This is a genomic window from Paraburkholderia sp. CNPSo 3272 (genome assembly GCF_024206495.1).
GTDB lineage: Bacteria > Pseudomonadota > Gammaproteobacteria > Burkholderiales > Burkholderiaceae > Paraburkholderia.
The window spans coordinates 56,123-169,319 of the sequence record NZ_JAMBPQ010000010.1 but is presented as its reverse complement, the minus strand read 5'-3'; the positions used below and the strand labels follow the sequence as shown (position 1 = coordinate 169,319).

Below are 113,197 nucleotides of genomic sequence, written 5' to 3'. Positions count from 1 at the left end.
CTGAGGTTGCCCGCGTCGAGAATCTCGACGAGCAGGGTTAGCGCATTGACGTCCATGCCAACATCCACTGTCAAAAATACCTTGACAGTCTGTCAATGAGCGATGGGATTGTCAATTGCCCCTGGCGCGCCGAGAATCGACGCGAACATGAAACATTGCCGTCTGGCGCGCCAGTCCGGCCCTCATTATGGAGACAGCATCGCCATGGCATCCGATCCCGTGAACGCCTCCCCCGTCACTCATGAACTGCGCGGCAAGGTGCTGCTTGTTACCGTCGACAATCCCCCCGTCAACGCGCTGGGCGTGGACGTGCGCCGCGGCCTCGCCGCCGCCATCGAGCATGCCGAGGCGAACGACGCCGTGCAGGCCGTGCTGATCATCGGCGCCGGGCGCAATTTCATTGCCGGCGCGGATATCCGCGAATTCGGCAAGCCGCCGCAGCCGCCCGCGCTGCCCGACGTCTGCAACCGCATCGAGGCCTGTCACAAGCCGGTGATCGCCGCCATTCACGGCGCGGCGCTCGGCGGCGGCCTCGAAGTGGCGCTCGCGGCCCACTACCGGCTCGCCGTGGCGGGCGCGAAGCTCGGCCTGCCCGAAGTGCAGCTGGGCCTGTTGCCCGGCGCCGGCGGCACGCAACGCACGCCCCGCCTGATCGGCGCCGAAGCGGCGCTCTCGCTGATGCTGAGCGGCCGTCACGCGAGCGCGCAGGAAGCCCACAAGCTGGGCCTCGTCGATCGGGTGGGCGCGAGCGACGACATCCTCGCCGAAGGCCTCGCCTACGCGCAGGAACTGCTCGCGGGTCATGCCCCGGTGCGACGCACGCGCGACGCCCGGGCGCTCGCCGATCGCGCCCAGGCGCAAGCCGCGATCGACGCCGCCCGCGCCGAAACCGCAAAGAAGTCGCGCGGCCTCTTCTCGCCGCTGAAGATCGTCGATTGCGTGCAGGCCGCGCTCGATCTTTCGTTCGACGAAGGCCTGCGCTTCGAGCGCAAGCAGTTCCTCGAGTGCCTCGAAAGCCCGCAGCGCGCGGGTCTCGTGCACGCATTCTTCGCCGAGCGCGAGGTGCAGAAGGCCCCTGAAACGAAGAGCGCGAAGCCGCGCGCGATCGACACCGTCGGCGTGATCGGCGGCGGCACGATGGGCGCGGGCATTGCCGTGGCCGTGCTCGACGCGGGGCTGCCCGTGACGATGATCGAGCGCGACGACGCCTCGCTAGCGCGCGGCCGCGCCCATGTGGAAAAGGTCTACGACGGCCTCATCGCCAAGGGCCGCATGAAGCCCGAGGCGAAAGCGCAGATCCTCGCGCGCTTTAGCGGCAGCACCTCGTACGACGCGCTTGCGAACACCGATCTCGTCATCGAAGCCGTGTTCGAGGACATGGCCGTGAAGCAGGCCGTGTTCGCCGAACTCGACCGCGTGTGCAAACCCGGCTCCGTGCTCGCGACCAACACGTCGTATCTCGACATCGACGCCATTGCGGCCAGCATCGAACGCCCGCAGGACGTAGTGGGCCTGCACTTCTTCTCGCCCGCCAACATCATGAAGCTGCTCGAAATCGTGGTGCCGAAGCAGGTGAGCGCCGATGTGGTCGCCACGGCGTTCGAGCTGGCGAAGAAGCTGCGCAAGGTGCCGGTGCGCGCAGGCGTGTGCGACGGCTTCATCGGCAACCGCATTCTCGCGGTGTTCCGCACGGCTGCGGATCATCTGATGGAAGACGGCGCTTCGCCCTATCAGATCGACAAGGCAGTGCGCGACTTCGGTTTTCCGATGGGCCCGTACCAGGTGGTCGATCTCGCGGGCGGCGACATCGGTTGGGCCACGCGCAAGCGCCGCGCCGCCACGCGCGACCCGAAGGCGCGCTACGTGCAGATCGCCGACCGCATCTGCGAGCGCGGCTGGTTCGGCCAGAAGACGGGCCGCGGCTTCTATCTCTACCCGGAAGGTGCACGCACGGGCACGCCCGATCCCGAAGTCGAGTCCATCATCCGCGCCGAGCGCGAGCGTGTCGGCATCGAGCCGCGCAGCTTCAGCGACGAAGCCATCATGCGCCGCTACATGGCCGCGATGATCAACGAAGGCGCGAACGTCGTGCATGAAAAGATCGCCCTGCGCCCGCTCGATGTCGATGTCACGCTGCTCTACGGTTACGGTTTCCCGCGCTATCGCGGCGGTCCGATGAAGTACGCCGATACCGTGGGCCTCGCCAACGTGCTCGCCGATATCCGCGAGTATGCGAAAGAAGATCCGCTGTTCTGGCGTCCTTCGCCGCTGCTCGTCGGACTGGTCGAGCGCGGCGAGAATTTCGCGAGCCTCAATCAATCGGCCTGAATGTGCCCTGAAGGAGCTTTTCACACATGGACCTCAAATTCACCGCCGAAGAAGAGGCGTTTCGCAGCGAAGTGCTCGCGTTCCTGAACGACCGGCTGCCGCAGCGCCTTGCCAGCAAGGTGAGCAACGGCCGGCACCTTACGCGCGACGACATGGCGCAATGGCACGCCATCCTCCACGAAAGGGGCTGGCTCGCGAATCACTGGCCGCAGGAATACGGCGGCCCCGGCTGGAGCGCCGTGCAGAAGTTCATCTTCGAGAACGAATGCGCGATTGCAGGCGCGCCGCGCATCGTGCCGTTCGGCGTGAACATGCTCGGGCCCGTGCTCATCAAGTACGGCAGCGAGGCGCAAAAGCGCTATTGGCTGCCGCGCATTCTCGACGGTTCGGACTGGTGGTGCCAGGGCTACTCGGAACCGGGCGCGGGCTCGGACCTCGCCTCGCTGCGCACCACAGCCGTTCGTGACGGCGACCATTACGTGGTGAACGGCCAGAAAACGTGGACCACGCTCGGCCACTACGCGAACATGATTTTCTGCCTCGTGCGCACCGCCACCGACGTGCGCAAGCAGGAAGGCATCAGCTTCCTGCTGATCGACATGAACACGCCGGGCATCGAGCTTCGCCCCATCGTCACGCTCGACGGAGAACATGAGGTAAACGAAGTATTTTTCACCGACGTGCGCGTGCCGGTGGCGAACCTGGTTGGTGAAGAAAACCGCGGCTGGACCTACGCGAAATATCTGCTCACGTATGAGCGCACGAATATCGCAGGCGTGGGCTTTTCGGTGGCGGCGCTCGCACGCCTGAAGCGCGCCGCGCAGAAAATCACCCGCAACGGCAGGGCGCTCGCGGAAGACCCGCAATTTGCGGCGCGCATCGCCAAGGTCGAAATCGATCTGGAGAACATGAAGACGACCAACCTGCGCGTGATCGCTGCGGTGGCGGGCGGCGGCGCGCCCGGTGCGGAAAGCTCGATGCTCAAGATTCGAGGCACCGAGATCCGCCAGGAGATTTCCTCGCTGCTGCGCCGCGCGAGGGGACCGTATGCCACGCCGTTCGTCGAGGAAGCGCTCGAAGCAGGGTATGCCGACGAGGCAATCGGGCCCGATGAAGCCGCCAGCGCCGCCGCGCAATACTTCAACAACCGCAAGCTGTCGATTTTCGGCGGCTCCAACGAAATTCAGAAGAACATCATCTCCAAGATGATTCTCGGTCTTTGAGATCTTTGAGAGGCACGCCATGGACTTCCAGCACACAGAAGACCGCCGCATGCTTGCGGACACGCTCAATCGTTTCATCACGGAGCAATACGGTTTCAATATGCGCGATACAATCGCGCGCTCCGAAGAAGGCTTTAGCGCAGGGATGTGGCAGCGCTTCGCCGAACTCGGCGTGATCGGCGCGCTGTTCGACGAGGCCGATGGCGGCTTTGGCGGCGCGGGCTTCGATGTCGCCGTGGTGTTCGAAGCGCTCGGGCGCGGACTCGTCGTCGAGCCTTTCCTCGACACGCTGATCGTCGGCCGCGCGCTCGCCCACGCGGGCAGCGAGGCGCAGCGCGCGCGCATTGCCTCGTTCATCGACGGCTCGCAAATCGCCGCCCTCGCGCACGACGAGCCGGGTTCGCACTACGAGGACGCACGGGTGGGGACGCGCGCGGAGAAAAGCGGCGATGGCTGGGTGCTGCAAGGCGCGAAGGGCGTCGTGCAGCTCGCCGAACACGCCGATGTGCTGCTCGTTTCGGCGCGTACCTCCGGGGATGAATTCGACGAAGCAGGCGTCTCCCTCTTCCTCGTGCCGCGCGACGCAGCGGGCGTGAGCTTGCGTGGCTACCGCAAGTTCGACGGCGGCCGCGCAGCGGAAGTGACGCTCGACAACGTGAAGGTGAATGCCGATGCGCTCGTCGGCGCGCGAGGCACCGGCTTCGCGACGCTCGAACATGCACGCGGATACGGCATCGTCGCGCTCGCATCGGAGGCCGTGGGCGCGATGGAAATCGCGCGCGACTTCACGCTCGAATACCTGCGCACGCGCAAGCAGTTCGGTTTGCCCATCGGCAGCTTCCAGGCGTTGCAGCATCGCATGGCGGACGTGCTGCTCGAAATCGAGCAGGCGCGCTCGGCGGTCATCAACGCGGCAGCGGCGATCGACGCGCCGCGCGCGCAGCGCGAACGTGCGCTTTCGGCCGCCAAGTACACGATCGGGCGCATCGGCGCGCGCGTGGCCGAAGAAGCGATCCAGCTGCACGGCGGCATCGGCATGACGTGGGAACTGCCGCTCGCGCACTATGCAAAGCGGCTCGTGATGATCGATCATCAGCTCGGCGACGAGGATCATCATCTCGCGCGCTATATCGCATTGGGGCGTGAGGCGGCGTGAGCCATGAAGGGGCGGCTGCGTTGCCCCGACAACGAACCAGGAGTACCTGTTGATGCAGACGGATAAAAACAGCTTGCCCCTGGCGGGCGTGCGCGTGCTCGATCTTTCGCGCGTACTGGCCGGACCGTGGAGCGCGATGGTGCTCGGCGATCTCGGCGCGGAGGTCATCAAGATCGAGCATCCAGACCGCGGCGACGACACGCGCGACTGGGGCGTGCGCGTCGGCAAGACCGAGACCGCGTACTTCAACAGCGTGAATCGCAACAAGCGTTCGATCACGCTCGATCTGCAAACGCCCGAAGGCCAGCAGATCGTGCGCGAGCTGGCGAAAACCAGCGACATCGTCGTGCAGAACTTCAAGTTCGGCGGCGCGCAGAAGCTCGGGCTCGGCTACGAGCAGCTGAGCGCAGAGAATCCGCGTCTCATCTATTGCTCGATTTCGGGCTACGACCGCACGGGACCCGAAGCGACACGCCCCGGCTACGACCTCGTCGTGCAGGGCGAAACGGGCCTCATGGCGATGAACGGCGAAGCCGACCAGCCGCCGCTCAAATTCGGTGTAGCGGCCGTGGATCTTTTCACGGGCATGTATTCCGCACAGGCAATGCTCGCCGCCCTCTACGAGCGCGAGCGCACGGGTCGCGGGCGCCACATCGAGATGGCGCTGTTCGATTGCGGCCTCATGATTACCGCTTACTACGGCCTCGAAGCGCTGCTGATCGGCGAGGACCCGCCGCGTTACGGCAATGCGCACCCGTCTATCGTGCCGTATGGCGTGTTCGATGCGGCCGATGGTCCGCTCGTCATCACCGTGGGCAACAACGCGCAGTTCGAGCGCTTTTGCCGCGAGGTGATCGAGCGCGCCGACCTCGCCGACGACGCACGCTACAAGACCAACATCCTGCGCGGGCAGAACCGCGACACGCTAGTGCCCGAACTCACGCGCGAACTGGGCAGCCGTCCGCGCAAACTCCTGCTCGAACGTCTCGCGGCCGCGGGCATCCCGTGCGGCGAAGTGGCGGGCTTGCGCGAGGCGCTGCTGTCGCCGCGCGCAACGCTTGGCGGGCTCGTCACGCAGCAGCCGCATCCGCATACCGAAAGCGGCACGACGCCGGTACTCGCGCCGCCGTGGCGCTTCGACGGCGAACGCCTGCCCGTGCGGCATGCGCCTCCGCAACTGGGCGAAGGCACGCAGGAGGTCCTGCAGTCGATGCTCGGCTATTCGGCGCAACAGCTCGCCGGCTTGAAAGAGAAAGGTGTTATCTGAGTCAGTCCCGGCCGTACCCGGACTCGCAGCGCAGCACCGCGATACGCCGCCCCCCTTGCGCGTCGCCGCCGCGCGACGCGACCGCCGCCTTCGCCCCCTCGCTTCGCCCCGCCCGGCCTCGCGTCGCACGTAGTTGCGCGCGCCCGGTTATATTGCGCCTGATGGTCCCGCACGCCGCTTGCGGCTAGTTGCGCAACGCCGGTGCGGACCGGCACCCGCCCGATCTCGCGCCCGTCCCGCGAGCCCCAGCAAACGAACCCGCCCCGCTCATGGAGCACGCCTACGATCATTTGCTGCACCTGCTCGCCGCGCACGCGACGTGGACGCTCGCCTTTGTCGTGGTCGCCGCTTTCCTCGAATCGCTCGCGTTCGTCGGCACGTTCATTCCCGGCAGCACGGCGATGTTCGTTGCCGGCGCGTTCGCCGCCACCGGCACCATCAACCTCGGCTGGCTGTTCGTCTGCGCCATTGCGGGCGCGGTGGCCGGCGACGGCGTGAGCTTCTGGATCGGCCATCGCTACCGCGGCTCGCTGGCCCAGATGTGGCCGTTCAGCCGCCACCCCGCCATTCTCGAGCGCGCGCACGCCTACTTCGTGAGCCACGGCACGCGCAGCGTGATCCTCGCGCGCTTCATCGCGCCGCTGCGCGCCGTGGTGCCGATCGTCGCGGGCATGGCCGGCATGAAGCCCATGCGCTTCTTCATGATGAACGTGATTTCCGCGCTAGTCTGGGCGCCCGCGCATATCGTGCCGGGCGTGGTGTTCGGCGCCTCGCTCCAGCTCGCGGGCGCAGTGTCGTTCCGGCTGGTGGTCGTCATCGGCATCGTCGCGCTCGCGGTCTGGCTCATCTGGCGCTTCGTGCGCATGCTGCTCCTGCACATCGACAGCTGGGCCGGCGCGTCACGGCGCAGCGCGGCGCAGTGGGCGGCGCAGCATCCCGGGCGCGCCTCGAAGCGCATCGCCCGCCTGCTCGACCCGGCGCAGCCCGCGCTCGGCCCCGTCATCGTGATCACGGGCCTCGTGCCGATCTGCGCGGCCGTGTTTTCCTATGTGCTCGGCAACGTGCTGCGCGGCGCGCCGCTCGTGCAAATCGACCAGTCCGTGCGCCAGTTCCTGCAGTCGATCCGCACCACCTGGGCCGACGCGGCCCTCGCGCGCGTCGAAACGCTCGGCAGCACCTGGACGCTCGCGGCGCTCATCGCGACGGCGGGCATCTGGATGGTGCTGGAGCGGCGTTGGCGCACCATCGCTTACTGGATGATCGCGGCGGCCGTTTCGCAGTTGCTCATCTTCATCCTGCGCTTCGTGATCCACCATACGTCGCCAGGCGGCGGCCAGGCCGTCGAGGCCTATGTGTTCCCGAGCGACCGCGTGTCGTCGATGGTGATCGTCTACGGTTTCGTGATGTTCCTGCTCGTGCGCCGCGCGAGCATGCTGGAGGCCGCGCTCGTCGCCGCGCTCGGCAACGCGATCATCGTGGCGGTGGCGTTCGCGGGGCTCTATTTCGACCGCTTCCTGTTCTCGGACGCGATCGGCGGCGCGGCCTTCGCAGCCATCTGGGTGGCGATCGTGGTGCTCACCTCGCTCTGGCGCTACCCCAAGCGGCCGCCGCAACGCGCATACGTGCCGCCCATCGTGCTCCTCGTGCTGGTCGGCGCCGTTCTGCTGCAGACCGTGCCGGCCGGGCGCACGCCCACGCCGCCCACGACCGCGGCGGCGCCGCCTGTCGTCCTCTCGCAAATGCAGTGGAGCGATTCGCTCTGGAGGACGTTTGCGTGCTATCGCTTCGACATGAAAGGCGCGCGCCGCGAGCCGATGACGATCCAGTGGGCCGCGAGCGCCGACGACCTGCGCGCGGCGCTGCGCGACGCGGGCTGGGCCGAAGGTCCGCAGATATCCGTGCGAAGCGTGCTATCGCTCGTCGCACCGAACGTGGACGTGATGTCGCTGCCGCTGCTGCCGAAGCTGAACAACGGCCTGCCCTCACCGCTCGTATTCGCCCGCGCGCGCCTCGCCGCGAAGCCAGGCGACGCGGGCGAGCCGGGCAGCCGCCGCGACGTGCTGCGCTTCTGGCCTTCGGGCTACGCGCTCGCGCCGCGGCGCAATGGAAACGGCACTGGCGATGGCCACGCGAGCAGCGGGGAGCCCACGCCGATCTGGGTCGGCTCGCTCGTCCACGAGCGGCTGCGGCGCGGGTCGTGGCCGTTCAACGTGGTCACGACCTATCCCGACGACGCCTCCGATCTAAGCGCCCCAGGCCAACCGGCGGACTGGCGTACGCTCGCGCTGCCGGGCGAGGTGAGCTGCGAAGGACGGCCTGTGAAGCTGATTGTGCAGGGCGGCCGCTAAAAAGGAAATTGAAGGCTCAGGCCGGGCTCTCGCCCCAGCTTCCCGTGGCATGGAAGCGGTCGATACGCTTGCGCGCGACCGCGTAGGCGGCGTCGAGCGCGGCGTCGGGGCCGGTGTAGTTGCGCATCATGTCGTGAAAGCGCACGCTTCGCCCTTCGACATGGGCGTCCGCGCCGTGGCGGCAGATATAGCCGCTGTAGTGGAACAGCGGCTCGGGCGCGCGCGGCCCGAACGCCGGAATCGGCAGCACCCAGATCTCGAAGCCTTCATGCTCGGTGTGGTCCCACATCGTGTGTCTCCTGTCGACCGGAGTTAGCGCTTTAGCGCTTACTCCGGTCCCATGCAAAGCTGTCGATCCGGAGTTAGCGCTTTAGCGCTTGCTCCGGTCCCATGCAAAGCTGTCGATCCGGAGTTAGCGCTTTAGCGCTTGCTCCGGCCTACCCGTCAGGGCACGTCGATATCACGATGACTATCGTCGCACGGCACCCACTCGCCTGCAAACGGCCGTTTTCCCCGAGTTTGGCTAAACTATGCGGGCGCAGCAAAACCCAAACCGACTCTGGACTCACGAGCGATACCCCACATCATGACGCCGGCCTCTCTCACGCAGGAACCGCAGTCCGTCTCCAGCGCCGTCACGCGCAATGCCTTCTTCATCGTCGCAACCGTCAACGACGACGCCGCGAGCCGCGCCACCGTGCGCGCCTGGTGCGCCGACGTCGCCAACCTCGTGCGCGCGGTCGGCAAGCGCGTGCCCGCCGGCAATCTGTCGTGCGTGGTCGGCTTTTCATCCGACGCATGGGACAAGCTGTTCGGCGAGCCGCGCCCGGCCGGCCTGCACCCGTTCCGCGAATTCGGCACCGGCGAGCGCAAGGCCATCGCCACGCCGGGCGACATCCTGCTGCACATTCGCGCTGATGAAACCGACCTCTGTTTCGAGCTGGCCACCCAGCTCATGTTGCGCCTCGAAGGTGCGGTCACGACCGTGGACGAAGTGCACGGCTTTCGCAACTTCGACATGCGCGCGATGATCGGCTTCGTCGACGGCACCGAGAATCCGACGGGCAACGACGCCGTCCATTTCACGGTGATCGGCGAAAGCGAAGATCCCGAATTCTGCGGCGGCAGCTACGTGCTCGTGCAGAAGTACATGCACGACATGAAAGGCTGGAACGCGCTTTCAGTGGAGGCCCAGGAGCACATCATCGGGCGCACCAAGCTCCAGGACATCGAACTCGACGAAGCCGTGAAGCCGAGCTGGTCGCACAGCTCGCTCACGACGCTCGAAGACGACGCGGGCAACGAGATCAAGATCCTGCGCGACAACATGCCGTTCGGCCGGCCCGGTTCGGCCGAATTCGGCACCTACTTCATCGGCTACGCGCGCTCGCCCGAGCCGATCGAACAGATGCTCGAAAACATGTTCGTGGGCCTGCCGCCCGGCAACTACGACCGGCTGCTCGACTTCAGCCGCGCCGTCACGGGGGGACTCTTCTTCGTGCCGTCGCAGACGCTGCTCGAAGCGCTCGCCGAAGTCGACCCGGGCGCCGCGCCCACCGTCGAGGTGAGCGCCGCCCATGCATCGGAAACAGAAACCGAGCCAGCCGCCGCGCCGAGCGCGGACGGCTCGCTCGCCATCGGATCCCTCAAAGGAGCACCCCGGTATGAATAACCTCCATCGCGAGCTGGCGCCCATTTCCACGGCCGCGTGGTCGCAAATCGAAGAAGAAGTTGCGCGCACCTTCAAGCGCTCGCTCGCGGGCCGCCGCGTCGTGGACGTCGAGGGCCCCGGCGGCCCGGCGCTCGCCGCAGTGGGCACCGGCCACCAGAACGGCATCGAAGCGCCGCTCGAAGGCATCCGCGCGCGCCAGCGCGAAGTGAAGGCGATCGTGGAATTGCGCGTGCCGTTCGAACTTTCGCGCGACGCCATCGACGACGTGGAGCGCGGCGCCGAAGACTCCGACTGGCAGCCGGCCAAGGACGCGGCCACGCGCCTCGCGTTCGCGGAAGACCGCGCGATTTTCGATGGCTACAGGGCCGCGCAGATCACGGGCATCCGCGAGGGCTCGTCGAATCCTGTCCTGCCGATGCCGGCCGATATCGCCGATTACCCGACGGTCATCGCCAAGGCGCTCGAACAGTTGCGCCTGCAAGGCGTGGACGGCCCGTATGCGGTGCTGCTCGGCTCCGATGCGTACACGGCGGTGAGCGAAGCGAGCGACCAGGGCTATCCGATTCTCGAGCACATTCGCCGCCTGGTGAATGGCGAGATCATCTGGGCGCCGGCCATCGAAGGCGGCGCGATCCTGAGCACGCGTGGCGGCGATTTCGCGTTCCACCTCGGGCAGGATGTGTCGATCGGCTATTCGTCGCATGACGACAAGAGCGTAAAGCTGTATCTGCAGGAGAGCTTCACGTTCATGATGCTGACCTCCGAGGCTTCTGTGGCGGTGAAGCCGGAGTAAGCCCGAGCTGATTCCCGCAGGCGATGAAAAAGGGGCGCTCTTTTCGAGCGCCCATTTTTTATGACTCGCCGTTACCGCCGCGAGCGGCATTCGCGGTCACTGATAGAAGTTCACCGTCACCACCGCCGAGCGGCCCGGCGCCCAGGTTGCGTAGATCGGGTACGCACTCTGGTAGTACTCCTTGTCGAAGATGTTGTTCACATTGAGCTGCAGATCGATCTTCTTCGACACACGCCACGTCGCCGCAGCATCGAAGCGCGCATAGCCCGGTATCCACTTGCGCGAGGTCGCCGAAACCGACGCATACGTCAGGCTCGACACCGTTGCGCCCGCACCCACGTTGAGCTTCGGCAGCACGTCGTAGCTCGTCCACAGCGTGAAGTTGTGCTTGGGCACCATCATCATCGGCAGGCCGGAAAGCGCGGGGCTCGCCGGGCCGGCATCGGTCGTGATCGCATCGAGGTACGAATAGCCGCCGAACACCGACCACTTGTTCGTCACGTTTCCCGCGAAACCAAATTCGAAGCCGCGTACGCGCTGCGAGCCCGCGTTGATCGTGCCGCCCAGGCCGTCGCTCACGCGCGCGTTGGTCTTGTCGGTCTGGAACAACGCCGTGGTGAGCGAGAGGCGCTGATCGAGCACGTCCCACTTCGCGCCCACTTCGATATTGCGCGAACGCTCGGGCGCGAGGTCCTTGTTCGTGGCCGTGATCTGGTCCGTGCCGCCGCCAAGGCCTGAATTCGAGCCCGGCGGATTCGCCGAGGTGCCATACGACGCATAGAGGCTCACGGTCTGCACCGGCTTGAACACGAGGCCGAACTGGTAGCTGAAGAGATTCGACGTGTTCGACAGATCGGCCACGCCCGCCTGCTGCGCGCTCACGTCATAGCGGTCGAAGCGCAAGCCCGCGTTGAAGATCCAGCGCTCGGAAAGCTGCACGCTGTCGAACATATACGCCGAAGCGATGTTCGTCTGCGTATGCGTGGCAGGTCCCGGGAAGCTCTTGTCGCCGTTGAGGACGATGCTGCCCGTCCACGGGTTATTCGGGTTCCAGTTGTTGATCGACGCGCAGTTATACGCAATCGCGCACGGTCCCCCCGAGCGAATGTTGTTTCCGGCCGAATCGGTCACGAGATAGCCCTCGTACAGGTCCTGCTCGTGGCTGAATTCCACGCCCGCCGTGAACGTGTGGCGCATGCCGTACAGGTCGAACCTGGCCGAAGCCTCGGTCTGGTTCGCGACGCTGTTGGTCGCGTACTTGCCGCTCTTGGCCTGCAGGCTGAGGATGTTCGAGGTCGCGTTCGTCAACTGCGGATTGGTCGCCACGTAGTCGAGCGTCGAGCGGCCGAACATCGTCGTGTTCTTGATTTTCCACGCGTCGTTGATGCGGTGCTCCACCTTCACTTCGCCCGTATCGGTCTGGCCGTAGCGGTAGTCGCGCGAATTCAGGCCGTAGAACTGGCCGCGGTTGGACGATACCGGCGTGCCGCCCGTCGAGCGGAACGGCACGCTGAAGTCGGGCATGTCGTAGGTGTTCAGGTGGTAGTAGCTCACCGTGACCGTGGTCGGCGTGTTCAGGCCGAACGCGATTGAGGGCGCCACGCCCCAGCGTTTGCTGTACACGTCGGTGCGGCCGGCCTGGTCGGCGTCGTGGCCCATGGCGTTCAGGCGGAACGCGGTGGTGTCGTTGAGCGTCTGGTTCCAGTCAATGGTGGCGCGCCGGTAGCTATCGGTGCCAAGGCCCACGCTGCCGTTGATGAAGTTGTCGGCCTGCGGCGTTTTCGTCGTGATGTCGATGCTGCCGCCGACCGAGCCGCGCCCGGCATATACCGAGTCCGGGCCCTTGATGACGCTGATGTTCTGCACGTCGAAGGTTTCGCGGTTCTGCACGCCAGAGTCGCGCATGCCGTCCACGAAGATCGAGTTGCGCGACTCGAAGCCGCGAATCACGGGCCGGTCCGCGGACGGATTCGCCGCCGCGTCGCCGCCCAGGAACGTGATGCCGGGCACCGTGCGCAGCGCGTCCTGGAACGTCGTGACGTTCTTCTCCTTGAGCACCTGCTCCGGAATCACCGTGATCGAGCGCGGCGTGTCGATGAGCGGCGCGGTGAACTTGTACGAGTCGAGCGCTTTGGTCTGCATCTCGGAAGGCGCCGAAACGACTTTCACGGCGGGCAGCGTGCTTTCCGCGGCCCCGGCGGACGATGCAGCCATTGCTGCGGCTGCGCTCGCGGCGGCGGGACTATCGGCGGCGGGCGCGGTTTGCGCGTGAACGAGAGGCGCTGCGAAGAAACCTGAGCAATGGAGCGCAGCGACGGAGGCGATGGCACGCATCCGCGTCGGGAAATGGACGGACATGAGTTAGCGAGTTGGTCGGCGAATTATCGTAGTTGCAAATGCGTATGATTCGCATTTGTGATAACGATTGTAATAACTCGTCACTTTTTTGTAAACGTTCAATTCGCAACTCATACGGCGGCAGGGCGGTGCCAGGCGCCCGCCGCGCCCGAGTGCCGGTATGATGGCGGCCTCGCCCCGGACGACACGTCGGCCCGGCGCCCGTTTCCATTCACGAAGACAGAGGAAGACCGCCATGACGGCAGCAGCACAATTCGACCAGGTTTCCGTAATCAAACGCGCCAACGTCTACTTCGACGGCAAGTGCGTTTCGCACACCGTGCTGTTCGCCGATGGTTCGCGCAAGACGCTTGGCGTGATCCTGCCGGGCACGCTGAACTTCGGCACCGACGCCGCCGAACTGATGGAAGTGCAGGCCGGCCAGTGCCGCATCCGCCTCGAAGGCACCGACGAGTGGAAGACCTACAGCGCCGGCGAGTCGTTCTCGGTGCCGGGCAAGAGCCGTTTCGACATCGAAGTGGTCGAGACGCTCGACTACGTCTGCAGCTACCTGTAAGCGCTGCATCGATTCGAACGGCCGCCGCGTGACTCGCGGCGGCCGTTTTCGCTTTTACCGGGCGCGCTGAACGTGCTCGACGCGCCGCCCGCATGCCCTCGCTACAATGGGCGCCAGCCCGTCGCCTGGCGACTCCCACGCCTGTCTTCCCGCCGTGTCATCCTTCTCGCCCCAGCCCGCGCCCCAACCCGCTCCGCGCCTGCGCGCCAACGCCGATCGTCCGCCTCCACGCAGCCCGCTCGTCACGCTGGCGAGCGTGACCGTGCTCACCGGCATCGGCGCGGGTCTCGGCGGCATGCTGCTCGCGCTGCTGCTGCACGCGATCCAGCATGTCGCCTATGGCTACGGGGCGGGACACATCATCGGCGAGGAGAGCTTTCTGCAGGGCGTGACGGATACCGCGCCCTGGCGGCGCGTGGCGGTACTCGTGGCGTGCGGGCTGATTGGCGGCGGCGGATGGTGGGCGCTCTACCGCTACGCGCGCCCGCTCGTGAGCATCAGCGCGGCGATCAAGCCGGGCGGCAAGCGCATGCCCATTTTTGCGACCACCGTGCACGCGCTGCTGCAGATCGTGACCGTCGCGATGGGTTCGCCGCTTGGTCGCGAAGTCGCGCCGCGCGAGATCGGCGCCGCGTTCGCGAGCTGGCTCGCGAAGCAAACGGGCCTCACCGCGGCGGAGCGCCGCGTGATGATCGCGTGCGGCGCGGGTGCGGGGCTCGCAGCCGTGTACAACGTGCCGTTGGGCGGTGCGATGTTCGTGCTCGAAGTGCTGCTCGGCACGTTCGGCTGGTCGGTGGCGGTGCCGGCGATCAGCACCTCGGCCATTGCGGCCGTGATCGCATGGATCGGTCTCGGCGATGCGCAGCAATACCACGTGCCCGCCTATGGCATCAATGCGCAGCTCGTGGTGTGGTCGGTGCTCTGCGGGCCGCTGTTCGGCGCGGCCGCGCACGCATTCTCACGCGTGACGAGCCGCGCGCGCGACGCCTCGCCCAAAGACTGGCGGCTGCCGCTCTACACGCTGGTGAATTTCGCGGGCATTGGCCTGTTGGCCATCTGGTTTCCGCAGTTGCTCGGCAACGGCAAGGGCGCGACGGGCCTGAGCTTCGACGACAATCTCGGCATCGGCCTTGCGGCCACGCTGCTCGTGCTGCGCGTGTTCATCACGACGACCACGTTGCGCGCGGGCGCCAAGGGCGGCCTGCTCACGCCGGGGCTCGCGAACGGCGCACTGCTCGCCATCGTGATCGCCGGGCTCGTGAACCATGTGTGGCCCGGTCTGTCGCCGGGGGCATTTGCGATCGTCGGCGCGGGTGCGTTTCTCGCGTCCTCGATGCAGATGCCCATCACCGCGACCGTGTTGATTCTCGAATTCACTCACGCGAATCACGATCTTGCGATTCCGCTGCTGCTCGCGGTGGCAGGTTCGGTCGCCACGCTGCGTCTGCTGTCGCGTGCGCAGGCCCCTTCCCATGGCGCGCCCGCAGCTGGCGCCGAACGTGAACTGCGGCTCGCCGCCCTGCGCGAGCCGTCGGCGCGCGAATCCTCCGACTGATGTGCTATTGGCCGAGGTCAGCCAGCGGATGCGCCTCGCCGCGCCACGGCGACGCCAGAAAATGCTGCACGCGTTCGGTCCGGACTTCGACGAGCGTCGCGGGCGCCCAGCGCGGCTTGCGGTCCTTGCCGACGAGATGCGCACGCACGCCCTCACAGAAGTCGCCTTCCTCGATCGCACGGCCAACGATGCCAAGCTCCATGCGGAAGCACTCCGCGAGCGTCATCTGGCGGCCGCGCAGCAGTGCTTCGCGCGTGACTTCGAGCATCGTGGGCGAATAGTGCGTGAGCGCTTCGAGTGTGGCTTCGAGCCACGCTCGTTCGGCTTGCGCGTGTTCGCTTTCGAGGTCGGCTCGTAGCGATGCGACGATCTGTTCGACACGCAGACGGCGGTCGAAGTGCCGCACGATGAGCGGCGTGAAGGAAGCGAGCGCACCATCGTTAGCCTCGTGACACGGCGCGATGAATACTTCGCGCAACGAAGCATGCACATCGCCCGACCATTGCGCCGCCAGCAGACGCGCCTCATAGCCATCGAGCCATTCGCCCGGCACGCAGGCATCCGCAAGACCGCAATGCAGCGCGTCCGCGCCGCTGAGCATTGCGCCGGTCAGGCCCACGTAAAGCGCCATTTCCACCGGCATCTTCGCGAGGAAGTGCGTTGCGCCCACATCGGGCAAGAGGCCAATACGCGTTTCTGGCATCGCGATCTTTGTGCGCGAAGTCGCCACGCGCAGCGCCGCCGCCTGGCCGAGACCCATGCCGCCGCCCATCGTCACGCCGTCGAGCAGCGCGACGAGCGGCTTGGAAAACGTGTGCAGCGCGTAGTCGAGGCGATATTCGTCGACGAAGAACTGCTGCCAGCCGTTCGCGCCTTCGCGTGCTTTCTCGCACGCGAGCCGATAGATCGCGCGCACGTCGCCGCCCGCGCAAAAGCCTTTCGGGCCTGCTCCTTCCAGCACGAGCGCGACGATGCGTTCGTCTGTGCGCACGCGTTCCAGCAGCACGGCCAGCTCGCGCACCATGGCGTGCGAGAGTGCATTGAGCGCAGCGGGCCGGTTGAGCGTGACGATCGCCACGCGATTGACCACGCGAAACAGCACGTCCTGTTCGGCTTCCGTTGCAGCCTGGGCGGAAGCGGGTGTTGCATTCATTGCCTAGTTCTCCGTTTCAATATGCCAGCGTGGCTTGCGCTTCTCCAGAAACGCGTTGACGCCCTCGCGCTGGTTGGGCGAATCGAACAAATCGACGAAGCGCTCGCGCTCGACGGCGAGCGCGGCGCCGCGCGGCACGCCGTTGCGCGCCTGATGGATCAGCGATTTGCTGAAGGTGACCGCCTGCGGGCTCAAGCCCGCCACGCGCGCGGCCATGGCGAGCGCGGCCTCGCGCGCGCCGCCCGTTGCGACGACTTCCTCCACGAGACCGATGCGCAACGCCGTTTGCGCGTCCACGCGTTCGCCCGTGAGGATGATGCGCTTGGCCCAGCCTTCGCCCACGAGCCAGGGCAAGGTCTGCGTGCCGCAGCCGGAGGGCAGCAATCCCACGGCAGGCTCGGGAAGCGCGAGCTGCGCATGCGCCTCGGCAATGCGGATATCGCATGCGAGCGCGCACTCCAGGCCGCCGCCCATCGCATAGCCGTTGATTGCCGCGAGGACCACGGGCCGCGCCTTCTGCAACGCCTTGAATGCCGCGCCGAATGCGCTCGCCGCCGTGCGTGCGACCTCGCGATCGCCACTGGCGAAGGCATTGAGGTCGGCGCCCGCGCTGAAGAACTTCGGCCCGCTGCCGGTAATGACCACCGCGCGCACCTGCGGCTCGCGGTCGAACGCCTCGACGACCTGCTGGAGCTGACGCAAACCGTCGACCGTAAAGGCATTCGCAGGCGGCCGCGAAAGCGTGAGCAGGGCCACCGCGCCCTCATGCGCGTACTCGAATTCGATCATTTCGGACTCCGTGTGGATATCAGCGCAGCTCGGGGAAATCCTCTTCCCAATACTCGTCGGGCTGGCGCGCGGGTTCGGCGCTGCGCTCCATTTCGCGCCGGCGCAGCTCGACGCGGCGGATCTTGCCCGAGATGGTCTTGGGCAGGTCGCTGAATTGCAGGCGGCGAATGCGCTTGTACGGCGCGAGCTTTTCTCGCGAGAAGCGGAACACCTCGCGTGCGAGTTCGGGGCCCGCCTCAAAGCCCTGGCGCACGATGACGAAGGCCTTCGGCACGGACAGGCGCAATTCGTCCGGACTTGGCACGACCGCCGCCTCGGCGATCGCCTCGTGCTCGATCAGCACGCTTTCCAGTTCGAACGGACTCAGGCGGTAGTCGGACGACTTGAACACGTCGTCGGCGCGGCCCACGTAGACGTAGTAGCCGTCGTCGCGGCGCAAGGCGACATCGGACGTGTGGTAGTAGCCGTTGCGCATGGCGTATTCGCTCGCCTTCGGGTTATTCGCGTAGCCCGTCATCAGGCCGAGCGGACGCTGCGCCGAATCTCGCCCAACCGGCAGCGCGATTTCGCCCTCGCTTGCGGGCCGATCGTCGGCATCGACGAGTTCCACGCGGTAGCCCGGCAGCGGCCGTCCCATCGAACCCGCCGCCACGGGCTGGCCCGGCGAATTGCCGATCTGGCAGGTCGTTTCGGTCTGGCCGTAGCCGTCGCGGATCGTAATGCCCCACGCATGCCGCACGCGCTCGATGATCTCGGGATTGAGCGGCTCGCCCGCGCCCACGATCTCGCGCAGCTTCACCGCATAGGTTGCGAGCGGCTCCTGCACGAGCATGCGCCAGACGGTGGGCGGCGCGCAAAGCGTGGTCACGCCGCATTGCACGATTGCGGCAAGCGTGTCTTTCGGCACGAAGCGTGCGTAGTTGTAGACGAACACGCAGGCCTGCGCGTTCCACGGTGCGAAGAAGCAGCTCCACGCGTGCTTGGCCCAGCCCGGCGAACTGATGTTCCAGTGGACGTCGCCGGGCACGAGGCCGATCCAGTACATCGTCGAAAGGTGGCCTACGGGGTAGCTCTCGTGGGTGTGTTCGACGAGCTTGGGCTTCGAGGTCGTGCCCGACGTGAAATAGAGCAGGAGCGGGTCGGTGGCGCGCGTCGGGCCGTCGGGTTCGAACGCGGGGCTTGCATCGTACGCGTGCGAAAGGTCGATCCAGCCTTCGCACGCACCGGGCGCCGCGCCTACCGCAATGCGCTTCACGCCTCGGTCGAGCGCATCGAATTTGCCGAGTTCGGCGGCGTCCACGACGACGTAGCGCGCGCCGCCCGTTTCCACGCGTTCGCGCACGTCGTCGGGCGAGAGCTGTGTCGTGGCGGGCAGCACGATGGCGCCCAGCTTCATCGCCGCCAGCATCACGTCCCAGAGTTCGACGCGATTGGGCAGCATCAACAGCAAGCGGTCGCCACGCGTCACACCCTGCTCGCGCAGAAAATTCGCCATGCGAGACGAGCGCTCCGACATCTGCGCGAACGAATAACGCGTGCCGCCGTCCGCGAGGTCGTCGACGATCCAGAGCGCCGGGTTGTCGTTGCCGCGCGCCATCACGTCGAAGTAGTCGAGCGCCCAGTTGAACATGTCTAGCTTCGGCCACGCGAATTCCTCGTACGCGCGAGCGTAGTCGGTACGGTGACGCAGCAGCAACTCGCGTGCGTCGATGAAGGCCTGCGCGGAAGGGGTGAACCCGGTCATCGTCGTCTCCTGTCGAGCCGGAGTTAGGGCAAAGCACTTACTCCGTCCCATGCATAGTTATGGCGCATACGCGCTCGCTTATTGTTGCTTCGTCTTCCTCACTTCATTTCAAAGCTGCCGTGCAATCACCATCCTCTGCACTTCGCTCGTGCCTTCGTAAATCTGCGTGATGCGTGCATCGCGGTAGTGACGCTCCACCGGATAGTCATTCAGGAAGCCGTAGCCACCATGAATCTGAATCGCGTGGGAGCACACTTCCTCGGCCATTTCGGAAGCATAGAGCTTGGCTTGCGAAGCCTCGGAAAGACACGGTTTGCCAAGCGTGCGCAGCCGCGCCGCGTGATGCACGAGATGGCGCGCCGCGTTGATGCGCGTGTGCATGTCCGCGAGCAGGTTGGCCACGCTCTGATGCTTGATAATAGGCTCGCCAAACTGCACGCGTTCGTGCGCATAGGCACGCGCCGCGTCGAAGGCCGCGCGCGCGATGCCCAACGCCTGCGCGGCGATGCCAATGCGTCCGCCTTCCAGATTCGCCAAAGCGATCTTCAGGCCCTCGCCGCGCGCGCCAAGCAGATTGCTTTCTGGAATCTCGCAGTCCACCAGCGAGATCGGGCAGGTGTCCGAAGCGCGGATGCCCATCTTTTTCTCGAGCGGCCCGACATTGAAGCCCGGCGTGTCCGTCGGCACGATGAACGCGGAAATGCCGCGCTTGCCGGCGTCGGGATCGGTCACGGCAAACACGATGGCAATGTTCGCGCGAGAGCCGTTGGTCACGAACTGCTTGTTGCCGTTGAGCACCCACTTGCCGTCGCGCAGCTCGGCGCGCGTGCGCAGGTTGCTCGCCTCGGAGCCTGCCTGCGGCTCGGTCAGGCAAAACGCGCCGATCAGCTCGCCGCTCGCGAGCTTGCCCAGCCAGCGGTCCTTTTGCGCGTCGGTGCCGAACTGCAGGATCGGCCCGCAGCCCACCGAGTTGTGCACACTCACGAGCGTCGCGCACGAGGCGCAGCCGGCCGCGATCTCTTCCATGGCGAGCGCGTAGGCCACGTAGTCGGTGTACGAGCCGCCCTGCTCCTGCGGCACTATCATGCCGAGAAAGCCCAGTTCGCCCAATTGCTTGACGACCTCGTCGGGCAGCTTGCCGTCGCGGTCCCATTGCGCCGCATTCGGCGCCAGTTGCCCGCTCGCAAAGTCGCGCGCGGCGTCGCGAATCATGCGCTGGTCGTCGGTGTAGAACTCGTCCATGTGTGTCCCCTTCTTGTGTCTCTTGCGCTGCCTTCCACTGTGGCGCGATGCGGCCCCGGCTGCAAGGCTTGCGAAAAGTGTAGGCACGCGAGCGAGCGTATTCGATGCCCGCCACGCTCAAAATCGCTGATCGGATTTACCATGTCGGCTGTGACAACCCCTTTGGAAGGCGGCTTTGTGCAACCGGCGAGAATTCAGAAACTGAGCAAAAAAGGCACGATCTCGATGAGCCTCGTGAACGAGACGCTCGCGCTGGCGCGCGCGGGCGGCCTCGAAACCGCGCCGCTCACGGATGCCGCCGGCATCGCGCCGGCCGTGCTGCTCGCGCCCGGGGCGCGCGTGAGCGCGGCGCAATACGGCCAGTTGTGGTCGGGCATCGCGCGCGCGCTCGACGACGAATTCTTCGGCCAGGATTCGCACGCGATGAAAAGCGGCAGCTTCATCGCCATGACGCACTCGGCGCTCGGCGCCAGCACGGGCCGCCAAGCGCTGCAGCGCGCCGTGCACTTCATGCGGCTCGTGCTCGACGATCTGTCCGGAGAGATCGATATCGACGCCACGCGCGTGCGCGTCACGCTCTCGCATCGCGCGGGCAAACCCACGCCCACCATGTTCGCCTACGCCACCTGGTTCATCCTCGTCTACGGGCTCGTGTGCTGGCTCGTGGGGCGGCGCATTCCGCTTCTCGCGGCACGCTTTCGCTGCCCGCAACCGGGCGTCGCGCACGAATACCAGCTCATGCTCTGCGACGACATGGACTTCGATCAGCCGTCCACGTGGTTCGAATTCGCGCCCGGCTTCCTCGAACTGCCCGTGATCCAGACCGCCAGCTCGGCACGGGCGTTTCTGCGCAACGCGCCCGGCAACTTCGTCGTCAAGTACCGCAATCCGGGCTCGTTCGCGGCGCGCGTGCGACGCGCGCTGCGCGCCCTGCCAGTCGCCGCGTGGCCCGATGCCGACGCCATCGCGCAACGGCTGAACGTGGCGCCCGCCACGCTGCGCCGGCGGCTGAGCCAGGAAGGCCACAGCTGCCAGTCAATCAAGGACGAACTGCGCCGCGACCTGGCGATCGCGGCACTACAGGAGCCGGGCCGCTCGGTCGCCGATGTCGCCGCCGCGGTCGGGTTCGCGGAGCCGAGCGCGTTTCACCGGGCGTTCCGCAAATGGACCGGACAGCGCCCGACCGACTACCGCACGGCAAACGCCCGCAACGACGTTTCGAAGCGTGGCGGGTAACCCAGGCAGCACCGATCCCCTTTGACTTAGTGAGATAGCGCCTATACTTTTAGGGATATCCCTAATATGAAAGGCCTTGCCATGAACTCCCTTCCGCGTGTGGCGCTCGGCGTCCTTGCCGCAGCGTGCGGCTTCGCGTCGGCTGTGGCGGTGGCCCAACCGTACGATCCCTCACAACCGCTGACTCGAGCCCAGGTCCGTGCGGATCTGATCGAATGGCGGCAGGCAGGTTACGATCCGCTCGACTGGATCGACTACCCGGAAAACGCGCAACGCGCTGGCGCGATCGTCGCGCAACGGCGTGCGGCGCGCGGCGGCGCGGGATATGGCGCTCCCGCCGGTCAAATGCAGTAGTAATCGCTTGATTGCAGGACGGCCGCAGTAACCCGGCACCGGCGAAGCAACGCCCGGCGCCCGGGGCGCGGCTACGCCCAATTCCTCCCCGCGGGCGCACTCGCCGCGCCCTCTCACGCTTGCTACCGCAACGCGCGCTGTTGTAACCGTTTCACGCTCACGACGATGGCTTCTCTGCGCCCGACGGACAATTGTTTACAATCGCGCCCGTAGCCGCGCGCTGCGGCATGCGCGCGCGGGCACGTCAAGGATCAGCCTGCGCCGGCTACACGCAAGACACCACACCAACAAGCAGCGAACAACCCGCTCGACTCTCAAGGGCCCGATCTTCATGGACGCCATCAAACGCTATTTCGGTTTCGAAGAAGCAGGCACCAACCTGCGCACCGAACTGCTCGCCGGTATCACGACTTTCCTCACGATGGCTTACATCATCTTCGTGAATCCGGCCATTCTCGGCGACGCCGGCATGCCCAAAGAAAGCGTATTCGTCGCCACCTGCCTCGTCGCGGCGCTCGCCTCGCTCGTCATGGGCCTCTACGCGAACTACCCCATCGCACTCGCGCCCGGCATGGGCCTGAACGCGTATTTCGCCTATACGGTCGTGAAGGGCATGGGCTTCACATGGCAGGCCGCGCTCGGCGCGGTGTTCATCTCCGGGTGCCTGTTCTTTATCGTCACGCTGCTGCGCGTGCGCGAAGCCATCGTCAATGGCATTCCGCATTCGATCCGCGTGTCGATCACGGCGGGTATCGGTCTCTTCCTCGCCATCATTTCGCTGAAGACCTCGGGCGTCGTGGTCGGCAGCCCGGCCACGCTCGTCGAGCTCGGCAACCTGCACGATCCGCACACGATCCTCGCGATCATCGGCTTCTTCGCGATCGTCACGCTCGACGTGCTGAAGGTGCGTGGCGCGATCCTGATCGGCATCGTGGGCGTCACGATTCTCTCGTTCTTCTTCGGCGGCAATCAGTTCCACGGCGTCTTCGCGCCGCCGCCGTCGATCATGCCGACCTTCGCGCAACTCGACATCAAGGCGGCGCTCTCCACGGGCGTGCTCAACGTAGTGCTCGTGTTCTTCCTCGTCGAGCTGTTCGATGCGACCGGCACGCTGATGGGCGTGGCCAACCGCGCCGGCCTGCTCGTGCACGGCAAGATGCACCGCCTGAACCGCGCGCTGCTCGCGGATAGCACGGCGATTCTCGCGGGCTCGATTCTCGGCACCTCGTCGACCACGGCGTATATCGAAAGCGCCTCGGGCGTGCAGGCGGGCGGCCGCACCGGCATGACTGCGCTCACCGTGGCCGTGCTGTTCCTCGCGTGCCTGTTCGTCGCGCCGCTCGCGGGCGTCGTGCCGGGCTACGCCACGGCGCCGGCGCTGCTCTACGTCTCGTGCCTGATGCTGCGCGAACTCGCTGATCTGCCCTGGGACGACGCCACCGAAGTCGTGCCCGCCACCCTCACAGCGCTTGCCATGCCGTTCACCTACTCGATCGCCAACGGCGTGGCGTTCGGCTTCATCTCGTATGCGGGCCTGAAGCTCCTCACCGGCCGTGTGCGCGACGTGAAACTGATCGTATGGATCATCGCCGCCGTGTTCCTGTTCCGGTTCTTCTATCTCGGCAACGCGTAAATGCAAAAGGGTGGCTTCGCGCCACCCTTTTTGTTTTGATTCGCCGCCGCCCCCCTCAGAATCAAACTTCCCAGCCGCATGGCTGCCCCGCACGGCGCGTCCTCCTTATCATTGGGAACTATCGTCAGATTCCCCGCGCATCAGGAGCCGCCACGTGGCAACTTACTCCGCCGCAACCGAACGCTACACGAAGCCCGCCATCTTCTTTCACTGGGTCATCTTCCTGCTCATCGCGCTCGCCTGGCTGGCCATCGAGGTGCGCGGCCCCAAGGGCACCGACAGCCGCGCGTTCTGGAGCAACGTGCATTTCTGGGCGGGCTCGCTCGTGCTCGCGCTCGCCGTGCTGCGCCTCGCGTGGCGTCTGTGGCGCGGCGCGCCTGCGGGCATCGACTCCATCGCGCTGCTGTCGTTTCTCTCGCGTCTCGTACATCTCGCGCTCTACCTGTTCATCTTCGTGCAGCCGCTCCTCGGCATTCTGATGATCAACGCCGGCGGCCATCCGGTCACGCTCGCGGGGTTCAATCTGCAGATCGCGCTCATCGGTCCGGACCCGGCCGCGCGCACGTTCTTCAAGGACGCACACGTGCTGATCGGCAATCTGTTTTATTGGGTGATCGGGCTGCACGCGCTCGCAGCGATCGCGCATCACGTGGTATTTCGCGACAACACGCTGCGCCGCATGTTCTAGCAGCAGGGCGGCACGCGCGTAAACGAACGCCGCGCCACAACGGGCGCGGCAAGATAATTCGTTTGGCCGGAAAGCGGCCGCGTCCTGTGGGCGCTCTTTGTCGACTACGCGTTGGCGTGCGCCTGCACGAAACGCACGTAGCCGCTGCGCAGCACGAGACATTGCGCACGTGTTTCGGAGAGCAAACGGCGCGCGCAGGCCTCGATGCGGTCGCGATGATGGTCGAACGCGCTGAGCATGTCTTCGGCGCGCGGCGAAGCCGCCCCGAAGTGATCTTCCAGCGCCGCCGCCGTGATCAGACACTCCACCCGCTCGCCATCGATCATCGCCGGAAACGCCAAGGTCAGGTCTGGGCCCGAGTACTCGGGCACCTCATTCGGAAACATGATCTGCATGGGGGCGCCTTTGGTGGAGGGTGAAAAGGCCGCATCCAACCGTCCTCGGGCTGCCCCAACCTGGTGCCTGGGAACACCCCGATCCGGCTCGCGCGGATCGATACCAACCCTCGCGAACCACACGTTCGCGCAGGTGGATTTGATTCACTTTAGACGACTTCCTGCCGCCCGCAAGGTCGACATTGTCATACGCCTGAAATAGCGAGCGGCGTCCTCGTCCGATCCCTTTTTCGTGAGTGCAGCATGCGCGCGCGCCGTTGCGCGCACAAACACTGTCCTCCCGGCCCTGCGCCAACGCGCTGCGCCGGTTGCCGCATCGCACCATGTGCGCCACCGGGGCGCGTCACGATTCGCGATGCCGGTGCTGCTCGAGATCTTCGAGGTCTTTCGGGTGCAGGGTTAGCATCACCACGAACGCGACGACCCCAACGGCCACGGTCACCATTCCGGAGAGCACGACGTTGTTCTCGTCGAAAATCAATCCGTCGATCGCATACCCGAGGCCAAAGAGCGCAACGAACGTGGCGAGCACCGCCAGCACGATCCTCAATTCGCCGTGCACCATGACGAACTCCGCTACTCAGCGGGGGCGCGACGCGAATGCGCCCTCCCCTTCATCATGGCACTCGCGCCAGTAAACTCAAGGCGCAGTTGAGGGGGCGCCGGCGCGGCTTCAACCCCGGCTTCAACCCGGCTTCAACCCGAATTGGCAGCCGCCGCGCATCCTGTACCATGAACTGCCCAGAGACGCCGCTCGCGCACTTGCCATGCTGCGCCGCAGCGTAGCGCCCAAAACGACTGGAGACACGAGTGACCCGACGCCCCGTCACGCCGCACGACGCGGCCCGCGCGGACGCCATCGCGCAGGCTCACGCGCGCTCGCGCGCACTCGGGCTGCGCGCCACCGAGGCGCCCGAATTCGACGCGCTGGCCGCCGTCGACCTGCGCGAACTGATCGACACGAACCGCACGCTCTATCACCAGGCGCGTCCCGTCATGGACGCCTTGCACGCGCAAATCGTCGATACGCAGAGCATGGTGCTGCTCACCGATCGCAACGGCGTGATCCTCCATAGCAGCGCCGACAGCGACTTCGTCGAGAAAGCGCAGCGCGTCGCTTTGCGCCCGGGAGTTTCGTGGGCCGAGCAGCATCGGGGCACGAACGCCATCGGCACGGCGCTCGTCGAAGGCCAGCCAACCACGGTGCATGCGGGCGAGCACTTTTTGCGCGCCAATCACATCCTCACCTGCTCGTGCGCGCCGATCGCGGATCCGTACGGGCGCACGCTCGGCGCGCTCGACGTGAGCGGCGAGTCGCGCGGTTTTCACAAGCACACGCTCGCGCTCGTGCGCATGTCGGCGCAGATGATCGAGAACCATCTGTTCAACACGGAATTCGCCGATGCCATCCGGCTCCAGTTTCATGCGCGCGCGGAATTCATCGGTACGCTCTACGAAGGATTGGCCGCATTCTCGGCCGACGGCACGCTGCTCTGCGCAAACCGCAGCGCCCTGTTCCAGTTCGGCGCGCCGCTCGCCGAGCTGCAGCAGCGTGAGTTCGCTGCGCTCTTCGGCCAGCCGTTCGCGGCGTTCATGCAGCAACTCATGCGCGCGAGCGGCGAGCCGCTCACGCTCGCACTGCCCAGCGGCGTGCGCGTGGTCGCGCGCGCCACGCCCGGCGCGGCGTCGGGCGTCGCTACGTCGGGCATCCCTACGTTCGCGCGCAGCGCCGTAACGGAGACGTCAAGGTCACCATATACGCGCGCGGCCGCCCAGGCGCAAGCGCCCAACACCGCCGACACCACGCCGCAGCCCACGCTCGCCGAACTCGACACCGGCGACGCGCGGCTCGCCGCCGCCCTGCAGCGCGTGGCGCGCGTGCGCGGCCGCGACATTCCCGTGCTCGTGCTCGGTCGCACGGGCACCGGCAAGGAATGGCTCGCGCGGGCGCTGCATCGCGATTCCCCGCGCCGCGACGGGCCATTCGTCGCGCTCAACTGCGCCGCCCTGCCCGACACGCTGATCGAAGCGGAGCTGTTCGGCTACGAGGACGGCGCGTTCACGGGCGCGAAGCGACGCGGCAGCGCCGGCAAGATCGCGCAGGCGCATGGCGGCACGCTCTTTCTCGACGAGATCGGCGACATGCCGCTCGCGCAACAGGTGCGGCTCATGCGCGTGTTGCAGGAGCGCGCCGTCGTGCCGCTCGGCGGTACGCGCGCGGTGCCGGTGGATTTGCGCATCGTCTGCGCGACGCACCGCGACCTGCGCGCGATGATCGCCGAAGGCACGTTCCGCGAGGATCTCTACTACCGCATCAACGGCCTCGTCGTCACGCTGCCCACGCTGGCCGAGCGCACCGACCTCGACGCGCTCGTCGCCGGCATGCTCGAGATCGTGCGGCGCGAGGTGCCGGCCGCGCCCGCGCGTCTGACACCGGCCGTCCGGGCCTGCTTCGCGCGTTGCCGCTGGCCCGGCAATCTGCGTCAGCTCGCGAGCGCGCTGCGCACCGCGGCGATCATGGCCGAAGGCGAAGATGCCATCGACATGGCGCATTTGCCCGAAGACCTCATGCACGATTGCGACCCCGCGAGCGACTGCGCGCAGCCGTCGGCCGATGCCACGGCCGAGAAGCAGACGAGCGACACGGAACACGAGCCCGCGCACCTCTGCGTCTGGCAATCGCGGCTCATCGAAGAGACCCTCGCGCGCCACAGCGGTAATGTTTCGGCGGCGGCTCGCGAACTCGGGCTCGCGCGCAATACGGTCTACCGGCACTTGCGTCAGCGCCGCTGAGCGCACCGGCAACGCGGGAGCGAGACGAGCGTCGAAGCGCGTCTTCTGGCCGCAGCCGCGCCAGGGTAAGCTTGGCGGATCGCTTCCCGCACCGCGCCCCATGGCCTCCGCCCAGGAAATCAACCGCTTCCGGCGCAATCTCGCCGACGAGCTCGACAGCGCCGCCGTCTACGACACGCTATCCGCAGTCGAGAAAGACGACGAGCGCCGCCGCATCTTCGCCGAACTCGCGGCCTCCGAGCGCGAGCACGCGAGCGTCTGGCGCGAGAAGCTCGCGGCCAACGGCGTCACGCCCCGGCCGCATCGGCGCAGCGCAAAAACCCGCCTGCTGCAAACGCTCACGCGCACGTTCGGCCCTTCGCTCGTGCTGCCCACCGTCGCCGCCGGCGAATACGCCGACCGCGACCGCTACGCGCGGGAACCCGGCGCCGAGAAGCTTTCCGCCCAGGAACAGCAGCACGCCGCCATCGTGCAGGCGATCGTCGCGAAGAAGCGCGAGCCCGAACACGGCCAGGGCGAAGCGATCGGCGCGGCGGAGTCGTGGCACAAGAGCGCGACGTCGGGCAACGATCTGCGCGCGGCGGTGCTGGGGGCGAACGACGGACTCGTCTCGAACTTCTGCCTGATCATGGGCGTGGCGGGCGCGGGCAGCGTCAATCGCACGATCTTGCTCACGGGGCTTGCAGGCCTCGTGGCCGGCGCCTGCTCGATGGCGCTCGGCGAATGGCTCTCGGTGACCAACGCGCGCGAGCTCGCGCGCACGCAGCTCGCGAAGGAAGCCGACGAACTCGAGCACACGCCCGACGCCGAGCGCCACGAGCTCGCGCTCATCTATCAGGCGAAGGGCATCGATCCCGAAGAAGCGCGCCGCGTGGCCGCCCAGATCATGCGCAACAAGGACGAGGCGCTCAATACGCTCGCGCGTGAGGAGCTCGGGATCGACCCGAAGGAGCTGGGCGGCAATCCGTGGTCGGCCGCCGCCGTCTCGTTTTGCCTCTTCTCGCTCGGCGCGGCGTTTCCGACCGCCCCGTTCCTGTGGGCGCACGGCGTCACGGCCATCGCGCAGTCGGTGGCGCTGAGCGCGTGCGGGCTCGCCCTCGTCGGCGTGTTCACGTCGCTCTTCAACGGGCGTAGCGCAACGTTCTCGGCGTTCCGGCAGATCGTGATCGGGCTCGCCGCGGCGGCGTTCACGGCCGGCGCGGGGCGGCTGCTCGGGGTGTCGCTTTCATGAGCGACGTGAGCCACGAAAGCTTGCAGGACGGGCCGCCGCACGTGCCCGTCGTGCGCGTGGAGCCGCTCGGGCGCAGCTTCGAAGCGCCGCCCGAGTTGACCTTGCTCGAAGCGGCGGCGTTCGAGGGCATCCGTTTGCCGCGCATGTGCCGCAACGGCACCTGCCGCGCCTGCATATGCCGCGTGGTGAGCGGAGAAGTGAGCTTCAAGATCGAGTGGCCCGGACTGAGCCGCGAGGAAAAAGCCGAGGGCTATGTGCTGACCTGCGTGGCCGTCGCGCGCACAGATCTCGTGCTAGACGTGCCCGAGGCGGAAGCCATGTAGCGGCTACAAAACGCTGCCCCCAAAGGCGAAACGGCCCGCGAATCGAATTCGCGGGCCGTTTTCATCTGCTCACTGCCGGCAGCTTACTGACCGCCGAAGTAGACCGATTGCGGACCGGTGCGAGCCGCTTCCGAAACATAGCGAGCGCCCGCAACCGACGTCGAGTTGCTCACGCCGCCGAACGAGCCATCGGTCTGGGCGACCGGCGCGGCCGTCTGGGGAGCGACCGCTGCCTGATTGCGGCTCGTTTGCTGGAATTCGACGAGTTGCTGGCGCACCTGCTCGCGGGTAAGACCTTGATCGGCCTGGGCGAAAGCGGCCAGCGGAGCAGCCAGGGCAACGGTAAGGGCAACAGCCTTGAGAAGCGAATTCATGATGACAACCTCCGGAATTATTTAGCGTCGATGCGCAACGACGGTGCATACCTGTCGTGCCCGGCCGGCTCGCTGCGACTCGCCGCATCGGCTGGCTGTGTGTGGATTCTAGGCAAGCGCCCCGGCCGGATACAGACCGTTTCAGGCGAATTGGAATTACAGATTTCGCAATAATCAGTTACTTTTAGGGCCAGACGATCGACGGTCTTCGCGCCTTTGCAGGCGCCTGACGCAATACTTCTGAAGAATTTGGGACCCATTGTTGTCGTCAGAAGAACACTGAATTCGTTTTCTAAGTATTTACCCTGACTGTCCGACCACATACATTGTCGACATGGACCACGCCGATGCGATGGCTCCCCACAAAAAATATCGGAGGTTAGTCATGAATTCGTTTCTGAAGGCAGCAGTGCTCGCCGCTATCGTTGCCGTGCCCGCCGCTGCGTTCGCGCAGGCGCAGCCCCAGCAGCAACCCGTGACCCGCGCCGAAGTTCGCGCCGATCTCGCGCAACTGCGCGCCGCCGGCTACGATCCGAGCGACTGGATGCATTACCCCGAAAACATTCAGGCTGCCGAAGCCAAGATCGCGGCGCAGCGCGCGACGGCTTACGGCCCCTCGACGAACGGAACGTCGCAGTCGAGCCAGTAAGTTTCGCGACAACCCCGGCTATAACGCCGGGTTCTCGTGCAAAGCGTCAGGCCCGCCCTCGTGAGAGTGGCGGGCCTGATTCGTTTTAAAACGGATTCCGGCTCGGCGTGGATCAACGGCCGCCCGTGACCGCCACCGCCACCATGGTCACTGCCTGGGCCACTTTCCTGACAGACGGGCGCTCGGGGATTTAGCCGCGGCGGCCGAGCGCGTCCTCTATTTTCCGGTCGGTCTTGAACTGGCTGAGCGAATACACGGCCCAGATCGCGGCCGGGATCCAGCCGATCAGCGTGACTTGCAGAATCAGGCAGACGATGCCCGCAATCGGACGCCCGATGGTGAAGAACAGGAGCCAGGGCAGAATCAGCGCAATCAGTAAACGCATTCGGCGAAACCTCTAAAGCGTGGAAAAACGACTGTGAAAAGAATCAGTTGACGGGCGCGAAGCGCGGCACGAGTCCGCCTTCATACTCGACGAGTTCGAAGAACACAGTGGAGGGTCGCGTCCAGATCGTACCGTTCGCCGCGCGATACACGATCATCGTCACCGAAGGATCCGATTCGAGCGTCGCCTCGCAAACCAGTTCGTAAATGCCACCCTTGTAGTGCCTGTAGCGCACCATCGTGTTCCCCTCTTCGAGTGCGCAAGCCGTCCCTGCGCGACTGCGCCAGTGTAACAAGGGAAAGGGCCTGCGGACGCGTGTAACGGACGCCGGCCGGCAAGGTTCAGCGTGACATCACTTCGCGCGGCGCCGCGTGACACGCGCGTCGGCCGCAGCCGGCGCTTCGCCGCAGATCAGCGCGACGCCCGCCACCGCCATGGCGCGCAGTGAGGCCCGCGAGTCGCCGGCCCGCGCGCGCAGCGCCATGCTATGCAAGAGCGCGGAGGCGAGGCGCGCGAGCATCGGCGCGCTGGCGTCGGGCGGCAGCTCGCCTTGCGCGAGCGCCGCGCGCAGGCGCCGCTCGAACGCCTTGTCGAACGTGCGCAATCCTGCGGCGAGACGCTCGCGTACCGCGTCGTCGTTGACGGCTTCCACCGCGGCCGTGCCGATCAGCAGGCAGCCGCGCGCCGCGTCGTGCGCCGGCAAATACCAGCCGAGCGCGCCGTCGAATACGCGCATCAGCGCCTCGCGCAACGGCACCGCGCTGTCCAGCGCGGACTCCATCGCCGCGCGCCCTGCTTCCACGTAACGCTCCATGGTTTGCAGATAGAGCGCGTGCTTGTCGCCGAATGCGCCATAGAGGCTCGGCCGGTTCATGCCGGTCGCCTCGCTCAGGTCGTCGAGCGATGTGCCTGCATAGCCGTTGCGCCAGAACGTATCGCGCGCGCGGGCCAGCGCCTCGTGCGGATCGTAGGCGCGCGGACGCCCTCGCGGGCGGCTATCCTTTTTTGTACTGGATTGCATATAAATATTGGATCGGCTATTTTTGTTCACTATAGTACAAAATCAGGAAGGCCCGAAAGACCGCAAAGGAGCATGAGGATGGATCTGTATTTCGCCCCGCTGGCGTGCTCGCTCGCCACGCGCATCGCGCTCTACGAGGCAGGCGCGCAGGCCCGCTACATCCAGGTCGATACGCTCACGAAGCAGCTCGCCGAAGGCGGCGACTTCTTCGCTGTCAACGCACTGGGCCAGGTGCCGGTGCTGCGCGAGGACGACGGCTGGACGCTCACCGAAAACTCGGCGGTGCTGCCGTGGGTGGCCGACCGCTTTCCCGAAGCGCGGCTCGCGCCGCCACCGGGCACGCGCGAGCGCGCGCGCCTGCAGCAATGGCTAGGCTTCGTCGGCACCGAGCTGCACAAGGCCGTGTTCGTGCCGCTGCTCGGCAAGGACGTGGACGAAGCCGTCAAGCAATACGCACGCGGCAAGATCCCGCGCCGCTTTGGCTTGCTCGCGCAGCATCTCGAATCGCGCACTTTCCTGCTCGACGAGTTCAGCGTGGCGGACGCCTATCTCGTGACCGTGCTGAACTGGGCGCCGTACGTGGGCATCGACGTGTCGCAATGGGAGGCCGTCGCGACCTACACGCAGCGCGTGCGCGAGCGGCCCGCCGTTGCGAGAGCCTTCGCCGAGGAGTACGAGATCTTCAAGCGCACGCGGCACTGAGGCGCGCTTCGCCGGCTATTTTTTCTCGCTCGGCAAGCGCTTTTTTGTCGTGCGATAACGTTGCGGTTGCCACATTCGCCGGAGCCGCACAATGGCCACGCTCGAAGCCTTGCGCATCGTCCTGGACGATCCGCATACGCCCGAAATCATCCGCAATCACGTCATCGACTCCTTGCAGTACGCGCTGCGCAATCATGGCCAGGTATTCGCCGCGAAAGAGGTCGAATGGCTCGCCACGTGGGACGATGCGCGCATTCCGCTCGCGGCTTCGAAGGAGTTGCGCCGGCGCGTAGATCAGCGCTGATGCGCACCGCGCGGGTTCAGCCGTTCGCGAAATCCGCAAACACCGCCTTGAGATCGCGGCCCGTGCGCGCACGCGCCTGCTGCACCACCCGCTCCTCCAACTCGACCAGATGCGCACGCATCGTGGCGAGCGCCGCCGCGAGGTCCCCTGCCTCGAGCGCCTCGATGATCTGCGCGTGCTCGTCGGGCGCGCACATCGACGCCTTCGACGGATCGAACAAGGCCTTGTAGAGCTCGGTTTTCGCGACCAGTTGCGCTAGCGCCTCCACGAGCGCGGCGCCGCCCGCCTGCTCGGTAAGCAGCAGATGGAACTGCCCCGCGAGGCGCACCGCTTCGTCCACGCGCGCCTCGCGCAACGCCTTCTTCTCGCTGCGTACATGGGCCGCGAGCTTGCGCCGCATCGCGGCGTCGAGCTTGCCGCACAGAGTCACCATCACGCCCGCTTCGGCCACCTGGCGCGCACGGTACACAGCGCGTATGTCATCCTCCGAGGGCGACGGCACGAACGCACCGCGATTGGGTTCGAGCACGAGCTTGCCCTCGTAACCGAGGCGCGCCAGCACCTTGCGCAACGCGCCGCGCGTGCAGCCGAACGCCGCCGCGAGTTCGCGCTCCACCAGTTGCTGGCCCGGCGCGAGCTTGCCTTCGAGCAGCGCGGAAGAAATCGACGCATAGACATGCGCTTCGACGTCGGACGGTTCGTCGGTATCGCTGGGTGAAGCGAGGCGGGAGGATTGGGCCATGGGCAGGCGCGTTAGTTCGGCTCACTGGGTCAGGTCGCATTGTAGCGAGCGGCATGGCGAGGCGATATAGACCCGCGCCCATACTCGATCGCCCATGCCGGACATAGCGGGACACGCCAGATCGTTGACAATTGTTCCGTATAATGGTCAACCAAAAATACCTGAAAAGGTTGACCGAATTGAACCCTCCAAATCGCTCCAATCGTTATCAAACGCCGTCCGGCAAGTCGGCCAGCGCGCTCGCGTGGTATGCCGCGATCGTCGCGATCGGCCTGAATCTGCGGCCGCTGCTCACCTCGATCAGCCCGCTCATGACGACCATTCGCAACGACATGGGCCTGAGCTTCTACGGCGCTTCGCTGCTCACGAGCCTGCCCGTCGTCGCGATGGGGCTCGGCGCGTTCGGCTCCGGCCTGCTCGCACGCCGGCTCGGCGAGACGCGCGGCGTTGCGCTCGGGCTCGTGGCGATTGCCGCGGCATGCGCGGCCCGCGCGTTCGCCGCCAGCGGCGGTGCGCTCATGCTCACGGCGGCCGCGGCCGGCGCCGGCGTCGCGGCCATCCAGGCGCTGCTGCCCGCCGTCATGAAGCAGCGTTTCGCCGCGCGGGTGCCGCTCGCAATGGGACTGTTCTCGGCGTCGATCATGGGCGGCGGCGGGCTCGGCGCGAGCCTGAGCCCGTTCGTCGCACGTCTCAGCGGTTCGTGGCACGCGGGACTTGCCGTCTGGGCGTTGCCGGCGCTGGCCGGGCTCGCGATCTGGGCAGGTGTGAACAGCGGGTTCAGCGCAGGCAAGCGCGCGCAGCAGGCCCCCACTGCGCCCTCCCAGGCGCAGGGCGACGCGGCAACGGTGCCGGTCTGGCGCAAGCGCCGGGCGTGGACGCTCGGTCTGCATTTCGGGCTCGTCAACGGCGGCTATATGAGTCTCGTCGCGTGGCTGCCCGCCTACTATCAGCAGCACGGCGCGAGCGTCGAAGCGAGCGGCTCGCTGCTCGCCGCGATGACGGTGTTCCAGGCCGCCAGCGCCCTGCTTCTGCCGCTTGCCGCGGCGGCATTCAAGGACCGGCGTCCGTGGCTCGCTCTGGGCCTGTGCGGCCAGCTCGTCGGCGTGATCGGCCTCGCCGCATGGCCCGAAGCCGCGCCGCTGCTGTGGGTCGCGGCGGCGGGCGCAGGGCTCGGAGGCACGTTCTCGGTCACGCTCGTCACCGCGCTCGACCATAGCGCGGACCACCGCGTGGCCGCGCGCCTCGTCGCCTTCGTCCAGGGTCTGGGCTTTGTGATCGCCGCGCTCGCCCCGATCGTGGCCGGCCGCGTGCGCGACCTCACGGGCGGCTTTACGGGCGCGTGGATCATGCTCGCTGTATCGATCAGCGCGATGATCGTGCTCACGCTCGCGTTCTCGCCGCGCAGCTACGGGCGCTGGCTCGGCGCCCACGGCCCGAACGCGGACGGCGCAATCGCGCAAAACCGGGCGATGCTCGACGCTTGAGCCTCCCGCAAACTGAGATCGCGCGCCGGCGCAAGCCCCGCAGGGCCGGCGGCGCGCCCATGCAACATATCGCCCGCAGCACGTCGTGAAACGTTTGCATAAGCGCCTGTATGAATGTACAGTGCGTGCAGCCGGCCGTCCGTGCCGCCCGGTCGCCGTACCGGGTTAGGCCGCTCATCGCGCTCAAGGCGCATGACGCGGCCCCGGCCTGTACATCGAAACGGAGAACACGACGTGCGATTCTTCATCACGGGGACCTTGCTGGGCGTCCTCGCGTCCACCGCGATCGCCGGGGAACACTACATCGAGATCTGGAATCCGCCGGAAGCGCGCACGCCGTCGGCCCATGCGGGCAATGCCGGCAAGAAGGCGCATCACGGCACCAGGCACAAGCTGGCCTCGGCCGACAAGCTGACCACACGCAAGGTCGCCGAACCGGCCGTGCGCGCTCCCGCGCCCACGCCGGGGGCTCCCGGGCGCACCGCGCCGGGCAAGGGGGCCCTGCCGGAAATTCCGCCGCAAATCGGCCCCGACGGCAACGTCCTCACGGTTTGAGCTAGTACGTAGCCGCAATCGGCGACGCAAACCACGACACATCGCGGCACGCAGCTGCCGCGATCAACGCCTCGAAAGAACTCGAACGCCGCCCATTCCGGTCTCCAGAAAAAAAACAGCCCCGTCACCGGAGAAGTGCGGGGCCGAATCCCATGTCAAGGAGATGTCATGGAGGAGACGGCTTCATCATAGCCACGGCCCGCCGCGTGTCTAACCAATGGTTTCGCATATGCATTTCGGGCCGCATGGCGCAGGGCAACGTAGCGCCGCCGGCATATGGATAGAACAAAAAGTCGTTTCGCGCCGCGCGGCGGCCTCTCTAAGATGACCCTTTCAGCCTGCCAGGCTTCGTGGCCGGTGCCCGATCACGCACGAGCCAGGTCTCATCGCATTTCAGGGAGCCCACTTGAGCCTTTCCGATTCGCATCGTCGCCCGCTCGTCGTGGGCATCGGCGGCACGACTCGCGCTGCCTCCTCGACCGAGCGCGCGCTCGCATTCGCGCTGCGCGGCGCCGAAGACGCCGGTGCGCGCACGCAATGGTTCGGCGGCACGTTTCTGCACACGCTGCCGCACTACGCGCCCGAAGACCCCGCTCGTACCGATGCCCAACTCGAGCTGATCGAAGCCGTGCGCGCTGCAGACGCCGTCATCATCGCGACGCCCGGCTATCACGGCGGCGTATCCGGGCTCGTGAAGAATGCGCTCGACACGCTCGAAGAACTGCGTGCCGACAACCGCCCATACCTGGACGGGCGCGCAGTGGGCTGCATCGTCACCGCCTATGGCTGGCAGGCCGCGGGCTCAGTGCTGACCTCGCTGCGCTCGATCGTGCACGCGCTGCGCGGCTGGCCAACGCCGTTCGGCGCGGGCATCAACACTCTCGAGACGCGCTTCGAGAGCGCGCAACAGTGCTCGGATGCCAAGGTCGCCGAACAACTTACAACGGTCGGCCGCCAGGCGGCGCAGTTCGCGCTCGCGTTCGGCGGCCAGGGCCATGAACACTACGCGACGCCGCTTGCGAGCGCCTTGAACAGTGTCGGCGGCGCGCAGGCCGGCGCCGCGCCGCGCACCGAAAAGCGCTTGAGCCTCGCGGTCTGACACGCTGCCCCACCTCTACCGCTCGCCCACCCGCACGCCGTTGAGCGCGCGGGCGGGAAACGTTCCCTAACCCACATTGGTGGCGTCGCGCGGGGCGCATCGCGTGCGCCATCCCACAGACGCCGCATATCGTCCGGTCCACATTGAAGCCGGATTCACCCCCTCGCCTCATCCGGATCATTCTGCTGACCGTTCCAGGCCACACGTGATTTGCTTGCGACGAATGATTGGTTCCATCGACATAAGGCGGCTCGTAGGCTGGTCCGTGTCGGTACAGTGAGTGGGCAGCAAACACACGCGCCACCCAGAACGAGAACCCGAGCAAATAGCAGAAGATCAGCAGGAAGCGCGGCCATGAACACTCCATTATGCTACAAAGGCTACGTCGTCGCCCCCAGCGCGCGGCAACTCCCGAACGGGCTTTTCGCCGCCAATCTCACCATTGGCGCGCAGCCCGGCGCGCTGCATTCGTTCGACGAACTCGATTACTTCTTCGAAGAAAGGCACGCGCTCGCCTACGCCTGCCGCTGGGCGCGCATGTGGATCGACCAGCAGCGCCGCTGCGCGTGAGGGCGCATGCTTGCTTATGGTTGTGACAGAATAGGAGCCATACCCCCTTCAGCTTGATGCTCATGCCCGAAACCCTGACGCATCCGGACGAAGGCGCAGCCGTCATCTCCGACCAGGACGCCGCGCTGCGGCGCTGGACTCACGACACGCCACGGCCCCTCAAGACCGGATCGGACGAACATCGCAAGATGTTCTGCCGCATGCCGCTCGACACCCACGACCCATACCGCCCCGCCGTGCTCGACTGCTCAAAGCTCGAGCCCGGCGCGCTCAGCCGCCTCACCTCGCTGCCGATCTGGGACACTGCGGTGCAGACCGAAGGCCGCGCCTCGCTCGTGCCCACGCTCGCACGCTTCGCGCTGCGCCTCTCGAAGAAGTAGCGCCACAACGTAAAACGCGCGCGTTGTTAGCATGGCTGCATAGCCGCACGAGGAGAACGCTGCATGACCTGGACTGTCGACCAGCAACTGGAACTGAGCGCAACGCAAGCCGTCGAGGCCATCCAGGCCGGACAACTGACCGCCGCCGACTACGTCGCCGCGCTGCTGGCGCGCGCGCAGGCGCTCTCCAACCTCAACGCGCTAACCGTGCTCGACGTGGAAGGCGCGCTCGCCGCCGCGCAGCGCATCGACGCGCTCGGCGCCAGCGAGCGCGCGCGTCTGCCGCTCGCCGGGCTGCCCGTGGTCGTGAAGGACAACATCAACACGCGCGGCCTGCAGACCTCGGCAGGCACGCCCGCGCTCGAAGGCTTCGTGCCCGCGCGCCACGCGCCTTCAGTGCAGCGCCTCGTCGATGCCGGCGCGATCCTGTTCGGCAAGGCCAACATGCACGAACTGGCGTTCGGCATCACCAGCACGAATCTCGCGCCGCATGCTGGAACCGTGCGCAACCCTTGGGATCCCGAACGAATTCCGGGCGGCTCCTCCGGCGGCACGGCGGCGGCCGTTGCGGCGCGCATCGTGCCCGCCGGACTTGGCACCGACACCGGCGGCTCGACGCGCATTCCCGCCGCGCTGTGCGGCATTGTCGGCCTGCGCCCGAGCGTCGGCGACGGCGGCACGCAACGCCGCTACCACGACCCGCAGGCCGTCGTGCCGATCAGCCATACACGCGACACAGTCGGGCCGATGGGGCGCACGGTAGCCGATGTCGCGCTGCTCGACGCCGTGATCACCGGGCACGGCCCCCTCTCGCCGGCCGCCGTGACGAATCTGCGCATCGGTCTGCCCGCACCGTTGTGGGAAGGTCTCGAAGCCGCGCTCGCAGACGTCGCGCGCGCCGCGCTCGCGAAACTCGAAGCCGCGGGCGTCACCCTCGTGCCGGTCGAAATGAGCGAGCTGCTCGCGCTGAACGACCGCGTGAGCTACGCGATCGCGCTTCACGAGCCTATCGACGATCTCACGGCATGGCTTGTTGCGAACCACGCACCGGCACAAACCGTAGCCGAAGTCGCCGCGCGCATTGCGAGCCCCGATGTGCGCGCGGCCTACGACGCCGTGCTCGCCGACGCGCGCGGCGGCGACTATCACGCTGCGATGACGGTGTGGCGGCCGCGCATGCAGCAGCTTTACGCGCAGACGTTCGCGGCCAGCGGCCTTGACGCGCTGCTCTTTCCCACGACGCGGCTCGCCGCCGTGCCGATCGACGAACTGAACGGTTCGTCTCGCGTGTCGATCGACAGCGCGGCGCCGATCGACGAGATGGAGGCGTATCTGCGCAACACCGATCCAGCGAGCAACGCCGGCATTCCAGGCCTCGCGTTGCCCGCGGGTCTTGTCGACGCGCGCCTGCCCGTCGGGCTCGAACTCGACGGACCGGTCGGCAGCGACCGCCGGCTGCTCGCCATCGGTCTCGCGTTCGAAGCGATTCTCGGCACGCTGCCTGCGCCGGAGATTTGAGCGTGCGGGCCACCTTGCCAACGAGCAAGCCGCGCCGCTCGTTTGATTAACCATCCATAATAATGATCTCGGCACCAGACACCGCGCAGCCTGCGGCAAATGAGCGCACGCGCCCCCGCCGCCCCGCCTCGGCCGCGGGTTCTCCGCCCGGACCGATGGGCCCGGGCGCATTTACCGCCACAACGACGGCGCTGCCGCTATAATGAGAACGGTTCTCATTCGTTGTAAGCAAGGCCCCCATCATGCGTCTAACCGATCTGTCCAAAGGAGCGACCGCCCTCGTGGAGCGTGTCGAGGATATCCATGCCACCGACCCGATCGCGCAGCGTCTGCGCGACCTCGGCTTCGTTGCGGGCGAGCCCGTGCGCGTGGTTGCGCGCGCACCGTGGGGCGCGGACCCGCTGCTCGTGCAGATCGGCTCGACCCGCTTTGCATTGCGCCGCGCGGAAGCGCAGCGCGTGAGCGTGACGACGAACGGGGAGCCCGCGCAATGAGCCTGGCCCCTGTTGCGCCGCTGCGCGTGGCGCTCGTCGGCAATCCCAATTGCGGCAAGACCGCGCTCTTCAATCTGCTGACGGGCGCGCGCCAGAAGGTCGCCAATTACGCGGGCGTGACGGTCGAGCGCAAGGAAGGGCGCTTTGCCACGCCCTCGGGCCGCAAGGTGCAACTGCTCGACCTGCCGGGCGCTTACAGCCTCGACTCAACGAGCCCGGACGAGCGCGTGACGCACGATGTGCTGCTCGGCCGCTATCCGGGCGAGGCCGCGCCGGATCTGATCGTCTGCGTGGCCGACGCGACGAATCTGCGCCTGCATCTGCGTTTCGTGCTCGAAGTGCAGCGCATGGGGCGTCCGATGGTGCTCGCGCTGAACATGATGGACGCCGCGAAGCGCCGCGGCGTCGAAGTGAACGTGGGCGAGCTTGCACGCCAGCTCGGCATGCCCGTCGTCGAAACCGTGGCCGTGCGGCGCGGCGGCGCGCAAGCGCTCATCGAGCTGATCGACCGCACGACGGCTGAAGAGCCACAGACGCCAGCAGGAGCTGCAGCCGCGAACGACGACCTGCACGGCACGGTGCGCGCGATCCTCGCGAGCGCCGTGACGATGCCGCGCGCCACCGACGCGCGCGACGACGCCATCGACCGGCTCGCGCTGCACCCCGTGCTCGGCCCGCTGATCCTCGCGTTCGTGATGTTCCTCGTGTTCCAGGCCGTGTATTCGCTCGGCAAGCCGCTCACCGACGCCATCGGCGACGGCTTCACCTGGCTCGGCGCGGCCGCCGGCGCGGCGCTGCCCGACGGCCCGCTGCGCAGCCTCGTGACGGACGCGCTGTTCGGCGGCGTCGGCACCGTGCTCGGCTTTCTGCCCGAGATTCTGGTGCTGTTCTTCTTTATCCTCGTGCTGGAGGAGTCCGGCTATCTGCCGCGCGCGGCCTTCCTGCTCGACCGCATGATGGTGGCCGTGGGGCTCACCGGGCGCTCGTTCATTCCGCTGCTGTCTAGCTTCGCGTGCGCGATTCCCGGCGTGATGGGCACGCGCAGCATCTCCGACCCTCGCGACAGGCTCGCCACGATGCTCGTCGCGCCGCTCATGACCTGCTCGGCGCGCTTGCCTGTTTATGCGCTGCTGATCGGCGCGTTCATTCCGCACCGCATGATCTTCGGCGTGTTCAACCTGCAGGGCCTCGTGCTGTTCGCGCTCTACGCCGCCGGCATCGTCGGCGCGATGGCGGTGGGCTGGGTCATGAAGAAGCTGCGCCGCGACCACCGCGAACACGCGCTGCTCATGGAACTGCCCTCGTACCGGCTGCCGCGCGTACGCGACGTCGCCATCGGCCTGTTGGAGCGCGGCGCGATCTTCCTCAAGCGCCTCACGGGCATCATCCTCGCGCTCACGGTGCTGATGTGGTTCATCTCCACGTTCCCCTCGCCGCCCGCCGGTGCGACGCTGCCCGCCATCGATTACTCCATCGCCGGCTATCTCGGCCGCGCGCTGCAATGGCCGTTCGAGCCGCTCGGTTTCAACTGGCAAATGAGCCTTTCGCTGATCCCCGCATTCGCCGCGCGCGAAACGGCGGTGGCGGCGCTCGCCACGGTGTACTCGGTAGCGGGCGGCGACGCGGATACCGCCGCGCTCGGCCACACGCTCGCGCAGAACTTCTCGCTCGCCAGCGCCCTCTCGTTGATGGTGTGGTTCGCCTTCGCACCGCAGTGCATGTCCACGCTCGCCGTGATTCGCCGCGAAACGCGCTCGTGGCGCGCCGTCGTGGTTTCTTTCGGCTACATGTTCGTCGTGGCCTATGCGGCCTCGTTCGTCACGTATCAGATCGCGAGGCACTTCCTATGAACGCCGGACTCGTCGCGCAATATGCAGTAATCGCGCTGCTCGTGGCCGCGAGCTTCGTCTATACGCTGCGCAAGCTCGCGCCGAAAGCGGCCACGCGCGTCCAGGCCGCCATGGCCGCCGCACTGTTGCGCCCGCAACGTAATGCATTTGCGCAGCGCCTCGGGCGCTTCGTGCAGCCCAAAGGCGCAACCGGCGATTGCGGCGACGGCTGCGGCACCTGCGGCACGTGTGGAGCGGCGCCTGCGGCAACGGACGCCTCGAACGCGCAACCGGTCACGTTTCATCCGCGCCGCAAATAAGCCGCGCCACCGCACACAAGCGAGTGTCACGGGCATTGCGCTACACTGCGCGCTGCGTCGCGCCGCGACGCGAGCAGGCTTCGCAAGGCGGCGCGTTTGATCGAATGAACCCAGACACTTCGTGCCGATGCGATCCTTGCGCCTTGCCCCTTTCATGCGGATGTCCCGGCTCGCCGTCGCCACGGCGACAGTCGTTGCACTCGCCGCCACCGGCGCCTGCGTGCGCCTCTCCGCGGTCGATTCCAACGGTCTCTGGAAAGTCGTCGGCGGGCAGTGCGTGCCGAACATGCGCGACAAGGGCCAGCCCGGCCCCTGCACCACCGTCGATTTCCAGAAGCGCTATGCCGTGCTCAAGGACATCGCAGGACGCGCGCAGTATCTCGTGATCCCCACCGACCGCGTGGGCGGCATCGAGAGCCCCGAAATTCTCTACGGCGGCGCGCCCGAGTACTGGGTCGGCGCATGGGGCGCGGGACGCTTCGTGGAGGCGAAGCTCGGCATGCCGCTCGCAGGCAATCAGCTGGGCCTCGAGATCAATTCCTCGGAGCGCCGCACGCAGAATCAACTGCATATCCACGTCGATTGCATGCGCCCCGACATCACCAAAGCGCTCGCGCCGTATGCCGACATCGCGCCGGGCACGTGGCGCTGGACCACGCTCGACGGCTCGCGCTACCGCGTCACGCGAGTGACGAGCCTCTCGGACAACAGCAATCCGTTTCGCGTGGTCGAGCGCGATCTCGGCCCGAAACAGACCATGGCCGTGCAGACGATACTCGTGACGGGCGCCGGTCCCGATGCGAAGCGCAGCGGCTGGCTCATCGTGAACAGCGGGCTCGATGTCGATGGCGGCACCGGCACGGCCGAAGGCCTGCTCGACCATTCGTGCAGCCTCGCGCAAGCGAAGAGCGCTGCGCAGTAACGCACAGTCGAGCGGCCTGAACGCGACGTCCACAAGCGCCCGCGTTTTTAAGCGTTGGCACGTTTGCGCGCCGACCCGCGAGGGCTCGGCGTTTCTTTTTTTGATGCCGTATCAGCCGTGAGTGACGGGAAAGCTTAGCCGCACGAGCAGGCCGCCATCGGGGTGATTTTCGACGTCGCATTGGCCGCCGCTGTCGCGCGTGAGCCGCGCGACGATGGCGAGCCCGAGACCGCAGTGGCCTTCGCCGCCACGCGCCGCATTCAGGCGAACGAACGGCCTCATGGCAGCGGGAATACGCTCCGGCTCGATGCCGGCGCCGTGATCGCGTATGCGTATCAGGAACGCCCCGTCTTCGATCGCCGTCGAGATTCCGACCGGCGGCGCGCCATACTCGAGCGCGTTATCGACGAGATTCGTGACGAGCCGGTCCAGCGAGACCTGGGGCAGCTTGAATCGGGGACCGGCGCGCAAATCGAGCACGAACAGCGGCCCGTTACCGCCTTCGATTTCGTCAGCATTGCCCAACTGGCTTTGCAGAAAGCCATCGACGCTCAATAGCCTGCCCGCGTCGGGCGACTGTTGTGCGAACTCCAGAAACTGCTGGACGATGTGGGTGAGCGAATCGACGTCGCGCAGCATGCCGTTGCGCTCCGCCTCCTCGACCATCAGGGTCGCGCGCAGCTTGAGCCGCGTGAGCGGCGTCTTCAGATCATGCGCGATGCCGCTCAGCATCACCACGCGGTCGTCTTCGGCCTCGTTCACGCAACGCATCATGTCGTTGAACGACGCGCTCACGTCGCGCAGTTCGCGCGGCCCCTTGCCTTCGAGCGGCGCAATGCGCTCGCCGGTGCCGAAGCGCCGCGCCGCCTGGGCGAGGCTCGCGAGCGGCTTCTGGATCTGCCAGGCAGCGAGGAACGACAGCGTGAGCGCCGCCAGCAGCATCGAAATCCCTTCGATAAGAAAGCGCGGCGGCGGCGGAATATCGACCGGTACGACGACCCAGCTCGTGCTGCCCGGAAAGCGCACCCACAGTTGGGGCGGGCGCCCGTCATCCACCGCGAATTGCGTGCCGGGCGGCAATTGTTCGCGCAGATGACGCGTCAAGTCGACCAGCGGCCTGCGCGTCGGTTCGTGCAGGTGAGTGTCCTTGGGCACGTTCCAAACCGGCACGCGGTGCACGCGCAATACGTCGCTCAGGTCGCGGTCCTTCGCTGGCTCGAGCGAGCCGCCGAGATGCACCGGGGGCGGCAGCGTGCCGCCGCCGACGTTCTCTTCGCTCGCCACGCGCAGGGCGAGCAGGACGCCACGCGCGAAGCCATCGACTTCATGGCGTGGCGGCTGGCGGGCAAGCAGCAAAAACCAGCCGAGCTGCATGGAAAGCAAAACCGCTGCCGAGAGCAATGCCATGCGCCCGAACAGCGTATTCAACGGACTTCTCACTGAATTGCTGCGCCGTGCGCCTCCGAATAACTTGCCGGATCCGGCACGAATACATATCCCTTGCCGCGCACGGTCTGGATATGGCGCGGGTTCGACGGATCGGCCTCGATCACGCGGCGCAGGCGCCAGATCGGCACGTCGAGGCTGCGTTCGTGGAACTCGCGCTCGTCGCGATGCACGATATCGTGGATCAGCGTGCGCGTAAGGATCTTGTAGGGATGCGTGGCGAATACCTTCAGTAATGCGAATTCGCTTTCCCGCAGCGGGATTTGCGTGTCGCCGCTGGAGAGCGTTCGCATCGTGAAGTCGAGTTCGAAGTCGCCGAACCGATAGCGCCGGCGTGCCTCGGGTGCGCTGGCGGTGGACGGGCCGCGCCGCCGCAAGATGTTCTGGATGCGCACGAGCAGTTCGTGCGGATCGAAGGGCTTGGGCAAATAGTCGTCCGCCCCCAGCGAGAGCCCGCGAATGCGGTCGCTCACGGCTCCGCGCGCGGTGACGAAAATGACGGGGATGTCGTCGCCGGCCGCGCGCAAGGCGGCAATGGCCTCGAGGCCGTCGGTCTCCGGCATCATGATGTCCAGCACCACAATGGACGGACGTTCGCGCTCGAGGCGGCGCTGGAGGTGGACGCCGTCGTGCAGCACGGCCGTATCGAAGTTATGCGAGCGCAGGAAGCGGCTCAGCAGATCGCGTACGACGGGATCGTCGTCGACAATGAGGACGCTGGGGTTCATGCCGCGATTTTAAAGCAGTGCGGCGCGCGGAACCTTGCACCGTTTCTTACCAATCCTTTCTTCGAATCGCCTTGAAAAAGGGCGGCATCGTCAGATCCCCGCCCGGTCGTCGGGGCGGCGCGTACGCGGGTATTGCTCAATTCTCCTACGCAAACGGCATGGCTTCAATGTGCGAGCCCGGGCGCGACCGGCGCCGGTTGGCTCAGCATCGAGCCCGCTGACCACGCGGCCAGTTGCGCCACGCCAATGCGCTCGCGCAGCCACGCGTCGAAGGTTTCCTGCAATTCCGCATGCCGCAGGGCGAAGTCGACCGTCGCCTGAACGTAGCCGAGCTTGGTGCCGCAGTCGTAGCGCTTGCCAACGAACTCATAGGCCAGCACCTGCTCCTCTTCACGCATCGAGTGAATGGCGGGTGTGAGCTCGATCTCGCCGTTTGCATCGGGTTTCAGCGAGCGCAAATGATGGAAGATGCTCGGCATGAGCACGTAACGCCCGGCCACACCGAAGCTCGACGGCGCCAGTTCGGGCGTCGGCTTTTCAATGATGCGGCTCACGCTGATCACGCGCTCGTCCCAATGCCGGCCGTCGATCACGCCATAGCTCGTCGACTCGCACGATTCGAATTCTTCCACGGCGAGAACCGAGGAATCGTAATGGCTGAAGATATGGACCATTTGCGCGAGAACGGGGGGCTTGCCGTCGAGCAGATCGTCGGCGAGCACGACCGCAAATGGCTCGTCGCCAATCAGCTTTTCCGCGCAAAGCACGGCGTGCCCGAGACCGAGCGGTTCGGCTTGCCGGACATAGACGCACTCCACATTGGCCGGCTTGATGCTCTGCACGAGCTCGACGAGATTCTGCCTGCCGCGCGCCCTCAGCACATGCTCGACCTCGTAAGACCTGTCGAAATGATCTTCAATGACGCGCTTTCCGCGGCCCGTTACGAAGATCAGTTCGGTAATGCCTGCGCCGATGGCTTCTTCGACGGCATATTGAATGAGCGGTTTGTCGATGACCGGCAGCATTTCCTTTGGGCTCGCCTTCGTTGCCGGCAGAAAGCTCGTATCGATTCCCGCCACCGGGAACACAGCTTTACGAACACCAAGCATGATGACCTCACCTGTCTGGTAGAGGGGCGGTACGGCCATGGCGAAGAATGCGGGATTCGCAATCCGACCCCTGATCCTGCTGTGGCGAATCAGCTCGGCGACATTTCCAGGTTCGGCCGGGAAGGTCTGCCGAAAAGCCAAGCTCAATCATCGCACTGTTTTTGCGCGAAGTGCGCGCGAGTAAAGGCAACGCCCGCGGCAGGCGCAAGACGGCACCGCCTGCGTCCCGGAGCGATTACATGCCATGTAATTGGCGAGCCGCGCATCTGTGCCTATCCTCAACACATGATCGAGTCCGCAGCCAATCTCGGAGAACCGATGAATCCCACGCGCCCCGACACAAACGCACCACAAAGCGAACTTGGCACCCTGCTGCGTTATTGGCGGGATGCGCGTGGCGTGAGTCAGCTCGATTTGTCGCTGGACGCCGGGATTTCCCAGCGGCAAATCAGCTTTATTGAAAGCGGGCGCAGCGTGCCGGGCCGTGACACGCTGCTGACCCTTGCGCAGACGCTGGACGTGCCCCTGCGCGAGCGCAATGCCCTGCTACTCGCCGCCGGCTACGCGCCCGTGTATTCGGAAGCGCCCTGGAACGCGCAGGAAATGGAGCACGTCGTGCGCGCGCTCGAGCGGGTCATTCGCCAGCACGATCCGTTTCCGGCCATCGTCATGGACCGGCACTGGAACGTGCTGATGACCAACGACGCCGCGCCGCGCTTCTTCGGCCACTTCATCGACATGGCCGCGCACCCAAGCCCGCGCAACTTGCTGCGTTTGATGTTCGATCCTCAGGGCATGCGCCCATTCCTCGCGGACTGGGAGAACGTTTCGCGCAGCTTGCTGCAACGCGTGTATCGCGAAGCGGTCGGCCGCGTGATCGACGAAGAAACGCGCACGCTGCTCGACGAGTTGCTTGCGTACCCCGGCGTGCCAGGCGACTGGAAAGCGCGTCATGGATCGGCCGGTACGCCCACCATGCCGGTCATTCCGCTGAGTTTCATCCACGACGGCAGCGTGCTTCGCTATTTCTCGATGGTGACGAGCGTGGGAACGCCGCAAAACATCGCCGCCCAGGAATTGCGCCTCGAATGCATGTTCCCCGCCGACGACGCCACCGAAGCGCGACATCGGGAACTGCTCGCGGCGCATGCCAAGGAACACTGAGCGGTTCCCAACCGCAAGCGCGAAAAAAAAGGCGCTCCGCTATTGCAGAGCGCCCCATGGGCAAAACGCTCACGTCGTTCTCCGGCTACAGGGAAGCCGGAAGGAACCGATTGGCCCTGTACTTCAAACCGCTTTGAGCGGCCTCAAGCGGCCTCAAGCGGCCTCAAGCCGCTTCGAGCACGAGCAGTTGCGCGCCGTCGGCCACCTGGTCGCCTACGCCATACAAGACTTCGGTGACCTTACCAGCCGCAGGCGCACCGATGGTGTGCTCCATCTTCATCGCCTCCATGACGATGAGCGGTGCGCCCTTCTCGACCACGGCACCCGGCTCGACCAGCACGGCGATCACCTTGCCCGGCATGGGCGCAGTCAGACGGCCCTCGCCGTGCTCCGCGTCGGCCGCATGCGCGAGCAGGTTCTGCCACTCGAACGCCATCGCCGTGCCGAGGCAAAACACATGAAACACGTCGCCGTCGATGAATACGCGGCCCCTCACGCGCTTGTCGCCGATGGTCGCGCCGTATTCGTCCTTGCCCTCGCCGCACCACCATGTGTAGCGGGCCTCGTGCCCCGCATAGGCCAGGGTTTCGTCACCACCGTCATGCGTGTGCGCCACCGTGAACGCGGTATCGCTTTCGACATCGCGCCAGGAGAGCGTCTGTGCAAAGCCGCTATTCAGTCGCCAATGCGAAAGCGCATGCCACGGCGACGCACCGTGCTCCGCGCCGCCCTCCCGGCCCAGCAGCGCCGCACACGCGAGCGCGAGCGCTTCGCGAACCGGCTTCTGCTGCGGCGAGAACAATGCGTCGTGGTTACGCTCGATCAGGCCCGTGTCGAGATCGGCGCTTGCGAATGGCTCACAGATCACGAGCCGCTGCAGAAATTCGACGTTCGTATGCGGCCCCACCACCTCGCACGCTTCGAGCGCGCGTTTCATACGTGCAAGCGCGTCCTCGCGGGTGGCGCCGTGCACGATCAGCTTCGCGATCATCGGATCGTAGAACGGCGTGATGGTGTCGCCTTCGCGCACGCCGCTGTCGATGCGCACGCTCGCGCGCTGGCCCGCGTGGCCGAGCCGGAACTCGACGCCCTGGGGCATGCGCAGATGCTTGAGCGTGCCCGTGGAGGGCAGGAAGCCGCGCGCCGGATTTTCCGCGTAAATGCGCGCCTCGAGCGCATGGCCGGTGATCGACAGCTGCGACTGCCCGAGCGGCAGCGGCTCGCCCGCCGCCACGCGCAACTGCCATTCGACGAGATCGAGGCCCGTGATCATCTCCGTCACGGGGTGCTCGACCTGCAGGCGCGTGTTCATCTCCATGAAGTAGAAGTCGGTCCCCGTCATGATGAATTCGACGGTGCCCGCGCCCTCGTAATTCACGGCGCGCGCAGCGGCTACGGCCGCCTCGCCCATGGCGCGGCGAACGCCGTCTTCGAGACCCGGCGCGGGCGCCTCTTCGAGCACTTTCTGGTGGCGGCGCTGCACTGAGCAGTCGCGGTCGAAAAGGTAGACCGCGCCGCCATGCTTGTCGGCGAACACCTGAACTTCGACGTGACGCGGCCGCGAGAGGTACTTCTCGATCAGCACGCGGTCATTGCCGAAGCTGCTGGCCGCCTCGCGCTTGCACGAAGCGAGCGCCGCCGCGAAGTCTTCGCTGCGCTCGACCACGCGCATGCCCTTGCCGCCGCCGCCCGCGCTCGCCTTGAGCAGCACGGGGTAGCCCATTGCATCGGCTTCGCGCTGCAGGAGCGTTGGGTCCTGGTCGTCGCCGTGGTAGCCAGGTACGAGCGGCACTGCCGCCGCATGCATCAGTGCCTTCGCGGCCGCTTTCGAGCCCATGGCGGCGATCGCATCGACCGGCGGCCCGATGAAGACGATGCCGGCCGCCTCGCACGCGCGAGCGAAGTCTTCGTTCTCCGAAAGAAAACCGTAGCCGGGGTGAATGGCTTGCGCACCCGTGGCGCGCGCGGCGTCGATGATGCGCTCGTAGCGCAAATAGCTTTGCGCCGCGGCCGCTTCGCCGATATGCACGGCTTCGTCGCAGCCCGCGACGTGCTTGGCGTTTGCGTCGGCGTCCGAGTACACGGCCACGCTCTTTACGCCAAGCCGCCTGCACGTCGCCGCAACCCGGCACGCAATTTCGCCGCGGTTGGCGATCAGGATTTTGTTGAACATGTGCTGTCCTCGCTTCGTTTCCTGCTTCTTGCGTTATTGATCGCGCCAGCGCGGCGTGCGCTTTTCAAGGAACGCCGACACGCCGTCGCGCCCCTCCTCGCTCGCGCGAATACGCGCGATGCGAACGGCGGTGTCTTCGATCAGGGTGTCGTCGATCGTCTGGCCGGCGATATCCTGCACGAGCTCCTTGCACTCGCGCACGGCATTCGGGCTGTTCGCACAGAGCGTTTCGGTGATGCGCTGCACGGTGGCGTCGAGCGCTTCGGCGCTCACGGCTTCGCTCACGAGGCCGAGCCGCTGCGCGGTGGCGCAGTCGAAGGCTTCGGCCGTCACGAAGTAGCGGCGCGAAGCCTGCTCGCCCAGCGCGCGGATCACGTAAGGCGCAATCGTGGCGGGCATGAGGCCGAGGCGCGCTTCGGAAAGGCAGAAGTGCGCAGTTTCCACGGCCACCACGATGTCCGCCGCACACACGAGACCCATGCCGCCTGCGTAGGCGTCGCCGTGCACGCGTGCGACGACCGGCTTCGGGCAGCGGTAGAGCGCCGAGAGCATTTGCGCGAGACGCATGGCGTCCGCGCGGTTCTCCGCGTCGGAGTAGCCGGCCATCTTGCGCATCCAGTTCAGGTCCGCGCCTGCGCAAAAGGCCTTGCCGTTGCCGGCGAGCACGATCGCGCGCACGTCGTCGCGCGCACCGAGCGCGGTGAACGCCGCCGTGACGTCCGCAATCATCGTTTCGTTGAACGCGTTGCGCACTTCAGGACGATTGAGCGTAACAGTGGCCACGTGTCCGGCAACTTCTACGATGAGCGTTTCGTATTGCATTGTCTGGTCCTCAATGCATCACATGCGGAACACGCCGAAGCGCGTCTCTTCGATCGGCGCGTTCATCGTGGCGGAAAGACCGAGACCGAGCACGTCGCGCGTTTGCGCCGGGTCGATCACGCCGTCGTCCCACAGGCGTGCGCTCGCGTAATACGGATGGCCCTGCAGTTCGTACTGGTCGCGAATCGGCTGCTTGAACGCATCTTCTTCTTCGGCGCTCCACGTGCCGCCCTTCGCTTCGATACCGTCGCGGCGCACCGTGGCGAGCACGGATGCAGCCTGCTCGCCGCCCATCACCGAGATGCGCGCGTTCGGCCACATCCACAGGAAGCGCGGCGAATACCCGCGGCCGCACATGCCGTAGTTGCCCGCGCCGAACGAACCGCCAATGATGACCGTGAACTTCGGCACCTTTGCCGTGGCCACAGCCGTCACCATCTTCGCGCCGTTACGCGCAATGCCCTCGTTCTCGTACTTGCGACCCACCATGAAGCCCGTGATGTTCTGCAGGAACACCAGTGGGATCTTGCGCTGACAACACAGCTCGATGAAGTGCGTGCCCTTCAACGCCGATTCGGAAAAAAGAATGCCGTTGTTCGCGACGATGCCGACCGGGTGGCCCCAGATGTGCGCAAAGCCGGTCACGAGCGTGGTGCCGTAGCGCGCCTTGAATTCGTCGAAAGCCGAGTCGTCGACGATGCGGGCGATCACCTCGCGCACGTCGAACGGCTTGCGCGTATCCACGGGAATCACGCCGTAGAGGCTTTTCGCGTCGAAGCGCGGCGGCAGCGGCTCGCGCAGCACCACGGGCGGCGTTTTCGTGCGGTTCAGATTGCCGACGATCGAACGCGCAATGGCCAGCGCATGCGCGTCGTTCTGCGCGAGATGGTCGACCACGCCGGAAAGACGCGTGTGAACGTCGCCGCCGCCCAGGTCCTCGGCGCTCACTTCCTCGCCCGTCGCCGCTTTCACGAGCGGCGGGCCGCCGAGGAAAATCGTGCCCTGGTTCTTGACGATAATCGACTCGTCGCTCATGGCCGGCACATACGCGCCGCCCGCCGTGCACGAGCCCATCACCACTGCGATCTGCGGAATACCCTGTGCAGAGAGATTCGCCTGATTGTAAAAGATGCGGCCGAAGTGATCGCGGTCCGGAAACACCTCGTCCTGATTCGGCAGGTTCGCGCCGCCCGAATCGACGAGATACACGCAAGGCAGGTTGTTTTCCTGGGCGATTTCCTGCGCGCGCACGTGCTTCTTCACCGTGACCGGATAATACGTGCCGCCCTTCACCGTGGCGTCATTGCAAACGATCACGCATTCCTGCCCCGCAATGCGGCCAATGCCCGTGATGATGCCCGCGCCCGGCGCGTCGTCGTTGTACATGCCGTAGGCCGCGAGCTGCGAGAGCTCCAGAAACGGCGTGCCCGGATCGAGCAGCTGCGCAATGCGATCGCGCGGCAGCAGCTTGCCGCGCGAGAGGTGCTTGTCGCGCGCGGCTTCGCCGCCGCCAAGCGTTAGCTTCTGAATCTTTTCGCGCAGGTCCGCGACGAGCGCTTCCAGTGCCGCGGTATTGGCCTTGTAGTCGTCCGAACGCGGATTGAGCTTCGATTCGATGACCGGCATCCCGTCCTCCCTTCGTTACCGTGAGTTGCTTAGGATTACATGGTTTCCGCGAACAGCTCGCGGCCGATCAACATGCGGCGAATCTCGCTCGTGCCCGCGCCGATTTCGTAGAGCTTCGCGTCGCGCCAGAGACGTCCGACCGGATACTCGTTGATATAGCCATTGCCGCCGAGGATCTGGATCGCTTCGCCCGCCATCCACGTGGCCTTTTCCGCGGTGTAGAGAATCACGCCCGCGCAGTCCTTGCGCACCTGGCGCACGTGGTCCCGGCCAAGCGTGTCGAGCTGGCGGCCCACCGCGTAGAGATAGGCGCGGCACGCCTGATACGTCGTGTAGAGGTCCGCGACCTTGCCCTGGATGAGCTGGAATTCGCCGATGGCCTGACCGAACTGCTTGCGATCGTGGATGTACGGCACGACCGCGTCCATGACCGCGGCCATGATGCCGGTGGGACCGCCCGCCAGCACGGCGCGCTCGTAGTCGAGGCCGCTCATCAGCACTTTCACGCCGCCGTTGAGCTGGCCGAGGATATTCTCTTCGGGCACTTCCACGTCCTGGAACACCAGCTCGCCAGTGTGCGAACCGCGCATGCCGAGCTTGTCGAGCTTCTGCGCAACCGAAAAGCCCTTCATGCCCTTCTCGACGATGAACGCCGTAATGCCGCGCGAACCCGCTTCAGGGTCGGTTTTCGCGTAGACCACTAGCGTGTCGCAATCCGGGCCGTTGGTGATCCACATCTTCGTGCCGTTGAGCACGTAGCGGTCGCCCTTCTTTTCGGCGCGCAGCTTCATGCTCACGACATCCGAGCCGGCGTTGGGCTCGCTCATGGCGAGCGCGCCGATGTGCTCGCCGGAAACGAGCTTCGGCAGGTACTTGCGCTTTTGCGCCTCGCTGCCGTTGCGGTGGATCTGGTTCACGCAGAGGTTCGAATGCGCGCCGTACGACAGGCCGACCGATGCGGACGCGCGCGAGATTTCCTCCATCGCGACCATGTGCGCCGTGTAGCCCATGTTCGCGCCGCCGTATTCCTCCGAGACCGTCATGCCGAGCACGCCCAGGTCGCCGAACTTGCGCCAGAGGTCCATCGGGAACTGGTCGGTGCGATCGATTTCACCCGCGCGCGGCGCGATTTCCTTTGCCGCGAAGCCAGCGATGCTGTCGCGCAGCATTTCGACTTCTTCGCCAAGCGGGAACTGCAAACCGGGTACGTTGCTCATGTGTGTCTCCAGGGATTCTCGAACCGGGCGTAGCTTCGCCCCATGGACGCCCATTTCACGCCAGATTTACGTTAACGTCAATAGGTATTTCTGAGTGACGCTCAAGTTGTCATGGAGATGAAATTTCCTTGTGCGGCGGCGTTTCTTTAGCGGATAATCCATTTCATCCTGACGTAAATTGAATCAAGCTCAATATGGAAGCCGTTGCACGGAAAGCCGTCCTGCCCGCGTCGCGCCGCCAGCCGGCGGGCCGCAAGTCGCAGCAGCGCGTGCGCGAGATCCTGCAGGCGGGGCGCGAAGTGTTCTCGGAAAAAGGGTACGCGCGCGCCACCACGGCCGAGATCGCCCAGCGCCTCGGTGTGTCCGAGGCGACGGTGTTCAGCTACTTTCGGGGCAAACGGGAGTTGTGCGCGCGCGTGATCGGCGACTGGTATGACGAATCGATCGCCGCGATCGAAGGCGGCCTGCCGCGTGACGGCACCGTGCGCCAGCAGTTCGCATTCATCGTGCGCATGCATCTGCAGTTGATGCTCGAGAGCGGCACCGGCATCTGCGAACTGGTGCTCTCGGAAGGCCGCACCCGGCACCACGATCTGAGCGATGCGCTCACGGAAATGCAGCGCCGCTACACGGCGCCGCTCATGCGCGTGCTCGCGCGCGGCCAGGAAAGCGGACAGATCCGCAACGACCTGCCGCTGCGGCTGCTGCGCTCGTTGGTATTCGGGCCCATGGAGCATGTGCTGTGGGACGCGACGCTCGCCAACCGCCGCACGGACATCGACGCCACGGCCGAGCGCCTCGTGGACGCACTCTGGTCTGCGCTGCAGCCGCCCAACCTCCAACTCGCCGCGCTCGCGCAGTTCAGCCAGGACGTGGGCGAAGCCGTGCGCCGGCTCGAGCGCGAACGCGCCGCGCGCTAGCCGGCGCCCTGGCCGGCGATCAGACCGCCGCTTCCTCCGCCACGCGCGCGCAGAGCGCAGCGGGGTCGAGCCGCTCCTTTGCGCACCGCCGGCCCTGTCCCTTTTGTAACAACTGGAAAAATTGTTGCAACTCGCGTAATTGCATTGGTTTCGGCAATGTCATAGCGTTCGATGATTGGCTGGCGCGCGCGGTGCTCCGGCCTGCCCGTTTCTGGAGATCGTGTGTGAGAAGGTCGAAACTGTTTCTCGGGGCCGCTGCGGCCGCGCTTCTCGGGGTGTGCGGCGTTGCACAGGCGGCGCATGTCGGCGTGTATTTCGGCGCCGGCGTACCCTATTACTACCCGGTCGCGCCCGCGCCCTACTACTACGCGCCGCCGCCGGCCGTCATCGTCGCGCCGCCGCCGCAGGCGCCCGATTACATCGAGCAGGGCCAGGCCGGCGCCCCCGTCATGGACCAGCAGCAGGGCCCCGTCAACGCCGCGCCTGGCGATGCAGCGGGCGACCAGCAGGCGAACGCCGATACCTGGTACTACTGCGACGAATCGAAAACCTACTATCCGTATGTAAAGCAGTGTTCGTCGGGCTGGCGCGCGGTTCCCGCCCAGCCGGCGCCGTCGAACTGAACACCTTGAATATATCGAGCCGCACATGAAATACACGTATCTCGCGCTACTCGCCACTGCGGGGCTGCTTAGCGCATGCGCCGTGACGCCCACGGGGCCGAGCGTGATGGCACTGCCCGGCACGGGCAAGACCTTCGATCAGTTTCGCGCCGACGACGCGAATTGCCGCCAGTTCGCCTTCCAGCAGGTAGGCGGCGTCACATCCAACCAGGCAGCAACCGGCGCCGGCGTGGGCAGCGCGGTGGTCGGTACGGCGCTCGGCGCGGCCGCGGGCGCCGCTTTTGGCGGCGGCCAAGGCGCTGCCATCGGCGCGGGCGCGGGCCTGCTTGCGGGCAGCGCTGTCGGCATGGGCAACGCACAGGGTTCCGCGTGGGACGTGCAGCGCCGTTACGACTACGCTTATCTGCAATGCATGTACGCCACCGGCAACCGCATACCCGCGCCCGGCAACATGACGATGTCGCAGCCCCAGCCGTTCCAGGCGCCGCAGCAGCAGTTCCAGACGGCGCCGCAACCGCGCTATCTGCCGCCGCCCCCACCGGGGTCGCCGCCTCCGCCGCCTGGCGGCTATTGAAGCGGCGATTGAGCGCATCAAGAAGAACGCGAGGCTGGTGCATCCACACCAGCCTCGCGTTTTGATTTGGATTCCGAATAACCTGAATCAGTGCGCGTCGTCGAATTCGAGCGCCTTGCCGTTCCACACCACACGGCGCATTTCGCCCGATTGCGGGTCGATGAGCGTCATCTGCTGCGCGGCGTGGACAGGATCGGGTTTCTCATCTCGGTCCGTCGCGGACCTGGATTCCAGCAGCGGCTGCAACACCGGCGCAAGCGACTTCAGCAATTGCACGGACAGCGCACTCGTGAACGTATAGCGCGCCGCGTACGGCTCATGCACCCATGCCGTGAGCGTGCCGTAGAAGCGGTTGCCGATCACGAACACGAAGGTCGCGCTCCGGTTCACCTTGCGCGATTCGATGAGCCGCGCGCCCGGCGCGTACACGTTGAAGCGCTGGTCGCCGGTTCCGGTCTTGCCATACACGGGCAGCGTCTTGCCGTCGGGGAGCGTCATGCCGTCGGCAAGGCGCTTGGCCGTGCCGCCCTCCACCACCGACGTCAGCAGCTCGCGCACCACCTGCGAAATTTCCGGCGAAATCAACGCTTGCGGCTGCGCGGACGCGTGCACGAAGTGCGTCTCGTACGGCGTGCCGCGCGCGAAGTCGAGCGACTCGAAACTGTGCGTCGGCAGCTTTTCGCCATTGCTCGAAATCAAGCCGATGAGCTGCGCGAGCGCCGCGGGCCGGTCGCCCGACGCACCGATCGCCGCGCCATAAGAAGGCGTGATGCCGTCGAACGGATAACCGACCGCGCGCCAGGACTTGCCGATCGCGTCATACGCGCGCAACTCGATCATGTGGCGAATGCGTCGGTTCTGGGTCGCGTGATACTTCGTCTTGAAGAGCCAGCTGTAGGTGTAAAGGCGCGTGTCGCGGCTCTCCTGCTGAACCTGCGCGAGCGTTGCATCCGGGTGCACGCGCATGTAATTCAGCAGCCACAGTTCAAGCGGATGAATGCCCGCAATATAGCCGCGGTCGTTGAGGTTGAATTTGTCGATGGCGTACTTGTCGTAGTAGTGCGCGAGGTCTTCGTCGTCGAGCCACTGGAACTTAGTGTTCTTTAGTTGCGCGCGCATCTGTGCATCGAACCACGGCAGTTTGCCGTCGGGTTTCACGCTGCGCAGCACGGTCGCAATGCGCGCCGGGCCCTTGCGCGTGTGTTGCAGCAAGATCGCCAGCGCTTCATCGTTGTTCTTTCCCGCGTAGCGCGTGTAGAAGCGCTTCATGTAGACCTGGCTCTCACCATCGGCAAACTGCGTGAGAAAGCGCGTGCGCACAACAGGATCGTCGAGCCATTGCGCGGGCGGCCCCGAAGTCTGGATCATCTCGTAGTGGACGATGTCGCGCATGAGCCGCACGAACACCAGATTCACGGAATGCTGGAACGCGCGGTGCACGGTCAGAATCTGCGCGTTGTCGCTCGACTCGAAATTGTTGAAGCTCTGCGCGCCGCCGCCGGTGTAGAACGTCTCGCCCGGGCTGGCTGAGTACTTGCGCTCGACGGCCGCTTCCAGCATGGAATGCAGCGAGCGGTCGGAGGTTTTCGAGAGATAGTCGATCGCCCAGCGCGTGAGCGCGTCGCTCGGATCGACTTGCGGCAGCATCGCGCGCAGCGACTTCGCATCGTCGGCCGCGTAGCGCGCGTGCAGCGCGCTCACGATCTGCAGATACGTCACGAGCGTGCGCAGCTTCGCCGTCGACCCCAGATTCAGGCGCGCGCCCGAATTGATGTCGAACGGCTGGTTCACGCTGTCTGTTTGCACGCGCACGAGGTTCTCGCCGCTGCTGCGCTCGAACAGCGTGAAGCTGTACGCGATCTTCGAAGGATCGTCGGAGGGGCGCAGCATCTCGAAGCCGACCAGACCCGCCTGGCGCGCGCCGTCCTTCGTGGCGGCGTCGGCAAGGCGGTCGCTCACGGCCTGCTGCACGCTGTCGATGAGCGTGGCCGTGGCGGTCAGATCGAGGCGGTCGAGGTCGTAAAGCGTCTTCAGCCCGAGCGCCTGCATGAGCTGGGTGCGCAGCGTCAGCACCGCCTTGCGCTCCACGAAGGAAACCGGCACGCGCTGCGACGGCTTCGAGCGGTCGAGCGTGAGTTGCGTGGCGAGCGCGGCGTCGCGCAGCGCCGGCGTGATCACGCCGCCGGCGCCGAGCAGGCGGATATAGCTGTCGGTCAGCTTCGCGAGCGCGTCGTTGTTCTTTTGCAGGAAGTAGGAGGGCGCGCGCTGGGCGATCAGCAGCGAGAGGACCTGGCGGAACGCCAGCGCCTGCGCGTCGAGCGTCTCGGGCGTCAGCGGCGCGCGCAGGACGCGATTGACGTCGCGGAAGTCGCGCCCATACCAGGCGGCGAGGCCGTCGCCCAGACCGTTGACTTCGCCCACGCCCGGCTTGGCGGAGAGCGGCACCGAATTCAGGTAGCGCACGAGAATCTGCTGGCGCGCGGGCATGGTCTGCGGGCCGTCCAGATAGGCGCGCAGCGAAGCGGACGCGATCTGGCGCAGCTTCTCCGGCGGCGTGGAGGTGCGGCCGCCGGTCGAGTGCCGGAACTTCTCGATTTGGGTGGCGAGCGTGCTGCCGCCGGGCGTTTGCTGATGCTGGTTCACGAGGCGCGCACCCTGGTCGACGAGCGCCCGGCTAAAGCGCCCCCAGTCGATGGCCGGGTTGCGGTTCGGCTGGTCTTGGGCCAGCAGGTATTTGTCCTCGATGAACAGCAGCGAGTCGCGCACCACGGCCGGCACCGCGTCGAAATTTTCGTACGCGCGCTGCGGATAACGCGTATGGAAGAGCGTCGCACCGGAAGCGTCGCGCAGCACGATCCCGGCCTGATCCTTTTCTTCGAACGGCAGGAAAAGCCCTTCGTCGGCCACGGCGATCATGCGATCTGAATCGCGCGCCTGCGCGGCGATCGCGAAACCGCGTTCCGCAAGCCGGTTCTCGAAGGTGGGCAGTTGCGCATAACCGAGCCGCACGTCGTACGGCCCGTTCGCGGTCGGAAAGCGAATGTTGTGGCTCGGCCCGTTCTCCACCGTAAAGCCGATGTCGCGCGTAAGTTCGGAAAGGTAGCGCGCCTGCAGGCGCGACGTGTCGATTTCGATCTGAACGATGCGCGCGATGATGACGAGGGCAGCCAGAAACGCGACGACGAATCCCCACTTGACCCACCTGAAGAGTGAGCCAGCGCCAGCGGCGCGAACAGGAAAGCGTACCGATGGGCGGTTCATGCGTATTCTCCTGACGTCACGTCAGATTTCCAGACGGCACCCCTTAAATAGTCTATCTCGCTCCGTGGGTTCTTGCGCGCCAGTATGTAGGGCTTCGCACGCACGTCGCACTGTCGCAACACCGATGCCCAGCGCGTGACAGTTTTGCGGCATTTTGCGCCCGCGCCGTGGCACGGCACATGCTCCCGATATAATGATCGACTATTTTGTTGGATACCCGGGAAATATGAAAAAGCTCGCCGTGCCCCTTGCCCTTTCGCTCACGCTCGGCGCGTGCGCGTGGTTTCAGAGCAATCCGGACGCCGGTCAGCCGGTCATCGATTCCACAACCAACCGGTCGGTCCAGGACGTGATCTCGTGCCTGACCGTCGAAGCCTCGCGTCATGGCGCCAGCTTCACCACCTCGCCGCTGCCGCAAGGTCAGATGCTGGAGTTCGCCGACTCGAATGTCATCAAGGTGCGCACCGACAACGGCGCGACGACCTACCGCTATTACGCCGGCAAACGCCACGCCTCGAACCTGTGGATCGAGGGTGCGAGCAAAACCTGCGCGCCTTGAACATGTGACGGGCCGTTTTTGCCGGGCCGCGGCTGCCCGGCGCTTCGCCGCGCCTTTCTTGCGCTTTCTATTACGGCTTTTTTACATCGCTGCGCACCGTGTAGCGCGATGACACATTTTCGCCGGGCGTTTTAAGAATCGCTTAAGTCTTCGTCCGCATCATCGCTTCCACCCAGAAGAAACGAACGCTGCAGGAGGTTTCGTGAAACAGCAAGACCCGCAAATCCAGCCGACAGGTCAGGTCGACAGCGAGGCCACGCCCGGCGCGAAGCCCGCTCGCCGCACCTTGTTGCGCCGGTTGCTGAGCCACCACGAGCTCGCGACGCTCCTGTTGCTGCTGCATGCGCCGATCGACGCACACGCCAAACCGGAGATTCCGATGCTCAAGGAAGCCGGCCTCGTCGAGCAGGTGCAGGACGATGCCGGTGACCCGCGCATCCGCCTCACGTCGGAAGGCAACGCCGTGCTACAAGGACTCGGCCTCGCGCGCTGAGGTTGGCGCGCGCGGCGCACGACGCATCGGACAAAAAAGACGGCGGCACGCCAGGCGTGCCGCCGTTTTTTTATCGAATTCCAGAAGAATCGCAGCGCTTCGCCTCAGGCCGACTCGAGTTCCGCGCCTTCGACGGCGAGCGCTTCATTTTGGTCCTGCAGGCACAACAGCCGGTAGCCGCTCTTGTAGACCGGCTGCAGCCGAAAACCGTTCGGCGTGTCGATCTCCAGCAACAGACGCAGTCGCGACACGTGGCTGTCGATCGTGCGCGTCAAGGTCTGCAACTCGCGCCCCCACACCATCGCGTAAATGTGATCGCGCGAGAGCACGCGCCCGATATTCGAGAAGAACAGCGCAGCCAGCCGGTACTGCGTGGTCGAGAGCAGCACGGGCTTGCCGTGCACGCTGACAGCCTGATGCCCCGTGTCGAAGTGATAAGGTCCGGCGTCGAACGTCAGGTTCTCGTACCGGTCGGGAAATGCGCGGCGCAGAAGCGCGTTCACGCGCGCGCGCAGCACCGAAGGACAGACCGGCAGGCACACGTAGTCGTCCGCGCCGATAGAAAACGCTCGCACGACGCTCTGGTCGGAGGCGTCCTCCGAGACGAACAGCACCGGAATCTGGCTGCCGTTCACGGCCCGCAAGGTCCTCAGCAGTTCCGCGCCGGCGATTTGGGAGCCCTGCCAGTCGAGCACGACCATATCGACCGTCGACGTGGCCAGCGTCCTGGCAAGCAGGAGTGCGTCGCCGGACGCAACGCAGGCGTGACCGCATTGCGTCAGCACGCGCTCGAGTTGCTGGCGATGGTCAGCGTCGCGCTGGAGAATCGCGATGCGCATGGTGGGGGCCCCTGATGGATCGATGATGAAAGCGGGCAATTTTGTGGATATGTGCAAAACTTGCCCATCGGACGAGTCCGAATTCCAGAGCGCTTCACCGCTTTACCACAACGGCGCAGGAGCGACCAGACTGGCCGCGCGTCTGGCGGCCTGCAGGCTTCCTGTAGAATCGCGCACTGGTCTGAAGTCGTCACACGTGCGCCCACCCCCGCGCACGCGCTGTTGCCGTGCCCCACCCTTGCGCCCGCCTATCCGACGACCGCCGCCCCGCGCCACGCGCGCACCAGGCAAATTCAGCCATCACGGACGTCCACACGCGTTCCGCACGCGCTACGTACAACGTCGTACATAACAACACCCTGGTTTTTCGGAAATGCAAGCAACAGAAATTGGCGTGCGCACGCCTGCCGCTGCACGCGCGCTCACCCGCAGCGACTACAAGACGCTCGGGCTCGCCGCACTCGGCGGCGCCCTCGAGTTCTACGACTTCATCATCTTCGTGTTCTTCGCGCCGGCTATCGGCCAGTTGTTCTTCCCCGCAACGATTCCCGACTGGCTGCGCCAGCTGCAGACTTTCGGCATCTTCGCGGCGGGCTACCTCGCGCGGCCGCTCGGCGGCATCGTCATGGCTCACTTCGGCGACCTGCTCGGGCGCAAGCGCATGTTCACGCTCTCCGTGCTGCTGATGGCGCTGCCCACGCTCGCCATGGGCTGCCTGCCCACCTACGCGACGATCGGCGTGCTCGCTCCCGTTCTGCTGCTCGCGCTGCGCGTGCTGCAAGGCGCGGCCGTGGGCGGCGAGGTGCCGGGCGCGTGGGTGTTCGTCTCCGAGCACGTGCCGCGCCGCCATATCGGCTATGCATGCGGCACGCTCACGGCGGGCCTCACGTTCGGCATCCTGCTCGGCTCGCTGATCGCCGCGGCGGTCAATCATCACTACGCCCCGGGCGACATCGCCGCGTATGCCTGGCGCATTCCGTTCCTGATTGGCGGCCTGTTCGGCATGTTCTCGGTGTATCTGCGCCAGTGGCTGCACGAAACACCGGTGTTCGCCGAGATGAAGGCGCGCAAGTCGCTCGCCGACGAAATCCCGCTCAAGGCCGTGCTGCGCGACCACGGCCGCGCCGTGATCGTCTCGATGCTGCTCACGTGGATGCTTTCGGCCGCCATCGTCGTCGTGATCCTGATGACGCCGCCGCTCCTGCAGAAGCAGTTCCATCTCGACGCGACCACGTCGCTGCTCGCGAACTGCGTGGCGACGCTCTTCCTCACGGTCGGCTGCGTGAGCGCGGGCGCGCTCGCGGACCGCTTCGGCGCGCGCCGCGTGCTGGCCATCGGCGGCATTGCCCTCGCGATCGCGTATTACACGCTGTTCCGCCAGATCGCCGTGGACCGCTCAATGCTCATGCCGCTTTATGCGCTCTGCGGGCTGCTGGTCGGCACGATCGGCGCGGTGCCCTATGTGATGGTGAACGCGTTCCCGCCCGTGGTGCGCTTCTCGGGCATCTCGTTCTCGTACAACGTGGCGTACGCCGTGTTCGGCGGCCTCACGCCGATCGTCGTCGCGCTGCTGATGAAGTCCGCACCGCTCGCGCCCACCTACTACGTGGCCGCGATCTGTGTGCTCGGCGCGATCACGACGCTGTTCTTCGCGGACCCGCATCGCGAGCAGTAAGTGCGCCGCGGTGTGCATTGAATGCGCACTGGACGGCCACCACCGGTCCGACACCATTTTGCCGCCGGCTTCGACAATTCACCTCGCGCTGAAACGTCGAAGCCGCCGCGCGCCCTACCATGGGCGCATGAATACCTCACACCCCACCCCAGTCCACTTCACGCCCGCGCTCACGCGTATCGTCGCGACCGTCAGCGTCGGGTTCGTCGTCACGCAGCTCGACGTGACCATCGTCAATATCGCGCTCGCGCGCATCGCAACCGATCTCCATGCGAACGTCGCGGGCCTGCAATGGATCGTCGACGCCTATACGCTCGCCTTCGCGGTGCTGATGCTCTCGGGCGGCGTGCTGGGCGACCGCTACGGCGCACGCCGCCTCTACGCCATCGGGCTCGTGGTGTTCGCCCTCGCCTCGCTGGCCTGCGGGCTCGCGGCCAATCCGGTCATGCTGATCGCCGCCCGCGCGCTGCAGGGCGCGGGCGCGGCGGCCATGCTGCCCAATTCGCTCGCGCTGCTCAACGAAGCGTGCCGCCACGACCGGGCGCTCAGGGCGCGTGCAGTGGGTTTCTGGACCGCCGCCGGCGCCATCTCGATCGCCGCCGGCCCGGTGGCGGGCGGCCTGCTGATCGCGGCGTTCGGCTGGCGCAGCATTTTCCTCGTGAACCTGCCGCTGTGCGCGGCCGGCCTTTGGGCCGCGCTTGCCTGGATTCCCACGCCGCGCCGTCGCGCTCACGATGCCAGCGCCGCCGGCGCGCCCGCCGTGCGCAGCCTCGATGTGCGCGGCCAGTTGCTCGCCATCGTGGCGCTCACGGCCTTTACGGGCGCCGTGATCGAATGGCGGCCGCTCGGCTTCACGCACTGGGCAGTGGCGGGCGGCTTTGCGCTCGCGCTCGTTACAGGTTTTGCGTTCGTCTCGCTCGAAGCGCGCGCACACGACCCTATGCTGCCGCTCGCCACACTGCGCAATCGCACGTTCAGCGCGGCGGTGCTGTTCGGTATCTGCGTGAATCTCACGTACTACGGCACCGTGTTCGTGCTCGCGCTCTATCTGCAGCATGCGCGGGGCGAGACGCCGTTGCAGGCGGGCCTCGCGTTCGTTCCGCTCACCGCCGGCTTCCTGCTCTCGAACATCGTGAGCGGCCATGTGGTGGCGCGTTACGGCACGCGCCGGCCGATGATCATCGGCGCGCTGATCGCGGGTGCCGGCTACGCATTGCTGATCAGCGTGGACGCCTCGACGCCGCTCGCCTACGTGCTGCTCGCCTTTCTGCTCATCCCCTCCGGCATGGGCCTCGCTGTGCCGGCGATGACCACGGCCGTGCTCTCCTCGGTGGAGCCGGCGCGCGCGGGGACGGCCTCGGCGTTGCTCAATACGGCGCGTCAGGCGGGCGGTGCGGTTGGGGTGGCGGCGTTCGGCGCGCTCGCCGGCGGGGCGGGTGCGGTGCAGGTGGTGGCCGGCCTGCGTGCGGAAACCGCGGTCTCGACGGCGCTCCTGCTCACGGCGGCCGGGCTGGCGTGGTTCGTGAGGACCGATCCGGCGCATGCGGGCGTGCGCCGCGCCGAACCGGCGCGGATGAACGAACCGCAATCTCGCTGATGCAACAGCGAACTGGCGTGCCGAACTACAGCGACGCCTCCTGGATCGCACCGGAGTCGATTGCGCGGGCGATCAAACCATCGTTCTGCGCCTTGCGGATGGCCTGAGCGATTAGCTGTGCGGGCTCCTCGAGCTCAGCCTTGAGCGTGCCGATGAGCCCGGAGGCGTCGAGGATCACCAGCGTCTTCGCGGTATCCGCCTCGCTGATGAACACGCGCCGCGTGCCGTCTTCCGCAAGACTCGCGCAGAACTGCCCGGTCTTGCCTGCCACGTTGAAGTCGAAGTTCTGTATCAAGGCCTGCTCCCTCTACACCCGGTTGCCCGGTGGTTGCAATTCGACACTCGCGCTTCGCCACGCGAAGCCGTCAGCCTCGCAGGCCGCCGCCGCGCGGCGCGCGCATACCATCAACGGAAGCACGTCCCGCGCCCGTCACGGCCAGCAGGAGAAAACCACCCGCGATCGCCACGTTCTTCCAGAAATGAATAACCGCGTCCTGCTGCGCCGCGGCCTGGGTCATGTTCCAGAAGTCATGGCCGAGTATCGCCGTGACGATAGCGTACACGGCCAGCAGGAACGCAACCGCGCGCGTGCGCACGCCCAACACGATCGCAATGCCGCCGAGCAGTTCGACGGCGGTCGCCACGATCGCGCCGTACGAGGCATACGGCACGCCCTTCGAGTGCAGGTAGCCGACGAACCCCGCGTATCCCAGCAGCTTCATGGCACCGCCCCAGAGAAACAGAATGGCGAGCGCGATGCGGGCGATGAAGATGATGAAGGAATCGGCGGGACGGGTCATGGAGGGCTCCGATATGCAATATCGGAATGACCGCGGCGCGCACGCTCAGTTCCCTCGCCGTGAGGCGTCACTGGTAGACGAGGCGGCAGGGCGCGCCATGCGTCGGAGCGAAACGAACTCGTCCGGAAGTTGATTCGGAATGCTATGGAATTTGCCTGACCCGCCGTTACGGCCGTGACGCGACCTGTCGCGGTCCGTTCGCGATGCGTTCGAGAATCGCACAAATCGACGCGGCGCTGGCACGCTCAATGCTTGTGATGCATGCCGTGCGGCCGATGCGCGTCGAGCCAGCGAGTCAGGCGCGCCTCGAGCGTGCCTCTGCTGCGGCGCGACACGGCCCACATGGCCGCGCACACCAGCAACATGACGCCTGGCCCGAGCAGATAAGCAGCGACGGTTTCCCTCATGGCAGTCTCCTCTGCGCGACGCCACAGTCCGTGAGACTTTTCATTTTAGGCGATAGCGCGGCGCACGGTAACGGTCGTCGACGAATGCAGCAGGGGCGTAAACCCGAGGTTTTCATATATCCGTTGCCCGGTCGATTCTTTACCTCAGACGTAATCGCCTTGCTCACGCGTTTCGTTAGAATCGCCAGCATGAACACGCTCGCTTCCCTCCTTCCCGCCGTGCCGTCCGGCGCCGTGCGCGCCAGTGTCGGCGAGATGCTGCGCGACTGGCGCATGCGCCGGCGCATGAGCCAGTTGCTGCTCGCAACCGAAGCCGAGATTTCGACGCGCCATCTGAGCTTCGTCGAATCGGGCCGCGCGCTGCCGAGCCGCGAGATGGTCATGCATCTGGCCGAGCAGCTGGATGTGCCGCTGCGCGAGCGCAACGCGCTGCTCGTGGCGGCGGGCTATGCGCCGCTCTATCGCGAGCGCGCGCTCGACGACCCGCAGCTCGCCGCCGCGCGCGAGGCTGTCGACCTCGTGCTGCGCGGTCACGAACCGTATCCCGCCGTGGCCGTGGACCGCCGCTGGAATATCGTCGCGACGAACGGCGCGCTCGCGCCGCTCATCGGCGACGCTTCGCCTGCGCTGCTCGCCGCGCCCATCAATGCGCTGCGGCTTTCGCTGCATCCCGAGGGCATGGCGCCGCGCATCGTCAACTGGCACGCGTGGCGCGCGCATCTGCTCACGCGCCTGCAACGTCAGATCGACGCGAGCGCCGACCCCGCGCTCGCCGCGCTGCACGAGGAACTCGCGGCGTATCCCACGCCGCCGGGGGTAGCGAACGTGAGCGCCGAGCCGATCGCCCATCACATTGCCGTGCCGCTGCGCGTGCGCACGGTGCTCGGCGAACTGGCGTTCTACAGCACGACCACCGTGTTCGGCACACCGGTCGACATCACGCTTTCCGAACTGGCAATCGAAGCGTTCTTTCCCGCCGATCCGCACACCGCTCAGGCCTTGCGCAACCAGGCGCCTTGACGCGCGGAGCGCTGAAGGCGGCTGCGGCGGCCGCACCCGGTACCATGTCGGGCGCCTGCGCGGGCATGCTCATTCCCGATTCATGCGCATGCAACGATCTCGCAATTCGGCGTTCAGCAAAGCATCAGCGTGGCGCGCACGCCGGTTTTTGGCGAACCGAACGCCTGAGCGGCAGGGCGCTGCGCCCTGCGGTTTGGGCGTTGTGGCGGCGGCTCAGGCCGCCGCTTTCGCGGGCTCCGGGTCCGCCGCGGTGACGACCAGGACGCTGCACGAGACGCGGTCGAGCAGCAGGCGGTCGTCGCGCCCGTCCCACCAGCGCTTGAGCGGTCCCCGCCGGTGGTGCGCCACCACGATGAGATCGGGCTGGAGTTCCGCGCAGTAGCTTGCGATCACGTCGATCGGCCGGCCCACCACGAAGTGCCCCGTTGCCGCGAGGCCCTTGTCCTGCAGGCACGCCACCCCGTCACGCAGAATCTCGCGCGCCGCGTTTTCCGCGGCTTCGAACGGCACGGCGGACGCAATGTCCGTCCCCCATTGCAGCGGCGCCTGGTCGAGCACGGCCAACAGATGCGTTTGCGCGTGGCATTCGCGCGCAAGGTCGGCACCCTCACGCAAAGCCCGGCGGCCTTCGCGCGTTGCGTCGTAACACAGCAGAATCCTGTTGAACGAGGCCATGATCCCTCCCCCGATTGATTCCCGGCGCCGCGCGGGCGAACGCGCCGTACCCGAATGCCGCTTTCAGCAGGCCACTTATATCACGTCGTGACATAACCGGCATAACGGTACCCGCTGTATACGGTATAGGAGGCACGATGGTTATCGACAACGACTTTGAGATCGCCACGCTGCTCGTCGCCCGCGTATCGTCGGCGCGCGGGTCGGTCTGCTACTCGCCGCCCTCCTCAAAGCCGTGCCGCCCGCGGCTCGCAAACGTTTCACAAATGCGATCTTCGCGCAATATCCAGTCTGCATATTTTCCAGAAACCAACGGTTGGTCCCACCGTCCGCACTCGTAACATCTCAGTTACACATTCCCCTGTTACAGGTCGTCAGGGTCGAAACACCTGTTACAAATCCGCTCGTCATAGGTATTAATCCGCACTGCCGTATTTTTTACCTGTCAACCCAACTCCTTTCTAAACGTTTATTCCATCGGACGGCGTTTTTCGTCCTTCGGCGCTTCGTTGCGCATGCACCGACAGTCTGGCGAAAAACCTGATAAACCAACGTACTACGGCCAGTTTGAGCACCTCAGGCAACGGCGTGACGGTATGTGGGCAGCCAGACTTCAAATTGCAGCAAAACTTACCGAAAATAATTTACAACAGTACGATTATTTTTGATCCGAGGGATTGATTTCTGAGATAAGCCCTCATACAATTCCCTCCAAGGTTGTTACGAGATGTAACAACCTGTATCAAAGAGTCAGATCAAGCCAAAGAGCGAAGATCGACCACAAGACGAGAAAAGATACAACGGCGAAAAAGCCGGGGGGTTAAATTCGGGGCTTCGGAAACTAGAGAAATGGACCGTAGCAGCGAGACGCTGGAATCTATCCGCGAAATTAATTTGTCGTATCTGATGCTCGCCCAGCGCATGCTGCGCGAGGACAAGCCGGTCGGCATGTTCCGACTGGGACTGTCGTCGGAACTGGCCGATCTGCTTGGCGCTCTGTCGCTCGCGCAGATCGTCAGGTTGGCCTCTTCCGACCAGCTTCTCTGTTTTTTCCGCTTCGACGATCATGCGATGTTGTCCGCGCTCACGCAGACTTCGAAGCATGCCGACGTGGCGGCTACCCATGCGGCCATCCTGCTTGCGGGACAGCCGGCTGGTCAATTCGCCTGAGGGTGACGTCCATGACTACACGGCGCAGCCTCACCGAAGACGCTCAGGAAGTATTCCGCGCGATCGCACTGATCGAGTTGGGCGCGCGCATGCAGGTGCTCGAAAGCGAACTCACGCTCTCACGCGACCGCATGATCCGCCTGTATCGCGAGATCCGTGGCGTATCGCCGCCCAAAGGTATGCTGCCGTTCTCGGCGGACTGGTACATGACGTGGCTGGCCAACATCCACGCCTCGCTGTTCTACAACACGTACCTGTTCCTCAAGAACGAAGCGCGTTGCTCGCATCTCGACGCGCTCACCAAGGGGTTCCGGCTGTATCTGGAACACTGCCGCCACAGCGGGGCCGAGCCGGCGCTCGACCTCACGCGTGCGTGGACCCTGGTGCGATTTTTCGATGCCGATATTCTGCAGTTGACGCCTTGCTGCCGTTGCGGCGGTAAGTTCGTCGCGCATCGCCACGACCTTCAGCACAACGTCGTGTGCGGCGCATGCCAGCCTCCTTCGCGAGCCGGCAAGACGAAAAAGGCGGCTGCAGCGCGACGGGGCGCCGAGCAGACCGAGAGCGACCTTCCGGCAGTGGTAACGTCGGATGGCATTGCCGAGGCTGCGTAAGCGTAGGAGAGCAGATCCGGACTAACCGGACGCGAGACCAAGACGCGAAACCGTCCGGTGCCTGAGCGCACCGGACGGCGAAGCGCTTTCTGATTGCCGCTTTTGCTTGCCGCCTGTATGGCGCGCACCCGTTACACCTTCCCCGCTTCTAGTTTCCGCCGAACGTCTGCCAGACGAGCCACAGGTTCGCCGCCGAGATCACGACGAACAGGAACCACGCCAGCAGCCGCGTGGGGAGCCGGTTCACGAACTCGCCCATCAGCGCACGATCGTTCGTCATGCGAATGAGCGGCCAGAGCGCGAACGGCAGTTGCAAACTCAGCACCACCTGACTTGCCACCAACAGCTTGCCCACCGCGCCGTTGCCGAGCAGCGCGACGCCCGCGAACGCGGGAATCAGCGCGAGCACGCGCGTAATGAGCCGCCGCTGGTAGCACGGAATCTTCATCTGCAGGAAGCCTTCCATGATGACCTGGCCCGCCACGGTGCCCGTGAACGTCGAGCTTTGCCCGGAGGCAAGCAGCGTAATCGCGAACAGCACCGCCGCCGCGCCCGTACCGACGATCGGTGCGAGCAGCTTGTAGGCCTGTTCGATATCGGTGACCTGGGTGTGCCCGTTGGCGTGAAAGGCTGCCGCGGCCAGAATCAGGATGGCCGCGTTGATGAGCAGCGCGATCAGCAGCGAGACGATCGTGTCGAGGCGCGACAGGCCGATGGCCTGCGCGAGGCTCGCACGGTCGCGCTTGACGGCGCGCGTCTGCACGATCGACGAATGCAGGTAGAGGTTGTGCGGCATGATGGTCGCGCCGAGAATGCCGATCGCCAGATACAGCGGCTCCGACGAGGAAATCGCGTGCCACGACGGCACCGCGCCCGCGAACACCGAGGGCCAGTGCGGCTTCACGAGCGCGAGCTGGATCACGTAGCCCAAGCCTATCGTGGCGATGAGCCCGGCCATGATCGCCTCGAGCGAGCGGAAGTTCTTGCCCTTCAGGCCCAGCACGATGAGCGTATCGAACGCCGTGAGCACCACCCCCACCATCAGCGAGCAGCCCAGCAGCAGGTGGAACGCGAGCGCGCCGCCCAGCACCTCCGCAAGATCGCAGGCGATGATCGAAAGCTCGGCGAGCACCCACTGGCCGAGCGCCACGGGCCTTGAATAGCGCTCGCGCGAAAGCTCCGCGAGATCGCGTTGCGTGACGATGCCAAGGCGCATGGAAAGGCATTGCAGCGCGATCGCCGCGAGGCTCGAGAGCACGACCACGAACAACAGGCTGTAACCGAAGCGCGAGCCCGCCTCGATGTCGGTGGCCCAGTTGCCCGGGTCCATGTAGCCGATCGACACCAGCAGGCCGGGGCCCGCGAATTGCCAGAACTTCTTCCAGAACGGCGCGCGCGGCGAAACCTCGATGCTGCCCTGCACTTCGGACGGGCAAAACGGCGCCGTCGCCGTAGTCGGTAGTCGGAATTCCAACGCTTCGATCCTCAAGGGTTAACGCGTCGCGGCACGCCACGCGATCGGGCCCTCAAGTGTACAGCGTCGGCTGCGGCACTTCTCTCAGGAGCGTATAGCGGCCCACGTCGCGCAGACGGTAGTCGAGCGGATCGTGCAGCGTATGCACGCGCGCATTGCGCCAGAAACGGTCGAGCGCGAGCGCTGCGGCCGTGGCGCGTGCGCCGCACGCCTCGAAAAGCTGCTCGCCGCCCTGCAGCGCGGCGCGGTGCGCGACGATCTTCGCCTCCGAAATCGCGAGCGAGACTCCGGCGCGCGTCGCGGTGCTCAAATCTTCGCCTTGGTCCCACGCGGCGTCGAGCAGTGCACCCGCACGATCGGCCAGCACGGCAGCCGCGAGCGACTGCACGCGCATTTCGCCGAAGCGCTGCTGCAGGAACGGGTCGTCGGCCACGTGCTGCACGCCCGAATTGACCCACGGGCGGCCGTTCGCGAGTACGTAGGCGCGCGCTTCCTCGAGCGCGCCTTCGGCGAGGCCCACGAAGAGATTTGTCAGCACGCCTTGCGAGACCAGCGTGCGCAGCGTGGCGCGCGGCGTGTCGGGCCGCTGCAGCACTTCCGCGGCGCGCACCTCCACGTTCTCGAACGAAACCGTGCCGCTATCGGTCTGACGCTGGCCAATCGGGTCCCAGTCGTCGTGCACCGTGATCCCGGCGCGCGTGGTGGGCACGACCGCGAACACCGGGCTGCCAGTGGCGGGATCGTGCGCGCTCACGGTCATCATCTCCGACCCGTAGGTGCCCGAACAGAATCCCTTCCTGCCATGCAGACGCCAGCCGCCTTCCCTGTTCGGCTGCGCGACGAGCCGCGTGTCGATGGGGTTCACGGCATTGCCCCACCACCAGCGATGCTCGACGGTGCCTTGGAGCCAGTTCGCGCGCTGCGCGGCGCTGCCCCACAATGCGACGCTCGCTATCTGCAAACACTGGAAGCCGAGCAGATGCGCAAGCGCGCTGTCGACGCGCGCGAGCGCGCGAATGGTCGCGTAGATGTCGCTCCAGCGCACGCCGTCTTCGCCGAACTGCCCGCCGAATTCGCGCGGCACGGCGAGCGTAAGCAGCCCGGCGTCGGCTATGCGCTGCTTTTCGGCGGCCGCGTGACCACCTGCGAGATCGCGTTGCGCGGCGTTCTCGCGCAGCGCTTCGAGCAGCGCGGCGAAACGCGCGTCGTGTTCCTGCCCACGTGGGCGCTGTGCTTCATTCATACCCATAGTTCCCGAATGTAATGCCCGAAAAGCGATGCGCGCAGCAAGAGAGCTGCGCGCGTCGTGTCGAACGGCTCGCGCCGCTCAGGTTCGCCGCAAAAGACGCCGCACCAGCATGTCGCCCGTGAACTGCACCGCCGCGACGATCGCGATCAGCAGCACGATCACAGTGACCATGACCGTCGTGTCGAAGCGCTGATAGCCGTAGCGTATAGCGAGATCGCCGAGACCACCCGCGCCGACGGCGCCCACCATCGCCGAAGAGCCGATCATTGCCACCACGGTGATCGTGAAGCCGCCGAGCATGCCGGGCAGCGCCTCGGGCAGCAGCACATGCCACACGATATGGCGGCGCTGCGCCCCCATGGCCTGGGCCGCCTCGATCAAGCCGCGATCGACCTCGCGCAAGCTCACTTCGGCCACGCGCGCGAAGAACGGAATGGCGGCGATGGAAAGCGGCACTACGGCGGCCCACACGCCGATGGTCGTGCCCACGAGAAAGCGCGTGAGCGGCAGCAGCGCGACCAGCAGGATGATGAAAGGCGTGGAGCGGAACGCATTGACGAGCGCGCCCAGCGTGGTATTGAGCGCGGGCCGCTCCAGAATGCCGCCGCGCGCAGTCGTGACGAGCAGCAGCGCGATCGGAATACCGATCAGGAGTGCGAATACCGCCGATACGCCGACCATCAGCAACGTGTCGCGGATGCCTTCGAGAAGTTCGGTGATCCACACGTCAGACATAGCCCAGCACCTCCACGCGGCTCGCTTGGCCACGCGCGCGCCCGGCGAGCGACGCGGCCTCGGTGGCGTTCAGCACCGGCACGGAAACGATCAGCCGCCCTTGTGCGCGCCCCTGGATCCGCTCGATACCGCCATGCACGAAGCGCACGCCCTGCGCGCCAAACGCCTGCGCGAGCATGGCGAGGTCGGGCTCCTGCGCCTCGTCGCCGGTGAAGCGCACATCGAACAGCGCGTGCGCGCCCGCTTGCGGTACAGCTTGAATACGCGCCGCCAGGTCGTCGGGCAACTCGTGGCCAGGCGTGTGCAAGAGCGCACGCGTCGCTTCGTGCCGGGGATCGCCGAATACGCGCCATACGGGCCCCTGCTCCACCACCTCGCCGCGCTCGATCACCGCGACCGTGTCGCAAACGTCGCGTATCACCTCCATCTCGTGCGTGATGAGCACGATGGTGACGCCGAGCCGCCGGTTGATATCGCGCAGCAGCGCGAGAATGGCGCGCGTGGTTTCCGGGTCGAGCGCCGAAGTCGCCTCGTCGCAGAGCAGGATATCGGGCTCGTGCACGAGCGCGCGCGCAATGCCCACGCGCTGCTTCTGGCCGCCCGAAAGACGCGCCGGCCACGCGTCGCGTCGTTCGCTCAAGCCGACGAGATCGAGCAGCACATTCACGCGCGCCTCGATGTCGGCCTTCGGCACACCCGCGATTTTCAGCGGCAGCGCAATGTTGTCGTGCACGGTCTTGGCGGAAAGCAGATTGAAGTGCTGGAACACCATGCCGATGCGCCGCCGCAGCGCCACCAGAGCGCGCTCGTCGAGTGCGCCCACGTCCACGCCGTTCACGCGCACGCCGCCGCTCGTGGGTTTTTCGAGCCCGTTCACGAGCCGCAGCAGCGTGGACTTGCCCGCGCCGCTGCGCCCGATGATGCCGAACACTTCGCCGCGCGCCACCTGCAAGTCGACGCCAGCGAGGGCCGCCGGTGCGCCTGGCTCGTAGGTCTTGCCGACGTTTTCGAACACCACCGCGGCGTGCGATGCATCGGCATCGCCCTGCGCCTCACCCGCCGCCGGCCCCGCCTCGATAAAGCGCGCCGCTCCGAACCATTTCATCATCGCTGCTCCTCGTGCGTGAATTGCTCGCGCGTTACCAGGCGACCGCGTAGAGGTTGCCGAAGGCCTTGTCGAGCTCCTTGCGCACGGCCGGCGAATGCTGGTAGATGTCGATGAACTTGCGAATGCGTGGATCGTTCACGCTTTCGGGCCGCACGACGAACTGGATCGCAAACGCCTTGTTCTCCACGCCGTCGAAGAGCAGCGCGCTATTCGGATCGGTCGTGCCCGCGAGCTTGATGAAGCTCGGATAGCCTTGCGCGAGATCGACGTCGTCGAGCGAGCGCGCCAGTTGCGACGCTTCGAGCTGCACGATCTTGAGGTGTTTGGGATTAGCAACGATGTCGAGCGTCGTGGCGCGATAGTCGACGCCCGGCTTGAGCTTGATGAGGCCCGCGCGCTGCAGCAGCAGGAGGCCGCGGCCACCGTTCACGGGATCGTTCGCGATGGCGACCGTCGCGCCATCCCTCAGGTCTTCGAAGCGTTTCACCTTCTTCGAATACAGGCCGATCTTCATGATCGTGCCCGGCGCGATGGCGACGAACTTGTAGCCGCCCTGCTGTTCGGCGTTCTCCAGAAACGGCTTGTGCTGGAAGTAGTTGGCGTCGATATCCTTGTTCGCGAGCGCGGCGTTGGGCGTGTTCCAGTCGGTGAATTCGATGATCTTCACGTCCACGCCCTGCGCCTTCGCCTCGCGCGCCGCTTCCTCAAGCGCGGGCGTTTGTGGCGTGGTGGCAATGCCGATTTTGAGCGTGGAGGTGTCGGCATGCGCGTCGAGCGCCGCCGCCGCAAGCGACACGGCGATTGCCGTCAGCAGGCCGAAGCGCTGGAAAAAGGAAGGGCGCCCCACGGCGCGCACGGCACGGATCATCGCGTTCCTCGATGGAAGTTGGACTTCGTTCAGTGAGGAGCGACGCGATGAGGGCCCATCGCGTTGGCTCCAGATGGGTCCAGACGATGATAGGGGGGCGGCGGGGCCGGGTCTACGAAGCGATTGCGCAAAGGAAATCGCCGCCTGCGATATGCACAGGCGGCGAGCGATGCGGCTGCTTGCGCGGGGTTAGACGGGCGTTTTAACGCGCCGCGAGCGGCGCCGGCGGAGGCGGCGTACCGTCGCCGGGCTTCGCGTCGCCCCAGCCGCCGCCGAGCGCGCGGATCAGGTTGACCGTCGCCACGGCCTGCGAGCCCTGCAGATGGCTGGCCTGCAACTGCGACACGAGCACCGTCCGTTCGCTGTCGATCACGTTCAGATAGCTGACCTCGCCTTCCTCGTACTGCGTGCGCGAAAGCTGCGCCGACTGCCGCGAAGCGCTCACCGCGTCGTTCTGCTCGCGGATCTGGTCGTCGAGCAGGCGCAGGTCGGAGAGATTGTCCTCGACCTCGCGGAAGGCCACGAGCACCTGCTGGCGGTATTGCGCAACATCTTCTTCATACTTGCCGCGCGACTGGGCGAGATTCGCCTTGCGCCGGCCGCCGTCGAACAGCGGCAGCGTGAGCGCCGTACCCGCGAGCGGCCCGAGCAGGAACGCGCGGCTCGACCACATGAACAGGTCGCCGAGCGTGGCCGACTCGAAGCCAGCTGCACCCGTGATGTTGAGCTGCGGGAAGAACGCCGACTTCGCGATCCCCACGCGTGCGTTCGCGGCCGCCATGGCGCGCTCGGCGGCGGCCACGTCGGGGCGGCGCTCCAGCAGCGTGGAAGGCAGACCCGGCGGCACTTGCACGAGCACCGGCGCGAGCGGCGTTTCGGGGAACGTGAAGTCCGCGGGCGCCTTGCCGAGCAGGATCGCGAGGCTATGCTCCGAGGCCGCGCGCTGACGCGCGACGCCCACCGCGTCGGCACGTGCGCTCGCGAGTTCGTTGCGCGCCTGCGCCACGTCCAGCGCGCTGATGTCGCCTTCCTTGAAGCGGCGTTCGACGAGCTTGAGCGCGTCTTCGCGCAGCGCCACCGTGCGGCGGTACAGATCGACGTCGGAGTCGAACTGGCGCAGCTGGAAGTAGTTCTGCGCGACATCGGCCTGCAAGGCGAGCTGCACCGAGAGGAACAGGGCTTCGCTTTGCTGGGCGTCCGCCTGCGTCGCGTGAACGTTCGAACTCACACGGCCGAACAAGTCGACTTCATAGCTTGCCGTAGCCTGTGCGCGCCACAGCGTTTGAGCGGGCACATTGTAATTTTGCGGGTAATACAGCGAAGCCGGCGAAGCACGCTCATAAGTCGGGCCGAAGCCCGCATCGATCGACGGGAACCACGAGGCGCGCGCGGCCTGCGTCACGGCGCGCGCCTGCTGCACGCGCGCGGCCGCCGCCTTGAGGTCCTGGTTCGCTTCCAGCGCCTGCTGCTCGAGCTTGTCGAGTGTCGGGTCGCCGAACACCGTCCACCATTCGCCGCGATGGGTGCCGTCGGCGGGCTGCGCCGGCGTCCACGTGCCCACATCGTGCGGATTCGTGCTCTGCGTTTGCTGCGGCGCTTCCTTGTAGGCCGCGGGCACGGCGGCGTCGGGCACCTTGTAGGTCGGCTCGACCGAGCATGCCGCGAGCCAGGCAAAAAGCGCGACGCTCGCCGCGATTCGTGTGATACGCGCGAGATGCCCGCCTCCCGGCGCGGCATGCGCGCTATAGCGCAAGATGGATTCGTTAGTCATGTTGATCATTTTTCCTTGTCGCCTTACGCGTCGACCATCGACTGCGGCTTGCGCGCATTGTCCTTCTGCGCGACGTGAATCTTGCCGCCCGCGAGTGTGCGCAGCACCACGTAGAACACCGGCGTCAACAACAGGCCGAATGCGGTCACGCCGAGCATGCCGAAGAACACGGCCACGCCCATTGCGTGACGCATTTCCGAACCTGCGCCGCTGGAGAGCACGAGCGGCACCACGCCCATGATGAACGCGATGGACGTCATCAGGATCGGGCGCAGACGCATGCGGCTCGCCTCGATGGCAGCGCTAAGCGGCGTGTGTCCGTCATGCTCCAGCTCGCGCGCAAACTCGACGATCAGAATCGCGTTCTTCGAAGCGAGACCCACCAGCACCATCAGGCCAATCTGCGTGAAGATGTTGTTGTCGCCCTGCGTGAGCCACACGCCCGTCAGCGCACACAGCACGCTCATCGGCACGATCAGGATCACCGCGAGCGGCAGCGTCAGGCTCTCGTATAGCGCCGCCAGCACGAGGAACACGAGCAGCACGCTGATCGGGAACACCCAGATGCCCGCATTGCCCGCCAGCACCTGCTGGTACGTGAGGTCGGTCCATTCGAACTTCACGCCGCGCGGCAGCACTTCGGCCGCGATGCGCTCCGCCGCCGCCTGCGCCTGACCCGACGAGTAACCGGGCGCCGGGCCGCCGTTGATGTCGGCAGCGGTGTAGCCGTTGTAGCGCACCACCATCTCCGGGCCATACGTGGGCGTGACCGTGATGAGCGACGAGAGCGGCACCATTTCGCCCGCGGCGTTGCGCGTCTTCAGTTGCAGGATGTCGTCGGCGCGCTGGCGGAACGGCGCATCGGCCTGCACGCGCACCTGATACACGCGTCCGAAGCGGTTAAAGTCGTTCACGTAGAGCGAACCCAGATAGATCTGCATCGTGTCGAACACGTCGGTGACCGGCACGCCGAGCTGCTTGGCCTTCGTGCGGTCGAGATCGACGTTCAACTGCGGTACGTTGATCTGATAGTTCGTGAACGTCGGGCCGAGCTCCGGCGTTTGCGCCGCGCGCTTGACGAAGTCCTGCGTCGCGCGATTGAGCGCCTCGTAGCCGAGCGCACCATGATCCTCCAGTTGCATCTTGAAGCCGCCCAACGTACCGAGCCCGAGCACCGGCGGCGGCGGGAACACGGCGATGAACGAATCCTTGATGCCGGCGTACTGCTGGTTCAGCGCACCCGCAATCGCACCGGCCGAAAGCGCCTTGCCCTTGCGCTCCTTGAACGGCTTGAGCGTGACGAACACAATGCCCGCGCTCGAACTATTGGTGAAGCCGTTCACCGAAAGGCCGGGGAACGCCACGGCGCTTTCCACGCCGGGCTGTTTGAGCGCAATGGCGCTCATGTCGCGAATCACGTTCTCGGTGCGATCGAGCGCGGCGCCATTGGGCAGTTGCGCGAACGCGATCAGATACTCCTTGTCCTGCGCGGGCACGAAGCCGCCCGGCACGATACGCGCCATCAGCACCGTGGCGGCGATCAGCACCACGTAGACCGCCAGCATCGCGCCCTTGTGGCGCAGCACGCCGTTCACGCCGCGCCCATAGCTTTCGGAGCCGCGATGAAACACCCGGTTGAAGCGGCGGAAAAAGCCACCCAGCACGAGGTTCATCGCACGCGTGAGCCAGTCTTCCTTCTCGCCGTGACCGCGCAGCAGCAGCGCCGAAAGCGCGGGCGAAAGGGTGAGCGAGTTGAACGCCGAGATCACCGTGGAAATCGCGATGGTCATCGCGAACTGCTTGTAGAACTGACCCGTGAGACCACTCATGAACGCGAGCGGCACGAACACGGCCACGAGCGTGAGCGCAATGGCGATGATCGGCCCGCTCACCTCCTGCATGGCCTTGTAGGTTGCATCGCGCGCGGATAATCCGCTGGCGATATTGCGCTCCACGTTTTCGACCACCACGATCGCGTCGTCGACCACGATGCCGATGGCGAGCACCATCCCGAACAGCGATAGCGCGTTGATCGAGAAGCCGAAAGCCAGCAGCAGCGAGAACGTCCCGACGATCGACACCGGCACCGCGATCAACGGAATGATCGAGGCACGCCACGTTTGCAGGAACACGATCACCACGATCACCACGAGCGCGATCGCTTCGAGCAGCGTATGCACGACGGCTTCGATACTGGAGCGCACGAACTGCGTCGGGTCGTAGACAATCTTGTAATCCACGCCCGCCGGCATGTCCTGCTTGAGTTCCTTCATTGCGGCGCGCACCTGATCCGAAATCGCGAGCGAGTTCGCCCCCGGCGCCTGGTTGATGGCGAGTGCAACGGCCGGCTTGTTGTCGAGCAGCGAACGCAGTCCATATTCGGAGGCCGCCAGTTCGATACGCGCGATATCGCGCAGGTACGTCACGCCGCCATCGGGATTCGTCTTGACGATGATGTTGCCGAACTCGCTTTCCGTGCGCAGACGGCCCTGGGCATTCACGTTGAGCTGGAACGGCGTGCCAGGCACGCTAGGCGAGGCGCCGATCACGCCGGCCGCCACCTGCACGTTCTGCTCGCGAATCGCGTTGACCACGTCGTTCGCGGTGAGATTGCGCTGCGCCACCTTCTGCGGATCGAGCCAGATGCGCATGGCGTAGTCGCCTGAACCCCACAGCTGCACCTCGCCCACGCCCTGGATGTTCGAGAGTCGGTCCTTCACGTTGAGCAGCGCGTAGTTGCGCAGGTACGTCATGTCGTACCGGTTGTCCGGAGAGATCAGGTGCACCACCATCGTGAGCGTGGGCGAGCTCTTGATGGTCGTGATGCCGAGGCGCTGCACGTCTTCCGGCAGGCGCGGCAGCGCCTGGTTCACGCGGTTCTGCACGAGCTGCGTGGCCTTGTCCGGGTCGGTGCCGAGGCGAAACGTGACCGTGAGCGTGAGATTGCCGTCGCTATTGGCTTGCGACTGCATGTACAGCATGTTCTCCACGCCGTTGATCTGCTCTTCGAGCGGCGCGGCGACGGCCTCGGCGATCACCTTCGGGTTCGCACCCGGATACTGCGCGTGGACCACCACCGAAGGCGGCACGACCTCGGGATACTCGGAGATCGGCAACTGGAACAGCGCGATCACGCCGGCCAGCAGGATCAGCACGGACAGCACGCCCGCGAAGATCGGCCGGTCGATGAAGAATTTCGATATGTTCATGGGTTGCTCTTGTTCATGACGCTCAATTTGACGCGAATCTTGCTGCTTAGTCGTCCTCACGGATGCACAGGCGTAGGCTGCAATCGCCTACGCCCGCCGCTCGTCAGGACGTTTTCGCTGCCTTGGCGCCGGGGTTCGCTGCCGTGCTGGACGAATCGGCGTCGGGGTCGCCGTTCATCGGCACCATGTGCGAGCGCACGGCTTCACCGGGGCGCACGCGCTGCGTGCCGTTCACCACCACGTGGTCACCCGGCTTCAGGCCGCCCAGAATCACGCGCAGGTTGCCCTGCTGGCCGCCCGTTTGCACCGTGCGGTAGGCTATCTTGCCGCTGTTATCCACGACGTACACGAACTTCTTGTCCTGGTCGGTGCCGATGGCGGCGTCGTCCACGAGCAGCGCCGGGTGCGGGGCGCTGCCGCTCACCTTGATGCGTGCGTAAAGCCCCGGCACCAGTGCGCCGTCGGCGTTGTCGAAGCGCGCGCGCACGCGGATCGTGCCCGACGTGGTGTCGAGACGGTTATCCACCGACTCGATCGTGCCCGTGCGCGAATAGCCCGATTCGTTCGCGAGACCCAGCTCCACCGGCACCTTCGAGCCATTTTTCATGTGGCTGATGTAGTCGAGATAGGTCTGCTCGTCGGCGTCGAATTCGGCGTAGATGGGCGAAACGGAAACGAGCGTCGTGAGCGGCGCGGCGCTTGCCCCGGCGGATACGACGTTGCCCACCGTGATCTCGGCGCGCGACACGCGCCCGGCAACCGGCGCGACGATGCGCGTGTAGCCCAGATTGATCTGGGCGGCCTCGAGCGCGGCCTGCGCGGCCTTCAGGTTCGCGTTTGCTTCGCGCGAGGCGTTCTGTTTCTCGTCGTAGTCGCGCTTGGCGATCGCGTTGTCGCCTATCAGGCGCTGCGCGCGCTCCCAGTCGCTTTGCGCGTAGCCCGTGCGTGCCTGCGCGGCTGCGAGTTGCGCAGCGGCTTGATCGACGGCCGCCTGGTACGGGCGCGGGTCGATCACGAACAGCGTTTCGCCCTGCTTCACGAGCGCGCCGTCGCGGAAGTTCACGGAGACGATCGTGCCGGAAACCTGCGGACGTATTTCCACTTTCTCGACAGCGGCCATGCGGCCCGAGTAGGTCTGCCAGTCGGTGATCGTGCGATTGAGCACGGGTGCGACATCGACCTCGGGTGCGGGCGGCGCTTCAGCGGCAACGGCAGGGTGCGAGTCGAGGCGGATAGCACCGAGGGTGCCGAGGCCCGCGACCACGAGCGCGCCAATGACCGCTAGCGCGATACGGGTTCGGGATTGCGAAAAGAGTGACATGTCGGACTCCAGAAATAATGGTTGATTGTTCTTCACTGGTTCGGCAGCACCGCCGCAAGGGTGCTTCGTCTATGACGCCCCCGCGTCGAAGCAACATTGGAAAAACCGTACGGCTTCGCTGAGCGCGGCCGGATGCGCCGCGAGATTCGCGTGCGAGACGCTCGGGTAGCGCACCACCTGGGTGCGCACGCCCGCGTCGATCAGGCGGCTCGCGTACTTCTCCGCTTCGATGTGCAGCACGTCGTTCTGTGCCGTCACGATGAGCGTGGGCGGCAAGCCGCCAAGGCGCAGCGATTCGAGCGGCGCGGCGTACGGATGCATGCGCTGCGTCGCATCGGGCAGATACGCGCGATAACACGCCGCGCATTCGCTTGCGGTGATATCGGAGCCCAGGCGCGCCTCGTCGCCAAGACGTGTGAGGCTCGGGTCGAGCATCGGCGCAAACAACGCCTGCGCCGCGAGTTTTACGTCGCCGCGATCGCGGCCCATGAAGGCGAGCACGTTGGCGATCTGGCCGCCCGCGTCGTGGCCCGCCGCGATCACGCGCTTCGGATTGCCGCCGAAGGCGCGGGCCCGCGTAAGCGCCCACAACGCCGCGCGATGCGCATCTTCGGGCGCGGCGGGAAACGGGTGCTTCGGCGCGAGCGAGTACCCCACGCTCACCACCAGCGCTGGTAAGCGTTCTGCGAGAAAGCGCCCCACCGCATCCGCTTCCTCGATCGACCCGCGCACGAAGCCGCCACCGTGGAAATAGAGCAACACCGGCAGGCCGCTCGCGGCTTCCTGGCGATACAGGCGCAGCGGAATCTGCTGGTTGTAGCCTTCGATCACCACGTCGGTCGTGAGCAGCGCGCGCACCTGGCCAGGCTTGGCGGACGCGGTAACAGGCAGGGCCGCGGGCACTTCGGCCAGCGGCGCTTCCTCCGCGGAGGTCCAAGACGTTGGGCGTTTAAAGACATCCATGTCAAATCGGCGCAATGCGCGAGAGTAGCTTCGAATGAGGCGAATTGTGGGTTCGGCAGACTTGCAAATAAATGCCTATAATCCGGCAACACAATTCGGCGCACCTGAACAATCTGTCTCCTCTTTCTGCGCGGGTGTTTCTTTCGAACTCCGCGCGCCGTGCGGCCGAAGCTTTTTGGAGAGTGGCAATGGACCGCCTTCAGGCCATGCAAGTGTTCACCCGCGTCGTCGATACCAACAGCTTCACGCGTGCAGCCGAAACGCTCGACATGCCGCGCGCGTCGGTTACGACGATCATTCAGAATCTCGAAGCGTTTCTCGGCGTGCGCCTCATGCACCGCACTACGCGCCGTCTTTCGCTCACGCCCGATGGCGCGGCGTACTACGAGCGCTGCGTGCGCATCCTCGCGGACGTCGAGGAAACGGAAACCACATTCCAGGATCGCAACCGCAAGCCACATGGCAAACTGCGCATCGACATGCCCGGCTCCATCGGGCGGCTCATCGTGATTCCGTCGTTATGCGAATTCCACGGCCGCTATCCGGACATCGACCTGCAACTGGGGCTTTCCGATCGGCCCGTGGACATGCTGCAGGAAGGCGTGGATTGCGTGGTGCGCGTAGGTGCGCTGCAGGATTCGTCGCTGGTTGCGCGGCGCATTGGCATTTTCGAAGGCGTGTCGTGCGCGGCGCCGTCGTATCTGGAGCGCCACGGCACGCCGCAAACGCTCGAGGAGCTGGCCGAGCATCGCGCCGTGAACTACTTCTCTTCGCGCACGGGGCGCGTGATGGACTGGGCGTTTCTCGTCGACGGCAAGGAAGTCGAGGTCAAGCTCAAGAGCATGGTCTCCGTGAACGATGCGGACGCTTATGTGACCTGCGGCATCGAAGGTTTCGGCCTGATTCAGGGGCCGCGCTACATGGTGCTGCCGCACCTGAAGTCAGGCGCGCTCGTCGAAGTGCTGCCCGATTACAAGCCGCTGCCCATGCCGATTTCGGCCGTCTATCCGCACAGCCGCCATCTGTCACCCAAAGTGCGCGTGTTCGTGGACTGGATCGCCGAAGTGTTTGACCGCTGCCCGCTGCTAAGCGGCCGCGCCTCGCTCGACAAGGCCTGCACGATGCGCACGCTCGAAGAGCGCGAAAACGCGCCGGCGCTCGAAACCCCCGTCATCTCCGAGTGGGCCGCATAGGCTGGGCGGCGTAACGCCGTCGCGCTGCGCCAACCCTCGAGACCGCGCCCGCAAAGGCTTTGCGGGCGCGGCGCAGCGATTGTTCCGGATTTTCGACAATTGCTTTCGCGTTCCAGCCGTTTATCGCAAACGGCTGCGCAACTACATTTGCTCCTGTCGCCGCGACCCACGTGGCACCAGTACAAAAGGAGCAGATCATGAAACGCACTCTCGCAACCGCCATTGGCGCCACGCTCGTTCTTTCGCTCGCCGCCAGCGCTTCGGTCTTCGCCCAGGACAACAGCGCCCCGAAAACCCGCGCTGAAGTCAAAGCGGAAATCGCTGCCGCGTATCGCGACGGCACGCTGCCCTCGCTGAACAAGACGAGCTACCCCGAGCAAAGCCTGATCGGCCGCACGCAAGCGCAACGCATCGCTCTGCAGGAAAGCCGCGCGAACAACGCCCAGCGCGTTGCGCAGGCTGGCGAATAAGCCCGCAAGACGCATCGTCATTTCGATTGCAAGACAGAAAACGTAGGAGTCCAACATGAAACCGACCGTACCTTCCGAACTCGAGCAGTGGGACAACACGACGCCCGTGTGGACGCCGTTTCGGCATTGAAATGTGAAGCGCGCGTGAAGATGTGAAAGTTATAAAAGGGCCTGGCGGTTTCACGACCGCCGGGCCCTTGCATTACCGGTTCACGAAATCCGGCTCGAAAAATACCCAGCGCACGAGAGGAAAGCGCGCCTGCAGATCGGCTTCGATCTCGTTGATCGCCTCGACCATGGTGCGGCTGTGGTCGTACTGGAGCATTTCACACTGCACCGCCACCATCACCTCCTTGCCCCATTGCAGGGTAATGAGGCTGATGATGCTTTGAATCTCGGGCCGCGCGCGCAGGAACGATTCGATATCGCGCCGCATTTCCGGGCTGGCCGATTCGCCAACGATCATCGACTTCACTTCGCGCGCGATGAACCACGCAATCAGCATCAGCAGAATGCCCACGCCGATCGAGCCGCACGCATCCCATACCGGATTGCCCGTGATGACTGTGAGCAGAACGGCGGCGAACGCAATGGCGAGACCCGCCAGCGCGGCGATGTCCTCTCCCGCCACGACGAGCAGGTCGGAGTCGCGCGTTTCGCGCGCCCAGCGCCACAGCGATTGCGTGGGCGCACCCTTGCGAATCTCGCGCATCGCGCCATAAAGCGAAAACGCTTCGAGCACCACGGAAATGCCGAGCACGACGAGAGCCACATAAACGAATCGCAACGGCTCGCGCGCGATCAGCCGATGCACGCCCTCGTAGACCGAGAAAGCGCCGCCCACGAAAAACAGCAGCAGCGCCACGAGCAGCGAATAGAAGTTGATGGCGCGGCCCGTGCCCATGGGATGCAGCGGCGTGGGTGGCTCGCGCGACTGGCGCAGGCCGAACAGCAAAAGCAGCTGATTGCCACAGTCGGCCGTGGAGTGAATCGCCTCCGCGAACATCGACCCCGAACCCGTGAACGCCGCGGCAGCGTATTTGCAGACCGCTATGCCGAAGTTCGCAGCGAGCGCGTAGAAGATGGCTTTCGGCGATTCTCCGCTCATACGGCCCTCATGCGACGTCCACGCGTGCCGGGCCTGCGCCCAGTTCGCCGATCACACGGGCGTCGTCAAAGCCTTCCGCGCGGAAGATCGCCAGCACGTCGTCCACGCTTTCCGGCGCGCAGGCCACGAGCAGGCCGCCCGAGGTTTGCGGGTCGGTGAGCAGCGTGCGCGCGCTTTCGGGAAGGCTGGGCGCGAGCGTGACGGCGTCGCCGTACGAGGCCCAGTTGCGGCCCGAGGCGCCCGTGTATACGCCGTCATCGACGAACTTCTGCACGCCCGGCAGCCACGGCAGATGGGCGTAATGCAAGCGCGCCGTGAGATTCGCGCCGCGCGCGATTTCGAGCGTGTGGCCGAGCAGGCCGAAGCCCGTCACGTCGGTCATGGCGTGCACGCCATGCAGTTCCGCGAGCGTCGCGCCCGGCTTGTTGAGCAGGGTTGCGGCGGCCACCATCGCCTTGTAGCCCGCGTCGCCGAGCATTTCCTTCTTGAGCGCGGCGGAAAGTACGCCCACGCCCAGCGGCTTGCCGAGCACGAGCACGTCGCCGGCTTGTGCCGACGCGTTGCGCTTCACGCGCTCGGGATGCACGACGCCGAGCGCCGCAAGGCCGTAGATGGGCTCCACGGAGTCGATCGAATGGCCGCCCGCCACGGGAATGCCCGCGGCCGCGCACACGTCCTCGCCGCCGCGCAGCACCTGCGCGATCACGTCGTGCGGCAGCACGTTGATGGGCATGCCCACGAGCGCCAGCGCGAGGATCGGCTTGCCGCCCATGGCGTAGACGTCCGAGAGCGCGTTGGTCGCGGCGATGCGACCGAAGTCGTACGGGTCGTCGACGATCGGCATGAAGAAGTCCGTGGTCGCGACGATGGCCTGCTCGTCGTTGAGCTTGTAGACGGCGGCGTCGTCGGCGGTCTCGGTGCCGACCAGCAGGTTCGGAAACACGGTGGTGAGCGGCGTGCCGCGGGCGAGCAGCGCGGAAAGCACGCCCGGCGCGATCTTGCAGCCGCAGCCGCCGCCGTGCGAAAGGCTCGTGAGGCGCGGCACCGCGGCGCCAATGGCGGGTTTATCGTTCATGTCTGGAAGTCGTCCTGAAAGTGCCGGATGAGTTTTCGTATTATGGGGCAATCGCCGGCGGCGATGCGGGCGGCGCGCACCCGCCGCGGCGCCGCTCAGCCGCGCCCGGCGGCCTGGCCAGCGGCGTTCGCGGCGACGTCGCCTGCGTGGAGCGTATCGACGAGCCATTGCGGATCGTCGTGCGGGAGATCGTGCCCCGCCCACGGATGCGCCACGTGCGGCGCGCCCCAGGCCCGCGCGAGCCGCGCCGAGCAAACGGGGTTGACGAGCCGGTCGCCTTGCGACGACACCACGAGCACCGTACAGCGCGGCGCGGCGCGCGCCTTGAAGCGCGCGGCGGCGGCGAGCTGGCGCAGCGCGTTTGCGCGGCTCACATGGGCGCTCTCGCGGATCGCGCGCCACGTTTCGAGGTCGGCCGCGAGCGTGTCGCGGCGCACGCAGGTGAGCCCGTGGATCAGCGTCTCGGCAATGTTGCTGCTGTCGACGCCATCCCAATGCCGCGCCACGCGCACGAGCGCGGGCCACGCCGAGGGCCGCAAGCGCTCGTGAATGCGACTAAAAGGCCGCATGCTCGTGTTCACGAGCACGAGGCGCCCGACTTCTTCGGGGTAACGCAGCGCCCACGCCGTCGCCACCATGCCGCCGAGCGACATCGCCAGCACGCGGTAAGGTGCGCGGGCCCCGTGCCGCTGCGCTTCGGCGCGCAGCGCATCCACGTAGTCGTCCACCGCGAGCGGCGAGCGTTCGTGCACCGCCGTGCCGTTGCCCGGCAGGTCGATGGGCAGCACGCCGTTACGGGCCGCAAGCAGCGTGGCGAACGCGCCCCAGTGGCGCGATTCGCGCGTGAGGCCGCGCAGCAGGATCCACGGTTCGCTCATGTGCCCGGCTTGCGATACCAGTGCCCGATCGCGCTTTTCAGCACCTCGTCGCGGATCACGCCCTCGGGCAACCAGCGCTGCGAGGAATACGCGGCGCGCGTGAGGAACTCGAACAGGTTGGCGTGACGGCGCAATACCCGCGCCGTGCGATGCTGCAAGAGCGGATTGAACATGCCCTGGCGCGAAAAGATCTGGCGCGGGTTCTTCTTGATCCACAGCCACGAGCCCAGTTCGAGCGTGAGCGGCAGAAAGATATTGCTGTCCGGCGCGCGATCATATGCGCAATCCCACAAGTCGCCGTGGAGCAAATATTGGTGGCTCTGCGGCTCGAATGTGTAGCCGTGATGCGGATGCGCGCGCTCGAACATCGTCTTGAGCACGTACATCTCGGGCAGATGGCGGATGAGGCGGCGCGTGCGCGCATACGGAAACCAGATGCTGTCGGTCCAGCCGTAACCCGAATGGCAGTCGAGCGCGAACGAAAGTGGGCGCCGCGTGAGTTCTTCGTCGACGATCTTCAGGAGCGCCTGCGCCTCGATCTCCATGGCCGCGCCGCGCCGCCCCCGATACCACGGCAGCCACGAGCCGACGCGCTGGCCCCCCGCGAGAAAGGGCACGCGCTCGTCGGCGTCCTGCGGCGCGTTGCGCATGAGGTCCACGCCGTTCGGGTTCGCGCGCGTGGCAAGCCACATGCCGCCGGGATTGAGGATCGGCGCGAACACGATGCGCACGGACTCGAGCTGACGCAGGAGCAGTTCGTCCCAGGCAAGACGTCCAACCAGTGCGCGCATGTAGTCGAGCACGAGCTGCGAGCCAATGCGCTCGAGCCCATGAATACCGCCGAAGAAACCAATGCCGGGCGCGGCCGGATCGCGCGAGCCGATTGCCGCCACATAAAGAGGAAACGTACGGCCGCGCACCTCGACTTCGCCCTCGCTGCGAATGTCGAGCCAGCGCGCGCCGGCATCGAGGATCGTCTTGAGGTCCTCGTATTCCTCGAAGCTGTCGGGTAGGAAGCTCAGGGCCTGCATATGGCGCCGGGTCTCGTCGCTTGTTTGGATGGGGCCGCCTAGGTGGGGCCGCCTAGGTGGGGCCGCCCAGGTGGGGCCGCCCAGGTGGGGCCGCCGCGTGCGGCCGCATTGTCTACAACTGCCTTGTGCGCGCGACCCCTGTCGACAATGAGTCAGCAATAAGTCAGTAAAACCAGGGACAGCACGTACGTTGCCCATCAATATAGCCGCTTCCCGCAGTATTGAGCGTGACAGATGTTTGGCGTCATGTCCCTGTCACATCTCTCGCGATTTTTCCGCGCCAGCAAGACCGCAAGACATGTAGTCGTCTAGACGTCGCGACACCTTCACTCAACCGTCACAGTCCCTTCCTAGAATGAGCCCTCGACTACACAGCGACGGATTGTTATGGACGCCATACGCATCGAACGCCTCTCGAAAAGCTTCGACAGCGGCCGCAAGGCACTCGACGAAATCAACCTGCGCGTAGGCGTTGGCGAGATGGTCGCGCTGATCGGCGCATCGGGCTCGGGCAAATCGACCCTGCTCCGCCATATTGCCGGCTTTACGGCTTCCGACCCGCAGCCTTCGCGCATCGAGATTCTTGGTCGTCCTATCCAGCAGGACGGCCGCATCGTGCGCGAAGTGCGCCGCATTCGCCGTGACATCGGCTTCGTGTTTCAGCAATTCAATCTCGTGCATCGCCTCACGGTCGAGACGAATGTGCTGATCGGCGCGCTGTCGCGGCTGCCGCTCTGGCGACGCCTCACGGGCCGCTTTCCGCGCGCCGAACGCGAGCTGATGCTGGCCGCGCTCGGCGAGGTCGGCATCGCGCACAAGGCCGCCGAGCGCGCTTCGAACCTCTCGGGCGGCCAGCAGCAGCGCGCGGCGCTCGCCCGCGCACTCGTGCAGCGCGCGCGCCTGATTCTCGCCGACGAACCCATCGCCTCGCTCGACCCCGCATCGTCGCGCCGCGTGATGGACATGATGCGCATGCTCAATCGCGATCACGGCTTGACGGTGGTCGTTTCGCTGCATCAGGTGGATATCGCCATGGAGTACTGCCCGCGCACGATCGCGCTGCGCGACGGGCGCGTGGTGTACGACGGCGCATCGTCGGCGCTCACGCCCGCCCTGCTGCAACAGCTTTATGGCAACGCCGCGCGCGAGTTGCTCGAACCCGATGCTGCGCCGTCCGCGGCAACGCGCTTCGGCGCGCAGCCTCGCGCGGCCTGATCGCGCAACCCAACCCATTTCCAACCCACAACGTTTTTACTCACCACGGACCGCCCCAATGAACCTGTTCCGCTCCATGCTCTCCTGGTGCGCCGCCGGCGCCGTCGCGTTTGCCTCGCTCGGCAGCGCGGCCGCTCACGCGGAAGATCTCAGCTTCGGCATCATCTCGACCGACTCGTCGGCGGTGCTCAAGCAACGCTGGCAGCCGTTCATCGATGACCTGAACAAGCAGACCGGCCTGCACGTGAATGCGTTCTTCGCCACCGACTACTCGGGCATCATCGAAGCCATGCGCTTCAACAAGGTGCAGATCGGCTACTTCGGCAACGCTTCGGCCATGGAAGCCGTGGACCGCTCGAATGGCGAAATCTTCGCGAAGGTGCTCTACGCGAACGGCGATGCGGGCTACAAGTCGGTGCTCATCACCAACGTGAACAGCCGCGTGAAGTCGATCGACGATGTGTTCAAGAATACTAAGGATCTGACGCTCGGCTGGGGCGACCCCAATTCGACCTCGGGCACGCTGATTCCGGGCTATTACCTTTTTGCGAAGCACGGCATTTCGGTGAACGCGACGAACTTCAAGACCGTGCTGCCTTCGAGCCACGAAGCGAACCTGCTGGCCGTGGTGAACAACAAGGTGGATATCGCCACCAACAACACCATCGAACTTTCCACGCTGCAACAGAAGCACCCGGACCGCTTTGCCCAGGTGCGCGTGCTGTGGACGTCGCCGCTGATTCCGTCCGATCCGCTCGTGTATCGCAAGGATCTGCCTGAGGCCACCAAGCAGAAGCTGCGCGACTTCTTCTACCACTACGCCAAGACCGATCCGCGCGAGAAGAAGATCATGGCCGATATCACCGGCTACGCAGGCTTCGCGCCCGCCACCGACGCGCAGCTCCTGCCGATCCGCCAGGTCGCGCTGTTCCAGCAGAAAGAGAAGATCGCCGCCGACACGCATCTCTCCGACGACGACCGCAAGAGCCAGATCGCGGCCATCGACGCGAAGATCGGCGCGCTCGCCGCACCTGCGAAGCAGTAATGGGCGCAATGGATTTCGACAGCTCACGCGCCGTGCCGCAGGCAGAAGTCGCAAGGCCCGCTGCCGGGCCGGCGGCGCCGCCGAACGCCGCCGCCGCGCCGCAAGCGGCGGCCCTTGCGGCGAGCGGCCTGGCAGGCAAACGCAGCTGGTCTTCGCTCGTGCTCTGGGCGATCGTGTTCGTGCTGCTCGGCGTGGCGTGGCGAGGCGCCGACATGCGCCCGCTCGACCTCTTCTCCGACTCCGCGAACATGGGCACGTTCGCACGCGGCTTCTTCCCCCCGGACTTCACGGAATGGCGCACGTATGCCCAGGAAATGTGGGTCACGATCGCGGTGGCGCTGTGGGGCACGGCGCTCGCCATCGTCTGCGCGGTGCCGTTCGGGCTCATGTCCGCGCACAATCTCGCGCCCGCGTGGGTGCTGCATCCCGTGCGTCGTTTGATGGACGCTTGCCGCGCCATCAACGAGATGGTGTTCGCGATGCTCTTCATCGTGGCCGTGGGCCTCGGGCCATTCGCCGGTGTGCTCGCCTTGTGGGTGCACACCACGGGCGTGCTCGCGAAGCTCTTTGCCGAAGCGGTGGAAGCCATCGACCCGCGCCCCGTGGAAGGCGTGCGCGCGACGGGCGCCTCGCCGCTCGACGAGATCGTCTACGGCGTGCTGCCCCAGGTCATGCCGCTGTGGATCTCGTATGCGCTCTACCGCTTCGAGTCGAATGTGCGCTCGGCGATGGTGGTGGGCATGGTGGGCGCGGGCGGCATCGGCGTGGTGCTGTATGAGGAAATCCGCTCGTTCGATTATCAGCAGACCAGCGCCGTTCTCATCATGGTGATCGTGGTCGTCACGGCCATCGATCTCATCTCCGCAAGACTGCGTGCGCGGGTGATCTGACGCGTTCCCCCAAAGCCGCGCGAGCCGAATAGAAACACAACTACGGCTTGCGCGGCTTTTTCCTATTTCTGGCAGCCACACGCGTTCGCTGGAATAATCACACGATTGCGGCCGCAACGGCCCGCGTCTCCAACAAACCATTCGATTCGCAATCCCGATGGCCAGTTTCGTCGTTCTGCTGGTTCTGCTCTCGGCACTCATGCACGCGAGCTGGAACGCCTTCCTCCATCTTTCGGGCGACCGCCTCTGGCTGCTCGGCATGTTCTCGGTGCCGTACATCGTCGTGAGCGCGATCGCCGTGTGCGTGCTGCCGCTGCCCGCGCAGGCGAGCTGGCCGTATATCGCCGCCTCGGTGGTGCTGGAGTTCGTGTACTGCTTCACGCTGATCCGCGCCTATCGCAGCGGCGACTTCGGGCAGAGCTACCCGATCGCGCGCGGGCTTTCGCCGCTGCTCGTGTTCGGGGGCGCGCTCGTGTTCGCGCACGAAGATCTGCATGCGCTCGCGGCCACGGGCGTCGCGCTCGTATCGCTTGGCATCATGTCGCTCGCCTTTCGGCGCGGCATGCGTTTTTCGGGCGAGAGCGTGCCGTATGCACTGCTCACGGGCCTTTTCATCGCGATGTATTCGGTCGTCGACGGCCTCGGCGCGCGCCTGGCCGGCAACGGCATCAGCTACATCATGTGGGTCTATCTACTATGGAACGTCCCACAGTTTCTCCTGGTCTGCAAGCTGCGCGGCGGCGCGGCGCGGATGTTCATCTCGAAGGCCGCGGCCGCGCGCGGCATGCTCGCGGGCGTGCTCGCGCTCACGGCCTATTGCCTCGTGATCGAGGCGTTCCGTTACTTGCCTATCGCGATGGTTTCCGCGCTGCGCGAACTCGCGTCGGTCTTCGCGGTGCTGATCGGCTGGCTCTTCATGAACGAGAAGCTCACGGCGCGCCGCATGGTGGCGTGCGCGCTCGTGACCTGCGGGGCGGTGCTGATCCGGCTGTGAGCGGCCTGCGCCCTCGTGACCGCTTCGCTCACACGAACGCGGGTAACGTCGTATCGATCGCCTCGGCAAGCGTGTCGAACGCCGGCGCGATCTCCTCGTCGGGCACGCAGGCGTAGCCGATCAGCAAGCCCGGGTTCGCGCGCTCGCGCGACGAGTAATACCCCGAAAGCGGCCGCACCACGATATTGCGCGCGAGCGCGGCCTCGGCCACGGCGCGGTCGTCGCTGCCTTCGGGCAACTGCATCACGACGTGCAGGCCCGCGTCGCCGCCCATCGCGGGCAACGCGTCGCCGTATCGGCGCGAAACGGCGTCCAGCAGCACCTGGCGGCGCTGGCCGTAAAGCGCACGCATTTTGCGGATATGCGAGGTGAAATGCCCTTCGGCGATGAACTCCGCGAGCACGGCCTGCTGCAGCAATTGCCCCTCTCGATACAACTCGGCGCTCGCGGTCGCGAAGCTTTCCGCCAGCGCTTCCGGCGCGACGAGATACCCCACGCGCAAGCCCGGAAACAGCGTCTTGCCGAAGCTCCCCACGTAGATCACCTGCCCCGCCGTATCGAGCCCCTGCAACGACGCGAGCGGGCGGCTGCCGTAACGGAACTCGCTGTCGTAGTCGTCCTCGATGATCCAGCACTGATGCTGACGCGCGTACTCGAGCAACATGCGCCTGCGCGCGAGGCTCATCACCATGCCGAGCGGATACTGGTGCGAAGGCGTGACGAGCATGAGCCGCGGCGGTGGCGCGCCGAAGTCGCCGGCCGACGGGTTGAGTCCTTCGCTGTCCACTGCGATCGGCCGCGTATTGAGGCCCGAGACGTGCAGCACGCTGCGTACGCCCCAGTAGCATGGGTCTTCGGTCCAGATCGTGTCGCCCGGGTCCGAGAGCAGACGCACGGCCAGGTCGATGGACTGGTGGATACCCGTCGTGATGATGATCTGCTCCGGCGAGCAGCGCACCGAGCGAGAGGTGCGCAGATAGTCGGCCAGCACGTGGCGCAGCAGCGCGAGGCCGCCGCCGGGCGCGTAGGTCAGCAGGTCAGGGCGCAGACTGCGCCAGTACTTGTTGTGCAGGCGCGTCCATACGCGCGCCGGGAAGCGCGAGACATCGGGCACGCCGGGCATGAACGCGCCGCCCTGGCGCTTTGAGACGCCCGCGCCGGTGATCAGGCGCGTGCCCCGCGCCGAGAGTGCGCGCCCCGTTGGGCGTTGCGCGTGCGCGGCGGCTTCTAGTCCGCTTGTCGCGGCGGCTGCGGGCGCCCCGGCGGCGAGCGCTTCCGCGCGCTGTGCGCTCGGGCTGTTAGTTGCAACTCCACTCAGATGCAGCCCGGCTCCTGAAGCGCGGCTATTTTTGCGCGTCTGCATAGAGCCAATTTCCGTCGCCCCAACGATCTCGTCAGGCGACGTGTCCGCAACGAAGGTGCCGCGCCCCGTCGCCGATGTGACATAGCCTTCGAGCACCAATTGTTCATAGACCTGCGTCACGGTATTGCGCGCAATCCCCAGTTCGGCCGCCAGCAGCCGCGACGACGGCACGCGCGCCCCGGCCGGCAACTCACGCGACAGGATCGCCTGCTGCAGCAGCTTGTGCAGTTGCCGGTACACCGGCTGGGCGCTCCCGCGGTCGAGCCGTTGGGCCAGCCAATCGGACAGAACACTCGCACGCATCGAAATTGGCTCCTAAACATTGCACTGAATGGCTCTGAAATTCAGAGCCAAATAACAGTATAGTCGCGACATGGACTGCTTGCCGGTCCGCCAGCCAACCTCAGAACTGACACCGACTCCACAGGAGATGAACGTGAGCAAGAACGCCGACCTGCAAAGCCGCAAGAACGCCATTACCCCGCGCGGCGTGGGCGTGATGTGCGACTTCTACGCCGAGCGCGCCGAAAACGCGGAGCTGTGGGACGTGGAAGGCCGCCGCTTCATCGACTTCGCCGCCGGTATCGCCGTGTGCAACACGGGCCACCGCCATCCGAAGATCGTCGCCGCCATCAAGGCGCAGCTCGAGCAGTTCACCCACACGGCCTACCAGATCGTGCCGTACGAGTCGTACGTCTCGCTGGCCGAGAAGGTCGCCCAGCGCGCGCCGGGCAGCTTCGCCAAGAAGGCCGCCTTCTTCACGACGGGCGCCGAAGCCGTCGAAAACGCCGTGAAGATCGCTCGCGCCCATACGGGCCGTCCGGGCGTGATCGCCTTCGCAGGCGGCTTCCACGGCCGCACGATGATGGGCATGGCGCTCACGGGCAAGGTCGCCCCGTACAAGCTCGCGTTCGGCCCGTTCCCGGCCGACGTGTACCACGCCCCGTACCCGAACTCGGTCCACGGCATCAGCACGGCCGACTCGCTCAAGCACATCGAGATGCTGTTCAAGGCCGACATCGATCCGAAGCGCGTCGCCGCGATCATCTTCGAACCGGTGCAGGGCGAAGGCGGCTTCTATCAGGCGCCGGCCGATTTCGTGCGCGGTCTGCGCAAGATCTGCGACACGCACGGCATCCTGCTGATCGCCGACGAAGTGCAAACGGGCTTCGCGCGCACCGGCAAGCTGTTCGCGATGGAGCACTACGACGTCACGCCGGACCTCATGACGATCGCCAAGAGCCTGGCAGGCGGCATGCCGCTCTCGGGCGTGGTGGGCCGCGCGGAAGTGATGGACGCGGCGGCGCCCGGCGGCCTCGGCGGCACGTATGCGGGCAACCCGCTGGCCGTGGCGTCGGCGCACGCGGTCATCGAGATCATCGAAGAAGAAAAGCTCTGCGAGCGCGCCACGAAGCTCGGCGACAAGCTCAAAGCCAAGCTCAATGCGATGAAGGCCGACGTGCCGCAAATCGCCGACGTGCGCGGCCCCGGCGCGATGAACGCGGTTGAGTTCTGCAAGCCGGGCACGAGCGAAGCCGACGCCGACTTCACGAAGCGCGTGCAAACCGCCGCCCTGAATCGCGGTCTGCTGCTGCTCGTGTGCGGTGTGTATTCGAACGTCGTGCGTTTCCTGTTCCCGCTGACGATCCAGGACAACGTGTTCGACGAAGCGCTCGCGATCCTCGAAGAGTCGGTCAAGGAAGCCGTGGGCGTGCCGGCATAAGCCTCCGCCACATGCTGGCCCGCGAGCAGCGGGCCAGCCGCGAAACGGCACACCGGCGCTTGCCGCTGTGCCGTTCGTCGTTCTAAATGAATCGAAGTCAGTCCGGAGTGCAAGCATGAATCTGAAAGACGCATCGCTGCTGCAAACCAGCGCCTTTATCAACGGCGAATGGCAAGGCGCCGAAGACGGCGCCACGTTCGAAGTCAAGGACCCCGCCACCGGCGCGGTGATCGGCACGGTGCCGCGCATGGGCGCCGCCGAAACGCGCCGCGCGATTTCCGCCGCGAACGCCGCATGGCCCGCATGGCGCGCGAAGACCGCGAAGGAGCGCAGCGTCATCCTGCGCAAGTGGCACGACCTGATGATGGAAAACGCCGACGACCTGGCGCTGATCCTCACCACGGAACAAGGCAAGCCGCTCGCCGAGGCGAAGGGCGAGATCGGCTACGCCGCGTCGTTCCTCGAATGGTTCGCGGAGGAAGGCAAGCGTATTTATGGCGACACGATCCCCACGCCCGCCAACGACAAGCGTATCGTCGTGACGAAGGAACCCGTGGGCGTGTGCGCCGCGATCACGCCGTGGAATTTCCCCGCCGCGATGATCACCCGCAAGGTCGGCCCCGCGCTCGCGGCAGGCTGCCCGATCGTGCTCAAGCCCGCCGAAGCCACGCCGTTCTCGGCGCTCGCGCTGGCCGTGCTGGCCGAGCGCGCGGGCGTGCCGCGCGGTGTGTTCAGCGTCGTGACGGGCGACCCGAAGGCGATCGGCGGCGAACTCACGAGCAACCCCACGGTGCGCAAGCTCTCGTTCACGGGCTCGACGCCGGTTGGCCGCCTGCTCATGAGCCAGTGCGCCTCGACGGTCAAGAAGGTTTCGCTGGAACTGGGCGGCAACGCGCCGTTCATCGTCTTCGAAGACGCCGATCTCGATGCGGCCGTCGCCGGCGCCATCGCCTCGAAGTATCGCAACAGCGGCCAGACCTGCGTGTGCACGAACCGCTTCTACGTGCACGACGCCGTGTACGACGCGTTCGCGGCCAAACTGCGCGACGCGGTGGAAAAGCTCAAGGTCGGCCTCGGCACGGAGGCCGGCGTGACGCAAGGCCCGCTCATCAACGAAGCGGCCGTGCTGAAGGTGGAATCGCATATCGAAGATGCGCTCGCGAAAGGCGCTCAGGTGACCACGGGCGGCAAGCGCCACGCGCTCGGCCACGGCTTTTTCGAGCCGACCATCCTCACCGGCGTTACGCCCGCGATGAAGGTGGCGCGCGACGAAACCTTCGGGCCGCTCGCGCCGCTGTTCCGCTTCTCGTCCGACGAAGAAGTGATCAGGATGGCGAATGATACCGAGTTCGGTCTCGCCGCTTACTTCTATAGCCGCGACATCGGCCGCGTGTGGCGCGTGGCCGAAGCGCTCGAATACGGCATGGTGGGCATCAACACCGGCCTGATCTCGAACGAAGTCGCGCCGTTTGGCGGCGTGAAGCAGTCCGGCCTGGGCCGCGAAGGCTCGCACTACGGCGTGGACGACTATGTGGTCATCAAGTACATGTGCATGGCGGGCATGTAACGACCAGACGAAAAACGGGCGCCTTCTGAGGCGCCCGTTCGAATCGTAAAAAGGAGCCGGCGCCGCAATGCGCCGGCTTTTTTTCGGTGCTTACTGCGTGGCGGCGACCGGCGTGACCTGCGACGCGTAAGCGGAAACGAACACGGCGTGAACCGTGTCACCGACCTTCAACGTTTTCAGGTCGATATCGGGCGTGGCTTGCAGCGTGACGGTCTGATACGCGCCGCGCAGCGTCACCTCGCGCTTCTTCGCGTTGATATGCTGCACCGTGGCCTGAACTTCGACCTGGCGCGCGGCGTCGTAGCCCGACGACGCGGGCAGATAGACATTCGTGTCGACACGCTTGCGAACGCCCTCGTCCTTGCCCGTTACTTTGTCGGCCGTCATGAGTAGCGCGTTCTTGTAGAGCACATCGACAGTGTCGCCCACGCGGAGCTGGTCGAAGTTGCTGACCTGCGGGCTAAGCGCGATATCGACATCATTGCCGCGCGGCCCACGCAACGTGACGACGCGCGCAGCGCGATCGATGCCGACGATCTTCGCGTGGATATGCACCGGCTCCGCGTTGGCAATCGCTTGCTGCGCCGCGCTGGCGAGCGCGCTTTGCCCCTGCGGCGCCGAAGCCGCCGCGTCGTTTTGCGCAAACGCCCCCTGCGAGAGGCCAACGCCCACCACCCATGCCGCCGCCAGAATCGCTGCCTTCGTCATTCACATTCTCCTCGTCAAACGGGTTTGAAATGATTGCCGTATTCGCATCGGCGTGTGGAGCCGAAGTGCGGCCGATTCTACGCGCGGCTTTTAGAACGCGGACGTTACCTGCCCGGAAGCGGGTCAACTTACCGCAACCAAACACGGCTAATTGCCGAGGGGTTTGCTGAGGCTCAAATTCCCGTGCGATTACGTGGTGAAATGGATCGCGCAATTGTTGCGTAGCGCGAAATTTCTAACAAAAAAGCCGCGGACCGAATCGATCCGCGGCTTGTTCAATTCAGAGCGGCCAAAAATCAGACGCGCTCGATAGCGATAGCAATCCCCTGCCCCACGCCGATACACATCGTGCAAAGCGCAAAGCGCCCTTGCGTGCGATGGAGCTGATACGTGGCGGTCGTCACGAGCCGCGCGCCGCTCATCCCGAGCGGATGCCCCAGCGCGATCGCGCCGCCGTTCGGGTTGACGCGAGGATCATCATCGGCGACGCCGAGCATGCGCAGCACGGCGAGCCCTTGCGAAGCAAATGCTTCGTTCAACTCGATAACATCGAACTGATCGATGGTCATGTTCAGGCGCGCGAGGAGCTTCTGCGTAGCCGGCGCGGGACCGATACCCATCACGCGCGGCGCGACGCCAGCCGTCGCGATACCGAGCACGCGCGCACGCGGCACGAGCCCGAAACGCTTCGCGTTTTCCTCGTTGGCGAGGAGCAGCGCGCAAGCGCCATCATTCACGCCCGAAGCATTGCCAGCCGTCACCGAGCCATCCGGGCGCACGACGCCCTTGAGCCTGGCCAGCGCCTCGAGGCTCGTCTCGCGCGGATGCTCGTCGCGCGAGAAAACAATCGGGTCACCCTTCTTCTGCGCAATCGTCACTGCGACGATCTCCTGCGCAAGCGTGCCATCCGCCTGTGCGCGAGCCGCCTTCTGCTGGCTGCGAACCGCGAACGCATCCTGATCGGCGCGGCTTACGTTGTAGTCGACGGCGACGTTTTCGCCCGTCTCCGGCATCGAGTCCACACCGTACTGCTGCTTCATCAGCGGATTGACGAAGCGCCAGCCGATCGTCGTGTCGTAGATCGCGGCGTCGCGAGCGAATGCGCTCGCCGCCTTGCCCATGACGAACGGCGCGCGGCTCATGCTTTCCACGCCGCCCGCAATCATCAGCCCCGCTTCGCCCGACTTGAGCGCGCGCGCGGCAATGCCCACGGCGTCCATGCCGGAGCCGCACAGGCGGTTCACCGTCGAGCCCGGCACGGCCTGCGGCAAGCCCGCCAGCAGCGACGACATGCGCGCGACGTTACGGTTGTCCTCGCCCGCCTGGTTCGCGCAGCCGTAGATGACGTCGTCGATCGCCGTCCAGTCCACGTCCTTGTTGCGCTCCATCAGCGCCTTGAGCGGCACGGCGCCAAGGTCGTCGGCGCGAACCTGGGCAAGGGCGCCCGCGTAGCGGCCGATTGGCGTGCGAACCGCGTCGCAGATGAATGCTTCCGTCATGTGAGTCTCCTTTCGATCGCACGCACTTGATGCGATGCCATGCAAAGATGATTGAGATTGACGGACTGCGCGGGCGAAAATGGGCGATCGAACGCGCACGTCCTCGTGCGATTTGTTCGACTGACGAACCGATGATCGTCAATCGAACAATTTGACGGCCATCATAGGCGTGTCCCGGGACGGGTGTCAAGCACGCGGACCTGGCTCCAAAAACGAAAAAGCCGCACAGGACGGGCCCGTGCGGCTTCGCGAGGCAGGCGGGCGAGGCGCCGGCCAGTGAGGCGAACGCTTAGCGCGACATCATGAGTGCGCCGACGTTATGCATGACCCAGATGGTGCCGAAGATCAGGAACGCGGCGGCCAGCACCGTGTACGCGAGCGACAGCACGTTCCAGCCCTGCCCCGGCGACGTGTTCAGATGCAGGAAGAACACGAGGTGCACGACCACCTGCACAAAAGCGAGCACCGCGATCACGATCAAGGCCGTGGTGGCATCGAGCGTGCCGTGCAGAACGACGCCGAATGCGCCCGCAGTGAGCAGCACCGAAAGAATGAAGCCCGCCACATAGCTGCCGAGGCTGCCGTGCGACTCTGCATGAGATTGAGCCATTTAGAGCACGCTCCCGAGATAGACAAAAGTAAACACGCAGATCCACACCACGTCGAGAAAGTGCCAGAAGAGGCTCAGGCACGTGAGGCGGCGGATTTCCTGCTCGCCCAGCTCCCGTGCGCGAACCACCTGGATCATCATCACGAGCATCCACAGCAGGCCGAAGAACACATGCAGGCCGTGCGTGGCGACAAGCGTGAAGAACGACGAAAGGAACGCGCTGCGCTGCGGACCGGCGCCTTCTGCGATCAGGTGCGAGAACTCGCGCAGTTCGAGCACGAGGAACGACGCGCCCAGAATGAAGGTGACGGCGAGCCAGGCGAGCACCACGCCGTTCTTGCGCTGGTGCGCGCCGAGCATCGCGAAGCCGTACGTGATGCTCGAAAGCAGCAGCACAGCCGTTTCAAGCGCCACGCCCTGGATATCGAACAGGTCCTTGCCAGTGGGGCCGCCCGCGAACTGGTGGCTCAGCACGCCGAACGTGGCGAACAGCGCCGCGAACAGCAGGCAGTCGGTCATCAGGTAGACCCAGAAGCCGAATACCGAGTGCGATTGCGGGTGATCGTGGTGATCGAGTTCGGCAAGGATCGCCGCATTGGTTTTTTGTAACATCAGACTGCCTCCTGGGCGACCCGGTCACGCGTGGCCACGGCAGCGCCGGTGCCAAAGCGGCTTTCTTCGATCTCGCGGACCTTCGCGGCCGGAATGTAATAACCGTCGTTGTTGCCGAAGCTCTTGAGGATCACTGTCAGCACGGCGCCAATGAATCCGAGCACCGCCAGCCATGTGATGTGCCACACGGCCGCGAAACCCAGCACGAGGCTGAACACGCCGATGAAGAAGCCCGCCGACGTATTCGACGGCATGTGGATGTCGCTATATTTCGCGACGAGGCCCGGACCGCGGCCCGCTTCCTTCATGTGCGCGAAAGCGTCGATGTCGTCCACGTGCGGAATGACCGCGAAGTTATAGACCGCCGGCGGCGACGACGTCGCCCATTCGAGCGTGCGGCCGTCCCACGGATCGCCAGTCACGTCCTTGCATTCGGCCTTGTTGCGGTTCACGAAGGCCATGACCCACAGCAGGACCTGGAACACGACGCCGACCGCGATGATCGCCGCGCCGATCGCGGCGACGACGAAGTACGGATGCCATTCGGGGACGTCGTAGTGGTTGGTACGACGCGTGGCGCCCATGAAGCCGAGCACGTAGAGCGGTACGAAGGCCACGTAGAAACCGACAAACCAGCACCAGAACGACGCCTTGCCGAGCTTTTCGCTGGGCTTCAGGCCGAACACCTTCGGGAACCAGTACTGCAGGCCTGCCAGGTAGCCGAACACCACGCCGCCGATAATCGCGTTGTGGAAGTGAGCGACCAGGAAGAGCGAGTTGTGGAGCACGAAGTCCGCGCCCGGAATCGCGAGCATCACGCCGGTCATGCCGGCGATCGAGAACGTCACCATGAAGCCGACGGTCCAGAGGACGGGCGCGGTGAAATGGACACGGCCGCGATACATCGTGAACAGCCAGTTGAAGATCTTCACGCCGGTGGGAATGGCGATGATCATCGTCGCGATACCGAAGAACGCGTTGACGTCGGCGCCCGCACCCATGGTGAAGAAGTGGTGCGCCCACACGAGGAACGCCAGCACCATGATCGCGCACGAGGCGTAGACCATCGTCTTGTAGCCGAACAGCGGCTTCTTGCAGAACGTGGCCATCACTTCCGAATAGATGCCGAAGGCAGGCAGCACGAGGATGTACACCTCGGGGTGGCCCCACGCCCAGATCAGGTTCAGATACAGCATGGCGTTGCCGCCAAGTTCGTTCGTGAAGAAGTGCGTGCCGACGTAGCGGTCGAGGCCGAGCAGCGCCACCGCGATCGTGAGGATCGGGAACGTGGCCATGATGAGCACGTTCGAGCACAGCGCCGTCCACGTAAACACGGGCATCTTCATGAGCGTCATGCCGGGCGCGCGCATCTTGACGATCGTGACGAAGAAGTTCACGGCCGTGATCAGCGTGCCGACACCGGAGAGCTGCACTGCCCAGATGTAGTAGTCCACCCCCACGTCTGGACTGAACTGGAGCTCGGAGAGCGGCGGATACGCGAGCCAGCCCACCTTCGCGAACTCGCCGACCACGAGCGAAATGTTGACGAGGATCGCGCTGATCGCCGTCATCCAGAACGAGAGCGAGTTCAGGAACGGGAACGCCACGTCGCGCGCGCCGATCTGCAGGGGCACGACGAGGTTGAAGAAGCCGACCATGAGCGCCATCGCCATGAAGAAGATCATGATGACGCCGTGCGCCGTGAAGATCTGGTCGAAGTGATGCGGCGGGAGATAGCCGGGCGAGTCGAACGCCATGGCCTGCTGGATACGCATCATGACCGCGTCGGCGAAGCCGCGCACGAGCATGAGCACCGCCACGATCATGTACATCACGCCGATGCGTTTGTGGTCCACGCTCGTGAGCCACTCGGTCCAGATGTACTTCCACTTGCCGGTCACGGTGACGAGACCGAGCACGCCGACGACGATCAGCGCCATGAACGCGGCCGCGCCCATGATAATGGGCTGATCGAACGGGATCGCCTCTAATGTGAGTTTTCCGAACATGCTGCTTACCCCTTGGTCACGCAGGACGGGTCGAAATTCGTGACGTGCCCGTTGTTGTACTTCGCGATGATGTTATTGAAGAGCTTCGGATCGACGGTCGAGAAGTACTGCACCGGCGCCTTCTCCCGCGGCTTCGCGACCGTTGCGTACTCGTCCATCGAAAGCTGGGTGGACGACGTCTTCACCTTCTGCACCCACGCGTCGAAGTCCTGCTGGCTCGTGGCGAGCGTGCGGAACTTCATGTCCGAGAAACCCTTGCCGCTGTAGTTGGACGAGAGACCGTCGAAATCGCCTGCTTCGTCGGCGATCAGGTGCAGACGCGTTTGCATGCCCGCCATGGCGTAGACCTGGGTGCCCAGCTGCGGGATGAAGAACGAGTTCATCACCGAATCCGACGTGATGCGGAAGTTGACCGGCGTGCCCACCGGCACGGCGAGCTGATTCAACGAGGCGATGCCGAGGTCGGGGTAGATGAAGAGCCACTTCCAGTCGAGCGCGACGACCTCGACGTTGATGGGCTTCACGCTCGACTCCAACGGCTTGTATGGGTCGAGTTCGTGCGAGGTGCGCCACGTGAGGATGGCGAGAAACAGGATGATCGCGGCCGGAATGGCCCAGACCACTATTTCGATCGCCGTGGAGTGGGCCCACTTCGGCGCGTAGGTCGCGTTGCGGTTCGAGGCGCGGTAGCGCCAGGCGAACAGGAGCGTCAGGATGATGACGGGCACCACGACCAGCAGCATGGCCCATGTGGCCGTGAGGATGAGCGACTTCTCGGCCGCGCCCACGCTGCCCTTCGGGTCCAGCACGGCAAGATTGCCGCTGCACCCCGCAAGAGAAACGAGCAGCCCGCAGCCCAGGGGGATTAACCACCTTTTAAAGGCTTTTCTGTCTTTCATGTTTGCCTGTTCTTCCGTTGTCCACCAAAACGCGTAACACCCAACACATTTGCATCGCAAATTCGCCACGCAAAAATGCACCCGTATCGTATTCAGCGCGATTCTACGGAATGCACCAATCTCAAAATTTGATCTTTGCTAAGGATTAGCCAGCGGGACAAAGCTCGCCCAAGCAAGCGCGACGGTAAGCCGCAAATATCTTTCCAGGAGCTTTCACACAGAAAACGTCCGCTGTGCAGGGGTCTCAGCGTAAGGCCCAGCGCGCAAGCGAACAATCGAAGCGAAGATACGCGCGGCGCAATCGCAGAATGGCCGGAAATGCGCCGATTCATTCGAATTTCGACATCACTTTTATCTCGTTCTAAATTCTGGCCCGGCCGATATTGGAATTTTTAATAATCAATTCACACGTCAATCTTTTTTAGCCACAATTAATTGACTAGAATCAAATAACTGAACATCAAATGATCTGGTGTGCGTATTTGACGCATGTCATGCAACGCCGCACTATCGATGTTGACCGGGGTTCCCGATCCCGAAAGTTTGCGCCCGCCCCACCTCGCGGCCTTCGCCGCTTGTTGGCGAAACCGATCGCTTGGGTTATCTTGATATGTTCTTCAAGCGCCGCAGCAAGACCGAACGCCACGCCCATGACTTCTGCTTCCAGTGCCTCGCCAGACCGCTCCGCCGACCAGCAGGAGATTCCCGAAAAACCGGGCGACTCCTATGTGCAGTCGTTCGCGCGGGGGCTTTCGGTGATCCGCGCGTTCAACGCCGAGCATCCCGAGCAGACCCTCACCGACGTCGCCGCCGCCACGGGCCTCACGCGCGCCGGGGCGCGCCGCATTCTGCTCACGCTGCAGACGCTCGGCTACGTCGAAGCCGAGGGGCGGCTCTTTCGCCTCACCCCGCGCATTCTCGACCTGGGCTTCGCGTACCTCACGTCGATGCCGTTCTGGAATCTCGCCGAGCCGGTCATGGAAGAGCTGTCGCAGGAAGTGCACGAGAGCTGCTCGGCGGCCGTGCTCGACCGCACCGAGATCGTCTATGTGCTGCGCGTGCCCACGCACAAGATCATGACGATCAATCTCTCGATCGGCAGCCGTCTACCCGCGTACTGCACCTCCATGGGGCGCGTGCTGCTCGCCTCGCTCGACGAAGCCGCGCTCGACGAAACGCTTGGCTCCTCGCCGCTCTACGCGCATACGGGGCGCACGGTCACCGACGTCGGCGAACTCAAGAAGATCATCGCCCAGGTGCGTCAGCAGGGCTGGGCCATCGTCGATCAGGAACTGGAAGGCGGCCTCATCTCGATCTCCGCGCCTATTCGCAACCGGCAGGGCCGCGTGATCGCCGCGATGAACATCAGCGGCAACGCGCAGCGCACGTCGGCGAAGCAGATGGTGAAGACGTTCCTCGATCCGCTTCAGCAAGCGGCGGCGCGTGTGTCCGGCATGGTCGCGCGGCGCACGTAAGTTCAGCTGAACTCAACCGGGCGCGCCTGGCGAATCGCCCCGGCGCGCTCGAGCCATTTCAGGCAACCTCGGCAAACACCTGTATGAGCCAGTCGGCGAAAGCGCGTACCCGCAGCGACAACTGGCGGTTCTGCGGATACAGCACCGAGACCGGCAAGGGCGGCGGCGGATGCGCGGGCAGCACGACGCACAGCTCGCCGTTGGCGAGCAGCTCACGCACGCGGTAGCGCGGCACCTGGACGATGCCGAGCCCCGCCAGGGCGCCCGCCGTGTAAAGTTCCGCGCCGTTCACGGCCACGGGACCCGGCAGCGTCACGCGGGCGATGCCGTCAGCGGTCGTGAATTCGAGCGGGAGCGCGCGGCCCGTGGCCGGCGAAACATAGTTCACGGCTCGATGGCCTGTTCTGCCCGGCCAGCCCGGCGCGTCCGTATGCGTGCCGGCGAGCGCCTCAATCGACTCCGGGTCGCCGTGCCGCTCCAGATACGCGGGGCTCGCGCACGTCACCTGCTCTAGCAGCGCCACGCGCCGCGCGATCATCGAGGAGTCGGCCAGCTCGCCCGCGCGAAGCACGCAGTCCACGCCTTCGCGCACGAGATCGACGAAGTGGTCGCCCGAGCCGATGAAAAGCTCGACGCGCGGATAGCGCGCGAGAAAGTCGGGCAGGCGCGGCATCACGAAATACTGCGTGAGCGTGCCCTGCATGTTCACGCGCAAGCGCCCCTGCGGATCGGTATCGCGAAACGCCTCCTCGGTTTCCTCGAGATCGGCGAGCAGGCGCATGCAGCGCTGGTAGTAGGCGTCGCCGTCGAGCGTCGGCTTGACCTGGCGCGTGGTGCGTTCGAGCAGACGCACGCCCAGGCGCGCTTCGAGGCGCTTGATCGAGTTGGTGACCGTCGCGCGCGGCAGGTTCAGATCCTCGGCCGCCTGCGTGAAGCTGCGGCGGTCGACGATGCGCGTGAAAATCTGCATCTCCTGGAAACGGTCCAAGGGCATTCTCGTTGAGTTCTCGGGTCGCCTGCATCTTCTCATGGCAACCGCACCGAACCAAAAATCCCCCGCCCCGTTCGAGCCCTTAAGCGGCTGTTAAGCGACGCGCAAGGACAGCGCCGCGACTATCCGGCCGCCACCTGCAGCACGAGCTCGACGAACGCCCCGCCCGCCTCCTCCAGGTGCCCCGAGTTGTCGATGCGCGCAAACGCGGCGCCCGACGGCACCTCGAACGGCGCGCGCCGCGCAAGACGCAATGCGACCTGCTCGGGCGTTTCGCGCGCCCGGGACGCGAGGCGCGCAGCCAGCACGTGCTGCGCAGCCTCGACGTGCACGAGCGTCATGCGCGGGTAGCGCTCGAACGCCTCGCCCGCGTAGGCGCGCGAACCGTTCACCACGACGGTGCAGCCAAGCGCCATCCATTGGTCGATCTCCACGCCCACGCCGTAGCGCAGCGCGTGGCTGCGCCATTGCAACGCGAAGAGGCCGCGCTGCGAACGCGCCTCGAATTCGGCCTCGGTAAGCGCGATGTGGTTTTCGCCGCCGCTGTCTTCGCGGGTGATGTAGCGATGCGCGAAGACGACGTCTTCGCCGGACAGCCGCTCGCGCGCGTAACGCAGCAGCGTGTCCTTGCCCGCGCCCGAAGGCCCCATTACGTAGATCAGGCCGCCCTTCATGCGCGGGCTCCCGCGAACGGCAAGCGGCGCCACAGCGCAAACGGCGCGCCCGGTCCGGGCTCGACGAAGAGCGCCGCGCCCTCCACCGGCAGCGGGTTGGCATCGTGCATCTGCGTGTTCCAGGCATCGACGAGTTGCGCGCAGGTTTGCGCGTCGTTCAGCGAATCGGATAGCGTCATGTGAAAGCGGAATTCTTCGAACACGTACGGATAGCCCCACGCTTCGACGTAAGCGCGCTGACGCTGCGTGAGCGGCGCGTCGAGGCGCTTCGCGAGTTCGGCGGGCGTTTGCGGGGCGCGCAGCGAGCCAAGCGCGCGCAGTGCGTTGGCAGCCAGTTCGCGCAGGGCGGTTTCGCCGGCATCGTCGGCGGGGCGCAGCGCCACGAAGCGGCCGAGCAGCGCCGCCTCGACATTGGCTTCGAAGCGCGCCTGCCCCTGCGCCCACTGCTGCGCGGCGGCCAGCAGCGCCGCGGGCGTCACGCCCGGCGCGAGGCGGAACGGCGGCACGAGGGTGCCGTGCCAGCCATAGCGGCGCGGCGCGACCGTGAGCGTTTCCAGCGGCTGCGGCAGGCCTGCGAGCCATGGCGGCGGCGCGAGCGCGTCGCCCGTCTCCGGATCGCGGCCAAGCCACGCGCAGCCCGCCTGCCACCACGCCGACGCGCGCGGCGGCGCATAGTAAAGCGCGAAGCGCGTGGCTTCGTTCCAGTCTTCTTGCAGCACGCTCATAGGTCGTGCTCCACCATCAGCTGCACGCGGTCGGCGGCGAAGTGCGTAATGCCGTACTTGATCGGCACGCCTTGCAGATCGACGTCGACGTTTTCCACCCATAACACCGGCTGCTGCCGGTTGATGTTCAAACGCCGCGCCACCTCGGCCTCGGGCAGCACGCTGCCGATACGGCTCCACTTGCGCAGATAGTCGGTCACGCCGAATTCGGCGAGGGCCTTCGAGGTGCTGTCCACGCGCTCCATGACCACGGGCAGATCGGCGAAGCGTGCGGCGGGATACCAGCTGCGCGCGTAAGTGAGCGGCACGCCGTCCGACTCGTGCAGCGTTTCGAGCCGGTAGACGAGCGCGCCCGCGCGCAGGCCGAGCGCCTTGGCGACCGTGGGGTCGGCCTTGCCACGCGACGACGCGAGCAGCTTGCCCGCCGCCGAATGCTGATGGCGCTTCAGGTTCTCGGTAAAGCGCGTGCGCTTGCCGATGGTGTAGTCGATCGCGCCGGGCTGCACGAACGTGCCGCGCCCCTGCTCCACGCTCACGAGCCCCAACGCCGCGAGGCCCAGCATCGCGCGCCGCACCGTGTGGCGGTTCACGTCGAAGCGGCGCGCAAGCTCGCCCTCGCTAGGCAGCCGGCCGTCTTCGCCGAAGCCCTTCGCGGCGATCTCAGCTGCGAGGATCTGCTCGATCTGCCGCCACACCGCCACACCCGCGCCGCGCTCAAGCAGGCTGGACGGCGCCTCGTCGTTCGATGTCATGGTGCTGTCATTCCTCTCGGTTCCAATAGCGTTTTGTGCATTGTAGTGCGCAGGGCGTGATGGAAATATGAAAACCTTCATTGCGTCCGCTCTGGACGACTGTACCACTAAACGTCTAGACGTTTAGATGAATAGATGGTTCAATCGAGGCCCAGACAAGGCAGTTCGAAAGGCGCAGTCGCCATGTCCGTTCTCCCCCGTTCACGACACAGGAACTCCGATGAACGCTTCCTCCACCCCATCCTCCGCACCGGCGATCCGGCGCGCATGGATGGCCGTTCTCGCGCACACCCCGCGCGCTGAGCTCGAAGCGGCGCTGAGCGTCGCGCTCGCCGGTGCGCCTGAGCCCGCTTTCGACTGGCTGCGTCCGCCACAAACCGGACTGGCCATGGTACGCGGGCGCATTGGCGGCACCGGCGACGCCTTCAACCTCGGCGAAGCCACCGTCACGCGCGCCACGCTGCGCCTGCGCCCCTCGGTCACCGTAGGCGGCGATGCCGGCCAGCCCGGCCCGGTCGGCGTGGCATGCCATCTGGGCCGCGACAAGCGCCGCGCCGAACTGGCCGCGCTCGCCGACGCGCTGCTGCAACTCCCCGCGCGCCACGACCAGTTGCACGCCCGGTTGATCGAGCCGCTCGCCGCGCGTCTCGCCGCACAACGCGACGCGCGCCGCGCCGACGCCGCCAGCACGCGGGTCGAGTTCTTCACGATGGTTCGAGGTGACGCATGAGCGACCCACGCAATGCCATGACGCCCGATTTGCTCGCCGCACTCGCGCCCGGCTTCGGCGATCCGGTTCACGACACGCAGACCGTGTTCCGCACGCTGCTCGACGCGCTCGCGCGACCCGGCACGATCGGCGTGATCGAAACGCCGCTGCCGGCGGCCACGGCGGCGGATGCGTCCCCCGCGCGCGCCGGCCTCGCTGCCTTCGCCTCGCTGCTCGCACTCGCAGACTACGCCACGCCGGTGTGGCTCGCCCAGCCCGACGCCGCACTCGCGGCCGCCCTGCGCTTTCATGCAGGCGCGCCGCTTGCACAGCAGGCGCGCGAAGCCGCGTTCGCCTATGTGCACAACGCCGCGGCGCTGCCGCCGCTCGAAGACTTCGCGAGCGGCACGCCGGAGTCGCCGGAGCAATCCGCCACGGTGTTCGTGCGTGTCGATTCGCTCACTGGCGGCGCGGCGCTCACGCTGCGCGGCCCCGGCATCGAAACGACCTGTAGCATTGCACCCGTCGGTCTGCCCGAGCGCTTCTGGCGCGAACGCGCCGCCCTCGCGCCGCACTTCCCGTGCGGCATCGACTTCTATCTCGTGTGCGGCGACCGCCTGATGGGCCTGCCGCGCACCACTCTCGTGGAGATGCACTGATGTACGTCGCCGTCAAAGGAGGAGAGCGCGCGATCGAAGCGTCGTGGCGTCTGCTCGACGAGGCCCGCCGCGGCGATACGCGCGTGCCCGAGCTGAGCGTCGCGCAGATCCGCGAACAGATGCGTCTGGCCGTGGCGCGTGTGATGGCCGAAGGTTCGGTCTACGACGAAGAACTTGCCGCGCTCGCCATCAAGCAGGCCGCGGGCGATCTCGTCGAAGCGATCTTTTTGCTGCGCGCCTATCGCACCACGCTGCCGCGTTTTGGCTACACACAGCCGGTCGAAACGGAAAACATGGTGGTGGAGCGCCGCATTTCCGCGACCTTCAAGGACGTGCCCGGCGGCCAGGTGCTCGGCGCGACCTACGATTACACGCAGCGCCTGCTCGACTTCGCGCTGCTGGCCGAAGGCGACGATGCCGCGAGCGCCGAGCCCCCGGCGCTGCGAGCAACCCCGCCCGAAGAAGCGATGCCGCGCGTGGTCTCCCTGCTCGACAAGGAAGGGCTGATCGAGCAGGAAACGCGCTCCCCGCAGGCGCGCGAGCCCGGCGACCTCTCGCGCGAGCCGCTCGCGTTCCCTGCCGACCGCACGGTGCGCCTGCAAAATCTCGCACGCGGCGACGAAGGCTTCCTGCTCGCGATGGGCTATGCCACGCAGCGCGGCTACGCGCATTCGCACCCGTTCGCGGGCGAGATCCGATTTGGTTCGGTGTGCGTAGAAATGATGCTGGACGAACTCGACGAAGCCGTCGAAATCGGCGAGATCGACTTGACCGAGTGCCAGATGATCAACCAGTTCGCGGGCGCGAAAGACGTGCCGCCGCAATTCACGCAAGGCTACGGTCTCGCGTTCGGCCACGCGGAGCGCAAGGCCATGGCGATGGCGCTGGTGGATCGCGCGCTGCGAGCCGAGGAGCTGGGCGAGACGATCGCCTCGCCGACTCAGGACATCGAATTCATGCTCTCGCACAGCGACAACGTGGAAGCCTCAGGCTTCGTTCAACACCTGAAGCTGCCGCACTACGTGGACTTCCAGGCCGAGCTGGAACTCGTGCGCAAGCTGCGCGCGCAGCACGAAAACGGCACCGGGGCCGATGCCGATGCCGATGTGCAAAACAAGGAGGCCGCATGAACGCGCCCGATACCTTGCAATCCACCGCAGCCGAAGTCGCGTCACACGAAACTCAGGCCGTCTCGGGCTACAACTTCGCGTACCTCGACGAGCAGACCAAACGCATGCTGCGCCGCGCTCTCCTCAAGGCCGTGGCCGTGCCGGGCTACCAGGTGCCGTTCGCCTCGCGCGAAATGCCGCTGCCGTATGGCTGGGGCACGGGCGGCATCCAGGTGACGGCGGCGATCATCGGCGCGAAGGACACGCTCAAGGTGATCGACCAGGGCTCGGACGACACCACGAACGCCGTGAACATCCGCCGCTTTTTCGCGCGCACCACGGGTGTGGCCACCACGCGCCGCACGAGCGAGGCGTCGATCGTCCAGACGCGGCACCGCATTCCCGAAACGCCGCTCACGGACAAGCAGATCCTCGTGTACCAGGTGCCGATGCCCGAGCCGCTGTTCCGGCTCGAGCCGCGTGTGGCCGAATGCAAGAAGCTGCATGCGCTGGCCGACTACGGCCTCATCAGCGTGAAGCTTTATGAGGACATCGTGCAGCACGGCAGCATCGCCACGACGTACGACTACCCGGTGACCGTGAACGGCCGTTATCTCACGTCGCCCTCGCCGATTCCGAAGTTCGACAACCCCAAGCTGCACATGAACGCCGCGCTTCAGTTGTTCGGCGCGGGCCGCGAGCGCCGCATCTACGCGATTCCGCCGTACACGCCGGTGAAGAGCCTCGACTTCGACGACCATCCGTTCGAAGTGCAGCGCTGGGAGCATGCGTGCGCCCTGTGCGGCTCGCGCGAGAGCTTCCTCGACGAGATGATCGTCGACGACTCGGGCAAACGCATGTTCGTCTGCTCGGACAGCGACTACTGCCACGACCGCCGTGAGCAGATCGATGCGCACGCAACGAATGAAGCAGGAGAGAAAGCATGACGCCGCTGCTAAGCGCAAGATCGCTCACGAAGCAGTACGGCGGCCGCAACGGCTGCCGCGACGTGAGCTTCGACCTGTATCCCGGCGAGGTGCTGTGCATCGTCGGCGAATCGGGCTCGGGCAAGACCACGCTGCTCAACACGCTCGCGCTGCGCACCGAAAGCGATTCAGGCGAACTGCAGTACACGAGCGCGAACGGCGAAACGCTCGACCTGCGCACGCTTTCCGAGCCGCGCCGGCGCCTGCTCGCGCGCACCGAATGGGGCTTCGTGCAGCAGAATCCGCGCGACGGGCTGCGTGCGGGCGTCTCGGCCGGCGCCAATATCGGCGAGCCGCTGATGGCCGTCGGCGCACGTCACTACGGGCAAATCCGCAACACGGCGCAGCAGTGGATGCAGCGCGTGGAGCTGGACGCGCAGCGCATCGACGAATTGCCCTCGGCGTTTTCGGGCGGCATGCAGCAGCGCCTGCAAATCGCGCGCAATCTCGTCACGGGCCCGCGCCTCGTGTTCATGGACGAGCCCACGGCGGGTCTCGACGTGTCCGTGCAGGCGCGCCTGCTCGACCTGCTGCGCACGCTCACGACCAATCTGCATCTTTCGGTGCTGATCGTCACGCACGACATCGGCGTGGCGCGGCTGCTCGCGCACCGCTTGATGGTGATGCAAGGCGGCACGGTGGTCGAATCGGGCCTGACCGACCAGGTGCTGGACGACCCGCAACATCCCTATACGCAGACGCTGGTGGCATCCGTGCTGCCGGTCTAGGATGAACGACATGACTCTGAACTCATCACCGGGCACGCGCGCGTTCCTCGAAAGACCGGCGCTCATGCTGCGCGCCGAAGACGTGCGCAAGACCTTCACGCTGCACGGCCAGGGCGGCATCGGCATCGAAGCGCTCGCGGGCGTTTCGCTCGACGTGGAGCGCGGCGAATGCATCGTGCTGGTCGGGCCCTCAGGCGCGGGCAAGAGCACCTTCCTGCGCTGCCTGTATGGCAACTATCTCGCCAGCGGCGGCTCGATTGCGATCCGCGACGAGGGCGCGCCGCTCGAGCATCTGGAGATCACGGGCGCGGCGCCCCACGACATCCTGCGCCTGCGCCGCAACGTGGTGGGCTACGTGAGCCAGTTTCTGCGCGTGATTCCGCGCGTGAGCGCGCTCGACATCGTGGCCGCGCCGCTCGTTTCGCGCGGCGTGGAAGAAAACGAAGCACGCGAGCGCGCACAAACGCTGCTGGCACGCCTGAACGTGCCGCAGCGCCTCTGGCCGCTCGCGCCCGCCACGTTTTCGGGCGGCGAGCAGCAGCGCGTGAACATCGCGCGGGGCCTGATCGCACAGCATCGCGTGCTCTTGCTGGACGAACCCACGGCCTCGCTCGACGCAGAAAATCGCGAAGTCGTCGCGAGCCTGATTGGCGAGGCGCGCGAGCGCGGCGCAGCGATCGTCGGCGTATTCCACGACGAGGACACGCGCGAGCGCGTCGCCACCCGCGTACTCGAACTCAGCGCGCCGCGCGCGCAAGCGCCGCTCAGCGCCGCAGCCTGAATCCCGCCTGAACGGCGCAAACCGATATCTGATACGGAGCCAGACGATGTTGATTAAAAACGCTCGCATCGTGACGCGAGACGACGTTTTCACCGGCACGCTAAGCGTGGAAGACGGCAAGATCCGCGACATCTCGCGCGGCTCGACCGCCGCGCCCGAAGCCGAAGACTGGGAAGGTGACTTCCTGCTGCCCGGTCTCGTCGAACTGCACACCGACAACCTGGAAAAGCACCTCGCGCCGCGCCCCGGCGTGCACTGGAACACCGACGCCGCATTCGTCATTCACGACGCGCAGATCGCCGCCGCCGGCATCACCACGGTATTCGACGCGCTGGCCATCGGCACGCGCCTCGCCGTGGGCGTGCGCGGCCGCGACGTGCAGCTCGCGAGCGCCCAGGCGCTGACGCGCTTTTCCGAGCGCAACTTGCTGCGCGCCGAGCACTTCCTGCACTTGCGCTGCGAGATCGCCACCGAAGACGTGATCGAGCTGTTCGACACGCTCAGCGACCACCCGCTGCTGCGCCTCGCCTCGGTGATGGACCACACGCCGGGCCAGCGCCAGTGGCACGACCGTGAGCAATGGCGCAAATTTCAGGAGCGCCATGGCAAGTGGACCGACGAGCAGACCGACACGATGCTCGCCGAAATGGCCACGGAGCAGGAACGCTACGCGGACGCGCACCGCCTGGAAATCGTGCAGCGCTGCCGCACGCGCAATATCCCGCTTGCGAGCCACGACGACACGCTCGTAGAGCACGTCGAGCAGGCCGCGGCCGAAGGCATCGTGCTCGCCGAATTCCCGACCACGCGCGTGGCCGCCGAGGAAGCGAAAAAGCGCGGCATCGCGACGATCATGGGTGCGCCGAACGTGGTGCGCGGCGGCTCGCACTCGGGCAACGTCTCGGCGCTGGAGCTGGCGCAGGCCGGTTTGCTCGACATCCTCTCGTCCGACTACGTGCCGTCGAGCCTCCTGACCGCCGCGTTCGACCTCGTGACCAAGGCCGACTGGACGCTGCCGCGCGCGCTCGCCACGGTCTCGTGGGAACCCGCCAGCAAGTCCGGCCTGCACGACCGCGGCGCGATCGAGCCGGGCCTGCGCGCGGACTTCGTGCGGGTGACGATGCTCGATTCGCTGCCCGTGCCGCGCGCGACGTGGCGCGCGGGCGTGCGCGTGGTCTGACGTCGTCCACGCGGTGCAGCCGGATGTGTCTCCTGCACCGCGAATAAACGGCGTTTCGGTATGGCCCATTCGACCCTAAAACGCCCCGCGAGCCGTCGATCCGATTTCACTTTCCCTTCATACCGCTAACGATGCCGCGAGCACGCGGCATCGCATTCTTCCGACTGTTGCGTCAGAGCATCGCGCAGCCCATCCCAGGTCCCCCGCAACGCCTGTCCGCATTGGGCGGCGCGCCTTGCCCGACGAGGCTTTGCGATAAATCGTACAAGCGCACGGGCGTACACTTACAGGCGCCCTTTCCCGCTATCCGGTATTACACTAGCGACGCAGCAATTTTGACCTGGTAAGCTTGCGCGCGCTTCGCTGGCCGCAGGCTGGCGGGTCCAACAATAATCCGGCGCGAGCCGCGCTGGAAAATGCGCCATGGCGGCACAACCGCACGCGGCGCGCCCTGAACCATCTCGAGGAGTACCCATAGTGAAGAAACTGCTTGCCACCCTCACGGTTGCCGTGCTCGCCGTCTCGGCCGGCGTCGCCCACGCGAAGGACTGGTCCACCGTGCGTTTCGGCGTTGACGCCAGCTACGCACCGTTCGAATCCAAAGCACCCGATGGCAAGCTGGTCGGCTTCGACATCGACCTCGGCAACGAAATCTGCAAGCGCCTGAACGCCAAGTGCGTGTGGGTCGAGCAAGACTTCGACGGCATGATCCCGGGCCTGAAGGCCAAGAAGTTCGACGGCGTGCTTTCGTCGATGACGATCACCCCGCAGCGCGAGCAGCAGATCGCCTTCTCGGCGAAGCTGTTCAACACGCCGACGCGCCTCGTCGCCAAGAAGGGCTCGAGCCTCGCCCCGACGGCTGACTCGCTCAAGGGCAAATCGGTTGGCGTCGAGCAAGGCACGATCCAGGAAACCTACGCGAAGGAAAACTGGGCACCGAAGGGCGTGAACGTCGTTCCTTACCAGAACCAGGACCAGGTCTACGCCGACCTGCTCTCGGGCCGTCTGGACGCCGCGCTGCAGGACGAAGTGCAAGCAGATCTGGGCTTCCTGAAGACGCCGCGCGGCGCCGGCTTCCAGTTCGCCGGCAAGGAAATCCCGACGGGCGCAGCCGCCATCGGCCTGCGCAAGGAAGACGCCGACC

At 65.9% G+C, this 113,197-nt stretch carries 107 protein-coding genes and 1 pseudogene (2 of these 108 cut by a window edge); 57 read left to right on the top strand and 51 right to left on the bottom strand.

Annotation, left to right across the window (positions count from 1 at the left end):
* Positions 1-56: the beginning of a LysR family transcriptional regulator gene (locus tag M3I53_RS15345; RefSeq protein ID WP_254316773.1), read on the bottom strand. Its footprint begins 853 nt before the window's first position; 56 of the gene's 909 nt are visible here — the first part of the coding sequence; the start codon lies at positions 54-56; the stop codon falls past the left edge of the window.
* Positions 57-204: 148 nt separating this feature from the next.
* On the opposite strand from M3I53_RS15345, the gene M3I53_RS15340 reads away from it, so the two are divergent.
* The 5 genes from M3I53_RS15340 (at position 205) to M3I53_RS15320 (ending at position 8,322) form a co-directional block, all read left to right on the top strand.
* Complete coding sequence (locus tag M3I53_RS15340; protein ID WP_254316772.1) at positions 205-2,328, top strand: 3-hydroxyacyl-CoA dehydrogenase NAD-binding domain-containing protein; 2,124 nt, start codon at positions 205-207, stop codon at positions 2,326-2,328.
* Positions 2,329-2,354: 26 nt separating this feature from the next.
* A complete protein-coding gene (locus M3I53_RS15335) occupies positions 2,355-3,551 on the top strand; it encodes an acyl-CoA dehydrogenase family protein (RefSeq protein ID WP_254316771.1) in 1,197 nt (398 codons plus the stop codon).
* 19 nt (positions 3,552-3,570) lie between these two features.
* Positions 3,571-4,707: an acyl-CoA dehydrogenase family protein gene (locus M3I53_RS15330; RefSeq protein ID WP_254316768.1), complete on the top strand. Its 1,137-nt coding sequence runs from the start codon at positions 3,571-3,573 to the stop codon at positions 4,705-4,707.
* 52 nt (positions 4,708-4,759) lie between these two features.
* Positions 4,760-5,974 carry a CaiB/BaiF CoA-transferase family protein gene (locus M3I53_RS15325; RefSeq protein WP_254316767.1) on the top strand — a complete coding sequence of 405 codons (1,215 nt, stop codon included), beginning with the start codon at positions 4,760-4,762 and terminating at the stop codon, positions 5,972-5,974.
* 269 nt (positions 5,975-6,243) lie between these two features.
* Positions 6,244-8,322, top strand: a complete 2,079-nt coding sequence (locus tag M3I53_RS15320) for a VTT domain-containing protein (RefSeq protein WP_254316766.1) — start codon at positions 6,244-6,246, stop codon at positions 8,320-8,322.
* Positions 8,323-8,338: 16 nt separating this feature from the next.
* Here the strand turns inward: M3I53_RS15320 and M3I53_RS15315 are convergent, their stop codons facing one another.
* Positions 8,339-8,611: a hypothetical protein gene (locus M3I53_RS15315; RefSeq protein WP_254316765.1), complete on the bottom strand. Its 273-nt coding sequence runs from the start codon at positions 8,609-8,611 to the stop codon at positions 8,339-8,341.
* Positions 8,612-8,908: 297 nt separating this feature from the next.
* On the opposite strand from M3I53_RS15315, the gene M3I53_RS15310 reads away from it, so the two are divergent.
* Together M3I53_RS15310 and M3I53_RS15305 are read left to right on the top strand one after the other, a co-directional pair.
* The gene (locus tag M3I53_RS15310) at positions 8,909-9,994 is read left to right on the top strand and encodes a Dyp-type peroxidase (RefSeq protein WP_254316763.1); all 1,086 of its coding nucleotides are present in this window, start codon (positions 8,909-8,911) and stop codon (positions 9,992-9,994) included.
* On the top strand, positions 9,987-10,787 hold the full coding sequence (locus tag M3I53_RS15305) for a family 1 encapsulin nanocompartment shell protein (RefSeq protein ID WP_254316761.1): 801 nt from the start codon (positions 9,987-9,989) through the stop codon (positions 10,785-10,787). Before M3I53_RS15310 ends, M3I53_RS15305 begins: the two co-directional genes overlap by 8 nt.
* Positions 10,788-10,883: 96 nt before the next feature.
* Here the strand turns inward: M3I53_RS15305 and M3I53_RS15300 are convergent, their stop codons facing one another.
* Positions 10,884-13,145, bottom strand: coding sequence for a TonB-dependent siderophore receptor (locus M3I53_RS15300; RefSeq protein WP_254316760.1), 2,262 nt, complete (start codon positions 13,143-13,145; stop codon positions 10,884-10,886).
* A 235-nt stretch (positions 13,146-13,380) separates the two neighbouring features.
* Here M3I53_RS15300 and M3I53_RS15295 point away from each other — a divergent pair, with 235 nt between their 5' ends.
* Together M3I53_RS15295 and M3I53_RS15290 are read left to right on the top strand one after the other, a co-directional pair.
* Entirely contained in the window at positions 13,381-13,701 is a 321-nt protein-coding gene (locus M3I53_RS15295) for a pyrimidine/purine nucleoside phosphorylase (protein WP_254316758.1), read from the top strand.
* A gap of 154 nt (positions 13,702-13,855) precedes the next feature.
* Positions 13,856-15,256 carry a chloride channel protein gene (locus M3I53_RS15290; RefSeq protein ID WP_375542532.1) on the top strand — a complete coding sequence of 467 codons (1,401 nt, stop codon included), beginning with the start codon at positions 13,856-13,858 and terminating at the stop codon, positions 15,254-15,256.
* Between the two features lie 4 nt (positions 15,257-15,260).
* Here M3I53_RS15290 and M3I53_RS15285 read toward each other — a convergent pair whose 3' ends face one another.
* The 4 genes from M3I53_RS15285 to M3I53_RS15270 form a co-directional block, all read right to left on the bottom strand.
* The gene (locus M3I53_RS15285) at positions 15,261-16,409 is read right to left on the bottom strand and encodes an enoyl-CoA hydratase/isomerase family protein (RefSeq protein ID WP_254316757.1); all 1,149 of its coding nucleotides are present in this window, start codon (positions 16,407-16,409) and stop codon (positions 15,261-15,263) included.
* A 3-nt stretch (positions 16,410-16,412) separates the two neighbouring features.
* Positions 16,413-17,198, bottom strand: a complete 786-nt coding sequence (locus M3I53_RS15280; RefSeq protein WP_254316753.1) for an enoyl-CoA hydratase — start codon at positions 17,196-17,198, stop codon at positions 16,413-16,415.
* A gap of 19 nt (positions 17,199-17,217) precedes the next feature.
* Positions 17,218-18,942, bottom strand: a complete 1,725-nt coding sequence (locus M3I53_RS15275; protein WP_254316752.1) for an AMP-binding protein — start codon at positions 18,940-18,942, stop codon at positions 17,218-17,220.
* 108 nt (positions 18,943-19,050) lie between these two features.
* A complete protein-coding gene (locus M3I53_RS15270; protein WP_254316750.1) occupies positions 19,051-20,184 on the bottom strand; it encodes an acyl-CoA dehydrogenase family protein in 1,134 nt (377 codons plus the stop codon).
* Positions 20,185-20,409: 225 nt separating this feature from the next.
* On the opposite strand from M3I53_RS15270, the gene M3I53_RS15265 reads away from it, so the two are divergent.
* From M3I53_RS15265 to M3I53_RS15250, 4 genes are all read left to right on the top strand, one after another.
* Positions 20,410-21,420, top strand: coding sequence for an AraC family transcriptional regulator (locus tag M3I53_RS15265; RefSeq protein ID WP_254316749.1), 1,011 nt, complete (start codon positions 20,410-20,412; stop codon positions 21,418-21,420).
* An 81-nt stretch (positions 21,421-21,501) separates the two neighbouring features.
* On the top strand, positions 21,502-21,774 hold the full coding sequence (locus tag M3I53_RS15260; RefSeq protein WP_254316748.1) for a DUF4148 domain-containing protein: 273 nt from the start codon (positions 21,502-21,504) through the stop codon (positions 21,772-21,774).
* A gap of 331 nt (positions 21,775-22,105) precedes the next feature.
* Entirely contained in the window at positions 22,106-23,407 is a 1,302-nt protein-coding gene (locus tag M3I53_RS15255) for an NCS2 family permease (protein WP_254316747.1), read from the top strand.
* Between the two features lie 154 nt (positions 23,408-23,561).
* Positions 23,562-24,095 (top strand): cytochrome b/b6 domain-containing protein, encoded by a 534-nt coding sequence (locus M3I53_RS15250; RefSeq protein WP_254316746.1) that lies wholly within the window; start codon positions 23,562-23,564, stop codon positions 24,093-24,095.
* Between the two features lie 104 nt (positions 24,096-24,199).
* Here the strand turns inward: M3I53_RS15250 and M3I53_RS15245 are convergent, their stop codons facing one another.
* Both M3I53_RS15245 and M3I53_RS15240 read right to left on the bottom strand, forming a co-directional pair.
* On the bottom strand, positions 24,200-24,490 hold the full coding sequence (locus tag M3I53_RS15245; RefSeq protein WP_042266602.1) for a DUF1488 domain-containing protein: 291 nt from the start codon (positions 24,488-24,490) through the stop codon (positions 24,200-24,202).
* A 343-nt stretch (positions 24,491-24,833) separates the two neighbouring features.
* On the bottom strand, positions 24,834-25,055 hold the full coding sequence (locus M3I53_RS15240; protein WP_254316745.1) for a DUF2964 family protein: 222 nt from the start codon (positions 25,053-25,055) through the stop codon (positions 24,834-24,836).
* A gap of 245 nt (positions 25,056-25,300) precedes the next feature.
* Here M3I53_RS15240 and M3I53_RS15235 point away from each other — a divergent pair, with 245 nt between their 5' ends.
* The 3 genes from M3I53_RS15235 (at position 25,301) to M3I53_RS15225 (ending at position 28,837) form a co-directional block, all read left to right on the top strand.
* The gene (locus M3I53_RS15235; RefSeq protein ID WP_254316744.1) at positions 25,301-27,283 is read left to right on the top strand and encodes a sigma-54-dependent Fis family transcriptional regulator; all 1,983 of its coding nucleotides are present in this window, start codon (positions 25,301-25,303) and stop codon (positions 27,281-27,283) included.
* Positions 27,284-27,383: 100 nt separating this feature from the next.
* The gene (locus M3I53_RS15230; protein WP_254316743.1) at positions 27,384-28,514 is read left to right on the top strand and encodes a VIT1/CCC1 transporter family protein; all 1,131 of its coding nucleotides are present in this window, start codon (positions 27,384-27,386) and stop codon (positions 28,512-28,514) included.
* A complete protein-coding gene (locus M3I53_RS15225; protein WP_254316742.1) occupies positions 28,511-28,837 on the top strand; it encodes a 2Fe-2S iron-sulfur cluster-binding protein in 327 nt (108 codons plus the stop codon). The genes M3I53_RS15230 and M3I53_RS15225 overlap by 4 nt, the downstream gene beginning before the upstream one ends.
* 83 nt (positions 28,838-28,920) lie before the next feature.
* On the opposite strand, the gene M3I53_RS15220 is transcribed toward M3I53_RS15225, so the two are convergent.
* A complete protein-coding gene (locus M3I53_RS15220) occupies positions 28,921-29,211 on the bottom strand; it encodes a DUF4148 domain-containing protein (protein WP_254316740.1) in 291 nt (96 codons plus the stop codon).
* Positions 29,212-29,596: 385 nt separating this feature from the next.
* Here M3I53_RS15220 and M3I53_RS15215 point away from each other — a divergent pair, with 385 nt between their 5' ends.
* On the top strand, positions 29,597-29,860 hold the full coding sequence (locus M3I53_RS15215) for a DUF4148 domain-containing protein (protein ID WP_254316739.1): 264 nt from the start codon (positions 29,597-29,599) through the stop codon (positions 29,858-29,860).
* 190 nt (positions 29,861-30,050) lie between these two features.
* On the opposite strand, the gene M3I53_RS15210 is transcribed toward M3I53_RS15215, so the two are convergent.
* The 3 genes from M3I53_RS15210 to M3I53_RS15200 form a co-directional block, all read right to left on the bottom strand.
* Entirely contained in the window at positions 30,051-30,245 is a 195-nt protein-coding gene (locus M3I53_RS15210; RefSeq protein WP_069261726.1) for a YqaE/Pmp3 family membrane protein, read from the bottom strand.
* 43 nt (positions 30,246-30,288) lie between these two features.
* Positions 30,289-30,483: a DUF1653 domain-containing protein gene (locus M3I53_RS15205; RefSeq protein ID WP_069261725.1), complete on the bottom strand. Its 195-nt coding sequence runs from the start codon at positions 30,481-30,483 to the stop codon at positions 30,289-30,291.
* Between the two features lie 114 nt (positions 30,484-30,597).
* A complete protein-coding gene (locus tag M3I53_RS15200) occupies positions 30,598-31,266 on the bottom strand; it encodes a TetR/AcrR family transcriptional regulator (protein ID WP_254316738.1) in 669 nt (222 codons plus the stop codon).
* Between the two features lie 78 nt (positions 31,267-31,344).
* Between M3I53_RS15200 and M3I53_RS15195 the strand changes: the two genes are divergently transcribed.
* A complete protein-coding gene (locus M3I53_RS15195) occupies positions 31,345-31,968 on the top strand; it encodes a glutathione binding-like protein (RefSeq protein ID WP_254316737.1) in 624 nt (207 codons plus the stop codon).
* 91 nt (positions 31,969-32,059) lie between these two features.
* Positions 32,060-32,272: a hypothetical protein gene (locus tag M3I53_RS15190; protein WP_254316736.1), complete on the top strand. Its 213-nt coding sequence runs from the start codon at positions 32,060-32,062 to the stop codon at positions 32,270-32,272.
* 16 nt (positions 32,273-32,288) lie between these two features.
* Here M3I53_RS15190 and M3I53_RS15185 read toward each other — a convergent pair whose 3' ends face one another.
* A complete protein-coding gene (locus tag M3I53_RS15185) occupies positions 32,289-33,014 on the bottom strand; it encodes a GntR family transcriptional regulator (protein ID WP_254316735.1) in 726 nt (241 codons plus the stop codon).
* A 179-nt stretch (positions 33,015-33,193) separates the two neighbouring features.
* Here M3I53_RS15185 and M3I53_RS15180 point away from each other — a divergent pair, with 179 nt between their 5' ends.
* From M3I53_RS15180 to M3I53_RS15135, 10 genes and pseudogenes are all read left to right on the top strand, one after another.
* Positions 33,194-34,498 (top strand): cyanate transporter, encoded by a 1,305-nt coding sequence (locus tag M3I53_RS15180; protein ID WP_254316734.1) that lies wholly within the window; start codon positions 33,194-33,196, stop codon positions 34,496-34,498.
* 234 nt (positions 34,499-34,732) lie between these two features.
* Positions 34,733-35,053: a hypothetical protein gene (locus M3I53_RS15175; protein WP_254316733.1), complete on the top strand. Its 321-nt coding sequence runs from the start codon at positions 34,733-34,735 to the stop codon at positions 35,051-35,053.
* 406 nt (positions 35,054-35,459) lie between these two features.
* Positions 35,460-36,152 carry an NADPH-dependent FMN reductase gene (locus M3I53_RS15170; RefSeq protein WP_254316732.1) on the top strand — a complete coding sequence of 231 codons (693 nt, stop codon included), beginning with the start codon at positions 35,460-35,462 and terminating at the stop codon, positions 36,150-36,152.
* A gap of 354 nt (positions 36,153-36,506) precedes the next feature.
* Complete coding sequence (locus M3I53_RS15165; RefSeq protein ID WP_254316731.1) at positions 36,507-36,722, top strand: transcriptional regulator; 216 nt, start codon at positions 36,507-36,509, stop codon at positions 36,720-36,722.
* Between the two features lie 62 nt (positions 36,723-36,784).
* Positions 36,785-37,057 (top strand): annotated as a pseudogene (locus M3I53_RS15160) (ferritin-like domain-containing protein); the annotation flags it as partial.
* Positions 37,058-37,165: 108 nt separating this feature from the next.
* Entirely contained in the window at positions 37,166-38,620 is a 1,455-nt protein-coding gene (gene iaaH / locus M3I53_RS15155) for an indoleacetamide hydrolase (protein ID WP_254316730.1), read from the top strand.
* A gap of 242 nt (positions 38,621-38,862) precedes the next feature.
* Positions 38,863-39,114 carry a FeoA family protein gene (locus M3I53_RS15150; RefSeq protein ID WP_254316729.1) on the top strand — a complete coding sequence of 84 codons (252 nt, stop codon included), beginning with the start codon at positions 38,863-38,865 and terminating at the stop codon, positions 39,112-39,114.
* Complete coding sequence (locus M3I53_RS15145) at positions 39,111-40,964, top strand: ferrous iron transporter B (protein ID WP_254316728.1); 1,854 nt, start codon at positions 39,111-39,113, stop codon at positions 40,962-40,964. Before M3I53_RS15150 ends, M3I53_RS15145 begins: the two co-directional genes overlap by 4 nt.
* The gene (locus tag M3I53_RS15140) at positions 40,961-41,263 is read left to right on the top strand and encodes a DUF6587 family protein (protein WP_254316727.1); all 303 of its coding nucleotides are present in this window, start codon (positions 40,961-40,963) and stop codon (positions 41,261-41,263) included. Before M3I53_RS15145 ends, M3I53_RS15140 begins: the two co-directional genes overlap by 4 nt.
* 154 nt (positions 41,264-41,417) lie before the next feature.
* On the top strand, positions 41,418-42,185 hold the full coding sequence (locus M3I53_RS15135; RefSeq protein WP_375542531.1) for a CDP-diacylglycerol diphosphatase: 768 nt from the start codon (positions 41,418-41,420) through the stop codon (positions 42,183-42,185).
* 111 nt (positions 42,186-42,296) lie between these two features.
* On the opposite strand, the gene M3I53_RS15130 is transcribed toward M3I53_RS15135, so the two are convergent.
* From M3I53_RS15130 to galU, 3 genes are all read right to left on the bottom strand, one after another.
* Complete coding sequence (locus tag M3I53_RS15130) at positions 42,297-43,625, bottom strand: ATP-binding protein (RefSeq protein WP_254316725.1); 1,329 nt, start codon at positions 43,623-43,625, stop codon at positions 42,297-42,299.
* Positions 43,622-44,359: a response regulator gene (locus tag M3I53_RS15125; protein ID WP_254316724.1), complete on the bottom strand. Its 738-nt coding sequence runs from the start codon at positions 44,357-44,359 to the stop codon at positions 43,622-43,624. The genes M3I53_RS15130 and M3I53_RS15125 overlap by 4 nt, the downstream gene beginning before the upstream one ends.
* A 164-nt stretch (positions 44,360-44,523) precedes the next feature.
* Positions 44,524-45,468: a UTP--glucose-1-phosphate uridylyltransferase GalU gene (galU, locus tag M3I53_RS15120; protein WP_254316829.1), complete on the bottom strand. Its 945-nt coding sequence runs from the start codon at positions 45,466-45,468 to the stop codon at positions 44,524-44,526.
* A 318-nt stretch (positions 45,469-45,786) separates the two neighbouring features.
* Between galU and M3I53_RS15115 the strand changes: the two genes are divergently transcribed.
* A complete protein-coding gene (locus M3I53_RS15115; protein WP_254316722.1) occupies positions 45,787-46,632 on the top strand; it encodes a helix-turn-helix domain-containing protein in 846 nt (281 codons plus the stop codon).
* Positions 46,633-46,795: 163 nt separating this feature from the next.
* Here the strand turns inward: M3I53_RS15115 and M3I53_RS15110 are convergent, their stop codons facing one another.
* From M3I53_RS15110 to M3I53_RS15095, 4 genes are read right to left on the bottom strand one after another with little or no spacing between them, the layout of a single operon-like run.
* Positions 46,796-48,805 carry an acetyl/propionyl/methylcrotonyl-CoA carboxylase subunit alpha gene (locus tag M3I53_RS15110; RefSeq protein WP_254316721.1) on the bottom strand — a complete coding sequence of 670 codons (2,010 nt, stop codon included), beginning with the start codon at positions 48,803-48,805 and terminating at the stop codon, positions 46,796-46,798.
* A 33-nt stretch (positions 48,806-48,838) separates the two neighbouring features.
* Positions 48,839-49,627 carry an enoyl-CoA hydratase/isomerase family protein gene (locus M3I53_RS15105; protein WP_254316718.1) on the bottom strand — a complete coding sequence of 263 codons (789 nt, stop codon included), beginning with the start codon at positions 49,625-49,627 and terminating at the stop codon, positions 48,839-48,841.
* An 18-nt stretch (positions 49,628-49,645) separates the two neighbouring features.
* Positions 49,646-51,253, bottom strand: a complete 1,608-nt coding sequence (locus tag M3I53_RS15100; protein WP_254316717.1) for a carboxyl transferase domain-containing protein — start codon at positions 51,251-51,253, stop codon at positions 49,646-49,648.
* A 35-nt stretch (positions 51,254-51,288) separates the two neighbouring features.
* Positions 51,289-52,470 carry an isovaleryl-CoA dehydrogenase gene (locus tag M3I53_RS15095; RefSeq protein ID WP_254316715.1) on the bottom strand — a complete coding sequence of 394 codons (1,182 nt, stop codon included), beginning with the start codon at positions 52,468-52,470 and terminating at the stop codon, positions 51,289-51,291.
* 194 nt (positions 52,471-52,664) lie between these two features.
* Here M3I53_RS15095 and M3I53_RS15090 point away from each other — a divergent pair, with 194 nt between their 5' ends.
* From M3I53_RS15090 to M3I53_RS15080, 3 genes are all read left to right on the top strand, one after another.
* A complete protein-coding gene (locus tag M3I53_RS15090) occupies positions 52,665-53,390 on the top strand; it encodes a TetR/AcrR family transcriptional regulator (protein ID WP_254316714.1) in 726 nt (241 codons plus the stop codon).
* Positions 53,391-53,614: 224 nt separating this feature from the next.
* Positions 53,615-54,013: a hypothetical protein gene (locus M3I53_RS15085; RefSeq protein WP_254316713.1), complete on the top strand. Its 399-nt coding sequence runs from the start codon at positions 53,615-53,617 to the stop codon at positions 54,011-54,013.
* A 25-nt stretch (positions 54,014-54,038) separates the two neighbouring features.
* Positions 54,039-54,587 (top strand): glycine zipper family protein, encoded by a 549-nt coding sequence (locus M3I53_RS15080; protein WP_254316711.1) that lies wholly within the window; start codon positions 54,039-54,041, stop codon positions 54,585-54,587.
* An 87-nt stretch (positions 54,588-54,674) separates the two neighbouring features.
* On the opposite strand, the gene M3I53_RS15075 is transcribed toward M3I53_RS15080, so the two are convergent.
* On the bottom strand, positions 54,675-57,848 hold the full coding sequence (locus M3I53_RS15075; RefSeq protein ID WP_254316710.1) for a transglycosylase domain-containing protein: 3,174 nt from the start codon (positions 57,846-57,848) through the stop codon (positions 54,675-54,677).
* 226 nt (positions 57,849-58,074) lie between these two features.
* Between M3I53_RS15075 and M3I53_RS15070 the strand changes: the two genes are divergently transcribed.
* Positions 58,075-58,407, top strand: coding sequence for a hypothetical protein (locus M3I53_RS15070; protein ID WP_254316709.1), 333 nt, complete (start codon positions 58,075-58,077; stop codon positions 58,405-58,407).
* A 223-nt stretch (positions 58,408-58,630) separates the two neighbouring features.
* Entirely contained in the window at positions 58,631-58,900 is a 270-nt protein-coding gene (locus tag M3I53_RS15065) for a hypothetical protein (protein ID WP_254316828.1), read from the top strand.
* 104 nt (positions 58,901-59,004) lie between these two features.
* On the opposite strand, the gene M3I53_RS15060 is transcribed toward M3I53_RS15065, so the two are convergent.
* Positions 59,005-59,739 carry a response regulator transcription factor gene (locus tag M3I53_RS15060; RefSeq protein WP_254316707.1) on the bottom strand — a complete coding sequence of 245 codons (735 nt, stop codon included), beginning with the start codon at positions 59,737-59,739 and terminating at the stop codon, positions 59,005-59,007.
* A 373-nt stretch (positions 59,740-60,112) separates the two neighbouring features.
* Here M3I53_RS15060 and M3I53_RS15055 point away from each other — a divergent pair, with 373 nt between their 5' ends.
* Both M3I53_RS15055 and M3I53_RS15050 read left to right on the top strand, forming a co-directional pair.
* Entirely contained in the window at positions 60,113-61,414 is a 1,302-nt protein-coding gene (locus tag M3I53_RS15055) for an MFS transporter (RefSeq protein ID WP_254316706.1), read from the top strand.
* Between the two features lie 127 nt (positions 61,415-61,541).
* Positions 61,542-63,011 carry an MFS transporter gene (locus M3I53_RS15050; RefSeq protein WP_254316705.1) on the top strand — a complete coding sequence of 490 codons (1,470 nt, stop codon included), beginning with the start codon at positions 61,542-61,544 and terminating at the stop codon, positions 63,009-63,011.
* 25 nt (positions 63,012-63,036) lie between these two features.
* Here the strand turns inward: M3I53_RS15050 and M3I53_RS15045 are convergent, their stop codons facing one another.
* The 3 genes from M3I53_RS15045 to M3I53_RS15035 form a co-directional block, all read right to left on the bottom strand.
* Positions 63,037-63,306, bottom strand: a complete 270-nt coding sequence (locus M3I53_RS15045) for a hypothetical protein (RefSeq protein WP_254316704.1) — start codon at positions 63,304-63,306, stop codon at positions 63,037-63,039.
* A 70-nt stretch (positions 63,307-63,376) separates the two neighbouring features.
* Positions 63,377-63,811 carry a DoxX family protein gene (locus tag M3I53_RS15040; RefSeq protein WP_254316703.1) on the bottom strand — a complete coding sequence of 145 codons (435 nt, stop codon included), beginning with the start codon at positions 63,809-63,811 and terminating at the stop codon, positions 63,377-63,379.
* A 245-nt stretch (positions 63,812-64,056) separates the two neighbouring features.
* Positions 64,057-64,218, bottom strand: a complete 162-nt coding sequence (locus tag M3I53_RS15035; protein ID WP_165979491.1) for a hypothetical protein — start codon at positions 64,216-64,218, stop codon at positions 64,057-64,059.
* A 189-nt stretch (positions 64,219-64,407) separates the two neighbouring features.
* On the opposite strand from M3I53_RS15035, the gene M3I53_RS15030 reads away from it, so the two are divergent.
* Entirely contained in the window at positions 64,408-65,238 is an 831-nt protein-coding gene (locus M3I53_RS15030; protein WP_254316702.1) for a helix-turn-helix domain-containing protein, read from the top strand.
* Positions 65,239-65,451: 213 nt separating this feature from the next.
* On the opposite strand, the gene M3I53_RS15025 is transcribed toward M3I53_RS15030, so the two are convergent.
* The gene (locus tag M3I53_RS15025) at positions 65,452-65,913 is read right to left on the bottom strand and encodes a universal stress protein (RefSeq protein WP_254316701.1); all 462 of its coding nucleotides are present in this window, start codon (positions 65,911-65,913) and stop codon (positions 65,452-65,454) included.
* Between the two features lie 849 nt (positions 65,914-66,762).
* Here M3I53_RS15025 and flhD point away from each other — a divergent pair.
* Both flhD and flhC read left to right on the top strand, forming a co-directional pair.
* Positions 66,763-67,083 carry a flagellar transcriptional regulator FlhD gene (gene flhD, locus M3I53_RS15020; protein ID WP_028202636.1) on the top strand — a complete coding sequence of 107 codons (321 nt, stop codon included), beginning with the start codon at positions 66,763-66,765 and terminating at the stop codon, positions 67,081-67,083.
* 11 nt (positions 67,084-67,094) lie between these two features.
* On the top strand, positions 67,095-67,697 hold the full coding sequence (flhC, locus tag M3I53_RS15015) for a flagellar transcriptional regulator FlhC (protein ID WP_069261691.1): 603 nt from the start codon (positions 67,095-67,097) through the stop codon (positions 67,695-67,697).
* Positions 67,698-67,845: 148 nt separating this feature from the next.
* On the opposite strand, the gene M3I53_RS15010 is transcribed toward flhC, so the two are convergent.
* The 9 genes from M3I53_RS15010 to M3I53_RS14970 form a co-directional block, all read right to left on the bottom strand.
* The gene (locus tag M3I53_RS15010) at positions 67,846-69,171 is read right to left on the bottom strand and encodes an Nramp family divalent metal transporter (protein WP_254316700.1); all 1,326 of its coding nucleotides are present in this window, start codon (positions 69,169-69,171) and stop codon (positions 67,846-67,848) included.
* A 52-nt stretch (positions 69,172-69,223) separates the two neighbouring features.
* On the bottom strand, positions 69,224-70,420 hold the full coding sequence (locus M3I53_RS15005; protein ID WP_375542530.1) for an acyl-CoA dehydrogenase family protein: 1,197 nt from the start codon (positions 70,418-70,420) through the stop codon (positions 69,224-69,226).
* Positions 70,421-70,498: 78 nt separating this feature from the next.
* Complete coding sequence (locus M3I53_RS15000) at positions 70,499-71,155, bottom strand: methionine ABC transporter permease (RefSeq protein WP_254316698.1); 657 nt, start codon at positions 71,153-71,155, stop codon at positions 70,499-70,501.
* Entirely contained in the window at positions 71,148-72,263 is a 1,116-nt protein-coding gene (locus M3I53_RS14995; protein WP_254316697.1) for a methionine ABC transporter ATP-binding protein, read from the bottom strand. The genes M3I53_RS15000 and M3I53_RS14995 overlap by 8 nt, the downstream gene beginning before the upstream one ends.
* Before the next feature lie 31 nt (positions 72,264-72,294).
* Positions 72,295-73,131, bottom strand: a complete 837-nt coding sequence (locus tag M3I53_RS14990) for a MetQ/NlpA family ABC transporter substrate-binding protein (protein ID WP_254316696.1) — start codon at positions 73,129-73,131, stop codon at positions 72,295-72,297.
* Between the two features lie 202 nt (positions 73,132-73,333).
* Entirely contained in the window at positions 73,334-74,902 is a 1,569-nt protein-coding gene (locus M3I53_RS14985) for an efflux transporter outer membrane subunit (protein WP_254316695.1), read from the bottom strand.
* A 23-nt stretch (positions 74,903-74,925) separates the two neighbouring features.
* Complete coding sequence (locus tag M3I53_RS14980; RefSeq protein ID WP_254316694.1) at positions 74,926-78,111, bottom strand: efflux RND transporter permease subunit; 3,186 nt, start codon at positions 78,109-78,111, stop codon at positions 74,926-74,928.
* A 103-nt stretch (positions 78,112-78,214) separates the two neighbouring features.
* Positions 78,215-79,432 carry an efflux RND transporter periplasmic adaptor subunit gene (locus M3I53_RS14975; RefSeq protein WP_254316693.1) on the bottom strand — a complete coding sequence of 406 codons (1,218 nt, stop codon included), beginning with the start codon at positions 79,430-79,432 and terminating at the stop codon, positions 78,215-78,217.
* A 69-nt stretch (positions 79,433-79,501) separates the two neighbouring features.
* Positions 79,502-80,395, bottom strand: coding sequence for an alpha/beta hydrolase (locus tag M3I53_RS14970; protein ID WP_254316692.1), 894 nt, complete (start codon positions 80,393-80,395; stop codon positions 79,502-79,504).
* A 188-nt stretch (positions 80,396-80,583) separates the two neighbouring features.
* On the opposite strand from M3I53_RS14970, the gene M3I53_RS14965 reads away from it, so the two are divergent.
* Positions 80,584-81,588 carry a LysR family transcriptional regulator gene (locus M3I53_RS14965; RefSeq protein WP_254316691.1) on the top strand — a complete coding sequence of 335 codons (1,005 nt, stop codon included), beginning with the start codon at positions 80,584-80,586 and terminating at the stop codon, positions 81,586-81,588.
* A 197-nt stretch (positions 81,589-81,785) separates the two neighbouring features.
* A complete protein-coding gene (locus tag M3I53_RS14960) occupies positions 81,786-82,058 on the top strand; it encodes a DUF4148 domain-containing protein (RefSeq protein ID WP_254316690.1) in 273 nt (90 codons plus the stop codon).
* A 202-nt stretch (positions 82,059-82,260) separates the two neighbouring features.
* Here M3I53_RS14960 and M3I53_RS14955 read toward each other — a convergent pair whose 3' ends face one another.
* The 4 genes from M3I53_RS14955 to M3I53_RS14940 form a co-directional block, all read right to left on the bottom strand.
* Entirely contained in the window at positions 82,261-83,166 is a 906-nt protein-coding gene (locus M3I53_RS14955) for a cation diffusion facilitator family transporter (protein WP_254316689.1), read from the bottom strand.
* Between the two features lie 7 nt (positions 83,167-83,173).
* Positions 83,174-84,241, bottom strand: a complete 1,068-nt coding sequence (gene selD / locus M3I53_RS14950) for a selenide, water dikinase SelD (protein WP_254316688.1) — start codon at positions 84,239-84,241, stop codon at positions 83,174-83,176.
* A gap of 95 nt (positions 84,242-84,336) precedes the next feature.
* Entirely contained in the window at positions 84,337-85,119 is a 783-nt protein-coding gene (locus tag M3I53_RS14945; protein ID WP_254316687.1) for an alpha/beta fold hydrolase, read from the bottom strand.
* A complete protein-coding gene (locus M3I53_RS14940) occupies positions 85,116-86,150 on the bottom strand; it encodes a M14 family zinc carboxypeptidase (RefSeq protein WP_254316686.1) in 1,035 nt (344 codons plus the stop codon). The genes M3I53_RS14945 and M3I53_RS14940 overlap by 4 nt, the downstream gene beginning before the upstream one ends.
* 387 nt (positions 86,151-86,537) lie before the next feature.
* Here M3I53_RS14940 and phnC point away from each other — a divergent pair, with 387 nt between their 5' ends.
* From phnC to M3I53_RS14920, 4 genes are all read left to right on the top strand, one after another.
* Positions 86,538-87,365, top strand: coding sequence for a phosphonate ABC transporter ATP-binding protein (phnC, locus tag M3I53_RS14935; protein WP_254316685.1), 828 nt, complete (start codon positions 86,538-86,540; stop codon positions 87,363-87,365).
* A gap of 58 nt (positions 87,366-87,423) precedes the next feature.
* Positions 87,424-88,410, top strand: coding sequence for a phosphonate ABC transporter substrate-binding protein (gene phnD / locus M3I53_RS14930; RefSeq protein WP_254316684.1), 987 nt, complete (start codon positions 87,424-87,426; stop codon positions 88,408-88,410).
* Positions 88,410-89,300 carry a phosphonate ABC transporter, permease protein PhnE gene (gene phnE, locus M3I53_RS14925; RefSeq protein WP_254316683.1) on the top strand — a complete coding sequence of 297 codons (891 nt, stop codon included), beginning with the start codon at positions 88,410-88,412 and terminating at the stop codon, positions 89,298-89,300. The genes phnD and phnE overlap by 1 nt, the downstream gene beginning before the upstream one ends.
* Before the next feature lie 157 nt (positions 89,301-89,457).
* Positions 89,458-90,294: an EamA family transporter gene (locus M3I53_RS14920; protein ID WP_254316682.1), complete on the top strand. Its 837-nt coding sequence runs from the start codon at positions 89,458-89,460 to the stop codon at positions 90,292-90,294.
* A 28-nt stretch (positions 90,295-90,322) separates the two neighbouring features.
* Here the strand turns inward: M3I53_RS14920 and M3I53_RS14915 are convergent, their stop codons facing one another.
* A complete protein-coding gene (locus M3I53_RS14915; protein WP_254316681.1) occupies positions 90,323-91,960 on the bottom strand; it encodes a PLP-dependent aminotransferase family protein in 1,638 nt (545 codons plus the stop codon).
* Positions 91,961-92,087: 127 nt separating this feature from the next.
* On the opposite strand from M3I53_RS14915, the gene gabT reads away from it, so the two are divergent.
* A complete protein-coding gene (gabT, locus tag M3I53_RS14910) occupies positions 92,088-93,380 on the top strand; it encodes a 4-aminobutyrate--2-oxoglutarate transaminase (RefSeq protein ID WP_254316680.1) in 1,293 nt (430 codons plus the stop codon).
* 115 nt (positions 93,381-93,495) lie between these two features.
* Complete coding sequence (gabD, locus tag M3I53_RS14905) at positions 93,496-94,947, top strand: NADP-dependent succinate-semialdehyde dehydrogenase (protein ID WP_254316679.1); 1,452 nt, start codon at positions 93,496-93,498, stop codon at positions 94,945-94,947.
* Between the two features lie 90 nt (positions 94,948-95,037).
* On the opposite strand, the gene M3I53_RS14900 is transcribed toward gabD, so the two are convergent.
* The 6 genes from M3I53_RS14900 to cyoA form a co-directional block, all read right to left on the bottom strand.
* The gene (locus M3I53_RS14900; protein WP_254316678.1) at positions 95,038-95,655 is read right to left on the bottom strand and encodes a hypothetical protein; all 618 of its coding nucleotides are present in this window, start codon (positions 95,653-95,655) and stop codon (positions 95,038-95,040) included.
* A 296-nt stretch (positions 95,656-95,951) separates the two neighbouring features.
* The gene (gene pcaF / locus M3I53_RS14895; protein ID WP_254316677.1) at positions 95,952-97,154 is read right to left on the bottom strand and encodes a 3-oxoadipyl-CoA thiolase; all 1,203 of its coding nucleotides are present in this window, start codon (positions 97,152-97,154) and stop codon (positions 95,952-95,954) included.
* 289 nt (positions 97,155-97,443) lie between these two features.
* Positions 97,444-97,764, bottom strand: a complete 321-nt coding sequence (gene cyoD / locus M3I53_RS14890) for a cytochrome o ubiquinol oxidase subunit IV (protein WP_254316676.1) — start codon at positions 97,762-97,764, stop codon at positions 97,444-97,446.
* Positions 97,765-98,376 carry a cytochrome o ubiquinol oxidase subunit III gene (gene cyoC, locus M3I53_RS14885; protein ID WP_254316675.1) on the bottom strand — a complete coding sequence of 204 codons (612 nt, stop codon included), beginning with the start codon at positions 98,374-98,376 and terminating at the stop codon, positions 97,765-97,767.
* Positions 98,376-100,385: a cytochrome o ubiquinol oxidase subunit I gene (cyoB, locus tag M3I53_RS14880; protein ID WP_254316674.1), complete on the bottom strand. Its 2,010-nt coding sequence runs from the start codon at positions 100,383-100,385 to the stop codon at positions 98,376-98,378. Before cyoB ends, cyoC begins: the two co-directional genes overlap by 1 nt.
* Positions 100,386-100,390: 5 nt before the next feature.
* Complete coding sequence (gene cyoA, locus M3I53_RS14875) at positions 100,391-101,284, bottom strand: ubiquinol oxidase subunit II (protein WP_254316673.1); 894 nt, start codon at positions 101,282-101,284, stop codon at positions 100,391-100,393.
* Between the two features lie 650 nt (positions 101,285-101,934).
* Between cyoA and M3I53_RS14870 the strand changes: the two genes are divergently transcribed.
* Positions 101,935-102,759, top strand: coding sequence for an IclR family transcriptional regulator (locus M3I53_RS14870; protein WP_254316672.1), 825 nt, complete (start codon positions 101,935-101,937; stop codon positions 102,757-102,759).
* Positions 102,760-102,817: 58 nt separating this feature from the next.
* Here the strand turns inward: M3I53_RS14870 and M3I53_RS14865 are convergent, their stop codons facing one another.
* From M3I53_RS14865 to phnF, 4 genes are all read right to left on the bottom strand, one after another.
* A complete protein-coding gene (locus M3I53_RS14865; RefSeq protein ID WP_254316671.1) occupies positions 102,818-103,747 on the bottom strand; it encodes a LysR family transcriptional regulator in 930 nt (309 codons plus the stop codon).
* A 125-nt stretch (positions 103,748-103,872) separates the two neighbouring features.
* Positions 103,873-104,424: a phosphonate metabolism protein/1,5-bisphosphokinase (PRPP-forming) PhnN gene (gene phnN, locus M3I53_RS14860; RefSeq protein ID WP_254316670.1), complete on the bottom strand. Its 552-nt coding sequence runs from the start codon at positions 104,422-104,424 to the stop codon at positions 103,873-103,875.
* Complete coding sequence (locus M3I53_RS14855) at positions 104,421-105,149, bottom strand: DUF1045 domain-containing protein (protein WP_254316669.1); 729 nt, start codon at positions 105,147-105,149, stop codon at positions 104,421-104,423. The genes phnN and M3I53_RS14855 overlap by 4 nt, the downstream gene beginning before the upstream one ends.
* Positions 105,146-105,901, bottom strand: a complete 756-nt coding sequence (gene phnF, locus M3I53_RS14850; RefSeq protein WP_254316668.1) for a phosphonate metabolism transcriptional regulator PhnF — start codon at positions 105,899-105,901, stop codon at positions 105,146-105,148. Before phnF ends, M3I53_RS14855 begins: the two co-directional genes overlap by 4 nt.
* Before the next feature lie 220 nt (positions 105,902-106,121).
* Here phnF and phnG point away from each other — a divergent pair, with 220 nt between their 5' ends.
* From phnG to M3I53_RS14810, 8 genes are all read left to right on the top strand, one after another.
* A complete protein-coding gene (gene phnG, locus M3I53_RS14845) occupies positions 106,122-106,631 on the top strand; it encodes a phosphonate C-P lyase system protein PhnG (RefSeq protein ID WP_254316667.1) in 510 nt (169 codons plus the stop codon).
* Complete coding sequence (gene phnH / locus M3I53_RS14840) at positions 106,628-107,269, top strand: phosphonate C-P lyase system protein PhnH (protein WP_254316666.1); 642 nt, start codon at positions 106,628-106,630, stop codon at positions 107,267-107,269. The genes phnG and phnH overlap by 4 nt, the downstream gene beginning before the upstream one ends.
* The gene (locus M3I53_RS14835) at positions 107,269-108,399 is read left to right on the top strand and encodes a carbon-phosphorus lyase complex subunit PhnI (RefSeq protein ID WP_254316665.1); all 1,131 of its coding nucleotides are present in this window, start codon (positions 107,269-107,271) and stop codon (positions 108,397-108,399) included. Before phnH ends, M3I53_RS14835 begins: the two co-directional genes overlap by 1 nt.
* The gene (locus tag M3I53_RS14830) at positions 108,396-109,325 is read left to right on the top strand and encodes an alpha-D-ribose 1-methylphosphonate 5-phosphate C-P-lyase PhnJ (RefSeq protein WP_302057694.1); all 930 of its coding nucleotides are present in this window, start codon (positions 108,396-108,398) and stop codon (positions 109,323-109,325) included. Before M3I53_RS14835 ends, M3I53_RS14830 begins: the two co-directional genes overlap by 4 nt.
* Entirely contained in the window at positions 109,322-110,092 is a 771-nt protein-coding gene (gene phnK, locus M3I53_RS14825) for a phosphonate C-P lyase system protein PhnK (protein ID WP_254316664.1), read from the top strand. Before M3I53_RS14830 ends, phnK begins: the two co-directional genes overlap by 4 nt.
* 10 nt (positions 110,093-110,102) lie before the next feature.
* A complete protein-coding gene (phnL, locus tag M3I53_RS14820; RefSeq protein WP_254316663.1) occupies positions 110,103-110,873 on the top strand; it encodes a phosphonate C-P lyase system protein PhnL in 771 nt (256 codons plus the stop codon).
* Positions 110,874-110,919: 46 nt separating this feature from the next.
* Positions 110,920-112,053, top strand: coding sequence for an alpha-D-ribose 1-methylphosphonate 5-triphosphate diphosphatase (locus M3I53_RS14815; protein ID WP_254316662.1), 1,134 nt, complete (start codon positions 110,920-110,922; stop codon positions 112,051-112,053).
* 477 nt (positions 112,054-112,530) lie between these two features.
* Positions 112,531-113,197, top strand: the 5' portion of a protein-coding gene (locus M3I53_RS14810; protein WP_254316661.1) for an ABC transporter substrate-binding protein. Its footprint extends 101 nt past the window's final position; only the first 667 of its 768 coding nucleotides appear in the window; it begins with the start codon at positions 112,531-112,533; its stop codon lies off the right edge, out of view.

Coding starts and splice junctions, on each gene's coding strand:
- M3I53_RS15340 (WP_254316772.1), top strand. CDS start 205: ATGGCATCCGATCCCGTGAACGCCTCCCCCGTCACTCATGAACTGCGC.
- M3I53_RS15335 (WP_254316771.1), top strand. CDS start 2,355: ATGGACCTCAAATTCACCGCCGAAGAAGAGGCGTTTCGCAGCGAAGTG.
- M3I53_RS15330 (WP_254316768.1), top strand. CDS start 3,571: ATGGACTTCCAGCACACAGAAGACCGCCGCATGCTTGCGGACACGCTC.
- M3I53_RS15325 (WP_254316767.1), top strand. CDS start 4,760: ATGCAGACGGATAAAAACAGCTTGCCCCTGGCGGGCGTGCGCGTGCTC.
- M3I53_RS15320 (WP_254316766.1), top strand. CDS start 6,244: ATGGAGCACGCCTACGATCATTTGCTGCACCTGCTCGCCGCGCACGCG.
- M3I53_RS15315 (WP_254316765.1), bottom strand. CDS start 8,611: ATGTGGGACCACACCGAGCATGAAGGCTTCGAGATCTGGGTGCTGCCG.
- M3I53_RS15310 (WP_254316763.1), top strand. CDS start 8,909: ATGACGCCGGCCTCTCTCACGCAGGAACCGCAGTCCGTCTCCAGCGCC.
- M3I53_RS15305 (WP_254316761.1), top strand. CDS start 9,987: ATGAATAACCTCCATCGCGAGCTGGCGCCCATTTCCACGGCCGCGTGG.
- M3I53_RS15300 (WP_254316760.1), bottom strand. CDS start 13,145: ATGTCCGTCCATTTCCCGACGCGGATGCGTGCCATCGCCTCCGTCGCT.
- M3I53_RS15295 (WP_254316758.1), top strand. CDS start 13,381: ATGACGGCAGCAGCACAATTCGACCAGGTTTCCGTAATCAAACGCGCC.
- M3I53_RS15285 (WP_254316757.1), bottom strand. CDS start 16,409: ATGAATGCAACACCCGCTTCCGCCCAGGCTGCAACGGAAGCCGAACAG.
- M3I53_RS15280 (WP_254316753.1), bottom strand. CDS start 17,198: ATGATCGAATTCGAGTACGCGCATGAGGGCGCGGTGGCCCTGCTCACG.
- M3I53_RS15275 (WP_254316752.1), bottom strand. CDS start 18,942: ATGACCGGGTTCACCCCTTCCGCGCAGGCCTTCATCGACGCACGCGAG.
- M3I53_RS15270 (WP_254316750.1), bottom strand. CDS start 20,184: ATGGACGAGTTCTACACCGACGACCAGCGCATGATTCGCGACGCCGCG.
- M3I53_RS15265 (WP_254316749.1), top strand. CDS start 20,410: ATGAGCCTCGTGAACGAGACGCTCGCGCTGGCGCGCGCGGGCGGCCTC.
- M3I53_RS15260 (WP_254316748.1), top strand. CDS start 21,502: ATGAACTCCCTTCCGCGTGTGGCGCTCGGCGTCCTTGCCGCAGCGTGC.
- M3I53_RS15255 (WP_254316747.1), top strand. CDS start 22,106: ATGGACGCCATCAAACGCTATTTCGGTTTCGAAGAAGCAGGCACCAAC.
- M3I53_RS15245 (WP_042266602.1), bottom strand. CDS start 24,490: ATGCAGATCATGTTTCCGAATGAGGTGCCCGAGTACTCGGGCCCAGAC.
- M3I53_RS15240 (WP_254316745.1), bottom strand. CDS start 25,055: ATGGTGCACGGCGAATTGAGGATCGTGCTGGCGGTGCTCGCCACGTTC.
- M3I53_RS15230 (WP_254316743.1), top strand. CDS start 27,384: ATGGCCTCCGCCCAGGAAATCAACCGCTTCCGGCGCAATCTCGCCGAC.
- M3I53_RS15225 (WP_254316742.1), top strand. CDS start 28,511: ATGAGCGACGTGAGCCACGAAAGCTTGCAGGACGGGCCGCCGCACGTG.
- M3I53_RS15220 (WP_254316740.1), bottom strand. CDS start 29,211: ATGAATTCGCTTCTCAAGGCTGTTGCCCTTACCGTTGCCCTGGCTGCT.
- M3I53_RS15215 (WP_254316739.1), top strand. CDS start 29,597: ATGAATTCGTTTCTGAAGGCAGCAGTGCTCGCCGCTATCGTTGCCGTG.
- M3I53_RS15210 (WP_069261726.1), bottom strand. CDS start 30,245: ATGCGTTTACTGATTGCGCTGATTCTGCCCTGGCTCCTGTTCTTCACC.
- M3I53_RS15205 (WP_069261725.1), bottom strand. CDS start 30,483: ATGGTGCGCTACAGGCACTACAAGGGTGGCATTTACGAACTGGTTTGC.
- M3I53_RS15200 (WP_254316738.1), bottom strand. CDS start 31,266: ATGCAATCCAGTACAAAAAAGGATAGCCGCCCGCGAGGGCGTCCGCGC.
- M3I53_RS15195 (WP_254316737.1), top strand. CDS start 31,345: ATGGATCTGTATTTCGCCCCGCTGGCGTGCTCGCTCGCCACGCGCATC.
- M3I53_RS15190 (WP_254316736.1), top strand. CDS start 32,060: ATGGCCACGCTCGAAGCCTTGCGCATCGTCCTGGACGATCCGCATACG.
- M3I53_RS15185 (WP_254316735.1), bottom strand. CDS start 33,014: ATGGCCCAATCCTCCCGCCTCGCTTCACCCAGCGATACCGACGAACCG.
- M3I53_RS15165 (WP_254316731.1), top strand. CDS start 36,507: ATGAACACTCCATTATGCTACAAAGGCTACGTCGTCGCCCCCAGCGCG.
- iaaH (WP_254316730.1), top strand. CDS start 37,166: ATGACCTGGACTGTCGACCAGCAACTGGAACTGAGCGCAACGCAAGCC.
- M3I53_RS15150 (WP_254316729.1), top strand. CDS start 38,863: ATGCGTCTAACCGATCTGTCCAAAGGAGCGACCGCCCTCGTGGAGCGT.
- M3I53_RS15145 (WP_254316728.1), top strand. CDS start 39,111: ATGAGCCTGGCCCCTGTTGCGCCGCTGCGCGTGGCGCTCGTCGGCAAT.
- M3I53_RS15140 (WP_254316727.1), top strand. CDS start 40,961: ATGAACGCCGGACTCGTCGCGCAATATGCAGTAATCGCGCTGCTCGTG.
- M3I53_RS15135 (WP_375542531.1), top strand. CDS start 41,418: ATGCGGATGTCCCGGCTCGCCGTCGCCACGGCGACAGTCGTTGCACTC.
- M3I53_RS15125 (WP_254316724.1), bottom strand. CDS start 44,359: ATGAACCCCAGCGTCCTCATTGTCGACGACGATCCCGTCGTACGCGAT.
- galU (WP_254316829.1), bottom strand. CDS start 45,468: ATGCTTGGTGTTCGTAAAGCTGTGTTCCCGGTGGCGGGAATCGATACG.
- M3I53_RS15115 (WP_254316722.1), top strand. CDS start 45,787: ATGAATCCCACGCGCCCCGACACAAACGCACCACAAAGCGAACTTGGC.
- M3I53_RS15110 (WP_254316721.1), bottom strand. CDS start 48,805: ATGTTCAACAAAATCCTGATCGCCAACCGCGGCGAAATTGCGTGCCGG.
- M3I53_RS15105 (WP_254316718.1), bottom strand. CDS start 49,627: ATGCAATACGAAACGCTCATCGTAGAAGTTGCCGGACACGTGGCCACT.
- M3I53_RS15100 (WP_254316717.1), bottom strand. CDS start 51,253: ATGCCGGTCATCGAATCGAAGCTCAATCCGCGTTCGGACGACTACAAG.
- M3I53_RS15095 (WP_254316715.1), bottom strand. CDS start 52,470: ATGAGCAACGTACCCGGTTTGCAGTTCCCGCTTGGCGAAGAAGTCGAA.
- M3I53_RS15090 (WP_254316714.1), top strand. CDS start 52,665: ATGGAAGCCGTTGCACGGAAAGCCGTCCTGCCCGCGTCGCGCCGCCAG.
- M3I53_RS15080 (WP_254316711.1), top strand. CDS start 54,039: ATGAAATACACGTATCTCGCGCTACTCGCCACTGCGGGGCTGCTTAGC.
- M3I53_RS15075 (WP_254316710.1), bottom strand. CDS start 57,848: ATGAACCGCCCATCGGTACGCTTTCCTGTTCGCGCCGCTGGCGCTGGC.
- M3I53_RS15070 (WP_254316709.1), top strand. CDS start 58,075: ATGAAAAAGCTCGCCGTGCCCCTTGCCCTTTCGCTCACGCTCGGCGCG.
- M3I53_RS15060 (WP_254316707.1), bottom strand. CDS start 59,739: ATGCGCATCGCGATTCTCCAGCGCGACGCTGACCATCGCCAGCAACTC.
- M3I53_RS15055 (WP_254316706.1), top strand. CDS start 60,113: ATGCAAGCAACAGAAATTGGCGTGCGCACGCCTGCCGCTGCACGCGCG.
- M3I53_RS15050 (WP_254316705.1), top strand. CDS start 61,542: ATGAATACCTCACACCCCACCCCAGTCCACTTCACGCCCGCGCTCACG.
- M3I53_RS15040 (WP_254316703.1), bottom strand. CDS start 63,811: ATGACCCGTCCCGCCGATTCCTTCATCATCTTCATCGCCCGCATCGCG.
- M3I53_RS15035 (WP_165979491.1), bottom strand. CDS start 64,218: ATGAGGGAAACCGTCGCTGCTTATCTGCTCGGGCCAGGCGTCATGTTG.
- M3I53_RS15030 (WP_254316702.1), top strand. CDS start 64,408: ATGAACACGCTCGCTTCCCTCCTTCCCGCCGTGCCGTCCGGCGCCGTG.
- M3I53_RS15025 (WP_254316701.1), bottom strand. CDS start 65,913: ATGGCCTCGTTCAACAGGATTCTGCTGTGTTACGACGCAACGCGCGAA.
- flhD (WP_028202636.1), top strand. CDS start 66,763: ATGGACCGTAGCAGCGAGACGCTGGAATCTATCCGCGAAATTAATTTG.
- flhC (WP_069261691.1), top strand. CDS start 67,095: ATGACTACACGGCGCAGCCTCACCGAAGACGCTCAGGAAGTATTCCGC.
- M3I53_RS15005 (WP_375542530.1), bottom strand. CDS start 70,420: ATGGGTATGAATGAAGCACAGCGCCCACGTGGGCAGGAACACGACGCG.
- M3I53_RS15000 (WP_254316698.1), bottom strand. CDS start 71,155: ATGTCTGACGTGTGGATCACCGAACTTCTCGAAGGCATCCGCGACACG.
- M3I53_RS14995 (WP_254316697.1), bottom strand. CDS start 72,263: ATGATGAAATGGTTCGGAGCGGCGCGCTTTATCGAGGCGGGGCCGGCG.
- M3I53_RS14990 (WP_254316696.1), bottom strand. CDS start 73,131: ATGATCCGTGCCGTGCGCGCCGTGGGGCGCCCTTCCTTTTTCCAGCGC.
- M3I53_RS14985 (WP_254316695.1), bottom strand. CDS start 74,902: ATGACTAACGAATCCATCTTGCGCTATAGCGCGCATGCCGCGCCGGGA.
- M3I53_RS14980 (WP_254316694.1), bottom strand. CDS start 78,111: ATGAACATATCGAAATTCTTCATCGACCGGCCGATCTTCGCGGGCGTG.
- M3I53_RS14975 (WP_254316693.1), bottom strand. CDS start 79,432: ATGTCACTCTTTTCGCAATCCCGAACCCGTATCGCGCTAGCGGTCATT.
- M3I53_RS14970 (WP_254316692.1), bottom strand. CDS start 80,395: ATGGATGTCTTTAAACGCCCAACGTCTTGGACCTCCGCGGAGGAAGCG.
- M3I53_RS14965 (WP_254316691.1), top strand. CDS start 80,584: ATGGACCGCCTTCAGGCCATGCAAGTGTTCACCCGCGTCGTCGATACC.
- M3I53_RS14960 (WP_254316690.1), top strand. CDS start 81,786: ATGAAACGCACTCTCGCAACCGCCATTGGCGCCACGCTCGTTCTTTCG.
- M3I53_RS14955 (WP_254316689.1), bottom strand. CDS start 83,166: ATGAGCGGAGAATCGCCGAAAGCCATCTTCTACGCGCTCGCTGCGAAC.
- selD (WP_254316688.1), bottom strand. CDS start 84,241: ATGAACGATAAACCCGCCATTGGCGCCGCGGTGCCGCGCCTCACGAGC.
- M3I53_RS14945 (WP_254316687.1), bottom strand. CDS start 85,119: ATGAGCGAACCGTGGATCCTGCTGCGCGGCCTCACGCGCGAATCGCGC.
- M3I53_RS14940 (WP_254316686.1), bottom strand. CDS start 86,150: ATGCAGGCCCTGAGCTTCCTACCCGACAGCTTCGAGGAATACGAGGAC.
- phnC (WP_254316685.1), top strand. CDS start 86,538: ATGGACGCCATACGCATCGAACGCCTCTCGAAAAGCTTCGACAGCGGC.
- phnD (WP_254316684.1), top strand. CDS start 87,424: ATGAACCTGTTCCGCTCCATGCTCTCCTGGTGCGCCGCCGGCGCCGTC.
- phnE (WP_254316683.1), top strand. CDS start 88,410: ATGGGCGCAATGGATTTCGACAGCTCACGCGCCGTGCCGCAGGCAGAA.
- M3I53_RS14920 (WP_254316682.1), top strand. CDS start 89,458: ATGGCCAGTTTCGTCGTTCTGCTGGTTCTGCTCTCGGCACTCATGCAC.
- M3I53_RS14915 (WP_254316681.1), bottom strand. CDS start 91,960: ATGCGTGCGAGTGTTCTGTCCGATTGGCTGGCCCAACGGCTCGACCGC.
- gabT (WP_254316680.1), top strand. CDS start 92,088: ATGAACGTGAGCAAGAACGCCGACCTGCAAAGCCGCAAGAACGCCATT.
- gabD (WP_254316679.1), top strand. CDS start 93,496: ATGAATCTGAAAGACGCATCGCTGCTGCAAACCAGCGCCTTTATCAAC.
- M3I53_RS14900 (WP_254316678.1), bottom strand. CDS start 95,655: ATGACGAAGGCAGCGATTCTGGCGGCGGCATGGGTGGTGGGCGTTGGC.
- pcaF (WP_254316677.1), bottom strand. CDS start 97,154: ATGACGGAAGCATTCATCTGCGACGCGGTTCGCACGCCAATCGGCCGC.
- cyoD (WP_254316676.1), bottom strand. CDS start 97,764: ATGGCTCAATCTCATGCAGAGTCGCACGGCAGCCTCGGCAGCTATGTG.
- cyoC (WP_254316675.1), bottom strand. CDS start 98,376: ATGTTACAAAAAACCAATGCGGCGATCCTTGCCGAACTCGATCACCAC.
- cyoB (WP_254316674.1), bottom strand. CDS start 100,385: ATGTTCGGAAAACTCACATTAGAGGCGATCCCGTTCGATCAGCCCATT.
- cyoA (WP_254316673.1), bottom strand. CDS start 101,284: ATGAAAGACAGAAAAGCCTTTAAAAGGTGGTTAATCCCCCTGGGCTGC.
- M3I53_RS14870 (WP_254316672.1), top strand. CDS start 101,935: ATGACTTCTGCTTCCAGTGCCTCGCCAGACCGCTCCGCCGACCAGCAG.
- phnN (WP_254316670.1), bottom strand. CDS start 104,424: ATGAAGGGCGGCCTGATCTACGTAATGGGGCCTTCGGGCGCGGGCAAG.
- M3I53_RS14855 (WP_254316669.1), bottom strand. CDS start 105,149: ATGAGCGTGCTGCAAGAAGACTGGAACGAAGCCACGCGCTTCGCGCTT.
- phnF (WP_254316668.1), bottom strand. CDS start 105,901: ATGACATCGAACGACGAGGCGCCGTCCAGCCTGCTTGAGCGCGGCGCG.
- phnG (WP_254316667.1), top strand. CDS start 106,122: ATGAACGCTTCCTCCACCCCATCCTCCGCACCGGCGATCCGGCGCGCA.
- phnH (WP_254316666.1), top strand. CDS start 106,628: ATGAGCGACCCACGCAATGCCATGACGCCCGATTTGCTCGCCGCACTC.
- M3I53_RS14835 (WP_254316665.1), top strand. CDS start 107,269: ATGTACGTCGCCGTCAAAGGAGGAGAGCGCGCGATCGAAGCGTCGTGG.
- M3I53_RS14830 (WP_302057694.1), top strand. CDS start 108,396: ATGAACGCGCCCGATACCTTGCAATCCACCGCAGCCGAAGTCGCGTCA.
- phnK (WP_254316664.1), top strand. CDS start 109,322: ATGACGCCGCTGCTAAGCGCAAGATCGCTCACGAAGCAGTACGGCGGC.
- phnL (WP_254316663.1), top strand. CDS start 110,103: ATGACTCTGAACTCATCACCGGGCACGCGCGCGTTCCTCGAAAGACCG.
- M3I53_RS14815 (WP_254316662.1), top strand. CDS start 110,920: ATGTTGATTAAAAACGCTCGCATCGTGACGCGAGACGACGTTTTCACC.